At 70.2% G+C, this 113,215-nt stretch carries 100 protein-coding genes and 1 pseudogene (2 of these 101 running past the window's edge); 47 read left to right on the top strand and 54 right to left on the bottom strand.

Annotated elements, in window-relative coordinates:
- A protein-coding gene (locus tag ACIOEW_RS10280) for a TetR/AcrR family transcriptional regulator (RefSeq protein ID WP_401963137.1) crosses the window boundary here: on the bottom strand, positions 1–6 show its start. Its footprint begins 726 nt before the window's first position; 6 of the gene's 732 nt are visible here — the first part of the coding sequence; its start codon is at positions 4–6; its stop codon lies off the left edge, out of view.
- 120 nt (positions 7–126) lie between these two features.
- Between ACIOEW_RS10280 and ACIOEW_RS10275 the strand changes: the two genes are divergently transcribed.
- Entirely contained in the window at positions 127–1,149 is a 1,023-nt protein-coding gene (locus tag ACIOEW_RS10275; RefSeq protein ID WP_401963136.1) for a hypothetical protein, read from the top strand.
- A gap of 17 nt (positions 1,150–1,166) precedes the next feature.
- Here ACIOEW_RS10275 and ACIOEW_RS10270 read toward each other — a convergent pair whose 3' ends face one another.
- From ACIOEW_RS10270 to ACIOEW_RS10255, 4 genes are all read right to left on the bottom strand, one after another.
- The gene (locus ACIOEW_RS10270) at positions 1,167–1,463 is read right to left on the bottom strand and encodes a hypothetical protein (RefSeq protein ID WP_362556872.1); all 297 of its coding nucleotides are present in this window, start codon (positions 1,461–1,463) and stop codon (positions 1,167–1,169) included.
- Positions 1,460–1,864 (bottom strand): hypothetical protein, encoded by a 405-nt coding sequence (locus ACIOEW_RS10265; RefSeq protein WP_362556874.1) that lies wholly within the window; start codon positions 1,862–1,864, stop codon positions 1,460–1,462. The genes ACIOEW_RS10270 and ACIOEW_RS10265 overlap by 4 nt, the downstream gene beginning before the upstream one ends.
- 407 nt (positions 1,865–2,271) lie before the next feature.
- The gene (locus tag ACIOEW_RS10260; RefSeq protein ID WP_401963134.1) at positions 2,272–2,574 is read right to left on the bottom strand and encodes a putative quinol monooxygenase; all 303 of its coding nucleotides are present in this window, start codon (positions 2,572–2,574) and stop codon (positions 2,272–2,274) included.
- Positions 2,575–2,606: 32 nt separating this feature from the next.
- Entirely contained in the window at positions 2,607–2,975 is a 369-nt protein-coding gene (locus tag ACIOEW_RS10255) for an aldo/keto reductase (RefSeq protein ID WP_401963830.1), read from the bottom strand.
- Between ACIOEW_RS10255 and ACIOEW_RS10250 the strand changes: the two genes are divergently transcribed.
- Positions 2,974–3,768, top strand: coding sequence for a helix-turn-helix transcriptional regulator (locus ACIOEW_RS10250; RefSeq protein WP_401963132.1), 795 nt, complete (start codon positions 2,974–2,976; stop codon positions 3,766–3,768). The two genes, ACIOEW_RS10255 and ACIOEW_RS10250, sit on opposite strands and share 2 nt — an antisense overlap.
- A gap of 288 nt (positions 3,769–4,056) precedes the next feature.
- Complete coding sequence (locus ACIOEW_RS10245) at positions 4,057–5,001, top strand: YihY/virulence factor BrkB family protein (RefSeq protein ID WP_362556878.1); 945 nt, start codon at positions 4,057–4,059, stop codon at positions 4,999–5,001.
- Between the two features lie 3 nt (positions 5,002–5,004).
- Here the strand turns inward: ACIOEW_RS10245 and ACIOEW_RS10240 are convergent, their stop codons facing one another.
- Positions 5,005–5,508, bottom strand: coding sequence for a DinB family protein (locus tag ACIOEW_RS10240; RefSeq protein ID WP_362556880.1), 504 nt, complete (start codon positions 5,506–5,508; stop codon positions 5,005–5,007).
- Positions 5,509–5,889: 381 nt separating this feature from the next.
- Between ACIOEW_RS10240 and ACIOEW_RS10235 the strand changes: the two genes are divergently transcribed.
- A complete protein-coding gene (locus ACIOEW_RS10235) occupies positions 5,890–6,483 on the top strand; it encodes a hypothetical protein (RefSeq protein WP_362556882.1) in 594 nt (197 codons plus the stop codon).
- A 49-nt stretch (positions 6,484–6,532) separates the two neighbouring features.
- On the opposite strand, the gene ACIOEW_RS10230 is transcribed toward ACIOEW_RS10235, so the two are convergent.
- Positions 6,533–7,069 carry a hypothetical protein gene (locus ACIOEW_RS10230; protein WP_362556884.1) on the bottom strand — a complete coding sequence of 179 codons (537 nt, stop codon included), beginning with the start codon at positions 7,067–7,069 and terminating at the stop codon, positions 6,533–6,535.
- Positions 7,070–7,490: 421 nt separating this feature from the next.
- Here ACIOEW_RS10230 and ACIOEW_RS10225 point away from each other — a divergent pair, with 421 nt between their 5' ends.
- Positions 7,491–9,062 carry a polymorphic toxin-type HINT domain-containing protein gene (locus tag ACIOEW_RS10225; protein WP_401963129.1) on the top strand — a complete coding sequence of 524 codons (1,572 nt, stop codon included), beginning with the start codon at positions 7,491–7,493 and terminating at the stop codon, positions 9,060–9,062.
- A gap of 50 nt (positions 9,063–9,112) precedes the next feature.
- Positions 9,113–9,637, top strand: coding sequence for a hypothetical protein (locus tag ACIOEW_RS10220; RefSeq protein ID WP_401963128.1), 525 nt, complete (start codon positions 9,113–9,115; stop codon positions 9,635–9,637).
- A gap of 77 nt (positions 9,638–9,714) precedes the next feature.
- Here ACIOEW_RS10220 and ACIOEW_RS10215 read toward each other — a convergent pair whose 3' ends face one another.
- The 3 genes from ACIOEW_RS10215 to ACIOEW_RS10205 all read right to left on the bottom strand — a co-directional run bounded on the left by ACIOEW_RS10215 (position 9,715) and on the right by ACIOEW_RS10205 (position 12,812).
- A complete protein-coding gene (locus tag ACIOEW_RS10215) occupies positions 9,715–10,521 on the bottom strand; it encodes a hypothetical protein (RefSeq protein ID WP_401963126.1) in 807 nt (268 codons plus the stop codon).
- Between the two features lie 169 nt (positions 10,522–10,690).
- Positions 10,691–11,887, bottom strand: a complete 1,197-nt coding sequence (locus ACIOEW_RS10210; RefSeq protein WP_401963124.1) for a hypothetical protein — start codon at positions 11,885–11,887, stop codon at positions 10,691–10,693.
- A gap of 541 nt (positions 11,888–12,428) precedes the next feature.
- Positions 12,429–12,812, bottom strand: a complete 384-nt coding sequence (locus ACIOEW_RS10205) for a DUF192 domain-containing protein (protein ID WP_362551266.1) — start codon at positions 12,810–12,812, stop codon at positions 12,429–12,431.
- 104 nt (positions 12,813–12,916) lie between these two features.
- On the opposite strand from ACIOEW_RS10205, the gene ACIOEW_RS10200 reads away from it, so the two are divergent.
- From ACIOEW_RS10200 to ACIOEW_RS10190, 3 genes are all read left to right on the top strand, one after another.
- Positions 12,917–13,819 (top strand): prepilin peptidase, encoded by a 903-nt coding sequence (locus ACIOEW_RS10200; protein WP_401963121.1) that lies wholly within the window; start codon positions 12,917–12,919, stop codon positions 13,817–13,819.
- Positions 13,820–13,901: 82 nt separating this feature from the next.
- Positions 13,902–14,744 carry a class I SAM-dependent methyltransferase gene (locus ACIOEW_RS10195; RefSeq protein WP_401963119.1) on the top strand — a complete coding sequence of 281 codons (843 nt, stop codon included), beginning with the start codon at positions 13,902–13,904 and terminating at the stop codon, positions 14,742–14,744.
- A gap of 69 nt (positions 14,745–14,813) precedes the next feature.
- Positions 14,814–15,272, top strand: a complete 459-nt coding sequence (locus tag ACIOEW_RS10190) for a hypothetical protein (RefSeq protein WP_401963117.1) — start codon at positions 14,814–14,816, stop codon at positions 15,270–15,272.
- A gap of 42 nt (positions 15,273–15,314) precedes the next feature.
- Here the strand turns inward: ACIOEW_RS10190 and ACIOEW_RS10185 are convergent, their stop codons facing one another.
- Both ACIOEW_RS10185 and mgrA read right to left on the bottom strand, forming a co-directional pair.
- A complete protein-coding gene (locus ACIOEW_RS10185) occupies positions 15,315–16,469 on the bottom strand; it encodes a winged helix DNA-binding domain-containing protein (protein ID WP_401963116.1) in 1,155 nt (384 codons plus the stop codon).
- 438 nt (positions 16,470–16,907) lie between these two features.
- Complete coding sequence (gene mgrA / locus ACIOEW_RS10180) at positions 16,908–17,948, bottom strand: L-glyceraldehyde 3-phosphate reductase (RefSeq protein WP_362551251.1); 1,041 nt, start codon at positions 17,946–17,948, stop codon at positions 16,908–16,910.
- Between the two features lie 195 nt (positions 17,949–18,143).
- Here mgrA and ACIOEW_RS10175 point away from each other — a divergent pair, with 195 nt between their 5' ends.
- The 4 genes from ACIOEW_RS10175 to ACIOEW_RS10160 all read left to right on the top strand — a co-directional run bounded on the left by ACIOEW_RS10175 (position 18,144) and on the right by ACIOEW_RS10160 (position 23,270).
- Complete coding sequence (locus tag ACIOEW_RS10175) at positions 18,144–18,905, top strand: isoprenyl transferase (RefSeq protein WP_401963115.1); 762 nt, start codon at positions 18,144–18,146, stop codon at positions 18,903–18,905.
- Positions 18,906–19,278: 373 nt separating this feature from the next.
- A complete protein-coding gene (locus tag ACIOEW_RS10170; RefSeq protein WP_362551248.1) occupies positions 19,279–20,601 on the top strand; it encodes a PhoH family protein in 1,323 nt (440 codons plus the stop codon).
- Between the two features lie 388 nt (positions 20,602–20,989).
- Complete coding sequence (locus ACIOEW_RS10165) at positions 20,990–21,697, top strand: transglycosylase SLT domain-containing protein (RefSeq protein WP_401963113.1); 708 nt, start codon at positions 20,990–20,992, stop codon at positions 21,695–21,697.
- Positions 21,698–21,833: 136 nt separating this feature from the next.
- Positions 21,834–23,270 (top strand): AI-2E family transporter, encoded by a 1,437-nt coding sequence (locus ACIOEW_RS10160; RefSeq protein WP_401963112.1) that lies wholly within the window; start codon positions 21,834–21,836, stop codon positions 23,268–23,270.
- 166 nt (positions 23,271–23,436) lie between these two features.
- Here the strand turns inward: ACIOEW_RS10160 and ACIOEW_RS10155 are convergent, their stop codons facing one another.
- Both ACIOEW_RS10155 and ACIOEW_RS10150 read right to left on the bottom strand, forming a co-directional pair.
- Positions 23,437–23,970 (bottom strand): alkyl hydroperoxide reductase, encoded by a 534-nt coding sequence (locus tag ACIOEW_RS10155; RefSeq protein ID WP_401963110.1) that lies wholly within the window; start codon positions 23,968–23,970, stop codon positions 23,437–23,439.
- A gap of 12 nt (positions 23,971–23,982) precedes the next feature.
- Entirely contained in the window at positions 23,983–24,537 is a 555-nt protein-coding gene (locus ACIOEW_RS10150) for a peroxiredoxin (protein ID WP_123461343.1), read from the bottom strand.
- A gap of 132 nt (positions 24,538–24,669) precedes the next feature.
- Between ACIOEW_RS10150 and ACIOEW_RS10145 the strand changes: the two genes are divergently transcribed.
- Positions 24,670–25,635, top strand: a complete 966-nt coding sequence (locus ACIOEW_RS10145) for a hydrogen peroxide-inducible genes activator (protein ID WP_401963108.1) — start codon at positions 24,670–24,672, stop codon at positions 25,633–25,635.
- A gap of 24 nt (positions 25,636–25,659) precedes the next feature.
- On the opposite strand, the gene ACIOEW_RS10140 is transcribed toward ACIOEW_RS10145, so the two are convergent.
- The 5 genes from ACIOEW_RS10140 to ACIOEW_RS10120 form a co-directional block, all read right to left on the bottom strand.
- Positions 25,660–28,056, bottom strand: a complete 2,397-nt coding sequence (locus ACIOEW_RS10140; RefSeq protein WP_401963106.1) for an ABC transporter permease — start codon at positions 28,054–28,056, stop codon at positions 25,660–25,662.
- A complete protein-coding gene (locus ACIOEW_RS10135) occupies positions 28,053–28,739 on the bottom strand; it encodes an ABC transporter ATP-binding protein (protein WP_362551234.1) in 687 nt (228 codons plus the stop codon). The genes ACIOEW_RS10140 and ACIOEW_RS10135 overlap by 4 nt, the downstream gene beginning before the upstream one ends.
- The gene (locus tag ACIOEW_RS10130) at positions 28,736–29,260 is read right to left on the bottom strand and encodes a PadR family transcriptional regulator (protein WP_350989130.1); all 525 of its coding nucleotides are present in this window, start codon (positions 29,258–29,260) and stop codon (positions 28,736–28,738) included. The genes ACIOEW_RS10135 and ACIOEW_RS10130 overlap by 4 nt, the downstream gene beginning before the upstream one ends.
- A gap of 139 nt (positions 29,261–29,399) precedes the next feature.
- The gene (locus tag ACIOEW_RS10125) at positions 29,400–29,648 is read right to left on the bottom strand and encodes a hypothetical protein (RefSeq protein ID WP_327709086.1); all 249 of its coding nucleotides are present in this window, start codon (positions 29,646–29,648) and stop codon (positions 29,400–29,402) included.
- A complete protein-coding gene (locus ACIOEW_RS10120) occupies positions 29,645–30,616 on the bottom strand; it encodes an SPFH domain-containing protein (protein WP_401963103.1) in 972 nt (323 codons plus the stop codon). The genes ACIOEW_RS10125 and ACIOEW_RS10120 overlap by 4 nt, the downstream gene beginning before the upstream one ends.
- Positions 30,617–30,838: 222 nt before the next feature.
- Between ACIOEW_RS10120 and ACIOEW_RS10115 the strand changes: the two genes are divergently transcribed.
- Entirely contained in the window at positions 30,839–33,142 is a 2,304-nt protein-coding gene (locus tag ACIOEW_RS10115) for a transglycosylase domain-containing protein (RefSeq protein ID WP_401963101.1), read from the top strand.
- Between the two features lie 221 nt (positions 33,143–33,363).
- Here ACIOEW_RS10115 and ACIOEW_RS10110 read toward each other — a convergent pair whose 3' ends face one another.
- The 3 genes from ACIOEW_RS10110 to ACIOEW_RS10100 form a co-directional block, all read right to left on the bottom strand.
- Positions 33,364–35,280 (bottom strand): SpoIIE family protein phosphatase, encoded by a 1,917-nt coding sequence (locus tag ACIOEW_RS10110; RefSeq protein WP_401963099.1) that lies wholly within the window; start codon positions 35,278–35,280, stop codon positions 33,364–33,366.
- A 386-nt stretch (positions 35,281–35,666) separates the two neighbouring features.
- On the bottom strand, positions 35,667–36,386 hold the full coding sequence (locus ACIOEW_RS10105; RefSeq protein WP_362551221.1) for a DUF402 domain-containing protein: 720 nt from the start codon (positions 36,384–36,386) through the stop codon (positions 35,667–35,669).
- A gap of 44 nt (positions 36,387–36,430) precedes the next feature.
- Complete coding sequence (locus tag ACIOEW_RS10100) at positions 36,431–37,846, bottom strand: class II fumarate hydratase (protein ID WP_401963097.1); 1,416 nt, start codon at positions 37,844–37,846, stop codon at positions 36,431–36,433.
- A 104-nt stretch (positions 37,847–37,950) separates the two neighbouring features.
- Here ACIOEW_RS10100 and ACIOEW_RS10095 point away from each other — a divergent pair, with 104 nt between their 5' ends.
- Positions 37,951–39,477 carry a ricin-type beta-trefoil lectin domain protein gene (locus ACIOEW_RS10095; RefSeq protein WP_401963095.1) on the top strand — a complete coding sequence of 509 codons (1,527 nt, stop codon included), beginning with the start codon at positions 37,951–37,953 and terminating at the stop codon, positions 39,475–39,477.
- Positions 39,478–39,548: 71 nt separating this feature from the next.
- Here the strand turns inward: ACIOEW_RS10095 and ACIOEW_RS10090 are convergent, their stop codons facing one another.
- Both ACIOEW_RS10090 and ACIOEW_RS10085 read right to left on the bottom strand, forming a co-directional pair.
- Positions 39,549–40,850, bottom strand: coding sequence for a M18 family aminopeptidase (locus ACIOEW_RS10090; RefSeq protein WP_362551212.1), 1,302 nt, complete (start codon positions 40,848–40,850; stop codon positions 39,549–39,551).
- A 1,180-nt stretch (positions 40,851–42,030) separates the two neighbouring features.
- Entirely contained in the window at positions 42,031–43,707 is a 1,677-nt protein-coding gene (locus tag ACIOEW_RS10085; RefSeq protein WP_401963093.1) for a fumarate hydratase, read from the bottom strand.
- A 196-nt stretch (positions 43,708–43,903) separates the two neighbouring features.
- Between ACIOEW_RS10085 and ACIOEW_RS10080 the strand changes: the two genes are divergently transcribed.
- Together ACIOEW_RS10080 and ACIOEW_RS10075 are read left to right on the top strand one after the other, a co-directional pair.
- On the top strand, positions 43,904–44,569 hold the full coding sequence (locus ACIOEW_RS10080) for a DUF1707 domain-containing protein (protein ID WP_362551209.1): 666 nt from the start codon (positions 43,904–43,906) through the stop codon (positions 44,567–44,569).
- A 174-nt stretch (positions 44,570–44,743) separates the two neighbouring features.
- A complete protein-coding gene (locus tag ACIOEW_RS10075) occupies positions 44,744–45,115 on the top strand; it encodes a WhiB family transcriptional regulator (protein ID WP_362551206.1) in 372 nt (123 codons plus the stop codon).
- Positions 45,116–45,301: 186 nt separating this feature from the next.
- On the opposite strand, the gene glpX is transcribed toward ACIOEW_RS10075, so the two are convergent.
- Positions 45,302–46,333, bottom strand: a complete 1,032-nt coding sequence (gene glpX / locus ACIOEW_RS10070) for a class II fructose-bisphosphatase (RefSeq protein WP_250967899.1) — start codon at positions 46,331–46,333, stop codon at positions 45,302–45,304.
- A gap of 192 nt (positions 46,334–46,525) precedes the next feature.
- Here glpX and ACIOEW_RS10065 point away from each other — a divergent pair, with 192 nt between their 5' ends.
- Complete coding sequence (locus ACIOEW_RS10065) at positions 46,526–47,044, top strand: DUF4245 domain-containing protein (RefSeq protein ID WP_401963091.1); 519 nt, start codon at positions 46,526–46,528, stop codon at positions 47,042–47,044.
- 96 nt (positions 47,045–47,140) lie between these two features.
- Here the strand turns inward: ACIOEW_RS10065 and ACIOEW_RS10060 are convergent, their stop codons facing one another.
- The 4 genes from ACIOEW_RS10060 to ACIOEW_RS10045 all read right to left on the bottom strand — a co-directional run bounded on the left by ACIOEW_RS10060 (position 47,141) and on the right by ACIOEW_RS10045 (position 51,094).
- Positions 47,141–47,731 carry a malonic semialdehyde reductase gene (locus tag ACIOEW_RS10060; RefSeq protein ID WP_401963090.1) on the bottom strand — a complete coding sequence of 197 codons (591 nt, stop codon included), beginning with the start codon at positions 47,729–47,731 and terminating at the stop codon, positions 47,141–47,143.
- Between the two features lie 273 nt (positions 47,732–48,004).
- Positions 48,005–48,268: an exodeoxyribonuclease VII small subunit gene (locus ACIOEW_RS10055; RefSeq protein WP_401963089.1), complete on the bottom strand. Its 264-nt coding sequence runs from the start codon at positions 48,266–48,268 to the stop codon at positions 48,005–48,007.
- Positions 48,269–48,355: 87 nt separating this feature from the next.
- On the bottom strand, positions 48,356–49,567 hold the full coding sequence (gene xseA, locus ACIOEW_RS10050) for an exodeoxyribonuclease VII large subunit (protein ID WP_401963088.1): 1,212 nt from the start codon (positions 49,565–49,567) through the stop codon (positions 48,356–48,358).
- A 147-nt stretch (positions 49,568–49,714) separates the two neighbouring features.
- Positions 49,715–51,094 carry an APC family permease gene (locus tag ACIOEW_RS10045; protein ID WP_401963086.1) on the bottom strand — a complete coding sequence of 460 codons (1,380 nt, stop codon included), beginning with the start codon at positions 51,092–51,094 and terminating at the stop codon, positions 49,715–49,717.
- 74 nt (positions 51,095–51,168) lie between these two features.
- On the opposite strand from ACIOEW_RS10045, the gene ACIOEW_RS10040 reads away from it, so the two are divergent.
- The gene (locus tag ACIOEW_RS10040) at positions 51,169–52,158 is read left to right on the top strand and encodes a 4-hydroxy-3-methylbut-2-enyl diphosphate reductase (RefSeq protein ID WP_350989094.1); all 990 of its coding nucleotides are present in this window, start codon (positions 51,169–51,171) and stop codon (positions 52,156–52,158) included.
- 92 nt (positions 52,159–52,250) lie between these two features.
- Positions 52,251–52,988 (top strand): polyphosphate--glucose phosphotransferase, encoded by a 738-nt coding sequence (ppgK, locus tag ACIOEW_RS10035; protein ID WP_362551188.1) that lies wholly within the window; start codon positions 52,251–52,253, stop codon positions 52,986–52,988.
- Positions 52,989–53,008: 20 nt separating this feature from the next.
- Here the strand turns inward: ppgK and ACIOEW_RS10030 are convergent, their stop codons facing one another.
- On the bottom strand, positions 53,009–53,539 hold the full coding sequence (locus ACIOEW_RS10030) for a DUF6542 domain-containing protein (protein WP_401963828.1): 531 nt from the start codon (positions 53,537–53,539) through the stop codon (positions 53,009–53,011).
- Positions 53,540–53,945: 406 nt separating this feature from the next.
- On the opposite strand from ACIOEW_RS10030, the gene ychF reads away from it, so the two are divergent.
- Positions 53,946–55,034, top strand: coding sequence for a redox-regulated ATPase YchF (gene ychF, locus ACIOEW_RS10025; RefSeq protein ID WP_350989090.1), 1,089 nt, complete (start codon positions 53,946–53,948; stop codon positions 55,032–55,034).
- Between the two features lie 106 nt (positions 55,035–55,140).
- Here the strand turns inward: ychF and ACIOEW_RS10020 are convergent, their stop codons facing one another.
- From ACIOEW_RS10020 to ACIOEW_RS10010, 3 genes and pseudogenes are all read right to left on the bottom strand, one after another.
- The gene (locus ACIOEW_RS10020) at positions 55,141–55,722 is read right to left on the bottom strand and encodes a Uma2 family endonuclease (RefSeq protein ID WP_401963083.1); all 582 of its coding nucleotides are present in this window, start codon (positions 55,720–55,722) and stop codon (positions 55,141–55,143) included.
- Positions 55,723–55,725: 3 nt separating this feature from the next.
- The gene (locus ACIOEW_RS10015) at positions 55,726–55,899 is read right to left on the bottom strand and encodes a hypothetical protein (protein WP_401963082.1); all 174 of its coding nucleotides are present in this window, start codon (positions 55,897–55,899) and stop codon (positions 55,726–55,728) included.
- 174 nt (positions 55,900–56,073) lie between these two features.
- Positions 56,074–57,265, bottom strand: a pseudogene (locus ACIOEW_RS10010) (permease).
- 1,196 nt (positions 57,266–58,461) lie between these two features.
- On the opposite strand from ACIOEW_RS10010, the gene ACIOEW_RS10005 reads away from it, so the two are divergent.
- From ACIOEW_RS10005 to ACIOEW_RS09995, 3 genes are read left to right on the top strand one after another with little or no spacing between them, the layout of a single operon-like run.
- Positions 58,462–60,036: a CDP-glycerol glycerophosphotransferase family protein gene (locus ACIOEW_RS10005; protein WP_362551182.1), complete on the top strand. Its 1,575-nt coding sequence runs from the start codon at positions 58,462–58,464 to the stop codon at positions 60,034–60,036.
- 5 nt (positions 60,037–60,041) lie between these two features.
- On the top strand, positions 60,042–60,758 hold the full coding sequence (locus ACIOEW_RS10000; protein ID WP_362551179.1) for an IspD/TarI family cytidylyltransferase: 717 nt from the start codon (positions 60,042–60,044) through the stop codon (positions 60,756–60,758).
- Positions 60,755–61,831, top strand: a complete 1,077-nt coding sequence (locus ACIOEW_RS09995; protein ID WP_362551176.1) for an NAD-dependent epimerase/dehydratase family protein — start codon at positions 60,755–60,757, stop codon at positions 61,829–61,831. Before ACIOEW_RS10000 ends, ACIOEW_RS09995 begins: the two co-directional genes overlap by 4 nt.
- 130 nt (positions 61,832–61,961) lie before the next feature.
- On the opposite strand, the gene ACIOEW_RS09990 is transcribed toward ACIOEW_RS09995, so the two are convergent.
- The 3 genes from ACIOEW_RS09990 to ACIOEW_RS09980 form a co-directional block, all read right to left on the bottom strand.
- Positions 61,962–62,771 carry an acyltransferase gene (locus ACIOEW_RS09990; protein WP_401963081.1) on the bottom strand — a complete coding sequence of 270 codons (810 nt, stop codon included), beginning with the start codon at positions 62,769–62,771 and terminating at the stop codon, positions 61,962–61,964.
- An 86-nt stretch (positions 62,772–62,857) separates the two neighbouring features.
- On the bottom strand, positions 62,858–63,634 hold the full coding sequence (locus ACIOEW_RS09985) for a hypothetical protein (RefSeq protein WP_401963079.1): 777 nt from the start codon (positions 63,632–63,634) through the stop codon (positions 62,858–62,860).
- Positions 63,635–63,662: 28 nt separating this feature from the next.
- Positions 63,663–63,848, bottom strand: coding sequence for a hypothetical protein (locus tag ACIOEW_RS09980; RefSeq protein WP_401963077.1), 186 nt, complete (start codon positions 63,846–63,848; stop codon positions 63,663–63,665).
- A gap of 313 nt (positions 63,849–64,161) precedes the next feature.
- Between ACIOEW_RS09980 and ACIOEW_RS09975 the strand changes: the two genes are divergently transcribed.
- A complete protein-coding gene (locus tag ACIOEW_RS09975) occupies positions 64,162–65,595 on the top strand; it encodes a sugar porter family MFS transporter (RefSeq protein WP_401963076.1) in 1,434 nt (477 codons plus the stop codon).
- A 17-nt stretch (positions 65,596–65,612) separates the two neighbouring features.
- On the opposite strand, the gene ACIOEW_RS09970 is transcribed toward ACIOEW_RS09975, so the two are convergent.
- A complete protein-coding gene (locus tag ACIOEW_RS09970; RefSeq protein ID WP_401963075.1) occupies positions 65,613–66,161 on the bottom strand; it encodes a MarR family winged helix-turn-helix transcriptional regulator in 549 nt (182 codons plus the stop codon).
- A 49-nt stretch (positions 66,162–66,210) separates the two neighbouring features.
- Between ACIOEW_RS09970 and ACIOEW_RS09965 the strand changes: the two genes are divergently transcribed.
- Positions 66,211–67,101 (top strand): DMT family transporter, encoded by an 891-nt coding sequence (locus tag ACIOEW_RS09965; protein ID WP_401963074.1) that lies wholly within the window; start codon positions 66,211–66,213, stop codon positions 67,099–67,101.
- Here ACIOEW_RS09965 and ACIOEW_RS09960 read toward each other — a convergent pair.
- From ACIOEW_RS09960 to ACIOEW_RS09950, 3 genes are all read right to left on the bottom strand, one after another.
- On the bottom strand, positions 67,088–69,688 hold the full coding sequence (locus tag ACIOEW_RS09960; protein ID WP_401963072.1) for a discoidin domain-containing protein: 2,601 nt from the start codon (positions 69,686–69,688) through the stop codon (positions 67,088–67,090). The genes ACIOEW_RS09965 and ACIOEW_RS09960 overlap by 14 nt on opposite strands.
- Positions 69,689–69,785: 97 nt before the next feature.
- Positions 69,786–70,901: a pyridoxal-phosphate dependent enzyme gene (locus ACIOEW_RS09955; RefSeq protein ID WP_401963071.1), complete on the bottom strand. Its 1,116-nt coding sequence runs from the start codon at positions 70,899–70,901 to the stop codon at positions 69,786–69,788.
- A 68-nt stretch (positions 70,902–70,969) separates the two neighbouring features.
- Positions 70,970–72,364, bottom strand: coding sequence for a glycoside hydrolase family 18 protein (locus ACIOEW_RS09950; protein ID WP_401963070.1), 1,395 nt, complete (start codon positions 72,362–72,364; stop codon positions 70,970–70,972).
- A 277-nt stretch (positions 72,365–72,641) separates the two neighbouring features.
- On the opposite strand from ACIOEW_RS09950, the gene ACIOEW_RS09945 reads away from it, so the two are divergent.
- The 6 genes from ACIOEW_RS09945 (at position 72,642) to ACIOEW_RS09920 (ending at position 79,673) form a co-directional block, all read left to right on the top strand.
- Positions 72,642–73,394 carry a GntR family transcriptional regulator gene (locus ACIOEW_RS09945; protein ID WP_350989064.1) on the top strand — a complete coding sequence of 251 codons (753 nt, stop codon included), beginning with the start codon at positions 72,642–72,644 and terminating at the stop codon, positions 73,392–73,394.
- A gap of 253 nt (positions 73,395–73,647) precedes the next feature.
- On the top strand, positions 73,648–75,381 hold the full coding sequence (locus tag ACIOEW_RS09940; RefSeq protein WP_401963069.1) for a purine-cytosine permease family protein: 1,734 nt from the start codon (positions 73,648–73,650) through the stop codon (positions 75,379–75,381).
- A gap of 223 nt (positions 75,382–75,604) precedes the next feature.
- Complete coding sequence (locus ACIOEW_RS09935; protein WP_362551144.1) at positions 75,605–75,787, top strand: SPOR domain-containing protein; 183 nt, start codon at positions 75,605–75,607, stop codon at positions 75,785–75,787.
- Between the two features lie 111 nt (positions 75,788–75,898).
- Positions 75,899–76,303, top strand: a complete 405-nt coding sequence (locus ACIOEW_RS09930; RefSeq protein ID WP_362551141.1) for a (deoxy)nucleoside triphosphate pyrophosphohydrolase — start codon at positions 75,899–75,901, stop codon at positions 76,301–76,303.
- Positions 76,304–76,477: 174 nt separating this feature from the next.
- Complete coding sequence (locus ACIOEW_RS09925; protein WP_362551138.1) at positions 76,478–76,906, top strand: ATP-binding protein; 429 nt, start codon at positions 76,478–76,480, stop codon at positions 76,904–76,906.
- A gap of 193 nt (positions 76,907–77,099) precedes the next feature.
- Positions 77,100–79,673 (top strand): SpoIIE family protein phosphatase, encoded by a 2,574-nt coding sequence (locus ACIOEW_RS09920; protein WP_362551278.1) that lies wholly within the window; start codon positions 77,100–77,102, stop codon positions 79,671–79,673.
- A gap of 17 nt (positions 79,674–79,690) precedes the next feature.
- On the opposite strand, the gene ACIOEW_RS09915 is transcribed toward ACIOEW_RS09920, so the two are convergent.
- Complete coding sequence (locus ACIOEW_RS09915; RefSeq protein WP_362551135.1) at positions 79,691–80,401, bottom strand: PspA/IM30 family protein; 711 nt, start codon at positions 80,399–80,401, stop codon at positions 79,691–79,693.
- Between the two features lie 147 nt (positions 80,402–80,548).
- Complete coding sequence (locus ACIOEW_RS09910) at positions 80,549–82,678, bottom strand: TPM domain-containing protein (protein WP_401963826.1); 2,130 nt, start codon at positions 82,676–82,678, stop codon at positions 80,549–80,551.
- Positions 82,679–82,872: 194 nt separating this feature from the next.
- Here ACIOEW_RS09910 and ACIOEW_RS09905 point away from each other — a divergent pair, with 194 nt between their 5' ends.
- Complete coding sequence (locus tag ACIOEW_RS09905) at positions 82,873–83,916, top strand: hypothetical protein (RefSeq protein ID WP_401963825.1); 1,044 nt, start codon at positions 82,873–82,875, stop codon at positions 83,914–83,916.
- A 28-nt stretch (positions 83,917–83,944) separates the two neighbouring features.
- Here the strand turns inward: ACIOEW_RS09905 and ACIOEW_RS09900 are convergent, their stop codons facing one another.
- From ACIOEW_RS09900 to ACIOEW_RS09880, 5 genes are all read right to left on the bottom strand, one after another.
- Entirely contained in the window at positions 83,945–85,414 is a 1,470-nt protein-coding gene (locus ACIOEW_RS09900; RefSeq protein ID WP_401963067.1) for a glucoamylase family protein, read from the bottom strand.
- 249 nt (positions 85,415–85,663) lie between these two features.
- Positions 85,664–86,866 (bottom strand): glycoside hydrolase family 1 protein, encoded by a 1,203-nt coding sequence (locus ACIOEW_RS09895; protein ID WP_401963066.1) that lies wholly within the window; start codon positions 86,864–86,866, stop codon positions 85,664–85,666.
- Between the two features lie 91 nt (positions 86,867–86,957).
- Positions 86,958–87,869, bottom strand: coding sequence for a carbohydrate ABC transporter permease (locus ACIOEW_RS09890; RefSeq protein ID WP_362551123.1), 912 nt, complete (start codon positions 87,867–87,869; stop codon positions 86,958–86,960).
- Positions 87,866–88,855 (bottom strand): sugar ABC transporter permease, encoded by a 990-nt coding sequence (locus tag ACIOEW_RS09885; protein WP_362551120.1) that lies wholly within the window; start codon positions 88,853–88,855, stop codon positions 87,866–87,868. Before ACIOEW_RS09885 ends, ACIOEW_RS09890 begins: the two co-directional genes overlap by 4 nt.
- A 5-nt stretch (positions 88,856–88,860) precedes the next feature.
- Positions 88,861–90,111: a sugar ABC transporter substrate-binding protein gene (locus tag ACIOEW_RS09880; protein WP_362551118.1), complete on the bottom strand. Its 1,251-nt coding sequence runs from the start codon at positions 90,109–90,111 to the stop codon at positions 88,861–88,863.
- A 257-nt stretch (positions 90,112–90,368) separates the two neighbouring features.
- On the opposite strand from ACIOEW_RS09880, the gene ACIOEW_RS09875 reads away from it, so the two are divergent.
- Complete coding sequence (locus tag ACIOEW_RS09875) at positions 90,369–91,361, top strand: acetylxylan esterase (RefSeq protein WP_401963064.1); 993 nt, start codon at positions 90,369–90,371, stop codon at positions 91,359–91,361.
- A 44-nt stretch (positions 91,362–91,405) separates the two neighbouring features.
- On the opposite strand, the gene ACIOEW_RS09870 is transcribed toward ACIOEW_RS09875, so the two are convergent.
- Entirely contained in the window at positions 91,406–92,461 is a 1,056-nt protein-coding gene (locus ACIOEW_RS09870; RefSeq protein ID WP_362551112.1) for a LacI family DNA-binding transcriptional regulator, read from the bottom strand.
- Between the two features lie 218 nt (positions 92,462–92,679).
- Here ACIOEW_RS09870 and ACIOEW_RS09865 point away from each other — a divergent pair, with 218 nt between their 5' ends.
- The gene (locus tag ACIOEW_RS09865; protein WP_401963823.1) at positions 92,680–93,087 is read left to right on the top strand and encodes a MarR family winged helix-turn-helix transcriptional regulator; all 408 of its coding nucleotides are present in this window, start codon (positions 92,680–92,682) and stop codon (positions 93,085–93,087) included.
- Between the two features lie 110 nt (positions 93,088–93,197).
- Positions 93,198–93,749: an isochorismatase family protein gene (locus ACIOEW_RS09860; protein ID WP_401963061.1), complete on the top strand. Its 552-nt coding sequence runs from the start codon at positions 93,198–93,200 to the stop codon at positions 93,747–93,749.
- Between the two features lie 57 nt (positions 93,750–93,806).
- Here ACIOEW_RS09860 and ACIOEW_RS09855 read toward each other — a convergent pair whose 3' ends face one another.
- Genes ACIOEW_RS09855 through ACIOEW_RS09840 form a run of 4 tightly spaced genes read right to left on the bottom strand, consistent with a single transcriptional unit; the run spans position 93,807 to position 97,662 of the window.
- Positions 93,807–94,580: a succinate dehydrogenase/fumarate reductase iron-sulfur subunit gene (locus ACIOEW_RS09855; RefSeq protein WP_362551106.1), complete on the bottom strand. Its 774-nt coding sequence runs from the start codon at positions 94,578–94,580 to the stop codon at positions 93,807–93,809.
- Positions 94,577–96,493 (bottom strand): fumarate reductase/succinate dehydrogenase flavoprotein subunit, encoded by a 1,917-nt coding sequence (locus tag ACIOEW_RS09850; RefSeq protein ID WP_401963059.1) that lies wholly within the window; start codon positions 96,491–96,493, stop codon positions 94,577–94,579. Before ACIOEW_RS09850 ends, ACIOEW_RS09855 begins: the two co-directional genes overlap by 4 nt.
- Positions 96,494–97,381: a hypothetical protein gene (locus ACIOEW_RS09845; protein ID WP_401963058.1), complete on the bottom strand. Its 888-nt coding sequence runs from the start codon at positions 97,379–97,381 to the stop codon at positions 96,494–96,496. It lies immediately after the preceding gene.
- 32 nt (positions 97,382–97,413) lie between these two features.
- A complete protein-coding gene (locus ACIOEW_RS09840; RefSeq protein ID WP_401963057.1) occupies positions 97,414–97,662 on the bottom strand; it encodes a hypothetical protein in 249 nt (82 codons plus the stop codon).
- Between the two features lie 328 nt (positions 97,663–97,990).
- Here ACIOEW_RS09840 and ACIOEW_RS09835 point away from each other — a divergent pair, with 328 nt between their 5' ends.
- From ACIOEW_RS09835 to ACIOEW_RS09800, 8 genes are all read left to right on the top strand, one after another.
- On the top strand, positions 97,991–100,438 hold the full coding sequence (locus tag ACIOEW_RS09835; RefSeq protein WP_401963055.1) for an ABC transporter family substrate-binding protein: 2,448 nt from the start codon (positions 97,991–97,993) through the stop codon (positions 100,436–100,438).
- 580 nt (positions 100,439–101,018) lie between these two features.
- Complete coding sequence (gene typA / locus ACIOEW_RS09830) at positions 101,019–102,890, top strand: translational GTPase TypA (protein ID WP_362551094.1); 1,872 nt, start codon at positions 101,019–101,021, stop codon at positions 102,888–102,890.
- A gap of 52 nt (positions 102,891–102,942) precedes the next feature.
- Positions 102,943–103,335 carry a hypothetical protein gene (locus ACIOEW_RS09825; protein ID WP_401963053.1) on the top strand — a complete coding sequence of 131 codons (393 nt, stop codon included), beginning with the start codon at positions 102,943–102,945 and terminating at the stop codon, positions 103,333–103,335.
- Between the two features lie 681 nt (positions 103,336–104,016).
- Positions 104,017–105,048 (top strand): ABC transporter permease, encoded by a 1,032-nt coding sequence (locus tag ACIOEW_RS09820; RefSeq protein ID WP_362551088.1) that lies wholly within the window; start codon positions 104,017–104,019, stop codon positions 105,046–105,048.
- Positions 105,049–105,157: 109 nt separating this feature from the next.
- A complete protein-coding gene (locus ACIOEW_RS09815) occupies positions 105,158–106,960 on the top strand; it encodes an ABC transporter substrate-binding protein (protein WP_362551085.1) in 1,803 nt (600 codons plus the stop codon).
- Positions 106,961–107,075: 115 nt separating this feature from the next.
- On the top strand, positions 107,076–108,053 hold the full coding sequence (locus ACIOEW_RS09810; protein WP_362551082.1) for an ABC transporter permease: 978 nt from the start codon (positions 107,076–107,078) through the stop codon (positions 108,051–108,053).
- 10 nt (positions 108,054–108,063) lie between these two features.
- Positions 108,064–109,128 (top strand): ABC transporter ATP-binding protein, encoded by a 1,065-nt coding sequence (locus tag ACIOEW_RS09805; protein WP_362551079.1) that lies wholly within the window; start codon positions 108,064–108,066, stop codon positions 109,126–109,128.
- Between the two features lie 25 nt (positions 109,129–109,153).
- Positions 109,154–110,281 (top strand): dipeptide ABC transporter ATP-binding protein, encoded by a 1,128-nt coding sequence (locus tag ACIOEW_RS09800; protein ID WP_362551076.1) that lies wholly within the window; start codon positions 109,154–109,156, stop codon positions 110,279–110,281.
- 104 nt (positions 110,282–110,385) lie between these two features.
- Here ACIOEW_RS09800 and ACIOEW_RS09795 read toward each other — a convergent pair whose 3' ends face one another.
- Together ACIOEW_RS09795 and ACIOEW_RS09790 are read right to left on the bottom strand one after the other, a co-directional pair.
- A complete protein-coding gene (locus ACIOEW_RS09795) occupies positions 110,386–111,675 on the bottom strand; it encodes an MFS transporter (protein ID WP_401963050.1) in 1,290 nt (429 codons plus the stop codon).
- Positions 111,672–112,160, bottom strand: a complete 489-nt coding sequence (locus ACIOEW_RS09790) for a MarR family winged helix-turn-helix transcriptional regulator (RefSeq protein WP_401963048.1) — start codon at positions 112,158–112,160, stop codon at positions 111,672–111,674. The genes ACIOEW_RS09795 and ACIOEW_RS09790 overlap by 4 nt, the downstream gene beginning before the upstream one ends.
- Before the next feature lie 84 nt (positions 112,161–112,244).
- On the opposite strand from ACIOEW_RS09790, the gene ACIOEW_RS09785 reads away from it, so the two are divergent.
- Positions 112,245–112,721: an NUDIX domain-containing protein gene (locus tag ACIOEW_RS09785; RefSeq protein ID WP_401963046.1), complete on the top strand. Its 477-nt coding sequence runs from the start codon at positions 112,245–112,247 to the stop codon at positions 112,719–112,721.
- A 229-nt stretch (positions 112,722–112,950) separates the two neighbouring features.
- Positions 112,951–113,215: the start of a VOC family protein gene (locus tag ACIOEW_RS09780; protein ID WP_401963044.1), read on the top strand. It continues 464 nt past the right edge of the window; only the first 265 of its 729 coding nucleotides appear in the window; its start codon is at positions 112,951–112,953; its stop codon lies beyond the right edge, outside the window.

Raw genomic sequence — 113,215 nt, 5'->3', positions numbered from 1 at the left:
CGTCATGTCGGCGCCCTTCCGTGATCGGTACTGCTCGTACCTTCTCATTTTCCTGACAGGCTCCGGCGGGCGGAAATTAAGGTACGGTCCGTACCGTAAGTGTTCCGTCAGGAGTGGAGGCGACGCATGCGCGCCAAAGGCATCAGTTACGACACCGGCTGGGTCAGGGACGGGGCGACATCCCGCAAGCACTTCGACCCCGAGACGGTGCGGCGGGAGCTGCGCGTCATCCGGGACGACCTGCACTGCAACGCGGTCCGTGTGATGGGCGGCGACCCGGACCGGGTGGAGTTCGCGGCCACCTGCGCCGCCGACCTCGGCCTTGAGGTGTGGTTCTCGCCCTACCCCCTTGAACTGACCATGGACGAGATGCTGGATCTGTTCTCCGACTGCGCCGAGCGCGCGGAGCGGCTCAGGCTGCGGGGCGCCGAGGTCGTGTTCGTCACCGGTGCCGAACTGAGCCTGATGAACAAGGGCTTCCTGCCCGGCGACAGCACGGACGAGCGGGTCGCGCTGCTGAGCAGTCCGGACCGGGTGCGCGAGATCATCGGTGAGGTCGGGCCACGCGTCAACGAGTTCCTCGGCCGGGCCGCGGCGCTCGTGCGTGAGCGCTTCGGCGGCCGGGTGACCTACGCCGCCGTACCGCTGGAACGCGTCGACTGGACGCCCTTCGACATCGTGTCCCTCGACCTCTACCGGTCGGCCGAGGTCGCCGCCGGGTTCGCCGAGGGCGTGCACGCCCTCGTCGCGCAGGGCAAGCCGGTGGCCGTCACCGAGTTCGGCGCCGCCGGCTACCTCGGTGCGGGCGACCGGGGCGCGCGCGGTCTGGAGATCGTCGAATACGACAAGGAAGGCGGTCCGGCCCGGCTGGACGGTGTGTACGCGCGCGACGAGGCAGGCCAGGCCGCGTATCTGCGCGAGCTGCTCGATGCCTTCGAGACCGGGGGCGTCGACAGCGCCTTCGTCTTCACCTTCGCCCTGTACGACCATGTGCACCGCCCCGGCGGTGACCCCCGCGACGACCTGGATCTGGCGAGCTACGGCATCGTCAAGGTCTTCGAGGACCGGAGCGGAACCACGTACCCCGGCCTGCCCTGGGAACCCAAGGCCGCGTTCGCCGCCGTCGCCGGCCACTACCGGGAGCACTGAGCGCCGGGTGGCCGACGCTAACCGAACCGCTCCACGGGTGTGCGCCCGCCCGCCCGGAACTCGGTCAGAGCCGCACTGAGGTCGCGCGCCGATACGGAGAAGAGCACCGACCGGTCGGCCGCCACCAGGATGGTCCCGCCGCCCCGCACCCGGTGGACGACGGCCACCGCGTCGTCCTCGGGCAGCAGCACATGGCCGAGATCGGCGTCGGGTGAGATGCGGCGGTACAGCGACTCGCCGAACTCGATGAGCCGCTGCTGCTCGGGCGTGGGCTGCGGGGCGTCCGCAGCCGTCCCCGGGTTCGCGTCGTTCATCCCGCCACCCCGTCCTCGCCGGAGGCCGCCGCGAGCTCCGCGATCAGGTCCGCGTCGCGCATCCCGGGCAGGGCGTATCCCTCGGCCTCGTCCCACGGGACGTCGAGATCGTCCATGTGCACGCGCCACTGCGCATCGGGCAGGGCCCGGCGCAACTCCGTCACGGAATCCAGCACATGGGCGATCACGGGCATCAGACGACCGGGATCGAACGGCATCTTGGTGGACCCGGCGACGATCTCCTGCGGCTCGGAGGAACGCGGGTCGTACACGTACAGGCTTTCCTCGTCGGCGTACGGGAACGACGCCATGTGTGCGGCGACGACGCGCTCCACGGAGGCGGACTCGGCCTCGGTCAGCGGGGTCGCGCGGTGCGCGTTGTAGTAGAGGGAGACGCTCATGACGCGAGCGTACGGCGAGGGTGTGACAGCGGCGTCCGGGCACCGGGACGGCCGCCGGAGACCGGGACGACCGCCGTGGACTACGCCGGAGGCGCGGTGCGCCGGAGGCGGGCCCGGAGTTCCTCCCCGGACCGGCGAACTCGGCGGGCAGGCCGGGCAGAAGGGCGAGGGCGGCCGTGACGAGTTCCGCCGGCGCCTTCGGCGAGCGAACGGGCGAGTCGGTGAAGGCGCGTCGCGCGGTCGGAAGCCATCGCGGCCAGTATCCGCCGGGACGGCCTCAGGACCCCTCGCCAGACACGACCGGACACGACCGGACACGACCGGGCCGCCGGCCGGGCGGCCAGCGGCCTCGCCGACGGGCTCGTGACGCCTGCGACCCGGTCAGCTCATGACGTCCGAGGCCTCGGTCACCTCGTGTCGTCCCCGGCCTCGGTCAGCCACCGGATGGTCATCGGTTCGGCGAGGACGAGGTCCAGGACCTGCCTCACATGGCCGAAGTGCGCGGTCGTGAAGTGCTCGGCCAGTGCCGCGGCATCCGTCCACTCCTCCACGATCACCATGCGGGCGGGACGGTTGGGATCGGCATAGGGGCGGTACGCGAGACAGCCCGGCTCCTCCATGGACGGTTCGATCATGGCTTCCAGGGCGGTGCGCAGCCGGTCCTCCCGGCCGGGCGCTGCCAGGCATTCGGCGATGACGACGAGTGACATGCTGACGGACTCCTCGGGTGGCTGGGGGGAATTCACGGACGGACGGGGCCGGAGCCCGCGCCCGATGCGGTGATGGCGGAGCTGATCTCCTCCAGGTCGGACGGGGTCAGCTCGACGGAACCCGCACCGGCCCAGCCGTCGACCTGGGCGGGCTTGCGGGCGCCGACGATCGCGCCCGTGATGCCGGGCCAGGCGAGCGCCCAGGCGAGAGCGGTCTCCGCGACCGTGGCGCCGTGCCGGTCCGCGACGGGACGGAGGCCCTCGGCGAGCCGGAGGTTGGCCGGCAGGCCCGTCGTGAAGTCGTGGTGGGCGGCGCGCCAGTCGCCCGGGGGCAGACCCGCCACGCGCTCCGCGGAGAAGGTGCCGGTCAGCAGGCCGGACTGGAGCGGCGAGTAGACGATGACCCCGGTTCCGTGCGCCCGGGCCCGCCGACGGGTACCGGGGCTGCGCAGGGAGGAGCTGGCCCGCCTGGCAGGCGTGAGCGTGGACCACTACGTCCGGCTGGAGCAGGGACGTACGCTCCACTTCTCCGAGGCGGTGCTGGACGCCGTCGCGCGTGCTCTGCGGCTGGACGCCGTGGAGCGGGACCATCTGCACCGGCTGGCCCGCCCCTGGCCGGGCCCCGGGCAGACCGCGCCGACGCCCGTGCCTCAGCAGGTACGGCCGGGGCTGCGCCGGCTCCTGGACTCCGCCGGTGACGTGCCGGCGTACATCGTCGGCAGGAACACCGACGTGCTGGCCTGGAACGGGCTCGCCGCGGCCCTGATCACCGACTTCGGCGCGCTCCCGCCGCGGCAGCGGAACAAGGCCCGGCTGGTGTTCCAGGACGAGGGGATGCGCAGCCTGTACGCGGACTGGCGGGGCAAGGCGGCCGACGTCGTCGCGTACCTCCGCCTCGACGCCGCCCGCCACCCCGGCGACCCCGCGACGGCGGAGTTGATCGACGAACTCGGCACCAGCAGCGCGGAGTTCCGTGAGGTCTGGGCCGAACACCGGCTCAAGGACAAGACCCACGGGAGGTATGTGTACCTCCACCCCGTCGTGGGCCGTCTCGATCTCGGATTCGAGACGTTGCGGCTGCCCGACGATCCGGACCAGGCACTGATCGCGTACACGGTGGAGGAGGGTTCCGCCTCCGAGACCGCTCTGCGGCTGCTGGCGGCCTGGGCACGGGAGAGTCTGCCGGTGGCGTAGGGAAGGGGAGACGGCGATGTGACAGGGGGCGGGTGACCCGAAAGGCGGCCGGCGGCGCGAGAGCCATCCAGCGGCGCGAGAGACTTCGGGTGACGCGAGAGACAACCGGTGACGCGAGATGCGGCCGACCCGCCATACGGGCACCACCCGCGCCCGCCATCCGGAGGAACCGGGTGTACCGGGCGGGAACGGGAGCAGAAGAGGATGGGCAGTACAAGGCGTCCCCACGGCCTTTGCGCGCGAGGTACCCGACCGTGCCGAACCTCCTACATCCCCGGAGCCTCATCCGTGTTCAGCAAGACCAGCGCTACCGCCGCCGGGGCACCGCCCCGCACGGACGGCTGCCCCGAGACGAGCCGTCCGGAAGCCGGGCGCTCCGGGCCCGGCCGCCCCGGGACGCCACGAAGCTGGCCCGTCGCGCTGCGCCGGACGCCCGTGTCCCTGTGGAACGACGACCTCTCGGACTGGGCGGCGGCCCTCACGTACTACGCCATCCTCGCGCTGCTCCCCGCACTCCTGGTGACGGTCTCCGTCATCGGCCTGGCCAACCCCCATGCCACGCACGCGCTGATCGCCGACATCACGGCCTTCGCCCCGGCGGAGTCCGGTGCCGCACTGCGTCAGCCGCTGGAGGCCGCCACCCAGGAGCGCACCGCGGTGTGGCTGCTGGTCGCGACCGGGACCGTCAGCGCGGTCTGGTCCGCGTCCAGCTATCTGGCCGTGTTCCGGCGGGCGCTGCACGCGATGCACGGCGTGCCGGACACCCGGCCCGCCCTGCGCAAGGCCCACATCATCGTCGTCTCGGCCGTCGGGCTGCTGCTGCTCCTGATGACCAGCGCGTTCGCCCTGGTGCTCTCCGGGCCGCTGGCCCGCTGGCTCGGGCACCGGATGGGGCTCGCGCATCTGGAGGACGCGGTGTGGGCGGTGCTGAAGTGGCCGGTGCTGCTCTGCCTGGTCGCCTGCCTGATCATGGTCCTCTTCCGGACCGGCCCGGCATCCGCGCGCGGTATGCGGCAGGGGCTGCCGGGCGGGGTGCTGGCGGCTCTGCTGTGGCTGGTGGCCTCGGCGGGATTCGCGGTGTACGCGACGTACATCGGGTCCTACAGCAGGCTGTACGGGTCACTTGCCGGGCTGGTGGTGTTCCTGATCTGGGTGTGGTTCACCAACCTGGCGCTGCTGACCGGCGCCCAGTTCAACGTCGAGCTGGACCGGGCGCGGCGCAGCGCTCCGTAGTGCTCAGTCGCCCGTGGTGCCGTCGACGATCTCCCGGATGATGTCGATGTGGCCGTTGTGCCGGGCGGTCTCCTCGACGAGGTGCAGCAGGACCCAGCGCAGATCGGGGTGCCGTCCGTCCCTGCGCGGCTGCTTGGCCGGGGTGTCCAGGTCGTGCGCCGCGACGAGCTCGCGGTAACGGGCGCACTGCTCCTCGTACTCCGCCAGCACGTCGGCGAGCGGCATGTCGACGGCGATGCGCATCTCGCGGTCGGGATCCTCGTCCGTCCACGGGCCCTTGTCCTCCCCGCCGAGGAACGCGACCTCGAACCAGAAGTACTCGACCCAGCGGAGATGGTTGACGAGACCCGCGAGGGTCATCAGGGGAGAACCCGGGAGCGGGGCCTTGACCGCGTCCTCCTGCGAGAGGCCTTCGCACTTGGCCACGGCGGTGGCGCGGGTGTAGTCGAGGAAGGTGGTCAGCTGGGTGCGCTCGTCCCATGCGGGAGGCGAATCGGTGCGTGTCATCGCGTACACGATCGCCGGTCGGACGTGAGGCTGTCCATCACTTAACAGCCGCGTCGCAGCCGCAGCCGCGCCGCAGTCGTGCCGCAGCCGCGCGGTCGCCGGCAGGGGCGAATGGCCGGGGCCTCCTGTCATGGCACCCCGCGGCCCAATGGGGTCCGCCGGTGGGTCCGTGGGCCCACGCACCGGCCCGCGGTGCTCATTACGCTCGTGGTGACCAACCGTGAGCCCCTCAGCAACGGCGCCCGATCGGCGGCCGGACGGGTGCGCTCGCGTGCGCAGGGATCTCCACGCTCTACCTGACCAGCAGGGCGGCCACCTCTCATCCGGCGTGTGCCCGGGCGGATCGGCGTGCCCAGACTTTCTTCATGAGGTGACGTGTCGATGAGTGACGGATTCTTCTACTCGTACCACCTGGGCTGGAGCCGCCCCGACGCCGAGTCGCTGCTCGGCGACCTGGAGGCGGCGGGCGTGCGGCCCGATCATCCGGCCACCCGGCGCATCACGCTGATCGGATCAGGGCCCCAGCAGACCTGCACCCAGTCCTGGGTGACCAGGGACCAACTCGTGCTCCTGACCGGCCTGCAGCGGCTGGACCAGGTCGACTTCCTGCTCTGGCTGCCCACCGGCGCCGAGATCCCGGCCCGGGTCCGGCGGACGGACGACGGCACGGTGGAAGTGCAGTTCGCGCTCGGAGGCCTGAGCGGGGACGAGCGGGAGATGGTCGTCCGCGCGGTGCGGGAGGCGATCGGGAGGGCGTCGGTGCTCTGTGTCGGCTTCGTGGTCGACCGGGACGGCGCCTCGGCCGCCACCGACTGGCGGGGGTTCATCGACAAGGGGACGGTGTACTTCGACCACTGGCCGGACACGCTCGCGGTGCGGCCGGAAGTGGCCGCGGTGCAACCGCAGTTGTCCGGGGTGAACTCGTTCGAGCAGTCGCCCTGGGTCGTGTACGGAAGTGACGTGCCCAACCGGTAGGGGTGGGGCCGGCGAAGGCGGAGGGCCGGCTGCCCGGCCGGTCCCGGCCTCAGCCCGCGACCCCCGTGGCGGCGAGCGCCGCGACCATTCCGGTGGCCACGAGGATCCCCCCGACATAGTCCGTGGCGGTGGCCCCGCTGTCCCGCCAGTAGTGCGGGGTGGCCTGCGCGGACTCCGCGTCGGTGTCGTCCACCAGGCGGTCCACGGACAGGCCCACCGCTGCTCCGGTCGCCAGGATGACCACGGGCATCAGGAACCCCTCGATGCCGGCGACCTGCCACTCCACCGCGTAGCTGTGCCCGTACCCGTAGCCGTAGCCGAGGGCGGCCAACGGGACGGCCAGGGCGGCCGACAGGTACAGGGGCCGGGAATTGCGCCGCTCCTCGGGGAGGGTGCGGGCGGCGGCCAGCACGGTCAGCACGGTGGTGAGGACCGCGGGTACATGCTGCAGCCCCAGCCGCCAGGCGAAGACGTCCAGCCGCTCGTCGGTGGCCAGCAGGTCGACGAGCCCGCGGGAGATCACGTATCCGGAGACGACATGGACGATGGCGCCAGCGACCCAGCACCGGGCCAGTGCGAACAGCACGCCCCCGCCCCCGCCGAAACCGCGTCCGCTTCCCGCCCGGCCTTCCGTCCCGCCTTCCGTCCGGCTCTCCGTCCCGCTTCCCGTCCGGCTCCGACCGCGTTCCGGGGGGCGGAGCCCCCCGCTTCCGGTTCCCCGCCCGTTTCCACCGTTCACGGTTCTCTCCCTCTCCGACGCTCGTCCCGCTGTCTGTGCCCGCACTGCCGAATCCGGCTGTGGCGTGAGCGTACGGCTGGAAAAGACGCCTGACCCGGGCCCGCAGCCCCAACGCCGGGCCTAAGGGCTGTCCGCCGGGGTCGTGCGCGCGCAGGCGGGCGGTATTTGGGCCCGCGGGCCCAAGACGCCTGGCAGAAAGGGTCGTTACGGTCGCCCTATGCCATCCATGGGGGATTTGCGTCGACGGTTTCGCGGGGTGCGGCGCGGGGTGCGGCGTGCCCTGCCGCGCACCGGTGTGCGGTTGCCAGGTGCCCGTGGGCGGCGTGACCGGGGGCAGGGCGCGCTGGAGTACGTGGGGCTGACCCTGGTGGTCGTGGCGATCGTCGGCGCCCTGATCGCCACGGGGGTCGGGGCGGATCTCGCGCAGAAGATGGGCGTGGAGGTCTGCAAGGTCACCGGCGGCGGGAACTGCGGCGGTGACGACGGCGGGGAGGCGCAGGACGGTGCGAACCGTCCGGGTGACGGGGACCCGGCATCTGACGAGGACCAGGACGGGTCGCCGAAGTCACCCGAGCAGACCGCGTACGACCAGGCCCTGAAGGACCTCCAGGACGCGCAGAAGGACGAGAAGTCCAACAGCGACAAGGCGATCGAGGCCGCGAAGGAACTCGCGAAGATCCTCGCCGACGAGCTCGGCATCACCGACGCCCTGGACTGCATCACCAAGGGCGACATGGGTGCCTGCACCGAAACCCTCATCAACGTCCTCCTCAGCCTCATCGGCGGCGCGGTCGGGAAACTCGCCGCGAAGTACGGGGCGCCCTGGAAGTGGAAGAAGGCCTACAAGCTCATCCAGGCCCTCAAGAAGCACGGCGGCGACCTCTACGACGGCCTCAAGGGGCTCATCAAGAGCCGGAAGAAGGTCAAGGACGCCGAAAAGGCGTTGGAGGACGCGGGAAAGAAGCTCGACGGCACCAAGAAACCCAAGAAGGACGACAAACCCGACGAGAAGAAGCCGACCACCTGCCCCGCGAAGCACAGCTTCCTGGCCGGAACCCCGGTGCTCCTCGCCGACGGCCGCACCCTGTCCATCGAGGCGGTCCGCCCCGGTGACCTGGTGACGGCCACCGATCCGGTGACGGGCGGGACCGGAGTCCGCCGGGTCGAGCGGACCATCACCACCTACGACGACAAGCACTTCACCCGGCTGACCGTCCGGACCGGCGGGGCACCGGGCCGGCTCACCGCCACCGACACCCACCCGTTCTGGGTGACCGGCGAACGGCGCTGGACGGAGGCGGGCGACATCGGCCGCGGCGACGCGCTGCGTACCGAGACCGGCTCCACGCTGACCGTCACCGGAGTCACGCGGTTCACCCGGCGGCAGACGACGTACGACCTGACGGTCGAGGGCGTCCACACCTACTACGTCGGCATCGGCACCGCGAACGTGCTCGTCCACAACAACGACTGCGACATGGCGCCGGAAGAGGTCGACGCGGCGCGTAACCCCGGCGTGGGCGAAGGGGACCCCAAGAAGTTCAAGGACCACTTCCTGCGTCACAAGAAGGTCGTCGAGGACGCGCTGGGCACCAAGTACAAGAAGCTCAAGGAGGACGGTCCGCGGTTCCGGGAGGACATCGCGAAGGCCGTCAAGGACGGCACGTTCAAGCTGGTCGGCAAGGGCACGTTGAAGAAGGGCGAGCCCGAGGGGCTGATCTATCGTGGCAACGGCGTGACGATCGTCCTCAAGGAGAACGGCGACTTCTGGACCGCGCTCAAGAGCGGCGAGGGCATGGACACCGCCATCGAGATCACCAAGAAGGTGCCGGTGAAGTAGCCGGCACGGCAGGCACCCGGCCGGTGGCCGGGCGGGAGCGGGGAGCGGACATGAGTGGTTGGACGACGGCCGAGACGGCACTGCGCGACCACTCCGTCCGCGACGTCCTCGTCCCCGGACTGCTGGACCGGGACGGGGAGTTTCCCGAGTTCCGTCCGCAGCCCCTCGCCGTCTGGCTCCGGCTGGACGAAGGGCTGCTGCGGTTCGAGTCCGTCGGCCAGTACGACCGGCTGGACACCGCATCGGTGACCGGCATCGAGTGGGACGGTATCGACCTGCTCGCCGATGCCGAGGACGAGGTGATCGTCGCCTCGTACGGTGAGCAGCTCTTCGGCGACGGACGCGATGCACTGCGCTGCAGCCGCCTGCGCGTCTACCGCGTGCCCGGCGCCGACGACACCGCATGCACCTGCCTGGCCCTCGACTTCGAGGGCGGGCACACCCTGTTCCTCGACCCGACCTGGACCTTCGGCATCAGGATCGGCAACGCGTCGGACGAGCAGCGGTGGCTGACGCTGTACGGCGCCGGGGGAGCCGCGCTCGTCGCCGAGGTGGCCCTGCCCGAAAAGGCCTGACAAGGCCCGAGAAGGCGGTGCCCTCACGCCCGCCGCGGTCGGCGTGCGGTGGTCCGGCTCCGGCGGCAGCGGGGAGATCAGGGAAGCTTGGCGGCCTGGGCGGCGACGAGTTCGGCCGGGAGCTGCGGGGTCTTCGCCGTGAGGAAGTCGGCCACGTAGAACGTGACGACGGTCGACCCGGTCCGCACCAGCTGGAAGACCAGCGGCACCTTGTCGCCCTCGATGCTCCCGGTCACCTGATAGGCGATGCTCTCCTGGCCCGCCGGAGGCAGCGGGAGCTGCTTGACCTCGCTGTACGTGGAGGGGCCGTCCTCGCCCGACGTACGGAAGCCGCCCGCGCAGGCCCGGACCGCGTCCCGGACACCGCGCATGAGCTGCGGCGCGGCGTCCCCGGGGTGCGAAGTGAGGATCTCGGTGACGACGGTCCGGTCGTCCTCGCCCTCCTCCGACGTGGCCATGACGGTACGGAAGACAGTGGCGGCCGGGGCGGGCCCGGGGGCGCCGTTGATCACGGCCGCGAGCGGTTGGCAGTCCTTGTTCTCGGAGTGCTCCGTGCCGGTCTCCTCGCTGCCCTGCAGGGGCGCGACCTCGTAGCCCGCCACCTCGCCGGTGGTCAGCGCGATCCCGGCCAGCCCGGCCTTGTCGAGGACCTCGCCGGTGCTGGTGGGGGTCGACGTGGGGGACGGGGCGGGTTCGTCGGCGGCAGGGTCCGAGGCGGGTGTCCCGCTCGGCTGTCCGCCCGGCTTCCCGCTCGGTTTCGCGGTCGTGCCCGCGGTCTTTCCACCGTCCTGCTCGGACGACCCGCCGTCCGGCCCGCAGGCGACGGCCGCCAGGCAGAGCACTGCTGTGGTGGCCGCGATGGCCGCCGTACGTGCCTTCGTCACTGACCTGCTCCTGACCGGCGAACCGCTGCTGCCGACGCTGTTCCCGCACGGACTTGGCACGGTAACAACCGGAGCGCACCGGATGCGTGGGCCCACGGGCCCAACACCGACCGGCAATTGGGGGTGGGTGACTGTCCAGCGCCGCTGCCCCGTCGCCGGTCGGCCCAGGTCACGGCGGTCCGGAGCCGAGCAGCGTCCACGCCCCGTACGCCGCCGACGCCACGGCGAGCACCGCGACGACGGTCACCGTACGGGCCGTGGAGCGCACCCGGGCCAGCGCGACGGCGGGCGGCAGCAGGAGCGGGAAGGCGGGCATCATCAGCCTGGGCCGGGAGCCGAAGTACCCGGAACCGATCAGCGAGATGACGACGACGGCGATGCCGTAGACGAGTACGGGCAGCGGCTGACGCTGCCGCACGCACAACGACACCAGCCAGCCGAGGGCGGCCAGCGCCGCGCACAGCCCGAGCATGCCGGGCAGCGGCAGGCCGAGGATGAAGGAGGCGAGGGCCGCTCCGCCGTCGATGCTGTTGCCCCACTGCGCCTGGACATCGAAGTAGGCGAACGCACTGCCCTCGCGCACCGCGACGAACACCACGTACGCGAGCCAGCCCAGCGGCGCGATGACCACCCCCAGCAGCATCCGGCCGTTGCGGCGGACGATGCCGTCCGTGGCGCCGGCCCGGTACTCCCGTACGAGGGTGACGGCGGCCGTGACCGCGAGGGCGGCGATCAGCGCGGCGGCGGAGGGGCGGGTCAGCCCGGCGAGCACGCACAGGGCACCCGCCACGATCCACCGCCGGGTCAGCACGGCGTACAGCGACCAGGCGGCGAGCGCGGTGAACAGGGTTTCGGTGTACGCCATCGACTGCACGAACGCCGTCGGGTACACCCCCCACAGCGCGGCCAGCACCACCCCGGCCCGGCGCCCGTACAGCCGCGCCCCGACGGCGAAGATCCCCCAGGCGGCGAGGAGCCCGGCAGCCCAGGCCACCAGCAGCCCGGCGCCTGCGAGGCCGAGCGGGGTCACCTCCGCGATGCCGCGTTCCAGCGCGGGCAGCAGCGGGAAGAAGGCCAGGTCGGAGTGGACGCCCACGTCCGGGAGCGTGACCGTGTACCCGTAACCGTTCTCGGCGACCCGCTGGTACCAGACGGAGTCCCAGCGCTCACCGAGCAGATGCAGCGCGTCCTTCCCGGCGGCCGACGCGGCGGCCCAGAAGACGAGGAGCCCGACGATCCGCACCGCGGCGTACGCGCCGAGCGCCGGTGCGGCGACGGCGAGGGCGGCGGCGGCCCGTCCGCGGATCGGGTGGTGCTCCGGGTGCGGCTGGGCGGGGGTGACCTGGGAGGAAGGCGCGGCGGGCATACCGCCGATTATCTCTGCCGGCCCGCACCGCGGCCGTGGGCGGGGCTGTCCCGGTCCTTGGTGCGGGGTTCCGTCCTCAAGCGCCGGACGGGCTTGGGTGCGGGTGTCCCCGTGGGGTGCGCGGTGTGCCGGTGGGTGGGGGTCCGGGGCCCCTCCGGGGTGTCTCCTCGGACGACGAACGTTCGGCGGGTACGCATGGCGGGTCGGGTATCTGTTCGTCGTCCTGCGGGGACTCCCCTGCACGGCCCCGGACCCGGCCGTCTTGCGTCTGCGACAGTCATCGGACTGATCTGCACACGCAGGGCGGTCGGGTGGGGCCGTGCAGGGGGGTCCCCGCAGGAAATGGCGTACGACCCGGGTTCATCACGTCACCGGGTGCACACGCCATTTCTGAGGAGACGCCCCGGAGGGGCCACACCCCCACCCACCGGACAAGGCGCACCCCGTCCCACGCGGAGCACCCGCACCCAATCAAGCCCGTCCGGCGATTGAGGACGGAACCCCGCGCCCCGGACCGGGCGCACCGCGCCCGGAGGCCGGTTCAGCCGGTCTGCGCGATCCGTACCTGAGTACCGGGCCGCAGCCCCCACTTCGCCATCGCGCCGGCCTCCGACTCGATCACGTGCCGGGCCCGCAGCCGGGGCAGACCCAGCCGCCCCGGCTTCATCGTGTGCACCGCCACGACGTTGAACTTCCGGTCCAGGTAGGCCACATCGATCGTGAACCGCATACGGAAGGAGTGCACACTCCCGCAAGGCGTGATCATCAGCGCGCCGTCGACCCCGTCCTGGCCGAGCAGCCCGCGGGTCCGGTGACGGTACGAGGCCGCGATCCGCAGCGGCACCACGGTCTCCCGTTCCCCGTCCACGTCCCCGCCCCGGTCCGTGATGGTCAGCGTTCCTGTTCCATTGCGCCATCGAGCCATGGCCACGACCGTAGCGCCACGTGACGGCGTCTGGGTCCGTATCGGCGTGGAGTGGGCCCCAGGGCCCATGGCCGGTGCCTGCGGGGCCGTCTAGGGTTTATGCCGTGTACGCCATGCTGATAGGGGTCGCCGCCCTTTGGGGGGCCGCGACCGGACTGCTGGTACCGCGCGCCGCCTACCGGTTCTCCGTCGAACCGGACGACGCGTGGCGGGATGCCTGCCCTGCCGGCCACACCCTCACCGGGCCCGGCCGCGGCTGGCTCGGTTCCACACGCTGCACGACCTGCGCCGAGACGGGCGCGGCCGCCGCCGTGCGCGCGGCAGCCGGGCCGGGGCACGCCGGACCCGATCCGCTGGGCGACGCCGGGCCGGACCCGGTCGGCGATGCGGGCGACGGAACCGGTGAGGCCGACGGCCCCGGCACCGCACCCACCGCACCCACCGCACCGCGCAGGAACGGCGCGCGCTACGCCCCGCACATCCTGGCCCCCGTCGTCACCGCCCTGGGCTGCGCCGCCCTCGCCGCGACCACCGGGGCGCGCCCCGAGCTGGCCGTCTGGCTGCTGCTCACCCCCGTCGGCGTACTCCTCGCGACCATCGACCGCCGTGTCCACCGGCTGCCGGACCAGCTGACCCTGCCGGCCGCGGCCGTGGCCGCCGTGCTTCTCGGCCTCGCGGCCCTGCTGCCGGAGCACGGTGGCGCCTGGCTGTCCGCCCTGCTCGGCGGTGCCACCCTCGGTGCGTTCTACTTTCTGCTCTTCCTCATCAACCCGAACGGGATGGGCTTCGGCGACGTCAAGCTCGCCCTCTCCCTGGGCGTGGCCCTCGGCTGGTACGGCTGGGCCGTCGTGTTCGCCGGAGGGTTCGCGGGGTTCCTTTTCGGTGCGGTGTACGGGCTCGTGCTGGTGGTCATGCGGCGTGCCGGGCGGAAGACGGGCATCCCGTTCGGCCCGTTCATGATCGCGGGTGCGCTGCTGGGGATCCTGTTCGGCGGACTGGCCGCCTGAGGCGTCCCCGGACGGCCTCCGCCCCTCCGGCGCGCCGTAAATGCGGTCGCGGTCGGTGGCGCCCGGCTGCCACCATCCCCGTATGACGGCAACCCCCGATGACGCGCAAGCAGCAGCAGAAGCGGCAGAAGCGACGGCGGCAGCAGAAGCCGCCGCAGCCTCGGAACGGGCCCGGTTCGAGGCCCTGGTCGCCGAGGCCGATGCCGTCTCCGTGGCCGGCTGGGACTTCTCCTGGCTCGACGGCCGGGCCACCGAGGAGCGCCCCTCCTGGGGGTACGCCCGCGCCATGGGGGAGCGCCTCGGCAGGGCGAGGGCGGCGCTCGACATCCAGACCGGGGGTGGCGAAGTGCTCGCTTCCGCACCGAAGTTGCCGCCGCTGACCGTGGCCACCGAGGGCTGGCCGCCGAACATCGCCTGCGCCACCGCGCTTCTGCATCCGCTGGGAGCGGTGGTGGTCGCGGACGAGGACAAGCCGCCGCTGCCGTTCGGAGACGCGGCTTTCGATCTGGTGGTCAGCCGCCATCCGGTCACCACGTGGTGGGAGGAGATCGCCCGGGTCCTGGCCCCCGGCGGCACGTACTTCTCGCAGCAGGTCGGTCCGGCCAGTGTCTTCGAGCTCGTCGAGTACTTCCTCGGCCCGCAGCCGCCGGAGGTACGGGGCGGCCGCGATCCGGAGCAGGCGCGTGCGGCGGCCGAGGCGGCCGGTCTCGACGTCGTCGACCTGCGGATGGAGCGGCTGCGCACCGAGTTCCTCGACATCGGCGCCGTCGTCTACTTCCTGCGCAAGGTGATCTGGATGGTGCCCGGCTTCACCGTCGGCGCGTACCGGACCCAACTGGCCGCGCTGCACCACCGGATGGAGACCGAGGGGCCGTTCGTCGCCCACACCACCCGCTTTCTGATCGAGGCCCGCAAACCCGGGTGAGCCCGAACACCCCTCCCACGCCCGAAGGGTGGCACCCTGGGGGCTGAGCGCACGGGGAAGGAGCAGGCCATGAGGGTCGGCAACGACGAGGAAGCGGCGCGCGGCCCGCGGCAGGGGAACGCCGAATGGCTCAGAGGCGCCCGGATCGTCGGCGTCCTCGGCATCTTCTACCGGCCCGAGGGGCGCATGGGCGAGCCGGAAGCCGTCGCCTTTCTGCTGGCCGACGGCCAGTCCGTGCTCCTGACCTGCACGTCCGACGGCAGCCTGCACGTCGGCGCCGGTACCTGGCCGCACCTTCCCGACTGGTGCGTACCCGCCGCCCAGTGGGAGTTCGCCGAGATGGCGCGGCTGCCGCAGCCGCCCGACGGCGGCTGGACGGTGCTGAGTACCGAGGAGCGCAGGGACGAGCGGGGCGAGGTGAACGAGGCCGTCATCCGCTGCGAGGGCGGCCGCTTCGTGGTGACCGGCGGCGACACCGTGGGCATCCGCTTCACCCGGGGCCACCGGGGCGCGGCCGCCGTGACCTGACGGCGCGCGCCGCGGCCCGGTCCGGCAGCATGCCGCCGCACCCTACGCGTGCCCGCCGACCGTCACCTTTCCCACGGTCAGCTCCGGCTTTCCCTCCATCACCTCACCCACCCGCTCCACCTGCTGCTCCAGCTCCCGGAGCTGTCCGGCAGTCAGCGGGGACAGCGGCTCCACCGTCACCGCGATCCGCCGGCCCGAGCGGCGCTGGTGCCACACCCCCGCCACGGTGCCGTCGACCAGCAGCACCGGGAAGTTCCCCGCCTGACCGCCCGCCAGCGCCCGGGTGGAGGCCGCGCCCGGGAAGAGCTTCTCGCGGGGCTGGGACGCGATGACGAACGCGTCGAAGTAGGGGAGCAGCCGCACCCCGCGCACCGGCTGCGAGGGGAAGGCGGTGTCGCCGGCCGCCACCCAGGCCGGGCTGCCGTCCTCGTGCACCACCTCTTCGATCTCCCCGTCAGCCGCCAGCCCCGCGAACAGGTCGGCTGCCCAACGTGCGGGGGAGGCCAGCCATTTGGCGAAGTCCTGCGGGGTTGCGGGGCCGTACGCGTACAGATAGCGGCCGACGAGTGCGGCGAGCGCCTTCGGTCCGTCGAGCGGGGTGACGTCCGGGCGGGTGTACGTGACCTTGCGGCCGCGGTCCTGGCCGAAGCAGAGGAGTCCGCGGTGGGACGCCAGGTGTGTCACCTGCCGCCAGCGCGGCCACAGGGTCTGGAAGGCGGGCACCACCGGCTCGCCGGCCCAGGCCCCGGCGCGGGCGATGACCGCCTCCGTGAGCTCGTCGACGGTCAGCTCCGCGCCGGTCAGGGCGTCGGCGATCGCGGCGAGCACCTGCTCGGTCTGCTCCGGGGTCATCCGCACCCCTTCCGGCTGGGTGTTGCGGCCCACCGGCAGTGCGGACAACGCTCCGGTCCACAGCGGCAGTTCGGCCGCGGACACCAGGTGGACCGTGCCGCGCGGCCCGAACGTCTTGATCAGGGCCCGGTCCGACCACAGGGCCTTGCGTACATCGGCACGGGTCAGGTCCCGGCTCCGCAGCCCCACGGAGAGCTCGGCGGCGGACAGGACCTGCGCGTGCGCGGCGGGCATCGACTCGACCACCGTTGCCGGGGCGGCGGCAAGCGGGTCCGTCAGGCCCTGGCGCTCCATCCGGCGGGTGTTCGCTCCGGCCCAGGTCGCGGTCGCGCTTCGCGTCGTCATGTATCGAAAGCTACCGGCCCATCAGGTCAGATCCTGTCCTCATGGCCGGCCCCGCACGCGGCCTCCGCGTGCAGCCGGAGGCCCTCGACCGAGGACTCGGGGCCGCGGGGCGCCGCCACCCGCGACCGGAATGTGCACATCCTGTGCACGTCCTGCGGGCGCATTCGGCGTCAAGGCGGTGCCGCCGGACGTTCGTGCAGCTCCGGGGCCTGTGGAGCACCGGATTCCGTGCCCGTAGCGGAGTCCGTCACTCTCGGAGAGTAATTATTTGGTGGCGTGGCACGCAGCAGCACTTACGAAGGGTTATGGTGGAAACCCCCCCTCGGGCCGGTCCGTAACCCCCCCCCACGGACCGGCCCGTTTTTTTGTGCCCCGGTACCGCAGGGCCCGTACCACCGGGTCCGTACCGCAGGCGCGGTCGTGAGCCCGGCAGTCCGTTCAGGCCCGTCCGGCCCAGATATTGGTGCCCGCGGTGTCCACGGCGAAGGTGTCGATCTCCTTCAGCTCTTCGGCCGACAGCGTCGGTCCGGCCAGTGCCGCGACGTTCTCCTCCAGCTGCCCCACGCTCGACGCGCCGATCAGAGCCGACGTCATACGGCTGTCGCGCAGCACCCAGGCGATGGCCAGCTGGGCGAGCGACTGGCCGCGGCGGCGCGCGATGTCGTTCAGCCCGTTCAGCCGGCGGACCACCTCGTCGGAGAGCAGGTCCGGGTTGAGGGACTTGCCCTGCGTGGCACGCGAACCCTCGGGGATGCCCTTCAGGTACTTGCCGGTCAGCAGCCCCTGGGCGAGCGGCACGAAGGAGATGCAGCCCATGCCGGCCGTCTCCAGGGTGTCCAGCAGCCCGTCGTCCTCGGTCCAGCGGTTGATCATCGAGTAGGACGGCTGGTGGATCAGAGCCGGCACGCCCATCTCCTTCAGCAGCCGGGCCGCCTCGGCGGTCTGCGCGGAGTTGTACGAGGACACCCCCACGTACAGCGCCTTGCCCTGCCGGACGGCGGAGGCCAGCGCCCCCATCGTCTCCTCCAGCGGAGTGTCCGGGTCGAAGCGGTGCGAGTAGAAGATGTCGACGTAGTCGAGCCCCATCCGCTTCAGCGAGGCGTCGAGCGACGACAGCAGGTACTTGCGCGAGCCCCACTCGCCGTACGGGCCGGGGTGCATGTCGTACCCCGCCTTGGTGGAGATGATCAGCTCGTCGCGGTAGGGGGTGAAGTCCTGTCCGAAGATCTTCCCGAAGTTGAGCTCGGCGGAGCCGGGGGGCGGGCCGTAGTTGTTGGCCAGGTCGAAATGGGTCACGCCGAGGTCGAAGGCGCGGCGCAGGATGGCGCGCTGCGAGTCGAGTGTGCGGTCGTCGCCGAAGTTGTGCCAGAGGCCGAGCGAGACGGCCGGGAGCTTGAGGCCGCTGCGGCCGGTGCGGCGGTACTCCATGGAGTCGTAGCGCGAGGCGGCGGCCCGGTAGGAGGAAGAGGAATCAGTCACGTTTCCCTCCTTATCACGGACTTGTGACAGGCCGGGTTGGGCCGGTGCGCCGCCTGCGCAGTAATGTGGCGGCTTCGGGACTGCACGGCACGGCGGGGCGATCGCCCCCTTCCGGTGCGGCGATCCCCAGGTGGACGATCCCGGACCCCGGGCAAAGGGGCGGGCGTGCCCGCACGGAACCGAGAGGTGGACTCAGTGAACTTGCGCGACCTGGTGTACGGGCTCTACGCACGCCGGGTGGAGGCCCGCCTCGATCACGCCCAGGTGCCCAAGCACATCGGCGTCATCCTCGACGGAAACCGGCGCTGGGCGAAGGCGTCCGGCGGCACCGCCGCGCAGGGGCACCAGGCCGGTGCGGACAAGATCAAGGAGCTGCTCGGCTGGTGCAGTGAGACCGATGTCGAGGTCGTCACGCTCTGGATGCTCTCCACGGACAACTTCGACCGGCCCGAGTCCGAGCTCATCCCGCTCCTCGGCATCATCGAGAACACCGTGCGCGACCTGGTGGAGGACGGGCGCTGGCGCGTCCACCACGTCGGCACGCTCGACCTGCTGCCCGCGCACACCCAGACGGTCCTCAAGGAGGCCGAACAGGCCACGGTCGGGGTCGACGGAATACTGGTGAACGTCGCCGTCGGCTACGGCGGGCGCCAGGAGATCGCGGACGCGGTGCGCTCCCTGCTGCTGGACCACTCCGAGAAGGGCACCTCCTTCGAGGACCTGGCGGAGATCGTCTCCACCGACCTGATCTCCGAGCACCTCTACACCCGGGGGCAGCCGGACCCCGACCTCGTGATCCGTACCAGCGGCGAGCAGCGGCTGTCGGGCTTCATGCTCTGGCAGAGCGCGCACTCCGAGTACTACTTCTGCGAGGTCTTCTGGCCGGCGTTCCGCCGCGTCGACTTCCTGCGGGCCCTGCGCGACTACGCGGCCCGCCATCGCCGCTACGGCGGCTGAGGGCTGTCCCCTGATCCCTCAGGGCCTTTCGTTCGGATCAGGCAGGGCTCGTGGCCTCACGCCGGGAGGCCACCCGGCCGACGGCTTCGACCGGAACCGGCCAGGTCGGCATGGCTTGGCGTGTTCGAGGGCATACCCCTGACAGGTCGACGTCCGGTCACCAACCAGGCGGACGTCGTGTCCAAGTGAGCGGCATGGAGTCCGCTCGCCCGGGAGGCCCTTTGCACACGAAGGACCGTACATACAGTGCGGCCGACGCGGAGGGCCGGCGCTCGGCCCGCGCAAGGTGGCCGGAGCCCGGCCCGTCCTCTCCCATTGGGATGCTCCGCGACGCCGTCGCACCCCAACCTCGTCCGAGGGGGTACGTCCTTCCGTGGTGACCAGCACAAAGCGCCGCATGCCCGACAGGCGCACCTATGTTCTCGACACCAGCGTCCTGCTGGCCGATCCGAACGCCATGGCCCGGTTCGACGAGCACGAAGTCGTGCTCCCGATCGTCGTGGTCACGGAACTGGAGGCCAAACGGCACCATCCCGAGCTCGGGTACTTCGCCCGGCAGGCCCTGCGCCTGCTGGACGACTTCCGGGTCCGGTACGGCCGGCTGGATGCCCCGATCCCCCTCGGGGATCTGGGCGGGACGCTCCGTGTCGAACTCAACCACTCCGATCCCGGCGTCCTTCCCGCCGGCTACCGGTTGGGGGACAACGACTCACGGATTCTCGCGGTCGCACGCAATCTCCAGGCCGAGGGGTACGACGTCACGGTCGTCTCCAAGGACCTGCCGCTGCGCATCAAGGCGTCATCGGTCGGCCTCCTCGCCGAGGAGTACCGGGCGGAACTCGCCATCACCGACTCCGGCTGGACCGGGATGTCCGAACTATCCCTATCCGCCGAACAGGTGGACCTGCTCTTCACCGAGGAGACGCTGTACGTCCCCGAGGCCGCCGAGCTGCCCGTGCACACCGGCCTGGTCCTCCAGTCCGAACGGGGCAAGGCGCTCGGCCGGGTGACACCCGAGGGCAGTGTCCGGCTCGTCCGTGGCGAACGGGAGGCCTTCGGTATCCACGGGCGCAGCGCCGAGCAGCGCATCGCCCTGGACCTGCTCCTGGACCAGGACGTCGGCATCGTGTCGCTCGGCGGCCGGGCCGGCACCGGCAAGTCGGCGCTGGCGCTCTGCGCGGGTCTCGAAGCGGTGCTGGAGCGCGGGCAGCACAAGAAGGTGATGGTCTTCCGTCCGCTGTACGCGGTGGGCGGGCAGGAGCTCGGCTATCTCCCCGGCAGCGAGGCCGAGAAGATGAGCCCCTGGGCCCAGGCCGTCTTCGACACCCTCTCGGCGGTCTCCGGCCGCGAGGTGATCGAGGAGGTGCTGGGGCGCGGCATGCTGGAGATCCTGCCGCTCACCCACATCAGGGGCCGGTCCCTCCATGACGCCTTCGTGATCGTCGACGAGGCCCAGTCGCTCGAACGGAACGTCCTGCTGACCGTGTTGTCCCGGATCGGGTCGAATTCCCGCGTGGTGCTCACACATGACGTGGCCCAGCGGGACAACCTCCGGGTCGGCCGGTACGACGGAGTGGTCGCCGTGGTCGAGAAGCTGAAGGGACACCCGCTCTTCGCGCATGTGACGCTCACGCGTTCGGAGCGCTCCCGCATCGCCGCACTGGTGACCGAAATGCTGGAGGAAGGCCAGATCTAATACGGATTGGGGCAGTTGATGCCGCCCGGCGAGCCAAGGAGCTTAGCCGGGCGGCATCGTGTTGCGGCGCCATTTCCGTAATTCACTTGCTCCAAACGAGGTGTGAGCTTTCCCACGCAACAGAGAATTGCTTCCCGGTGTCCCGTTCCGGCAGAGTCTTGCTTCCGTCAGGCCCCGCATACGGCACACCGGCACCTCCAGAGGTGCCACGCACCACACAACTCAACAGCCGCCGTCCGTATGCCGCCCGCGAGCACCACGCGGCACTCCCTCGGGAGTCGCCCACCGGGCCCGTGCCTCCCGTGACCCAAGCAGTAGGGAGGCCAGTGTCAGGGGCACGATTGCGCCCGCGAGGTCACCTAAGCGGGCGATGCTGGAAGGACACCGTGTGAGCCGGATCTCGGTCCGGGGGTTCGCCGTGGCATCTGCCACAGCGGTAACCACCGTTGGCGCCGTCGTAGGCGTTGCAGCAGGCAGCACTCCCGCTGCTGATGACAACAACTTCGAGGCGACCGCAGCCGACACCACGCTGCTCGCAGACATCCCCGCGGGCCAGCAGGCCCAGGTGCAGACCGTATCGCTGACGCAGCAGGCCGACGCCCAGGCGTCCGCGGCCGACGCGTCGGCGAAGAAGTCCGCCGAGGAATCAGCCCGTGTGCAGGCCGCCAAGGACGCCAAGTCCAAGAAGGCGGCGGCCGAGGACAGGCTGGAGAAGGAGCGTCAGGAGAAGAAGGACGCTGCCGAGCGTGCCAGCCGCTCCGAGGTGCGCAGCGCCTCCGCGTTCGCCACCCAGGGCTCGTACAGCGTTGCCGAGGTCCAGGCGATCGCACGGCAGATGGTGCCCGCCGACCAGTTCCAGTGCTTCAGCAACATTGTGAACGTCGAGTCGAGCTGGAACTACCGGGCGAGCAACCCGTCCTCCGGCGCCTACGGTCTCGTCCAGGCGCTCCCCGGCTCGAAGATGTCCTCGGCCGGAGCCGACTGGATGACCAACCCGGCCACGCAGATCAAGTGGGGCCTCAACTACATGAACAGCGGCCGCTACGGCAGCCCGTGCGCCGCCTGGTCCTTCTGGCAGGCCAACCACTGGTACTAGAACCTTCCGAGGTTCAGGTCTCAACCTCACGAAGCCCCTCACCGTCATACGGTGAGGGGCTTCGCGCGTGTACGGTCGGGCGGAGCCGTTCCCGGGGGGAGCGGTGGGGAGAGCGGACGGGGGTAGAGGAACCGTTATGTCGAAACTGCCGGGGTGGCTCGGACAACTGGGTGCTGAACTGACCAGGCTGGGAGAGCGCCTGGACGAACGGCGGGCCGAAGCGGCGGCCGAGGACGACGACGTCGCGCACGAGGGGGCGCCGGTGACAACGGCCGCCGGGCGCGCGCCGGAGGCCGGGAGCGCCAAGACCGCGGCCGCGGCCGACCATGTGCCGCCGCCGCCCGCGTACGCCCCCTCCGTCTCCGCACGTCCCGATCCGGTCGCGGCCATCCCCTGGGGGATGCGGGTCGCGGCCGAGGCGGGCTGGCGCCTGCTGGTGCTCGCCGGCACCCTCTGGGTGCTCATGCGGGTCATCAGCGCTGTCCAGCTGGTGGTGCTGGCGTTCGTCGCCGCGCTGCTCGTCACCGCGATGCTCCAGCCGACCGTCGCCCGGCTGAAGCGGTACGGGCTGCCACGCGGACTGGCCACCGCGGTCACGGCGATCCTGGGCTTCGTCATCATGGGTCTGGTCGGCTGGTTCGTGGTCTGGCAGGTCATGGACAACATCGACACCCTCTCCGACAAGGTGCGGACGGGAATCGACGACCTGAAGAACTGGCTGCTGGACAGCCCGTTCCATGTGACAGACAAACAGATCAACGACATAGCGAAGAACCTCAGCGACACCGTCGGCACCAACACGGAGGCGATCACCTCCGCCGGACTGCAGGGCGTCACCGTGATGGTGGAGCTCCTCACCGGGATGCTGCTGGCGATGTTCTCCACGCTCTTCCTGCTGTACGACGGAAAGCGCATCTGGCACTGGGTGCTCAGGCTCGTGCCCGCCCAGGCCCGGCCGGGTGTCGCCGGTGCCGGCCCGCGCGCCTGGCGGACGCTGACCGCCTATGTGCGGGGCACGGTGATAGTCGCCCTGATCGACGCCATCTTCATCGGCCTCGGAATCTTCTTCCTCGACGTGCCGATGGCGGTGCCGCTGGCCGTCTTCATCTTCCTGTTCGCCTTCATCCCGCTCGTCGGGGCGGTCGTCTCCGGGGCACTGGCGGTGGTCGTCGCCCTCGTCACCCAGGGTGTGTTCACGGCGCTGATGGTGCTGGCCGTGGTGCTCGCGGTGCAGCAGATCGAGGGCCACATCCTGCAGCCGTTCATCCTGGGCCGCGCGGTGCGCGTGCATCCGCTGGCCGTGGTCCTCTCGGTCGCCGCGGGCGGCATGATCGCCGGCATCGGGGGCGCCGTCGTCGCGGTGCCGCTCGTGGCGGTGACCAATACGGTGGTCGGCTATCTGCGGACGTACGGGCAGGAGGAGTCCCGCCGCCACTCGCCACCGCCGCACGGCTCGACCTCACTGGACGCGGCACCGAAGCCCGCTCCCGGCTCGCCTCCGGAGGAGTTCGACGACGGCAGCGACGAGGAGCCGGCGGCGGACGCACCGAAGGCGCTCCGCTCGGAGACATAGGGGCGGACTCGGCGGACGGGCCCGGGGAGGGCCCGGACTCGGAGGCAGGGCCCGTGGAAGGCCCGGACACAAGGAAGGGCCTCTCGAAGGTCCGGACACAGAAGAAGGGCCCCTCGGACGGTCGGTCGTCCTCGGGGCCCTTCTCGTATCAGGGGTACTGCGGGTGCTACTCGGCGAGGACGGCCTCGGCCTCGAGGGTCACACCGACCGCCTGGATCACCGAGGCAATCTTGACGGCTTCCTGAATGGTCTCACGGTCCACGCCGGCCTTGCGCAGCACCTGCTCGTGGGAGTCCAGGCACTGGCCGCAGCCGTTGATCGCGGAGACGGCGAGCGACCACAGCTCGAAGTCGACCTTATCCACGCCCGGCTTGCCGATCACGTTCATCCGCAGGCCGGCCCGGAGGTTGCCGTACTCGGGGTCCGACAGCAGGTGCCGGGTCCGGTAGAACACGTTGTTCATCGCCATGATGGCGGCGGCCGACTTCGCGGCGGTGTACGCCTCCGCGGAGAGGTTGGCCTTCGCCTCCGGCTCCAGCTCGCGCAGCACCTTCGGCGAGCGCGAGGCGATCGCGCAGGCGAGGACGGTGCCCCACAGCTGCTGCTGCGGGAGCTCGCTGTTGCCGATGACCGAGCCGAGGTTCAGCTTCAGGTCCTTGGCGAAGTCCGGAACGGCGGCCTTCAGTTCGTCGAGTGCCATGTCGGTGTCAGCTCACTCGCCCGAGAGGAGCGCGACCGGGTCCAGGGTGGTCTCGCCCTTGGTCCAGTTGCACGGGCACAGCTCGTCGGTCTGCAGGGCGTCGAGGACCCGCAGGACCTCCTTGGGGTTACGGCCCACGGAACCGGCGGTCACCATCGTGAACTGGATCTCGTTGTTCTGGTCGACGATGAAGACGGCGCGCTGCGCGAAGCCGTCCTCGCCCTCGATGCCGAGGTCACGCATGAGCTCGTGCTTCGAGTCGGCCAGCATCGGGAAGGGCAGGTCGGTCAGGTCCGGGTGGTCCTTGCGCCAGGCGTGGTGCACGAACTCGGAGTCACCGGAGAAGCCGAGGATCTGCGCGTCACGGTCGGCGAACTCCTCGTTCAGCTTGCCGAACGCGGCGATCTCGGTGGGGCACACGAAGGTGAAGTCCTTCGGCCACGCGAAGACGATCTTCCACTGACCCTCGTAGGTCTTGTGGTTGATCTGCTCGAACTCCTTGCCGCTCTCCAGCGAAACACAAGCGGTCAGGTCGAACTCGGGGAACTTGTCACCGACAGTGAGCACGCGCTCTCCTTGCAGCGTAGGAATTCCCTTTTTGGGGGAGTTCCTGAGGGTTGGACGGTCTCCACCTTGGCACAGAGTGCATTGATCGCGGAAATAGCTACACTCGGTCGTGATGATCGGAGGTGCCTATCAGTGGCCCAGAGTAATCAGGGCATCCGGCCCAAACAGCCCAGCCTCTCGCAGCTGCGAGCCTTCGCCGCCGTGGCGGAGTATCTGCACTTCCGGGATGCCGCGGCCGCAATCGGGATGAGTCAGCCCGCCCTCTCCGGGGCCGTGTCCGCGCTGGAGGAGGCACTGGGTGTCCAGCTCATCGAGCGTACGACGCGCAAGGTGCTGCTCTCGCCCGCCGGTGAACGGCTCGCCGTGCGGGCGCGGGCCGTCCTGCACGCCGTCGGCGAGCTGATGGAGGAGGCCGAGGCGGTCCGGGCGCCGTTCACCGGAGTGCTGCGGCTCGGTGTGATCCCGACCGTCGCCCCGTATCTGCTGCCGGCCGTGCTGCGGCTGGTCCACGAGCGCTACCCGGACCTCGATCTCCAGGTGCACGAGGAGCAGACCTCCTCGCTGCTGGAGGGGCTGGCCGCGGGACGGCTCGACCTGCTGCTGCTCGCGGTGCCGCTCGGGGTGCCGGGTGTGACGGAACTCCCGCTCTTCGACGAGGACTTCGTCCTGGTCATGGAGCGCGACCACTGGCTCGGCGGACGTCAGGACATCCCGCGCGAGGCGCTGCGGGAGCTGCCGTTGCTGCTGCTCGACGAGGGGCACTGCCTGCGCGACCAGGCGCTCGACATCTGCCGTGAGGCGGGGCGTACGGAGGGCGCGCCGGTCACCACGACCGCGGCCGGGCTCTCCACGCTGGCGCAGCTGGTGGCCGGAGGGCTCGGGGTGACGCTGCTTCCGCGAACTGCGGTGACGGTCGAGACCGCCCGCAACGACGCGTTGACCACGGGGTACTTCGCGGACCCGGCCCCCGCGCGGCGGGTGGCGCTGGGGATGCGGACCGGGGCGGCCCGGCACGAGGAGTTCGAGGAGTTCGCGGCGGCGCTGCGCGGGGCGATGGAGGCCCTGCCGGTACGCGTGGCGACGGCCGGCCGGACCTGAGCACAGGTCCGGCCGGCCGCGGCGCTACTCGGTGCGCAGCCCGTCGGGGCGCATCAGGCGCCACAGCGTGGGCAGCGAGAGCAGGGTGACCAGCAGGATGAGCGAGGCGCCCGCGCCCGCCAGCGGCAGGAACAGCCACCAGCCGGTCACCTGCTTGCCGACCATCCAGCACAGGGTGGCGCCGAGGGCGAGGCCGCCGGCCACCGCCACCGCGAGCCCGATGACCACCGGGATCGCGGTCTGCCACAGCACCGACCAGCCGAGCGTGACCCGGCGTGTGCCGAAGGCGACCAGGACCGACAGCAGTCGCCTGCGCTCACGCAACTGCTCCAGCTGGGAGACCAGCATGGACGCGGCGATCAGCAGCAGGATGGCGGTCGCGCCGACCTGGAGACCGGTCTGGATGCTCGCGTACTGCCGGTCGCGCTCGACCGAGTTCATGGTGACCAGGCGCATCCCGGGGTCGATCCGGGCCGCCGTGTTGCGTACGTACTCGGCGGCGTCCGGAACGCTCTCGTCGATGCGGATCTGCGAGACGGTCTCGGCTCCGGGCAGGGTCCGTGCGTCGATCGCTCCGGGGGTGACCATGATCCCCCAGTGGTCCTCGCCGCTCGGATCGGTCCGGCTCCCGACGGTCCGGGCATCGGCCGGCAGGGTCCAGTGCAGCGGCTTGCCCCGGCCGTAGGAGTCGAACTCAAGGACCTTGCCCTTGCGGGCGGTCTCGTCGACCCAGCCGGCCTGTCCCTTGTCCTTGGGGTGGACGACGAAGGTGTCGCCGTCCCGGCAGGACGTGATCCGTGCGAGTTCGCGCAGGGTCGGGCAGTCGCCGACGGTGAACGAGGTGGTGGGCTGGATCTCGTCGTCCGTGTACTTTCCCGGCTTGGTCGCGTAGGCCTCGACCGTGCCGATGACCTGGGTGACGCCCTTGGTGGCCCGGAACTCCTTGATCGTCTGGACGGCGGCGTCGCCCCTGACGATTTCCGAGTGGGCGTAGAACTGGGCGCGTGAGGTGTCCTGGCCGGTGATCCTGTTGAAGTCGTCGTTCATCGCGGCGAACAGCATCTGCAGGGCTACCGCACCGGCCACGGCGACAGTGACGCCGCTGACCGCGCGGGAGGCGGCCCCGCTGCTCAGCTGGAGCCGGCGGGTGGCCAGCTGCCAGGGGACCGGGCCGCCGCGCAGCCGCCCGACGCAGGCCTCGACCAGCCAGGGCAGGAGCAGGGCCAGCCCGACGAGGACGAGCACCGCGCCCCCGGCGACCGGGTACGGGTTGACAACGCTGTACTCGTCGATCTTGCCGCCGAGTCCGAAGACCGCGAGCCCGGCGACCGGGAGCAGCAGGCGCCACCAGAGGCGGCGCCCCCGGTTGCGGCCGTTGCGTACGACGCCGAGCGGCTCGATGGCCACGGACCGCATCGCCGCCAGGGTCACGAGCACCGCGGTGAGCGGAACGGCGAGGGCGATCAGGACGCACAGCCGGGCGTCGGGGGCCAGGTCGGAGGGGAAGGCGCTGGAGTCCCAGACCTCGACGTATCCGATGAACTGCCGCCCCGTCAGGAACAGGGCCAGCCCGATGAGAAGGCCGAGCACCGAGCCGAAGAGTGCCTCACCGGCCGCGATCCGGCGGGTCATCCGGATGTCCGTACCGACCAGGCGCAGGGCGGCGAGCCGGCGGTCGCGGCGGTCGCCGCCGAAGCGTACGGCGGTGGCGATGAAGATGGCCACGGGGGCCAGCAGCACCACACAGACCATGATGGTCAGCACGATGAGCATCGGCGGCAGCGGATCGGACGGTCCGGGGTTGCCGTATCCGGCGATCCGGTGGCCGCCCGTCGCGCTGGTCAGGGTGTCGCTGCCGGCGTAGAACCACAGCTCGCCGGGTGAGCGCAGCCCTTCGTCCGCGATCGTGCCGGTCACCTCGTAGGGCAGCCGCTCCTTGAGCAGTGCGTTCGCCGGGGAGGCGAGGAGCTTTTCCAGCGCGGGGGAGACCACCATCTCGCCGGGGGCGGGGAGTTCGCCGATCCCCGGGGGGACGACCGGGTGGTCGCCGTCCGCACGCATCAGGAAGCCCGTGATGGAGCGGTCGTGGTACTCGGTGCTCGCCTCTATCCGCAGGACCGTGCTGTCCGACTTCTCCGCCGAGGCGTCGGGGGAGTCCGAGACCCTGGTCTCGGAGCGGGCCTGGTCCCGGGCCGACCGCTCGTCGAGCATGTGGGGCACGGAGGAAGCGGTGAGCAACAGCGCCACACCGAGACCCACGCCTACGGCGGTGAGCAGGGTGCGGATCCAGCCCTCGCGGCCGCCGCCGGCGGCGAACCGGATGCCGAGTGCGAGATCGCGCAGCCAGGGGGCGGTGCGGGAGGGGGCTTCGGGAGGGAGCACCGGGCCGGCCGGGGTCCTCTTCTCGTCGAGCAGCGTCATACGGCGTGCTCCAGATCGCGGGCCCGGCCGTCGCGGACGGTGATGTCGCGGTCGGAGTAGGCGGCGACGCGGGCTTCGTGGGTCACGAGCACAACGGCGACGTTGGAGGAGCGGGCCGCGTCGGTGAGCAGCTGCATGACGCGCTCGCCGTTGAGTGAGTCCAGGGCGCCCGTCGGCTCGTCGGCGAAGATCACCTTCGGGGAAGCGGCGAGGGCGCGGGCCACGGCGACGCGCTGGCCCTGGCCTCCGGACACCTCGCCGGGACGCTTGGCGCCGATGTCGTCGACCTCCAGGCGCTCCATCCACTCCAGGGCGGTGCGTTCGGCGGCCTTGCGGCGGGTGCCGTTCAGCCGCATCGGCAGGGCGACGTTCTCCACGCAGGTCAGCTCCGGGACGAGCTGGCCGAACTGGAACACGAAGCCGAACTCGCTGCGGCGCAGGGCGCTGCGCTCGGCGTCGGACATCGTGGACAGCTCGCGTCCGGCGTAGGTGATGGTGCCGGAGTCCGGGGTGATGATGCCGGCCAGGCAGTGCAGCAGGGTGGACTTGCCGGAGCCGGAGGGTCCCATCACGGCGACGACCTCGCCGGGGTGGACGGAGAACGAGGCGCCGTCGAGGGCGGGGGTCGGCCCGTAGGCCTTGTGCAGATCATGGGCGGCGAGCAGGGAGCCGGCGGGAATCACGGGGCCACCACCTTCGCGAGCTGGCCGAGTCGCGCGGCGGTGAGCTCCAGCCAGCGCAGATCGGCTTCGAGATGGAACAGTGCGTGGTCGCAGATCAGCTGGTCGGCGAGGTCGCCCTGACGCTTGCGGTCGGTGAGGATGCGCATCATGCGCAGGTGCTCGGAGCGCTGGGTGTCCAGCACGTCGGCGGCGCTGCGGCCGGTGAGCATGGCCAGGACGACCTTGGTGTACAGGGTCGACTGGAGGTACGGCTCCGGCTTCTCGGGCTGCGCGAGCCAGGTGGCGACATCGGTGATTCCGGCGTCGGTGATGGCGTAACGCTTGCGCTCAGGACCACCGTCGGTCTCCACGCCGTCGACCTCGACGAGGCCGTTCTTGAGGAGCCGGGACATCGTCGAGTAGACCTGTCCGTAGTGCAGGGGACGGTCGTGCCCGAACTTCTCGTCGAAGGTCCGCTTGAGGTCGTAGCCGTGGCGGGGGCCGGACTCCAGGAGCCCGAGCAGGGTGTGGCCGATAGACATACCGAGGACTGTACACGGTGTGTATACCTGGTGTGTATACCGGCCTGGTGCGGGTCATCCCTTTGAGTGACCAGGGATCAGGGACCAGGGACCGGTGGCCAGTGGTCGGTGACCGGTGGCCGGGGCGGCGCCCCGGTGGTCACTCCGGGTCCGGCGCCTTCGGCGGTCGTCCCCGGCGGGGGATCGGGGCCGCGCCGCCGGGCAGGCGTCCCGCCTCCGCGAGTGCCCGCCGCAGCAGGAACTCGATCTGCGCGTTCGCGCTGCGCAGCTCGTCCGAGGCCCAGCGCGCCAGCGCGTCGTGCACGGCGGGGTCCAGCCGCAGCAGCATCTGCTTGCGCTGCTGCGGCCCGGACTGCGGCGCACGGCGCCGCGGGGTCTGATCGGTCACTGGTAGAGCGTGCCCGTGTTGAGGACCGGCTGCACCGCGCGGTCGCCGCACAGCACCACCATCAGATTGCTGACCATGGCTGCCTTCCGCTCGGGGTCGAGCTCGACGATGTCCTGCTCGGCGATCCGGGTCAGGGCCATTTCGACCATGCCGACCGCCCCCTCCACGATCAGCTGCCGGGCCGCGACCACCGCTCCCGCCTGCTGGCGCTGCAGCATCGCGGAGGCGATCTCGGGGGCGTACGCGAGATGGCTGAAGCGGGACTCGATGATCCGTACGCCTGCCGCCTGAACCCGCGCCGTGAGCTCCACGGCCAGCTTCTCGGTGATCTCCTCGGCGTTGCCCCGGAGCGAGAGGCCGCCCTCCTCGTGGGCGTCGTACGGGTACTCGATCGCGATGTGCCGGACCGCCGCCTCGGTCTGGGTGGCGACGAACTCCAGGAAGTCGTCGACCTCGAAGAGGGCCTGCGCGGTGTCCTCGACCTTCCAGACGACGATCGCGGCGAGCTCGATCGGGTTGCCGTAGGCGTCGTTGACCTTGAGGACCGCGGTCTCGTGGTTGCGGACCCGGGTGGAGATCTTGCGGCTGGAGGTCAGCGGGTTGATCCAGCGCAGGCCGTCGGTGCGGATCGTTCCCACGTACCGGCCGAAGAGCTGGATCACCCGCGCCTCGCCCGGTGCGACCATCTTCACACCGCCCATGCAGAAGAACGACGCGATGACGAGCAGCACGCCCAGGATGCACACCGGGATGCCCACGCCGTTGTTCCCGTTCGACCCGATGACGCCGCCGAGGATGGCGAGACCGACGCCGACGATCACTCCGATCACGGTCAGCAGGAGTCCGAGGCCGCCGGCGATGCTGTGCGCCGTCGTCTCGCGGACCTGCGGTTCCGGCATCTGGGGCGCGTCGGGCGTGAGGTCGGCCTGCGGCCCGGCAGGCGTGTGCGGGTTGAGCGGTTCAGTCATGGAATCCCCCGTTTCGCGTGGCTAGCTGTTCGCTAGCAATGTGATTACACATTAACGGTTTTCGCAACCCTGCGCACCTCTCGTGAGTCGGTTCCCATGGGAACGGGTGCTGATTGTCACGTCCGGAAAATGCGGGATCGCTCGCTTTTTGTCCTTGCCAACGGTGTTAGCTGGCATGTCCGAGCTGATCCGGTCGAGCAGAGAAACGGGAGCAATACAGCAATGGGTCGAGCGGATGCGCGACGAGCCCAGGGGCGCGGGTCGCGACGGGCCGGGAAGAGCGGCGGCGGCATACGCAGGCTCTTCACCTGGCGGAAACTACTGGGCGCCACCTTCACCGTCTGCCTGCTGGGCATGGGTGGCTTCGCCGTGCTCTACATGCTCGTGGACGTCCCCGAGGGCAACGCCCAGGCCAAGCTGCAGAGCAACATCTACAAGTACTCCGACGGGACTCTGCTGGCCAGGACGGGTGAGGTCAACCGGGAGATCGTGGACCTCGCGCAGGTGCCCAAGGAGGTCCAGATGACCTTCGTCGCCGCCGAGAACAAGTCCTTCTACGACGACCAGGGCGTCGACTTCAAGGGCACCGCGCGCGGCCTGCTGAACACCGTTTCCGGCAAGGGCAAGCAGGGTGGCTCGACCATCACCCAGCAGTACGTCAAGAACTACTACCTCGACCAGGACCAGACGGTCACCCGCAAGCTCAAAGAGCTGGTCATCTCGCTGAAGGTCGACCAGAAGCGGAGCAAGTCGGAGATCCTCGCCGGGTACATCAACACCAGCTTCTACGGCCGGCAGGCCTACGGCATCCAGGCCGCGGCGCAGGCGTACTACGGCAAGGACGCCAAGGAACTGGACGTCGCCCAGGGCGCCTACCTCGCCGCCCTGCTCCAGGCGCCCAGCCAGTACGACTGGGCGGTCGCCGGCCCGAAGGGGAAGGCGCTCGTCAAGGAGCGCTGGAACTACGTCCTGGACAACATGGTCGAGGAGAAGTGGCTGGACGCCGGCAAGCGCCAGGGCCTGAAGTTCCCGGTTCCGCAGGACCCCAAGCCGCTGAACGGGGTCGCGGGACAGAAGGGGTACATCGTCGACGCGGCCCGCAAGGCGGTGCTGGAGGAGACGGGCCTCAGCAGTGAGCAGTTCGACCTCGGCGGCTGGACGATCACCGTCAACATCGACAAGAAGAAGCAGCAGCAGCTGGAGAAGTCGGTCGAGACGAAGCTGATCGACAACCTGGACACGAAGAAGCGCAAGCTCGACCAGGACGTCCAGGCCGGTGCCGTCTCGGTGGATCCGAAGACCGGTGCGGTGATCGCCCTGTACGGCGGGCGAGGCCAGAACGAACACTGGACGTCGAACGCGGCCCGTACCGACTTCCAGCCCGCCTCCACCTTCAAGCCGGTCATCCTCGCGGCCGCCCTCGACCAGGAGTCGTTGACGCAGGACGATCAGGAGATCACCGCCAACACGCGTTACGACGGCACCAGCGAGCGCCCTGTCGTGGGCAGCGACGTCGCCTTCGCGCCGGAGAACGAGGACGACCAGAACTACGGCTCGGTCACCGTCCAGACGGCGATGAACAAGTCCATCAACTCCGTCTTTGCGCAGATGGGCGTGGACGTCGGCATGGACAAGGTGCTGCAGACCGCGGGCGAGCTGGGCATGGGCGTGAAGGGCCTTGCGGCCGTGCCCGCGCAGACGCTCGGCTCCATGGGCGCGAGCCCGATGGAGATGGCCGGCATCTACGCGACGCTCGACAACCACGGCAAGAAGGTCACCCCGCAGATCGTGAAGTCGGCCGTGCACCAGGGCGAGGACCCGGTGCAGATGCCCGACGCCATCGGCGACCAGGTGATCAGCCGCCAGGCCGCGGACTCCGTGACCTCCGTGCTGACCGGTGTGGTCGACGACGGTACGGCCCACGCGGCGGTGCGCAACGCCGAGGGACTCGCCGACCAGCAGATCGCGGGCAAGACCGGTACGTCGGACGACAACAAGTCGGCCTGGTTCACCGGATACACGCCCGATCTCGTCACTTCGGTCGGTCTGTTCGGCGAAGCGGCCTTCGCCCGTACCGGCGACGACGGCAAGAAGATCCACAAGAACGACCAGGTGACCCTGAAGGGCGCCGGCGGCGGCGGCCGCGTCAACGGTGGTGGCTTCCCGGCCCAGATCTGGGCGGACTTCACCGCGAAGGCCATGGGCGAGCCGAGCAAGTTCGTGCTCGACACCGACATGGGCGCCGCGGTCACCCCGCCGCCGGACACCAGTTCGCCGAGCGCGACCACGTCGCCCTCCGAAGAGACCACCCCCTCCGACGAGCCGACCACCGAGGGCCCCACGACCGAGCCGCCCGCGGAGTCCGAGTCGCCGGTGACCACGCCGCCCGCCACCCCCACCGGGGAGCCGACGACCGAGCCGCCCACCGGCCCGTCGACCGAGCCGGGGCCGTCCACCACCCCCGAACTCCCGCTGGACCCGGGGGACAACAACCGGCCGGACAGCGACAACGCCGTGACACGTTGACCGTCTGACACGACCGGTCGAGTCGCCGAAACGGGCGGTGTACGAGGAGAAGTCCTCGTACACCGCCCGTTTTCCGCGTTCCGGACGCACAGTGGGACTCCCGGCACCTGTGGATCGGCCGACAGCCGACAGCCGACAGCCGACAGCCGACAGCCGTCGGCTTCAGGCCGCCCCGGGTCCGGGTTCCGAGGGCACGGAACGCGGGGTGACGGGGACTCCGGTCACTGCCCCCGGGTGGGCATCTCGAACCAGACCACCTTGCCGGTCGACAGACGCGTCGCGCCCCACCGCCGGGCCAGCCGGTTCACCAGGAACAGACCGCGGCCGCCCTCGTCCATGTCCCGCGCCCGGCGCTGCCGGGGCAGCTGCGGGGAGTCGTCGCCGACCTCGCAGCGCAGGATGTCGGTCCGCAGCAGCCGCAGGGTCACCGGCCGTTCCGCATACCGCACGGCGTTGGTCACCACCTCGCTGACCAGGAGCTCCACCGAGTCCGAGAGATCGTCGAGCCCCCACCGGCTGAGCGCCCGGCGGGCCAGCCTGCGGGCCCGGCCCGGGGCGGAGTCCTCCGGTTCCAGGAACCAGTACGCCACGTCGCTCGGCGCGATCCCGTCGAAGCGGGCGGCGAGCAGCGCGATGTCGTCGTCCCGGTCGCCAGGGCCGAGCATGTCCAGCACGTCGTCGCAGAGGGCCTCCAGCGGCGGCGAGTGGTCGGGGCCGGTCAGCCGGGCCGTGGCGGCGAGCCGCTCGCGCAGCTGCTCGATACCCGTCCACACGTCCCGCAGTCGCGATTCCACCAGACCGTCGGTGTAGAGGAGCAGGGTGGCGCCCGCGGGCGCGTCCAGCTCGACGGCCTCGAAGTCCACTCCGCCGACGCCGATCGGGGCGCCCGGCGGCACCTTCAGCACCTCGGCGCGACCGCCGAGGTGGAGCAGGACGGGCGGCGGGTGGCCGGCGTTGGCGATGGTGATGCGGTGCGCGACCGGGTCGTACACCGCGTACAGGCAGGTCGCCATGCGGTCGCTGCCGAGCCGCTGGGCCTGCTCGTCGAGGTGGTGCAGGACCTCCTGCGGCGGGAGGTCGAGCCCGGCCAGGGTCTGGGCGGTGGTGCGCAGCTGGCCCATGATCGCGGCGGAGGTCATGGAGTGGCCCATGACGTCGCCGACGACGAGGGCGACCCGGCTGCCGGGCAGCGGGATGGCGTCGTACCAGTCGCCGCCGACCCGGGCGGTCTCGGCGGCGGGGAGGTAGCGGGAGGCCAGCCGGACGCCGGTGGGCTGCGGGAGCGAGTCGGGCAGCATGGTGCGCTGGAGCTCGTCGGCGATGTACGCCTCGCGGCCGTACAGCACGGCCTTGTCGATGCCGAGCGCGGTGTGCGTCGCCAGCTGGGCCGCGACCAGCAGGTCGTTGGCCTCGAAGGGCGGTCGCTCGGTGCCGCGCAGGAAGACCGCGGCGCCGATCACCCGGCGCCGGCCGCGCAGCGGGGCGAGGATCGCCCGGTGGCCGGACGGCACGGTACGGTCCGCGCCGAGCAGCTCAGGCAGCGCGACCCGGGCCGCGGCGGAGTCGCCGAAGACCGGCCGCACCCCGCGCAGCACCTCGGCCAGCGCGCCGCCGGCCAGGACCTCGCACAGTTCGGACGCGGGCGTCAGGTCGGCCTGTGGGTCGACGGTGGGCAGCCGCAGCCGCTCGGTCTCCGACAGGTGCTCGGTGTCCTCGTCGCTCAGCCGCAGCCGGTCGGAGCGGCGCAGCCGCAGCACGAACGGGTTGACGGGCCGCTCGTCGCCGACCGGCAGGGGGTCGCGGAGGTAGACGAGTATGGCGTCGGAGAACGTCGGCACACTGGCCCGGCACAGCCCCAGAACGATCTCGTCCAGGTCTATCCCGCGGGCGATCCGCCTGGTCGCGGCCCCCACGAAGCGCAGCCGGTCGCCCTCGCGACGGGCCGCGGCCTGCGGGTCGGGGCCGGCCGCGGGGCCCGTGCCGGCCGCGGCCGGGCCGGGGCTCTTGGCCGGGGCCGGGATCGCCGCGGTGGCAGGTGCGGCCGCCGCGGCGGCGTCGCGCTGCCGCGGCCGGGTGCGTTCCTGCGGCCGGGCGGCGAGAGGCTGCCGGCCTTCGTGGGAGGTGGGGTGCTCCGTCACGCGTGGGGTTCCGTCCGTCCGGGCCGGTTGTATGAGGCAATCACCTCGTGGAGCGCTACTGTGCCCCGGCATGAGCGGCAATCACAACGGATGACCTCTCGTGCCCCGGGACGCGGGGCCGAAACCGGATGTCCGCACGGGGCGTCGTTGACAACGTTTCCGGCGTCCGGTCGGCGGCCATCGAGCACGTCTCCACCCCCTCGTCGTGACTCATGCGATTCAGGCAACTCGTGCGACTCGTACGACTGATGCGATTCATGAAGCGTGCAACGTGTGCGATGGCTCGGTGATTGGTGGTCAGGTCGTGTGCCGCGCCCGTCGGTTGGGGCGGCGCTGATCTTCTGGGGACGATCCTACGTTTGCCCCACTGGGGTGCATCAAGGGTCTCACGACGGCATGGGGGAGGGGGTGCGGTACCGGTCATCCGGCGGCCGGTCCCAGTCGGCGGGCAGCGCGGGCACCCGCCAGTGCGGATCGGGCCGCCAGTCCTCCCAGCCGTCCCGGAACGGCGCCCCCCAGTCGCGGATCACCCCGACCGCCGCCCGCCCCGCCGCACGGACCTGCCGGGCGGCGGCCGGGGTCATCAGGCCGACCTGCTGGGCCTGGGCGAACTCGTCCTCGTCGCGCCAGAGCCAGCTGTGGTCCGGGTAGACCGAGATGTCGAGGAAGTGGTCCTCGGAGTCGATGCCGCCGGCCCAGCGGGTCCGCGGTTCCTCCAGGTTCACGTACCAGCTGCGGAACTCCCAGCCCCGTTCCCAGAACAGCCAGACGGACCACGGTTCGCCGGGCCGGGCCAGCTTCAGCACCCCGTTGCCCAGCCAGGGCGAGCGGGCGGTGGTGCGCGGGGCCGTGTACCGGGTGGCGAGCGGCTCGGCGTGCACCTCGGTGCCGTCCGCCAGCACCGGCTTCACGCACTCGGTGCCGGGGGCGACCCAGACGGCGAGCAGCTCGTCGGTGTCCTGGACGACGGTGACGGGGCGGCAGATGTGTACGGGGTTCGGGGTCCGGCCGGGCCCGGGGCCGTGCCGCAGCGGTCCGTTGCCGCGGTAGCGCCACAGGATCTGATCACCCGGCGCCCAGCGCTCGGTCTCTCCGGTACCTGTCATGGAGAGATCTTAGAGATCGCACCCCTCTCCCGCAGCGATGCACGTCACGGACGAGTCATACGCAACACGTCCAGCGCCTCGTCGAGCTGTTCCACGGTGAGGTCGCCGCGCTCGACATAGCCCGAGGCCAGCACCACCTCGCGGATGGTCCGGCGCTCGGCCAGGGACTTCTTGGCGACCTTCGCGGCCTCCTCGTAACCGATGTACTTGTTCAGCGGGGTGACGACGGACGGTGAGGACTCCGCGTACTCCCTGGCCCGCTCCACGTTCGCCGTGATCCCGTCGACGGTACGGTCCGCGAGCAGCCGGGAGACGTTGGCCAGCAGCCGGACGGACTCCAGCAGGTTCTTCGCGATGACCGGGAGCATGACGTTCAGCTCGAAGTTGCCCGCCGCTCCGGCGACGGCAACCGTCGTGTCGTTACCCGTCACCTGGGCGGCGACCATCAGCACGGCCTCGGGAATGACCGGATTCACCTTGCCCGGCATGATCGAGGACCCCGGCTGGAGGTCGGGGAGGCTGATCTCGGCGAGTCCGGTGCGCGGACCCGATGCCATCCAGCGCAGATCGTTGGAGATCTTGGTGAGGGAGACCGCGATCGTGCGGAGCTGGCCGGAGGTCTCGACGAGCCCGTCCCGCGCGCCCTGCGCCTCGAAGTGGTCCCGGGCCTCGGTGAGCGGCAGTCCGGTGGCGCGGGCGACCTCGGCGATGACGGCGGCGGAGAAGCCGGGCGGGGTGTTGATGCCGGTGCCGACGGCCGTGCCGCCCAGCGGCAGCTCGGCGAGGCGGGGGAGCGAGGCGCGCAGCCGCTCGATGCCGTAGCGGATCTGGGCGGCGTAGCCGCCGAACTCCTGGCCCAGGGTGACGGGGGTGGCGTCCATCAGATGCGTACGCCCCGACTTCACCACCTCCGCGAACTCGGCGGACTTGCGCTCCAGAGCCGCCGCCAGATGGTCCAGGGCCGGGATCAGCTCCCCCGTCACCGCACCGGTCGCGGCGATGTGGATGGAGGAGGGGAAGACGTCGTTGGAGGACTGCGAGGCGTTGACGTGGTCGTTGGGGTGGACCTCGCGGCCGAGGCGCTCGGTGGCGAGCGTGGCCAGGACCTCGTTGGTGTTCATGTTCGACGAGGTGCCGGAGCCGGTCTGGAAGACGTCGATCGGGAAGTGGGCGTCCCAGCGCCCCTCGGCGACCTCCGCCGCGGCCTCCTGAATGGCCCCGGCGATCTCCGGGTCGAGCACCTTCAGCTCGGCGTTCACCTTGGCCGCGGCCGCCTTCACGCGGGCCAGGGCCTCGATGTGGGCCCGCTCCAGGCGCTGTCCGGAGATCGGGAAGTTCTCCACGGCCCGCTGGGTCTGGGCCCGCCACTTGGCGTCCGCGGGGACCTTCACCTCGCCCATCGAGTCGTGCTCGATGCGGTAGCCGTCACCGGCCGCTGCGGTCTTTCCCTCGTCCGTCATCGTTCAACCTCCTGAAAAAGATGAGCACTTGTCTTGTTCTATGTATTCCCAAGTTGTCTACCGACCAGTAAATACCGGGGGTAACCACAACCTCGGGAGGCGCAATGAGACGCACCGGATACCGACTCCGATGTACGGTCGCGGCCGTCGCGGCCATGGCGGCGGCGTTGGGCGGCATGACGGTCGCCGCCGGGCCGGCAGGGGCCGTCCAGCCCGGTACCACCAGTACCGCGTCGACCGCACTGCCGCCCGGCCTGGAGGCCATCCGCGCCGCCGAGGCCACCAAGATGTACGGCGACCCGGCCGAGCGCCCGCTCGCCGACCGCAAGACCGGACTCATCTCGCTCGGCGACAGCGAGATCTCGGGCGAGGGCGTCGGCACGTACGAGGCGGGCACCAACGGCCCCGACAACTGGTGCCACCGCTCACCCGACTCCGCCATCCACCGCACCGGGATCCCGGCCGACGTCACGTACAACGTCTCCTGCTCCGGCGCGTACACCGGGAACATCGTCATCGGCGGCTCGAAGCAGTACGCCGACGAGCTCGTGCAGAGCGACAGCCTCGCCATCAAGGCGCGCAACACCCGCATCAAGATGATCGTGCTGGTGGCGGGTGCCAACGACGACCTCCAGTTCGGTCCGGTCATGACGGACTGCGTCACCCGCTGGGTCCTCATCCAGGGAACCTGTGAGCCGAAGTACGACGGCGGCTGGCAGGCCCGCGTCGACGGGCTCGTCCCCAAGGTCGAGAAGACCGTGCGCGACCTGCGGACGGTGATGACCGGCGCCGGTTACGCCGACGGCGACTACAAGCTCGTCGTCATGGGCTATCCGAGCCCCATCGGCCCGGACTTCTACGACAACCCGAACTTCCCCGGCAAGCTTCCCGGCGGCTGCGCCGGATACGACTCCGACGCCGCCTGGGGCCGCAACGTGGCCGTTCCCGCCTTCGAGCGCGGCATGCGCAAGGTGGCCGCCGACACCGGAGCGGTCTACCTGGACAACTCCCGGCTCTTCCACGGCCACGAGGTGTGCAGCGAGTCCACCTGGGCCCGCGGCCTGTTCATCGACCTCTCGCACTTCCCGCCGGACTCCAACTCTCTCCGGCAGTCCTTCCACCCGAACGCCGCCGGCCACGGCGCCTTCGCCTCCTGCCTGACCCAGATCTACGGCTCGGGCCTGCGCGAGGCGAGCTGCGCCGACCCGGCGAGCACCGGGAAACCCGTGCTCCAGGCAGCCGCCTGGGACGACGCCTTCAAGCCCCTGCGCGGCGAGGCGACGGGCAGCTGCCTGGACGTCCCCGCATCGGTCACCCGCAACAACACGGGCGTCACCGGCTGGGAGTGCCACGGCGGGCGCAACCAGGGCTGGTGGTACGACTCCGCCACGAAGAACCTGCGTACGGAGCTGAGCCACGACCGCTGCCTGGACGTACCGGGCGCGAACTACAAGGCGGGCGCCGCCCTCATCCTCTACAACTGCTCGGGCGCGGCCAACCAGCAGTTCGTCCGGCAGTCGGGCACCCTGCGCCCGGCCGCCTCCACCGGACTGTGCGCGACCCTGGCGGGGGCCCATGACCCGCTGAGGCTGCAGGCCTGCGACGGGAGCGCGAACCAGCGCTTCGCGTAGGACCCGGCCCCATGAGTACGGGGAGGAGCCGCAGCCGGCTCCTCCCCGTACCTCCGTGCCCGTATCCGGGGTCAGCCCGCGGTCACGAACGCGCCCAGGATCGCCGCCAGGTGCCCCGGGTCGTCCGCCCCGCACATCTCGCGCGCCGAGTGCATCGACAGGCCCGGCACCCCCACGTCGACGGTCTGCACACCCAGCCGGGCCGCAGTGAGCGGACCGATCGACGTACCGCACGGCATGGCGTTGTTGGAGACGAACGGCTGCCACGGCGCGCCCGCCCGCTCGCAGGCCGACGCGAACACCGCGATCCCGGTCGAGTCGGTGGCGTAACGCTGATTGACGTTGACCTTGACCGTGGGGCCACCGTTGGGCAGCGGGTGATGGTCCGGGTCGTGGCGCTCCGCGTAGTTGGGGTGGACCGCGTGCGCCATGTCGGCAGAGACGCAGAAGGCGCCCGCCAGCGCCCGCGACCAGTCCTCGGGACTGCCGCCCCGGGCCGTCACGGAACGGCTGAGGACGTTCTCCAGCAGGGGACTCTGCGCACCCGTGTCGGAGCCGCTGCCGACCTCCTCGTGATCGAAGGCCGCCAGGACCGGGATGTACGCGGGCTCATCGGCCGAGGCCGCCGCGGCCACCAGCGCCGTGACACCCGCGTGCACCGACACCAGGTTGTCCAGCCGCGCGGACACCAGGAACTCCCGCTCCGCGCCCAGGTATCCGGGGGGCTGGATGTCGTGGAGCATCAGGTCCCAACCGAGCACCTCGTCCGGCTCGGCCTTCGCCGCCGCCGCGACCCGGCGCAGCAGCGCCCCCTTCTCGGCGGCGCCGAGCGACCAGACCGGGGCGATGTGGCGCTGCCGGTCCAGTGCGAGGCCCTCGTTGACGGAACGGTCCAGGTGGATCGCCAGCTGGGGCACGCGCAGCAGCGGTTCGTCGATCTGGATGAGCCGGGAGTCGGTCCGGCCGCCGGGTCCGCGCAGGGCCAGCCGGCCGGAGATGCCCAGATCGCGGTCGAGCCAGGTGTTGAGCGGGACCCCGCCGTAGATCTCCACCGCGACCTGTCGCCAGCCGGCGGAGCTCGTGTCGGGGGTGGGCTTGATCCGCAGGTTCGGCGAGTCGGTGTGGGTGCCGATGATCCGGAACGGGGCGTGGGAGGGCGTGCCCTCGGGGGCGTACCAGGCGATCAGGGCGCCGCCGCGGACGACGAAACTGCCGCCCGTGGTGCCCGTCCAGTCGTCGGTGCCGCGCAGCTCACGGAAGCCGGCCTTCTCCAGGCGCTGGGCGGCGCTCGCCACCGCGTGGTACGGGGAGGGGCTGGCCCTGATGAAGGAGAGCAGGTCGTCGTTGTGGCTGCGGTGAGGGACCGGCGTCATGCGGTGTCCGCCTTTCCGGAGTGGGACGGTGAGGGTGGTTCGGGCGTGAGGGGTTCGGAGGACGGGGTGTCGTGGTCCCGGCGTCCGGGCTGGGAGGTGGGGTGTGCCGGGGTGCGGGGGCGGGGGCGCAAGTCGCCGGGGATTCCGGACAACTCACCGCATCGGCCTGGTGTCCCGCAAGCCGCGCTGACGTCCACCTGCGCGAAAGCGGCGGTGCGGCCACCGCCCCGGTGGGTGGTGCGGAACCGTCCGGAGAGGCGGTGCGCGGTCCAGACCGCACGTCCGGGGGAGCGGCCTCGGGTGCTGCCCCCGCGTCCGAGGCGTGATCCGGCCGCGCAGGTGGTGTGGGAGCCATCGGACGGCGTTCCGCGAGATTGGCCGAATTTAGCCGTACGCGGACCCACGGTGCGGCCCGTGGTCGGCAGCCGGCAGCGGCTGCGGACGCGAGGTGTACGAGACCTCCATGAGCCCGTCGGCGGCCCGGGTGACCAGAGCCGTCACGGCCGTGGCGACCGGCGGGAGGGTCGCGCGATATTTGTCCAGGGCATGACGCTTTTCTCGGTGGGCCGGGTTAGCGGATCACCCGCGGCCAGTCCCGCGGCGAATCCGGATCCCGGCCGGACCGCCGTGGAGCAAGTCCATGGCGAGGGCTCGGCCCGTCGTCGCGTGGACAAACAGGCAGAGCGGACAGGCCGGCCGTCACCGTATTCAGGAACACGCCGTACGGAGAGATGGCGTAGCCGGTCGCCATGAATCGATAACGCCGCTTCCCGCGCAGGGAGTTGAATGATTCGATGGCGGGCCGGTCGAGGGAGCGACCGATGCCGGATGTCACCTCTCCACGGGTGTCGGGATGGTGCTGCTCTCCGCCGTAGTCCCGTATGCGCAAAGGTAATCTGCATACCGCTGAAGGACGGCCGTTCCCGCCCGCCGGCATGTGATTGCCGCGAATCGCCGGCGTCGTCGGCGGACGGCTCGCGGGCCCGCCCCCGAACGGCGCCGCACGCTGCGTGCAACCGCCACCACGCTCTCCGTCCTCGGGACGCATGCGGAGGTCTCCGGGCAACTGGGCAGCACCGGCCGCGCCCTGCCTGGCCGTCTCGTCCCGGCCTCGGGGCTGCCGGACGGCTGAGGGGCGCCCCGGCCGAAGCCGGGACGCCCCTCAGGACCTGTCCGACCGTCAGCCGAGGCCGGGGCCGCGCACCGGAATGCTGGTGAACGTCGGGGCGGGGGCCGGTTCCGTGAAGAAGTCGTTGCCCTTGTCGTCGACGACGACGAACGCCGGGAAGTCCTCGACCTCGATCCTCCAGACCGCCTCCATGCCGAGCTCCTCGTACTCGACGACCTCGACCTTCTTGATGCAGTCCTGCGCGAGGCGGGCCGCCGGACCGCCGATCGAGCCGAGGTAGAAGCCGCCGTGCGCGTCGCACGCGTCGGTGACCTGCTGGGACCGGTTGCCCTTCGCGAGCATCACCTTGGAGCCGCCCGCCGCCTGGAACTGGGCGACGTAGCTGTCCATCCGGCCGGCCGTCGTCGGACCGAAGGAACCGGAGGCGTAACCCTCGGGCGTCTTCGCCGGTCCCGCGTAGTACACGGGGTGGTCCTTCAGGTACTGCGGCATGTCCTCGCCCGCGTCCAGCCGCTCCTTGATCTTGGCGTGCGCGATGTCGCGCGCCACGACCAGCGGACCGGTCAGCGAGAGCCGGGTCTTGACCGGGTACTTGGTCAGCTCGGCGAGGATGTCGTCCATCGGCCGGTTGAGGTCGATCTTCACGACGTCCCCCGCCTCGTCGAGGTGCTCGTCGGTGGTGTCGGGGAGGAAACGGGCCGGGTCCTTCTCCAACTGCTCCAGGAAGACGCCCTCGGCGGTGATCTTCGCGGTGGCCTGGCGGTCGGCCGAGCAGGACACGGCGATGGCGACGGGCAGCGAGGCGCCGTGCCGGGGGAGGCGGACCACGCGCACATCGTGGCAGAAGTACTTGCCGCCGAACTGCGCCCCGATGCCGATCTTCTGCGTCAGCTCGAAGACCTTCTCCTCCAGCTCCTTGTCCCGGAAACCGTGACCGGTGGGGGAGCCCTCGGCGGGCAGCTCGTCCAGGTAGTGCGCGGAGGCGTACTTCGCGGTCTTCAGCGCGAACTCGGCCGACGTACCGCCGACGACGATGGCCAGGTGGTACGGCGGGCAGGCGGCCGTGCCCAGGGAGCGGATCTTCTGCTCCAGGAACTTCATCATGGAGGCCTCGTTGAGGACCGCCTTGGTCTCCTGGAAGAGGAACGACTTGTTGGCCGAGCCGCCGCCCTTGGCCATGAAGAGGAACTTGTACGCGCCGCCGTCGGTCGCGTACAGCTCGATCTGCGCCGGGAGGTTCGAGCCGGTGTTCTTCTCGTCCCACATGTTCAGCGGTGCCATCTGCGAGTAGCGCAGGTTGAGCTTGGTGTACGCGTCGAAGATGCCGTGCGACAGGGCCTCCTCGTCACCGCCCGCCGTCAGCACATTCTGTCCGCGCTTGCCCATGACGATCGCGGTGCCGGTGTCCTGGCACATCGGCAGCACACCCGCTGCGGCGATGTTCGCGTTCTTCAGCAGGTCGAGCGCGACGAACTTGTCGTTGGACGACGCCTCGGGGTCGTCCACGATCCGCCGCAGCTGCGCCAGGTGCGCCGGCCGCAGATAGTGCGAGATGTCGTGCATCGCCTCGGCGGCCAGGGTGCGCAGCGCCTCCGGCTCGACCTTGAGGAACGTCCGTCCGTCGGCCTCGAAGGTGGACACACCCTCAGCGGTGACCAGGCGGTACGGCGTGGTGTCCTCTCCCAGGGGGAGCAGATCGGAGTACGCAAACTCTGGCATTACGGCCATTCCTCACTCGGCAGACAGCGGCTGACCTCCCTTGGGCAGCGCACCCACCAGGGTAGGACCCCGCGGGGGCGGCGAGTCTGTGAGGTAGGGCTCACCGGATCCGGACGTGCGCCCGGCGAGCGGATCGCGATACACGTGCGCGCCGCGCCCGACCGCCCACTGGTCGCGATCTATCGCGTTTGGGTACGCTGGGCCGGTGGACCTCGAAAAGCACCCCCAACAGCCCACCGCGCGGGCGGAATCCGACGTCATCCGCGCCTCCGACGCGGACCGCGACCGGATCGCGGACATCCTGCGTGAGGCGATGGCCGAGGGCCGGCTGACCGCCGACGAGCATGCCGAGCGGGTCGATTCCGTCTACCGCGCCAAGACTGTCGGGGAACTCGAACCGCTGGTACGGGACCTGCCGGCGCCGGGTGGCACCCCCAGGGCCGTCGGCGCCACGTACGACCGCACCCCTGAGGCGCCGACGGGTCCCGTCGACAACCTGGTGGCGATCTTCAGCAGCGCCAGCCGCAAGGGGCGCTGGCGGGTCAGTGGGCGCATGAACGCGTTCTCGCTGTTCGGCAGCGTGGAAATCGATCTGACCGAGGCTCTTTTCGGCCAGCGGCTCACCGTGATCAACGCGACCTCCATCTTCGGGAGTGTGGAGATCAGGGTTCCCGAGAACATCTCGCTGCGTGGCAACGGGTCGGGAATTTTCGGCAATTTCGAAGTCGTCACACTGGAATCGGTGGACCCGGAGGCCCCTGTGGTGGCCGTCAACGGATATTCGGTGTTCGGCAGCGTCGAGGCGAAACCCAAGCGCGGCAAGTTCCTTGCCGATCTGCAGGACCGGCTGCGCAAACATCTCGGCCACTGAGGTCGGAGTGCGACGGCGCGCGGCGGTGCCGGGGGGCGCGGATTCGGACGGAAATATGCTCGACCGCAATTCCGTGGTCCGGAACTGAGTGCCACTCAGTGCATAGGCGTGCGTACAGCGGGTAGGGAGTGCTGCATCGTCTCTCGCTCGCGAAGCCGTCGTCAGGAGTGGACCGTGCTGCAACTGCCGCATCAGCCCCTGCAGGTCGCCGCCATCCCTCCCCAGCGGATCCCCGCTCGGGAGGACCAGGCCGGCCCCTGGCACTCGGAGGCGGTGTGCCGCCGGGATGAAGCCGGGCTGTTCTTCGCCCCGTCGAAGGAGCCGACTGCTGCCCGACTGTCGCGCGAGGAGTCCGCGAAGCGGGTCTGCGCGCGCTGCCCCGTGATGATCGAATGCCGGGAACATGCCCTGGTGCAACCGGAGCCCTACGGGGTGTGGGGCGGCCTCACGGCCGCCGAACGCCGGGTGGCGCTCGCCCGCCGCAGGCGGCGCGAGGCCGAGCTCAAGGCATCCGGCGCCACCGGTCGTATCGCCGCGGCCGGCTGACGGGGCCGGCCGGTCACTCGCCTTCCGCCCGTCTCCGTCGTCGTCCACCCGGCCGGACCCGCCTGCTCGAAGAGGCGCCCCCACCGCACATGGGGGGCGCCTCTTCGAGCGGACGGGCCGGGGCAGGCGGACGGGCGCGGTGCGCACCCGGGCCCGGGTGGGGGCGGACGGGCCCCGGAAGCGGCGCTACTTCGCGCGGTCGAAGTCGATCGCGCTGTAGGCGCGCAGCTTCGACAGCCGGTGGGTGGAGTCGATCTTCCGGATGGTGCCCGACTTGGACCGCATGACGATCGACTCGGTGGTCGCCGTCTCCGCGCGGTAGCGCACGCCACGCATCAGTTCGCCGTCCGTGATGCCGGTCGCCACGAAGAACACGTTGTCGCCGCTGACCAGGTCGTCCGTGGACAGCACCCGGTCCAGGTCGTGTCCGGCGTCCAGGGCGCGCTGCCGCTCTGCCGCGTCCTTCGGCCAGAGCTTGCCCTGGATGACACCGCCCAGGCACTTTATGGCGCAGGCCGAGATGATGCCTTCGGGTGTGCCGCCGATCCCCATGAGCAGGTCGACGCCGGTGCCCTCGCGGGCGGCCATGATCGAGCCCGCGACGTCGCCGTCGGAGATGAACTTGATCCGGGCGCCGGTCTCCCGGATCTCCTTGACGATGCCCTCGTGGCGGGGGCGGTCCAGGATGACGACGGTGACGTCCTCGGGCATGGAGTTCTTCGCCTTGGCGACCCGGCGGATGTTCACCGAGACGGGGGCGTTGATGTCGACGAAGTCGGCGGCCTCGGGGCCGGTGACCAGCTTGTCCATGTAGAAGACGGCGGACGGGTCGAACATCGCGCCCCGGTCGGCCGCGGCCAGCACGGCGATCGCGTTCGGCATGCCCTTGGCGTTCAGGGTCGTGCCGTCGATCGGGTCGACGGCGATGTCGACCTCGGGGCCGGTGCCGTCGCCGACGCGCTCGCCGTTGAACAGCATGGGGGCTTCGTCCTTCTCGCCCTCGCCGATGACGACGATGCCGTTCATCGACACGGTGGAGACGAGGGTTCGCATGGCCTTCACGGCGGCGCCGTCGGCGCCGATCTTGTCCCCGCGGCCGACCCAGCGCCCGGCGGCCATGGCGGCCGCCTCGGTGACCCGGACGAGCTCCAGGGCGAGGTTGCGGTCGGGGGCCTCCGGGGAGACTTCGAGCTGGGACGGCAGATGATGCTCGGACATCGGAGCGCACCTTTCTGTACGACGACGACCGGATGAGGGTGATGTGACTCTATCGTCAGGTCGATAAAATGAGCAGACCGGGTCACGAATGAGCGGCCGCGCTCGCTCCGGTCCCACGATCCGGCCCTGCGATCCGGTCCCCCGACCGGTCCCGCGATTCGGTCCCGCAGGGGCTGATGCGACGATGGACGCGTGGCAAGCAAGCGAGGCAAGCAGACAGTGCGGGACATGTTCCTGTCGTTGGCGGTGATCGCCGCCGTGGCGGGGGTCGTCTACATCTTCGTTCCGCACGACGACAAGGCCGATCCGGTCAAGGCCGTCGACTACCGCGTCGAGCTCCTGACCGCGCGGCGCGCGGCCCCGTACCCGGTGGCCGCTCCGAGCGGTCTGGCGCAGGACTGGAAGCCCACCTCGGTCGGTTACGACCGTGCGGCGGGCGACAGCTGGCACCTGGGCTTCCTCGACCCGGACGGCAAGTACGTCGCGGTGGAGCAGTCCACGTCCCCGGCGAAGACGTACGTCGCCGAGGTCAGTCAGAAGGCGAAGGACACCGGCCGCACGCAGCAGGTGGCGGGGGAGACCTGGCAGCACTGGGAGGGCCCGAAGTACGACGCCCTCGTGCGCCAGGACAAGGGTGCGACCACGGTCGTGACCGGGTCCGCCTCGACGGAGCGACTGGCGGAGATGGCGGCGTCGCTCAAGACGTCCTGACGGCCGCACTGCGGCGGGTAGGCATGAGGAAGGCCCTGGAGCGTGTGCTCCAGGGCCTTCCTCCTGTGCCGCGCGTGCCCCTAGGGGCGGCGGGGCTCAGACGGTCTTGACGACGTCGTCGAACGCGAGACGCGGCGAGCGGGGGAACCAGGCGTCCTCGCCCGGCTTGCCGATGTTGACGACCATCAGCACGTTGTGGTCGCCGTCGAGGAACTCCTTCTCGATGCCCGCGGCGTCGTAGCCGGTCATCGGGCCTGCGGCCAGGCCGGCGGCGCGGACGCCGATGATGAAGTAGGCGGCCTGCAGGGCGGCGTTCAGCGTGGCGGCCGACTCACGGACCGGGCGCTCGGAGAAGAACATGTCCTTGGCCTGCGGGAAGTGCGGCAGCAGGGCCGGGAGCTCCTCGTGGAACTCGTTGTCCGCGGCCAGGATCGCGACCAGCGGAGCGGTCGAGGTCTTGGGCTGGTTGCCCTCGGCCATGTGCGGGACCAGACGGGCGCGGGCCTCGTCCGAACGGACGAGGACGACGCGCAGCGGCGACTGGTTGAACGCGGTCGGGCCGTACTTGACCAGGTCGTAGATCGCCTGGACCTGCTCATCGGTCACCGGCTCGTCGGTGAAGGTGTTGGCGGTGCGGGCCTCACGGAAGAGGAGGTCCTGGGCGGCGGGGTCAAGAACGAGGGACATCTTGCGTATTACCTTCCGGACGTACACGGGGGATCAAGCAACACCGATCACGGTACGGGAGAGGTAGGTTAACTTTCAACTAAAACGGGACGGGAGTGACTCACTCCACAGTGCGGGCGTCTTGCGCCGTTCCGCCCCGTCTGTGCCGGCGACTCGGCCGTACGCCCTTGGGCCTGGGCTCAGGCCCCGTACCTCCGGCCCCGTCCCTCTCAGGCCGTACCTCGGGCCCCGTACCTCCGGCCCCGCACCTCGGGGCGGGCTCCCGCGCGTACGTCAGCCCGCGTCGTCCGCAGTGTCCCCGGAGTCTCCCGCAGGGTCGGCAGGTCCTGCCAGTGCCGCGTCGAGACGGGCGCGTGCGCCCTCCAGCCAGTGCCGGCACACCTTCGCCAGCTCCTCGCCGCGCTCCCACAGCGCGAGGGAGTCCTCCAGCGAGGTCCCGCCCGCCTCCAGCCGGCGCACCACCTCGATCAGCTCGTCGCGCGCCTGCTCGTACCCGAGCGTGCCCGTGGCCGCAGCCGTCGTCCCATCGTCCGTCATGTGATCCACCTTATGCGTCGGCATGTCCGTCACTTCCGGCCCCGGCCGGCCTTCGGGGGCCCGTGCACGCGCCCCGGAAGGTCTTGCTCACTCGGCGACCCGCACCACGAACTCGCCGCCAGACACCCGGGCCCGCAGCGCGTCCCCGGCGGCGCCCGCATCGGCCGGGTCCCGGACCACGTGCCCGTCCGCCCGCTGGAGCACCGCGTACCCGCGCTCCAGCGTCGCCGCGGGCGACAGCGCGACCACCCGGGCGCGGGTGTGGGCGAGCTCCGAGTCCGCGCGGTCCAGCAGGTGGCCCAGCACCCGCCGGCCGCGCCCGATCAGTGCGTCGACCTCCGAGGCACGCTCGTCCACCATCCGCTGCGGGTGTTCCATGGATGGCCGCCCCAGCGCGTGGGCCAGGCCCCGCTCCTCCCGGTCGAGCAGCCCCCATACCGTCCGCAGCGCCCGGTCCCGCAGCTGCTGCACCCGGTCCAGCTCCTCGCCCACATCGGGCACGATCCTCTTCGCCGCGTCCGTGGGGGTGGAGGCCCGCACGTCGGCGACCAGGTCGAGCAGGGGGGAGTCCGGCTCGTGCCCGATCGCCGAGACGACCGGGGTGCGGCAGGCGGCGACCGTGCGGATCAGCTCCTCGTCCGAGAACGGCAGCAGGTCCTCCACGCTGCCGCCGCCGCGCGCCACGACGATCACGTCCACCTCGTCGAGGGCGTCGAGCTCCTTGACCGCGTGGACCACCTGGTTCACCGCGTGCACCCCCTGCACCGCGGTGTTGCGCACCTCGAAGCGGACGGCGGGCCACCGGCGGCGCGCGTTCTCCAGCACATCGCGCTCGGCCGCCGACGCACGTCCGCAGACGAGGCCGATCAGCTGGGGCAGGAAGGGCAGCGGCTTCTTGCGGTCGAGCGCGAACAGGCCCTCCGAGGCCAGGGACTTCTTGAGCTGCTCCAGCCGGACCAGCAGCTCGCCGATGCCGACCGGCCGGATCTCCGTGGCCCGCAGCGAGAGCTGGCCGCGGGGCGCGTACCACTCGGGCTTCGCGAGGACGACGACCCGCGCCCCCTCCGTCACCACGTCCGCGATCCGGTCGAAGGCCTGCCGGAAGCACGTCACGCTCACCGAGATGTCGTGCGACGGGTCGCGCAGTGTCAGGAACACCACTCCGGCACCCGGCCGCCGCGACAGCTGGGTGATCTGCCCCTCGACCCAGACCGCGCCGAGCCGGTCGATCCAGCCACCGATCAGCCGTGACACGTCACCGACGGGCAGCGGAGCTTCCGGGGAAGTTTGGAGGGCCATGCGAGCGAGCGTATCCGCCGGCACCGACAACAGGGCGGCCGCGCGGCGAGGACCGGCCCGGTGCCCCGCACGGCCGCGCGGCGAGGAGCACGCCCGGTGCCCCGCACCACCGCGCGGCGGGGGCGGGTCGGAGCCGCCCCTCGCCCCTCACGTCACCACCCGGCGCCCCCGTTGCAACACCAGCACCACCACCCCCACCGCCAGCCAGCACGCGCCCACCACCTGCGCGCTCGTCGTCGCCTCCACGATCACCGCGACCAGTACCCCGGCACCCACCACCGGGATCAGGACGTGCCGCCTCCAGCTCGGCGGCCCCTCCATCCGACGCACCGCGAACCAGCCGACCACCGACGCGTGGAGCAGGATGAACGCGGTCAGCGCCCCGACGTCCACCACCGACACCAGATGATCCAGACCGTCGTCCCGCCGGGCCGCCCACACCGCCGCGACCATCGTCACGACCGCAGCGATCAGGATCGCGATCCGCGGTACCCCCGAGCTCGGATCGACCTTGGACAGCAGCGTGGGCAGCCGGCGCTCGCGGGCCATCGCGAACAGCAGCCGCCCCGCGGCCGCCTGCCCCGCCAGCGCCGCGAACGCCGCCCCGATCGCCTTGCTGACGGCCACCAGATCGTGCAGCCAGGAGCCCACCGCGGAATCCACCGTGTCGTAGAAAGCCGAGCCCTGCGCGGCCGGATCGGCGGCCAGCTCCGCCGACGTCATCGGCTCGAGGAGCGCGGCCAGATACGCCTGCGCCACGAACAGCACCCCCGCGAGCACCAGACAGAACAGCACCGCCCGCGCCACCTTCGCCGAACCGCCCGTCACCTCCTCCGCGAACGAGGCGATGGCATCGAAACCCAGATACGAGAGCACCGCCACGGAGACCGCGCCCAGCACCGCCGACGCGGAGAACCCGGAATCCCCGGTGAGCGGCGTCAGCCAGCCCCGCTGCGCCCCGTCCTGTACGAGCACCACCACCGCGGACACCATGAACACCAGCAGCACCACGATCTCCATCGCGAGCACCGCGAAGCCGACCCGGGCCGCCGCCCGTACGCCCCAGAGGTTGAGCAGTGTGGTGAGGACCACCGCCAGCGCGGTCCACACCCACCGCGACACCTCCGGCACCAGCGAATTCATCGCGATCCCGGAGAAGAGATAGGCGACCGCGGGGATCAGCAGGTAGTCGAGCATCGCCATCCACCCGGCGATGAAACCCGGCCCCTCGCCGAGCCCCTTGCGTGCGTAAGCGAAGACGGAACCCGCCAGGGGGGCGACCCGCACCATCTGGGCGTAACTGAAGGCGGTGAAGGCCATGACGACGGTCGCCGCGATGTACACCAGCGCCACAGCACCGTCGGACTTCGCGTCGAGGGTGCCGAAGACGCCGACGGGGGCCATCGGGGCGATGAAGAGGAGCCCGTAGACCACCAGGTCGCGGAATCCCAGGGTCCGCCGCAGCCCAGCCCGGTCCGTGGTGCTGCCGCCGTCGCCGCTGCCGGAATCCGTACCGCTGCCGGCCATGAGCCCTCCGTTGGTCGCGTGAAGATCAGTCTCCCGACCCCGTCGTCCCCGCGCCTGTTCGGTACGGCCTTACGATGGGACGCATGACTGCTACGACACCTCGCCGCGTCCTGCTCGCCGCACCCCGTGGCTACTGCGCGGGCGTGGACCGTGCCGTGATCGCCGTGGAGAAGGCCCTGGAGCAGTACGGCTCCCCGGTCTACGTACGCCACGAGATCGTCCACAACAAGTACGTCGTACAGACCCTGGAGAAGAAGGGCGCGATCTTCGTCGAGGAGACGGCGGAGGTCCCCGAGGGCTCGATCGTCATGTTCTCCGCGCACGGCGTCGCGCCGACCGTGCACGAGGAGGCGGCCGAGCGGAAGCTCGCCACGATCGACGCGACCTGCCCCCTCGTCACCAAGGTCCACAAGGAGGCCGTCCGCTTCGCGCAGGACGACTTCGACATCCTCCTGATCGGCCACGAGGGCCACGAGGAGGTCATCGGCACCTCCGGCGAGGCCCCCGACCACATCACCCTGGTCGACGGCCCCGAGGACGTCGCGAACGTCGAGGTGCGCGACCCCTCCCGGGTCGTCTGGCTCTCCCAGACCACGCTTTCGGTCGACGAGACGATGGAGACCGTCGGCGCGCTCAAGGAGAAGTTCCCGCTCCTGATCTCGCCGCCCAGCGACGACATCTGCTACGCCACGCAGAACCGCCAGATCGCGGTGAAGCAGATGGGCGCGGACGCCGACCTGGTGATCGTCGTCGGCTCGAAGAACTCCTCGAACTCGGTCCGCCTGGTCGAGGTCGCCCTCGGCGCGGGTGCGGGCGACTCCCATCTCGTCGACTCCGCCGACGAGATCGACGAGGCCTGGCTGGAGGGCGTCTCCACGGTCGGGGTCACCTCCGGCGCTTCCGTTCCCGAGGTGCTGGTCGACGGCGTCCTGGCCTGGCTGTCCGAGCGGGGCTTCGAGGACGTGGAGATCGTGAAGGCGGCCGAGGAGTCCATCGTGTTCTCACTGCCCAAGGAGCTCCGCCGCGACCTGCGCGCGGAGGCGGCGGCACTGTCCGCGGAATAGGGCCTGGGGGAGCGCCTGGAGGAGGAGCACCCGTCCGTCCGGTTTTCCGTTCCAGGAAGTGAGCGGCGCCCGGTGCCCGTACCGTGGATCACATGGAGATCTTCGGCGTGGATATCGGCGGATCCGGGATCAAGGGTGCTCCCGTGGACCTGGACCGCGGAGACCTGGCGCAGGAACGCCACAAAGTGCTCACCCCGCACCCTGCCACCCCCGAGGACGTGGCAGCGAGCGTGGCCGAGGTGGTCGGCCACTTCGACTGGAAGGGGCCGGTGGGCATCACCTTCCCGGGTGTCGTCACCGACGGGCTGACCCGCACCGCGGCCAACGTCGACAAGGGGTGGGTCGACCTGGACGCCCGCACCCTGCTCGGCGACAAGCTCGGCCTCCCGGTCACCATTCTGAACGACGCGGACGCGGCCGGTATCGCCGAGATGACCTTCGGCGCGGGCCGGGGCCGCAAGGGCACGGTCATCGTGCTGACGCTCGGTACGGGGATCGGCAGCGCCCTCTTCATCGGCGGCCGGCTGGTGCCCAACACCGAGCTCGGCCATCTGGAGCTGCACGGCCACGACGCGGAGAAGCACGCCTCCACCAAGGCCAAGGAGGACGAGGACCTGAGCTGGCACCACTGGGCGCACCGGGTGCAGAAGTACCTGGCCCACGTGGAGATGCTGTTCTCGCCCGAGCTGTTCATCATCGGCGGCGGAGTCAGCCGCAAGGCCGAGAAGTTCCTGCCGCTCATCGAGCACGTGCGGGCCGAGATGGTGCCCGCGGAGCTGCAGAACAACGCGGGCATCGTGGGCGCGGCGATGGCGGCGGCGGGCCGCTGAAGGCGCCTCCGGGACAGCCCTCAGCGCCGGGACGGGCGCCGCGGGGTGCGTCCGGCGGGCCGCGGAGACGGTGACGGCTGCCCGGCCGGCCGCGCGGTCTGCGCGGCCAGCAGCATCCGCCGCTGCCGGGCCCGCATCAGGCGGACCTTCCGTACGGTCGCGATGAGCCCGGCGACGAGCGTGCCGCCGTACAGCCAGCCGGCGTGGACGGCGAGGGCGGTGACGACGGCCATGGTCTGTCCGCCGAAGCCGCCCGTGCCGCCGGAGATCGGGATGATGCCGACGGCGAACGCGATCGGCACGCTGATCGGCGCGGTCACCAGGTCGGCGGGCCGCACCCAGAGCGCGGTCAGCGCGCTGACCGGCAGGAACAGCACGCCGAACACGGCGGACGAGCCGTCGAACAGCAGCCAGTCCGCACAGCCGATCACGAACATGACGGCGGCCGCGAAGAGCCCGGCGCCGATACCGGTCAGCCGGGGATTGGGCAGCCGCCGCAAGGCGAGCACGGCAGGCGCCACCGGGCGGGCCCGGCCTGCCGGCGTGCTCATCACGCGATAGACGGCCGCGTCTTCGGCGACGGATCCCTCGGATCCCCCGGCTTCCTTGGTCCCGAGAGGGGACAGCGGGGCGGGCCGGGTCTGCCTGCGCTGCGGGGGACGTGTCCTGTGCTGCTCCACCGGGACAACGTAGGTCGCCGGACGGGCGGAAACGGGTGCGGGACACGCGCTTTGGTCGACCTTGGCGACGAGTTCGATGCCACACGGCCCAACGGGAACCGATTCCGCCCCGATTTCCGCCCCCGCCCCTCACCTGGATCACCTCCGGGACCGGCACCGAATCCGTCCCCGCCCCGACCCGTGACCGGCCGCCCGCCCTCGCCCGTAAACTGGAGAATCGGCCCACCCGGGCCCGACGTCCATTCGAGCCCGTCCACCCCCTAGGGAAGTCGCCACCGTGTCGCTCACGATCGGAATCGTCGGTCTGCCGAATGTCGGCAAGTCGACCCTTTTCAACGCCCTGACCAAGAACGACGTGCTGGCGGCCAACTACCCGTTCGCCACGATCGAGCCGAACGTGGGCGTCGTCGGGGTTCCCGACCCGCGGCTGAACACGCTCGCGAAGATCTTCGGCTCCCAGAAGCTGCTCCCGGCGACGGTCGACTTCGTCGACATCGCGGGCATCGTGCGCGGCGCGAGCGAGGGCGAGGGTCTGGGCAACAAGTTCCTCGCGAACATCCGTGAGTCGGACGCGATCTGCCAGGTCATCCGCGCCTTCAAGGACGAGAACGTCGTCCACGTCGACGGCAAGGTCTCGCCCAAGGACGACATCGAGACGATCAACACCGAGCTGATCCTCGCCGACCTCCAGTCCGTCGAGAAGGCCGTCCCCCGCCTCACCAAGGAGGCCCGCCTCCAGAAGGAGAAGGTGGCGGTCCTGGCCGCGGTCGAGGAGGCCCAGAAGATCCTGGAAGCGGGCGACACCCTCTTCCACGCGGGCATCACCGCCGGCACCGAGAAGGGCCGCCTGCTCCACGAGCTGCACCTGCTGACCACCAAGCCCTTCCTCTACGTCTTCAACGTCGACGAGGACGAGCTGGTCGACGAGGACTTCAAGAACGAGCAGCGCGCCCTGGTCGCCCCGGCCGAGGCCATCTTCCTGAACGCCAAGATCGAGTCCGAGCTGATCGAGCTCGACGACGACGAGGCCCTGGAACTCCTCCAGTCGATGGGCCAGGAGGAGCCCGGCCTCGCCACCCTCGGCCGCGTAGGCTTCGACACCCTCGGCCTGCAGACCTACCTCACGGCAGGCCCGAAGGAAACCCGCGCCTGGACGATCAAGAAGGGCGCCACGGCCCCCGAGGCGGCCGGTGTGATCCACACCGACTTCCAGAAGGGCTTCATCAAGGCGGAGATCATCTCCTTCGACGACCTGGTCGAGACGGGCTCGGTCGCCGAGGCCCGCGCCAAGGGCAAGGCGCGCATGGAGGGCAAGGACTACGTCATGCAGGACGGGGACGTGGTGGAGTTCCGCTTCAACGTGTAGCGGATTGGCTACTGCGAGCTGGCTATTTCGCCAGGATGCTGGTCAGAGGGGTCGGACTTGGGTGAGTCCGGCCCCTGCCGCATTTCCGTACTCACTTGGTGCTGACTCAGCCGCGGCGGGGTGGAGCGAGTTTCTCCAGGTCGAGGTTGATCTCGAAGGGCACCGGACGGTTGAGCGAGCCCCTGAAGATGCCAACGGGCACATAGGTGGCGGTTGGCTCGTCAAGTTCGTAGACGTGGACGACGGGTGCTCCGTCCTCGTCCTCGATGCGCCAGTAGTGCGGGATGCCGGCCTCTGCGTATTTGTGAAGCTTTACCGTGCGGTCCCGGTGAGCGGACTCGGGGGAGACCACCTCGACGGCGAGTCGTACTTCATCCGGTGCGAACCAGGTGCGGTCACCGTCGAAGTCGGCCGTCGTCACCAGCAGATCCGGCTCGGGCCGATTGCGTTGATCGAGTTTGATGGTCATCTCCCGTCCGACCCTTACGTCGGCCGGCGCCTGCTCCATGAGAGCCACGGTGAGCATCGTGACGAGATGGCCGTGCCACCACCGTTGCGGGGACACCATGAAAACGAGGGCTCCGTCGATCAGCTCGGTGTGGCGCGGTGCTTCCGGGAGACGGTCCAGGTCCTCCGCGAACCAGCCTTCCGCGCGGGGCGGGCGCATCCAGTCGGGCAGTGCGGTCATGGCTCAACCGTAGCGACTCAGCCAGATCCGGGCCACGAGGTCGACGACGGCCGAACCGCGAACCGTCGTCGTCACCCACACCCGGGCCGTCTGCCCGCGCCTGCGCTGCACGCCCATCAGGGACTCGCCTCGTCCGAGAGCATCGGGAGAGGAGAGCCGGGCGAGGGTCAGGGTCATCTGGGAGGCTCCGCCGCAGGTCGGGCTCGGGCGCCAGGCATTCCGCTTCAACGTGTAGCCGTGCACGTGCCGTGCGTGAGGCAATGCGTCAAGCGCGCAGGTCGGGCGGGAAGGGCGTCCCGTCCTCGTGAAGGTTCGTCCGGTGGAGTCCGGAGGATGCCCGCCCCGTGGTGGTCAGTCCTCGCGGCCGCTCATCCCGCAGCTGTGCTGCGCATGTACTGCGTCGTCCGTGCCGGGCGCGCCGCCCATCATGCGGAGCATGCCGGTACCGCCGGTGCGGACGAACCGGATCAGGAGTGCGGCGGCCAGGGCCAGGAAGACGATGTTCAAGTAGGTCGTGTAGTTCCAGGTGATCCCTTCCTCCTCGCCCGGGATCTCGGCGTCGGCCCGGTCGGGTACGAGGCCGAGGCCGCCGAAGGCGAATTCGACGACGTATCCGGCGATCACCATGGCGAGGTAGAAGGTGCCGAAGAGGTACAGGGCCGTCCTCGCCCCGTAGTACTTCCGATAGATGTTGAGGATCGGCAGGATCAGCAGGTCGCCGAAGATGAACGCGATGACGCCTCCGAAGCTGATCCCGCTCTTCCACAGCACCAGGGCGAGCGGCACGTTGCCGACGGAGCAGACGGACGAGACGCTCGCGACCAGCGGGCCGATGAGCGGGCCCCACAGTTTCGAGGCCAGCGGGTGATCTTCGAAGAAGAAGGCGCGCCAGAACGAGTCGGGAACCCAGGCGGCTACGGCGCCGGCGATGAGCAGGCTGGTCACCAGGTCGCGCAGGATCGCCGCCCATTCCATGACGAAGACGTTGCTGGTGGACGTGAAGCCCTCGCGGGACAGCAACCGTTGTGAGAAGGACCCCTTGCGCTGGGCGGACATGTCCATCGCGGCGTGGCCCTCCATCGAACCGGCGAGTCCTCGGTCGGCCTGCTCGCGTGCCTGGCGCAGGAGTCCGTCGCGCAGGAACAGCCGGAACAGCACGGCCACGAAGACGATCATGAGAGGGTCGCCGACGAACTCCGCCACGGTGAACTGCCAGCCCATCAACAGGGCGAGGATGACGCCCAGTTCGATGACCAGGTTGGTGGAGGCCAGCTCGAGGCCATCGCCGCGGTGAAGTTCGCGCCCCTACGGAACAGGGAGCGGGCCAGTGCGACCGCGGCGTACGAGCAGGAGGAGGAGGCCGCGCCGAGACCCGCGGCGATGGCGAGGGTGCGGGACGGTCGTCGCCGAGCAGGGAGACGACCGTGGATCTGCGGACGACGGCCTGGACGACGGCGGACAGGGCGAAGCCCAGGATCAGGGCCCAGGCCATTTCCCAGGCCATGGAACCGGCGACCGACAGTGCGTGCAGCACGGCGTGGATCATCCTTGAACTCTTCCAAGGCGGCCACGTCGGAGGGCTCACCGACACGTGGCGCCGGAGCGGTGTCGTGGGGCGGGCCGGGCGTGGGGTGCCATGCGGCCGAGTCCCTCGTGGCCGCTGATGAACAGTTCCGGTCCGATCGGATGGCCGGACGCGCCGCGCGCTCCGGGAAACCCGGTCACCGCCGCGGCCCCGCCCAGGGCCGGTGGCGGTAGGCGGGGCCATGCGCTGATTGCCGTAGCCGGCTCTCTCTGAGGGTGGGGGTGGCGGCGCCGGACGCCCGGAAGCCGCGATCCGCGACGCGGCCGGCTCTACCGGTCGCGGCGGCTCGGACGGTCCGCCGGGACGTGTGAACTCCGCCACTTCGGCGGATGTGGCGGAGTTCACTTCGGCCAAGTGCGCCGCTCTTGATGGCGGTTGTGCGAGCAGGAGGGCCGTGCCGTCACTCGAGGCGTGGTGCCGGGCCTCGGTGGCTTCCGTCTCGGGGAGCGGGGCGAGTGGCGCGCGTAGCGCCTTTGAGCTGGTGCGTCGTGGCTTGCCGAAGGGGCGCGAGGCAGGCCTGATCGGCGTCGGCCGGGAGCCGGTCGCCGAGTGTGCGTACTTCCTCGGCTCTGTCGAATGCCGCCTCGGCCGGCCCGCCTTCGGGCTGTCTTCATAGCCGGGCGCGGGAGGAATAAGCACTGCGAAGAGTATTCGGTTCGCTACGGTGCGAAATCGCCGATGCGGTCTCCGGATGGGAGCAACTGTTGTCCGCAGTACGGTAAAGGGGGTTTATCCAGGTATATAGCCGCAGGCAAGCTGTCGATGCAACCAGTTGGTGTTGTCATGCGGAGTCCGGCCCCTCGTGTGACGAAGATGGCAGCGGAGATGAGAAGGCCCTGTCGGAAGGCCCGGATGGGCGCGCTCGGCCGTGGTTCCGGGGCGGTGGCCGCCCGTCTTGCCTTCGGGCTGGCGTACGTCGGTACGCTATGCTCCGATAACCGTCTCATCTGACGCCGGCAGGCTCCGTAGCCGTCGCGCATGCCTCGCAGAAGGCACGACGGTTCACGAACGGAAGGATGACGATGGCGCGTTGCTCAATAGCGGCGATTTCCTGGGAGCGTGTGCACCTCACGCTCGATGTGACGGTCTCGGACTTCACTGGAGATCCTAGTGCTCTCCGGTTCCTGATTGTTGACAACGAGCGCGAATTCCCGGTGAACGCTCGGCAGATCGACGCCGAACAGCACCGCCTGGAGATCAACGTCACCAACTTCGAGAACCGACGTCAGGTGCCCAACGGCACATGGCGGATCGTCCCGGTGATCGGTGATGAGCGTCTGCCTGCCGCTGGCTTCGACCTCACGGCCACGGACGAGCTCGACGTCTGCTCCCGTACCTTCCTCTACGACCGCAACCGCTCCGTGTACGTCATCGCGTTCGGGATTTCGGATGACTTGGACAGTCCCGACTTCCTTATGCGTACGTACCAGTTGTTCCGCAGCGCGGGGCCGGGCAAGAAGCCGGCGAAGAAGAAGCCGCTCGGTAAGCGAATAGGGCTGAAGGTATTTCCGCGGGCCCGGCGTCGCAAGATCGCTCAGCGCTTCTACTGGACCGCGCGCCGCCTGAATCCGCCGCGTGGCAACCGGATCCTGTTCGCCTCCGAAATGCGCACCGGCCTCGGCGGCAACCTGGCTCGCGTCCACGACCGGATGATCGAGCGGGACCTCGACAAGAAGTATGAGTTCAGCCACTCGTTCCGAATACCGGCGACGGCGAACAAGTGGAGCACGCTCCGCCTCATCTATCGCCTGGCGACGTCGGACACCGTGCTGATGGATGACTACTTCGGTCTTCTCGGAAATCTGAGCATTTCGCCGGATACGAAGATCATCCAGCTCTGGCACGCGGGAAGTGGCTTCAAGGCCGTCGGCTACAGCCGGTTCGGCAAGTACGGCTCGCCGAAGCTCTCCAACGCCCACCGCAAGTACACCTACGTCATCACCGGGTCCAAGCACCTGGTGCCGGTGTACGCCGAGGCGTTCGGCATCGAGGAGTCGGCGGTCGTGCCGACCGGCCTGCCGCGCATCGACACGTTCCTCAACGAGGAGCACTCCCAGAAGGTCAAGGACGACTTCTTCGCCTCGTACCCGCAGCTCCGGGGCAAGAAGATCGTGCTGTTCGCGCCGACCTTCCGCGGGAAGAGCATCGGGGACGCGCACTACGACTACGACCGCATCGACTGGGAGAAGCTCTACGAGGTCTGCGGCGACAAGTACGTCGTGCTCTTCCGGATGCACCACTTCATCACGGAGGCCCCGCCGATCCCCGACGAGTACACGGACCGGCTGGTGAACTTCGCGTCGTTCCCCGACACCAACGACCTGCTGCACGTGACCGACGTGCTCGTCACGGACTACTCGTCGGTCATCTACGAGTACACGCTGCTCGACAAGCCGATCCTGTTCTTCGCGTACGACAAGGACACGTATTCGGTGATCCGCGGATTCCACCGGGACTACGACTCCGTCGCCCCCGGCACGATCTGCGTGACGTTCGACGATTTGCTCAAGGCCCTGCAGGACGAGGACTTCGACCTTTCGAAGGTCGAGGAGTTCCGGCGGGAGAACTTCGACTACGTCGACACCAACTCGGCGGACCGCGTGATCGACTGGCTGGTTGTCGGAGATCACGGTGGCAGGGAGACGGGCGGCCAGCACCGCTGGCTCGACCCCGTACCGGACGACACGACGGTGGCTGACCAGCCGCTCAGCGACCAGTCGGAGGAATAGACACAATGAACGTTGCTTTGCTTTTTGCCGGCGGTATCGGTTCGAGGATGAACTCCCGTGCCCTCCCGAAGCAGTTTCTGGAGGTCAACGGCAAGCCGATCATCATCCACACCCTCGAGCACTTCGAGTCGCACCCCGAGATAGACAGCATCGCCATCGCGATACTCGCCGAGTACCGCGAGTACATGGAGAAGCTGCTGAAGCGGTACGAGATCCAGAAGGTCAAGTGGATCATCGACGGCGGTGCGACCGGTCAGGAGTCGCGGCACAAGGCTCTCTCGACGGTCGCCGCGGAGTGCCCCGACGACACCGTCGTGCTGATCCACGACGGCGTGCGGCCGCTGATCGACGCGAAGCTGATCAGCGCCAACATCGAGACGGTCCGGGAGCACGGCTCGGCCATCACCTGCACCAAGTTCAACGAGACCGTGGTGTCGAGTGAGCACGAGCACATCGACGACGTGATCCCGCGCGACCACATCTACGCCGCGCAGGCCCCGCAGAGCTTCCGGCTCGGCGAGATCCTCTCGCTGTACGACCAGGCGGTCGCGGAGGACGAGCACGACACCATCGACTCGTGCTCCCTCATGCACAAGTACGGTCGCAAGATCTACCGCGTGGTCGGCCCCCGCTCGAACATCAAGATCACGACGGCCGAGGACTTCTACCTCTGCCGGACGTTCTTCGAGATCCTTGAGAACCAGCAGATCGTAGGTACGTGATTCCATTGGCCACCGTCTCCAGCCCGGTCGTGGCGCACGACCTCGACGAGATCCTTGACCGCGACCTGCCGTGGAGCGAGCTTTCCGGCCGCACCGTGCTGGTCACCGGCGCGAGCGGCATGCTGCCGTCGTACGTCGTCTACACCCTCCTCGCACTGAACGACCGGCACGGCGCGGGCATCACCGTGCACGGCCTGGTGCGGAACGAGGAGAAGGCCAGGCGGCTGCTCGCGGACGTGCTCGACCGCCCGGACTTCCACCTCGTGGTCCAGGACGTGTCGGCTCCGCTGGAGCTGCCCGGTCCCGTCGACTACGTGATCCACGGGGCGAGTGCCGCGCGGCCCGCCCTGCACGGCAGCCAGCCGGTCATGACGATCAAGGCGAACCTGCTGGGCACGTTCAACCTGCTCGACCTCTGTGTGGAGAAGGCCAGCCGCGGATTCCTGCTGATGTCGTCGGCGGAGGTCTACGGTGCCCAGGCCCCGGAGACCGAGCTCATCGACGAGCAGAGCTACGGCGGGTTCGACATCCTCAACCCGCGGGCCTGCTACGCCGAGGGGAAGCGCGCGGCGGAGACGATCTGCGCGACCTACCAGGCGCAGTACGGCATCGACAGCCACGTCGTCAGGTTCGGTCACGTCTACGGGCCCGGCATGGCGCTCGACGACGGGCGCGTGCAGGCCGACTTCGCGGCGAACGTGGTGGCCGGCAAGGACATCGTGCTCAACAGCGACGGTTCCGGCGTGCGGACCTACACCTATGTGGCCGACGCCATCGCGGGGCTCTTCTACACGCTGCTCCGCGGTGACCAGGTGGCCTACAACGTCGCGGACCCGGCCGGTCTGGTCTCGATCCGGCGGCTGGCGGAGCTCTTCACCGAGGTGCGCCCGGAGCGTGGACAGCAGCTCCGGTTCACCAACGAGTCCGACGCGCGCTCGTACAGCCTGACCAAGAAGCAGGGCCTGGACAGCACGCGGCTCTCAGCACTCGGCTGGAACCCGGTGGTTGATCTGCCGACCGGGCTGAACCGCATGGTGACTCATCTGGAGTCGAGCGCCCCGGGCCTCCAGTAAATCCCGCGTCGGTACGCCACCGACACGGATCGGCGGAAAGCGCCAGGACACAAAATGCCTCGGGCCCGGACGGAAGTCCGGGCCCGAGGCATTGTGGCGCAATGTCACTGAACTGCCGAAAGCGGGCACTTCAGGAAGATCGAATTTTCCTGGCCAGTCGCCGCAACGGAGCCGGAAGGAAACGGGTCAGCCGACGCTGCTTCGCCTTGGGCAGCGGCCGTACCACCATTTTCTCCGAGACACTGTCGTCGTCGGTGAGGTTCCAGTACTGCGTGGACTTCTCGCCCTTGCGCGGATACAGCTCGTTCGGGCGGCGAGGAACGACCTCGGGACGCTCCCAGGCGATGTTCCGCCGCACCACTCGCGCCGGTGATCCCACCGCGGTGCAGTTGTTGGGAATGGACTTCGTGACGACGCTGCGGAAGCCGATCACCGAGCCGTTGCCGATGGTGACGCCGCCCATCACGACCGCATGCTTCGCGATCCAGACGTGCTCGCCCACGACGATCGACTGGGACGGGTTCACGCGCTTCTCGGTACGCACGTCGAAGATCGGGTGGGTGTCGTCGCCGCGCACCTCGATGTTCTTGGCGAACATCACGTCGGCGCCGATCGACACCGACACACCTTCGACGGCGGAGATGAAGGTGCGGCCCGCGCAGCCCACGTTCTCGCCGATCCGGATCCGGGACTCGTGCCCGCAGCGCAGTTCGAAGCGGAGACCTGCGCGCTTCTTCGTGGTCTGCTCGATGTCTATCTGACCGTTGTCTCCCGAGAAGGTGACGAGTAGGTCCTGGATATCCGCTTTGGGGCTGATGACGAGTTTGTTGTTCGACCCCTTGAATCGGATATCGATCTTCTCTGCACGGATCTCTCCGTCATAGACGATCTCGTTTCCCTGATCGTCCTTGTAACGCTCGAGTTTGCGCACTTGCAGCATTGTGATCTGAGGGATGCCCTCGACCGGTTCAGGGTCGGACCTGCCCCTCGTACCTCCATTCCGGCTTGGGATCTCGGGTTAAGTTATCAGATGACCCTGTTACTGAATCCTGGCGTGATCGGACCAAACGCGGCCGCGACATCGGTCGTGACAGCATCTGTCGGATCGCGAGCTTCTGTGCCGAGCGGTTTACATTTTGCGTACTTCAGGGCATATCTAGTCAAATACCGTCGGCCGTGGGGGATGCCTCTCGGGGGCCGGGGCCAGGGCCGTCGGTATCGGGCTTGCAGGTCGACGACGGCCTTCACATCGTCGCTGCGCTTGTGCCGGGCGTCGGCGAAGCCGCTCACCGGCACCCGGCGGGTGATGAGGCGGTCCAGCCGGCCCGGGTCGGCCGCGGCGAGGGCGGCGGCGGCCTGTTCGTAGTGGCGGCGGCCGGCGTTGACCGATCCGAAGACGACGGTGTTCTCCAGCACCATGTCCCGGGCGGTCGCGTCCAGGTCCACCGTGACCTTCCGGCTGCCGGATGAGATACCGGTCAGGCAGATGACGGCGCCGGCGCCGACGACCTCCGTCAGCCCGTGGACCAGCGAGCCGGCACCGGTGCATTCGATGACGATGTCGGGTTCCAGGCCGATGTCCCGGACGTGGCCGGTGTGGAATGTTCCACCGAGGCCGGCGACGAGCTCCGGCTTGGGTCCGCTGTCGTTCAGGTCGGGTACGCGGACCTTCAGGCCGCGTTGGACGCCCAGCACGGCGGCGAACAGGCCGATCGGCCCGGCGCCGGTGACGAGCGCGACCTTCGGCTTCCAGGAGGAACGGGCCAGGGTGCGTTCGGTCTGCTCCCATGCCTTGGCGACCACGGAGACGGGTTCGAGCAGGACGCCCCGGTCACCGAGACGTTCCTGGCCGGGCGGGGCCGCACCGTAACCCTGTGTCGACGATGTCGATGTCGGTGCCGCAGATGCCGAGGAGCAGCCCTTCGACGAGCAACAAACCCTGCTCCGGGCCGGGTTCGGGGACATCGAGGACCTCCACCTGGCCGGGCCTGCCGGGTACGACGGTGATGGACTTCATGTCCACGCCCTCCTGGCGCTCGCAGCGTCCTGTGAGTGTTGAGTGTTCAGCGGCCGGACAGGGGCAGCCGCATGGGGTAGCCCATTGGAATGACCGCCGGGAGGGGTGTGGCGCCGACCCCGCGGAGGGGGCTGCCGGCCCGGTGCGGCGCGGGCGGTCCACTCCCGCGTGACGCGAGGGAGAGCCCCGTCGCCCGGGGAGGAACGGCCCCGGTCCGATCGGATCGCCAGTCGGGCGGTGCGCCCGGGCTGTGATTCTCTTCGACGAGGAATGGCTCGCAGGTCCGGACGCCGACACATGACAGGGATGCGAAATGGTTCAGGCGTATTCCAGGGAACCGGGGACAGGCGGGCCACTGTCGGACATTCGCCCGGAGGGCGTACGGAAGATTCGCCTGTGGGCGTTCTGCATCGCGCTCGGCGGGTTCCTTTTCGGATACGACACCGGTGTCGTATCCGGGGCGCTGCTCTACATCAAGAGCGACTTCGATCTCAGTTCCTTCGAACAGAGCAGTGTCGTCAGCGTGTTGCTCATCGGCGCCATGATCGGGGCCGTGAGCGCCGGGCGGATGGCGGACCGGCTGGGCCGCAGGAAGACGCTGGCGGCCGAGGGGCTGGTCTTCATCGGCGGGACGGCGATTCTGGTGTTCGCCCCCGGCTACGGTGCGCTCCTGATCGGCCGTGTCGTCCTCGGTGTGGCGGTCGGCGCGGCCTCGGCGACCGTACCGGTCTATCTCTCGGAGGTGTCCCCGACGGAGTTGCGCGGGCGGTTCCTCACACTCAACCAGCTCATGATCACGACCGGCATCCTGATCGCGTACCTCGTCAACCTCGCCTTCTCCGACGGCGGTCAGTGGCGAGCGATGTTCGCCGTGGGTGCGGTCCCGGCTCTGCTGATGGTCGCGGGAACGGTGTGGCTGCTGCCCGAATCGCCGCAGTGGCTGGTCCTCAAGGGCCAGGTGGACAAGGCCCGCGCGGTCGTCGAGTCGGTCAGCGGCGAAGCACGGGCGACGCGCGTCGTCGAGCAGGCCGTGCGGCGGCGCGAGGACGAGAAGCGGGGTGCCGGGCAGAAGGAGAACTGGCGGGTCCTGCTGGCGCCCCGAGTGCGGCCGGCGCTGATCGTGGGCCTCACCCTGGCGGCCGCGCAGCAGTTCGGCGGAATCAACACGATCATCTACTACGCGCCGACGCTCATTCAGAAGACCGGCCTTTCGGCATCGAATTCAATCTTCTATTCGGTGGCGATCGGGGCCATCAACCTGATCATGACGGTGGTGGCCATCAGGCTGGTCGACCGAATGGGCCGCCGCCCCCTGCTGCTCATTTCCCTGACGGGGATGCTGGCCATGCTCGTTCTGCTGGGATTCTCGTACGTGGTGGACCTGGGCTCCGTGCTGTCGCTGCTGTTCATGGTGATCTATATCGCCTCCTTCGCGGTGGGCCTCGGCCCGGTGTTCTGGGTGCTCATCGGTGAACTCTTCCAGCCCTCGGCCCGCGCTGCCGGTTCGGCCGCCTCCACGGCGGTGAACTGGGCGTCGAACTTCGTGGTCAGCCTCGCGTTCCTGCCGCTCGCCGATGTGATCGGCCAGGGCGAGACGTTCTGGATCTTCGCCGCGGTCGTCGCGTTCACCCTGTGGTTCGTCGGCCGCTATGTGCCGGAGACCCGGGACCGTGAATTCGACGAGGTGGACACCGCTCTGCAGGCCCGCTTCGGGCGGAGTCCGCAGGCCGGTCCGGCTCCGGGCTGACGCCGGCCGGCCGGCGCTCAGCCGCCCCGCGGCGGCTCCACCCGCTCCAGCCACGCTGTCAGCAGTGGTTCCAGTGCCGCCGCCTCGTCGCCGGTCAGGGTGTCGAGCAGGCGGCGTTCGTTGCGCATGTGCTCGGTGAAGGCCCGGTCGATCAGATCGAGGCCGGCGGGGGTGAGGGCGACCACGCGGGCGCGGCCGTCGCCTGCTGCCCGGCGGCGGGTGACCAGGCCGGAGCGTTCCAGGCGGTCGATGCGCTTCGTCATCGCGCCGGTGGTGACCATGGTGTGCGTGGCCAGTTCGCCCGGGGCCCGTTCGAACGGCTCCCCGGCCCGGCGCAGCGCGGCCAGGACGTCGAACTCGCCCTCGCTCAGACCGAATCGGCGGTACACCACGCAGAGCTCCTCCGTGAGCAGCCCGGCCAGCCGGTGCAGGCGGCCGATCACGCCCTGGGGGCGCACATCGAGATCCGGGCGCTCGCGGGCCCACTCGGCCTGGATGCGGGCCACGTGGTCCAGGGGCTGTGGGGCGGCGGAACCCGGCACGGCTTCGTTCGGCGCTTCGCTCATTTCCTCATTGTAGCTTCCGAGGAAGGTATCTCCGGGTATATTAACTTCCATGGAAGCTACTTTGCGATGGGTGCTGATCACGGCGATCGCCCCGGTGGCCTGGGGCACGAACTACTACGTCACCCACGCCTACCTGCCCGCCGAGACCCCGCTGTACGGCGCCGCCATCAGGGCCCTGCCCGCCGGGCTGCTCCTGCTGGCCGTCCGTCGCGAACGGCCCCGCGGCTCCTGGTGGTGGAAGGCCGTGATCCTCGGCGTCCTGAACATGGGCGGCTTCTTCGCCCTCGTGTACGTCGCCGCGCAACTGCTCCCGACCAGCACCGCCTCGACGATCATGGCCGCCTCGCCGGTGACCATGATGCTGATCGCCTGGGCGCTCGTCGCCGAGCGGCCGGGGCTGCTGCCCCTGCTGGGGGCCGCCGCCGGCATCGGCGGGGTATGCCTCATGCTCCTGACCGGAACCGTCTCGGCCGACATCCGAGGGGTACTGGCCTCGGTCGCAGCCCTGCTGATGTCGTCCCTCGGCTACGTCCTCACCAAGCGCTGGGGCGCCGGGACCGATGTCCTGGCCTCGACCTCCTGGCAGCTGATCGCCGGTGGCCTTCTGCTGCTGCCCCTCGCCGCAGCCGTGGAAGGCGCGCCGCCCGCACTCGACGGAGCGGCCGTCCTCGGTTTCGGATACGTCACCGTGGTGGCGACCGCTCTCGCCTTCGCCGCCTGGTTCGCGGGCCTGCGCCATCTGCCGGCCGCGACCGTCGGCCTGGTCGGGCTGCTCAACCCGGTGACCGGAGTACTCCTCGGCACCGTGGTCGCCGGGGAGTCGCTCACTCTCCGGCAGATCTGCGGGCTCGTCCTCGTGCTGGGCGGGATTCTGCTCGGCCGGCCGGTGGCGCGCCGACGGCCGGCCGAGGTCTGCCACACGCGCCCTAAGGCTGCGTGACCTGCAGTTCCCGTACGCCCGTCGGCTCGGCCGCATCCGCCGAACGGACCGTCACCCGCACCTCGCGGGCCACCGCGCCCGCCCGGTAGGGCTGCCAGGTCCTGCCGTCGGCCGAGGTCTCCAGGAGGTGCGACTCGGGGGTCACGTCCGTCCACGCGGGCTCGATCGACGTCACCGGGGCCGCCCGACCCAGGTCCACCGTCAGTGAGCCCGTCTCCCCGTCCGGGGACCAGGCGGTCGCCGTACTGCCGTCGACCGCCGCGGCCGCGTACAGGCCGGGGGTCTCGGACGTGGCCGTCGCCGGGCGGCAGCGGGCCGCGTCGGTGGTCGGGGTCAGGTCCGGGCGGCGGGTGGGGAGAGTGAGGGTGGTGGACAGGGAGCGCGGACCCGACGGGGTGTGGAGGGTGAAGGGGGCGCCCGAGGTGAGGCGGACCTCCGTCGTGCGGGGGCCGATCGACACGTCGTACGTACGCCCCTGGTAGCGCAGCCCCGTCAGCTTCACGCCGTCGCTCAGCTGTGGCGGCAGCAGCGGGTCCAGGCGCACCCCGTCCTCCCTCAGGCGCAGGCCCGTCAGCCCGTGCGTGAACACCTGGAGGAAACCGCCCTTGCCGGTGAGGAAGTCCTCGGCCGGGAATCCGGACAGCGGATCCTGCGCGCCCGCCTTCGCGCCGCGCGCCTCACTGAAGAGGGCGTACGGGCCCCGCATGAAGGGGCGCACGGCACGCTGGAGATACGTGTACGTCGCACAGCCCGGCTCCCCGATCGCGGCCGCGTCGATCGCGTGGACCGAGTCCGTCATCGCCGGGCCGTCCGGATCGGTGTGCGCCGCGTAGTAGTCGAGTGTGGCGGCCGCCGCGCCCGCCTCCATCGGCCACTCCAGGGGATAGATCAGCAGCACGGTGTCGGCCTGTTTGATCGTCGAGCCGTCGTAGCCCGCGTACTGGAGGAAGAGCTTGCGGTCCGGGTCGTACGGGATGCGCAGACCGTCCGCGACCTTCGTCCACTCGGCAGGAGCGGGGTGCCCGAGGAGCCGCGCCGCGCGGGTGGCGTTGCGCAGGGCGGTGGCCGCGACGGCGTTCGTGAACACCCCGTCCGTGACCCCGTTGCTGTACTCGTCCGGGCCCGCCACCTCCTTCACCGAGTAGCTGCCGTCGTCGTTCGCGGTGGCGCGCGAGGCCCAGAAGTCGGCGATGCCCTGGAGCATCTGCCAGCCGTGGCCGGCCAGCCAGTCGCGGTCGCCGGTGGCCAGGTAGTACTGCCAGACAGCCAGCGAGACATCGCCCTGGAGGTGGTTCTGGGTCACACAGTGCGGCGGGTTCCAGCTCTGGCACTCGGACCAGAGATTGCCCCTGCTCGCGCTCGTCCACGGGTAGAACAGCCCCTTGAACCCGAGCTTCTCGGCATTCGTACGGGCCTCGTCGCGTGTCCGGTAGCGGTACTCGACCACCGAACGGGCCAGTTCGGGCCGGGTGGCGAGCAGCCCCGGGTACATCCAGGTCTCCGCGTCCCAGAAGACCATGCCCGCGTAGTTATCGCTGGTCAGCCCGGCCGGGGCGATGCTGTCGCGGGAGCCGGCGCGGGTGGAGGCGAGGAGCCCGTACTGGGCGGAGCGCAGCCACTTCTGCAGTTCGGGGCTGCCCGGCACGGACACGTCGGCGGACCAGTCGCGGCGCCAGACGGCGGCGTTCTCGGCGAGGACGGCGGACCAGCCGCGCCGTGCAGCGCCCCGGGACGCCTCGCGGGCGGTGGTGCGCGGGGCGCGTGAGGTGAGTGCGGTGTCCACCCCGACGTACTTCTCGAACGTGTACGTGCGCCCGGCGCTCACCCGGGCCGTGTGTCCGTTCACGCCCGCCGGGCGCATGGTCTGGACGATCGCGCCCGCCGTCCCCGTGCCCCGGGTGCGGAACGTCCCGTCGTCCTCCAGCGCGATCCGGCGTGCGCCGCGCGGGTCGAGGCGGCCGGTCACTGTCGCGGTGCCGGTCCAGCGCGGGGTCATCCGCAGCCGTACGGCACCGGTGTGCACCTCGGACCGGTCGGCCAGCACCTCGTACGTCAGGTCGGTCGCGCGGCCGTCGGCCGTGGTCCAGCGCAACGACGTCACCACCAACCCGCAGCGCAGGAACACCGTCTGGCGGTACCGGGAGATCCGGCCGGCAGGTGTGGCCGAGCCGTACGTCTCCTCGCCCACGCGCACATCGAGGTTCGTCCAGCTCGGCAGCGCGGCGGCCACCTCGCGGCCGGCCGCCAGGTCCTCCTCGCGGCCGAAGAGCCCGGAGACGAACGCCCCGTCGTAGCGCGGCGTGAACAGCGGCCAGCCGGTCTTCTCGTCCCGTTCGGCGTATCCGGCACCGGCCGCCGGTACGCGGTGTCCCAGGTAGCCGTTGCCGACGTAGGGGTCGTAGCCCGCGGCCTCCCCGAACGTGGTGGACGTCGGGGCCCAGGCGGGGTCCGTGTCCCGGCCGCAGGCCACGGCTGCCGGGGCGGGCGGTCGCTGATCAGCGGCGTACGCGACGGGCGACAGGGGCGACGGTGCGATCAGGGCGCACGCGACGAGGGACGTGAGAAGAGAGGTACGCGAGAGGCTCACGGTACGAACGTAGGCAAGGGGGCGTGGTGCGGTGGTGCGCGGCGCGCGGGGTGAACGGCTGACGCGGGGCGTGCGCGCGGGCCCGCGCGCGGACGCTTCAGGCGGCGAGCCCCGTCTTGAGGCCCGCGCCGCACAGCGGCACGACGACGCTGCGGTCCGTCCAGCCGCCCACCGCCGCCCAGCAGGCCACGCCCGTCGTCTCCACGTAGAAGCCGCGGGCGGCCAGATCCCGCTGCGCGGTGCGGATCCGATCCTCGGTCACCGTCAGGAAGGTGCCGCCCGACTCCCGTACCGCGGCCAGGATCGCCCGGGCACGCGGCGGGCGCGGAATGGCGATGCCCTCGGCGAGCGTGGGGGAGGCGGTGGTACCGGCCGGGGCGTCGAGGAGGTCGTCCGCCCCCGCGTGGAAGGCCGCGGCCAGCGGCGACACGGCCTCGGCCTGGACGGCGATCAGCGCGGGGCGGGTGTCGATCAGGCCCTGGGCGAGGAGTTCCGCGGTGGCCAGGGCCGCGCCGAGCAGCAGCGTGCCGTTGCCGACGGGTACGGCGATGGCGTCGGGGAGCCGGCCGCCGAGGTCCTCCCAGAGTTCGTACACGTACGTCTTCGTGCCGTGCAGGAAGTACGGGTTGAAGACATGCGATGCGTAGAAGGTGCCGGGCGCGTCGGCAGCGGTGCGGGCCGCCCGCGCGGTCGCCTCGCGGTCCCCGGGGACGATCTCCAGCCGGGCGCCGTGGGCCCGGATCTGCTCGGTCTTCTTCGCGGATGTGCCCTCGGGGACGTACACCGTGCAGGGCAGCGCGGCGCGGGCGCAGTACGCGGCGACGGCCGTGCCCGCGTTGCCGCTGCTGTCCGCGACGACGCGCTCGGGGGAGAGGCGGCGGGCCAGTTCGGCGAGCATCACCGCGCCGCGGTCCTTGAACGAGAGTGTGGGCATCAGGAAGTCGAGTTTGGCCGAGACCGTGCCGGTGAGCGGGACGAGCGGGGTGCGGCCCTCGCCGAGGGTGGTCTCGGGGGAGGAGAGGGGCAGGACCTCCTCGTAGCGCCACAGGGAGTTGACCCGGCCGGGCAGATCGCCGGGACGCAGAGGGCCCGCGCTCTCGAAGTCGAGGTCCCACGGGCCGCGGCAGACCGGGCAGCACCAGGTGAGCGAGGTGACATCGGCACGGGTGCCGTCCTGCGGGCAGAGGTACGTGGTGGCCATGGCGGCCAGCATGCCAGCCGCGGCGGCGGAACGGAGTCCGGGGCGGCCGCGCTGTCGCAGCCACCCCGGACAGGGGGTACCTAACGTCGGGAGAGTCCGCGGTCGACGGCGGTCATCAGCTCGCCGTCCTCCGTGTCCCCGTCCAGTGACCAGAACATCGCCCCGCCGAGCCGGTGGTCGCGGATGTACGCGGTCTTGGTGCGCAGCACCTGCGGGTCGTCGTACGTCCACAGCGTGGTGCCGTCGAACAGCCAGGCGCTGCCGTCACGGACGTTGCGGTGGACCTTGTACGTACCGGAGTCGGCCAGCTTCTTGAGGGCCTTGTAGTCCTCGTAGCCGGCCGCCCAGGTGGCGGGCGCGGGGGCCGTGGCGGGTTGGCCGAGGCCGTTGCCGCCGCCGGTCACGCCGGTCCAGCCCTGACCGTAGAACGGCATCCCCATCACCAGCTTGCGGGCAGGGGCACCGCGCTTCAGCCAGTCGCGCACGGTCTGGTCGACGCTGAAGTCGCCCTTCGCGTACAGCGCGGACTGCTGCGCTGTGGTCTTCTCGCCCGAGACGTGGAAGTCGTAGCCCTGGAGGTTGACGAAGTCGAAGTCCCGCATGATGCGCGGGACGTCGAAGCCGGCGTCGATCTTCTCGGGAGACGTGGGCACGAACGCGGAGAGGTCGTAGTGCTTGGGCTTCGATCCGTGGTGGCCGCCCTTGCGCGACGCGGCGCTGCTCTTCGCGTACGCGTCGAGCTGGGTGCGGAACTCGTGGACCAGCGCCGTGAAGTTCCGCTTGTCCTCGGGGCGGTACACCGTGTCGGAGTCACCGGCGGATCCCGGCCATTCCCAGTCGATGTCCACCCCGTCGAAGAGGCCAGCCGCCGCGCCCTCGCCGCCGCGCGTCCCGTCCACCGGCAGATTGCCCTTGATGTACAGGTCGATGCAGGAGGAGACGAAGGCCTTGCGGGAGGCGGCGGTGCGGGCCGCGTCCGAGAAGTGGGTGGACCAGCTCCAGCCGCCGAGCGAGATCATCACCTTGAGGCCGGGGTGCTCGGCCTTGAGCTCGCGCAGCTGGTTGAAGTTGCCCGCGAGGGCCTGGTCGTCGGTGTCGGCGACGCCGTCCACCGAGCCGGCGGCGTCCAGCGGGCGGACGTAGTCGGCCCAGGCGTCGGCCTCGCCGGGCACGTTGCCGGTGAAGCACTTGCCGTCGGCGCTGACGTTGCCGAACGAGTAGTTGATGTGGGTGAGCTTGGCCGCCGTGCCGCTGGTCTCCAGGTCCTTGACCTGGAAGTCGCGCCCGTAGACGCCCCATTGGGTGAAGTAGCCGACGCGCTTGTAGGCGGGTGCCGAGCTGTGGCTGCCTTCTCCGCGGTCCGCGCCGGGCTTTTCGCCGTGGCCCGCGGTGGCGTTGGCGGCGGGGGCGAGGGTGGCCGCCAGCGAGAAGGCGCAGGCGGCAATGGCCAGTCCGGACAGGGTTCTTCGACGCATGAGGCCCGTTCCTGTGCGTGTGCGGAGGCACGTACTGAGAGACAAGTGCTGAGAGACGCGTGACCGTGCCGTGTGGAGAGGAAGGTATTGGTCTGGACCAAATGAGGTCAAGGGGTGGGGGGAACCGGAAAGGGCGAGATGCCGTGGCGGCCGGCGGTGGGCTATGCGCTCACCCGCCGCGAATCATCACTTCGAGTGAAACTCTGGCCTGTGCTTGCGGTCTGGAACCGACGGTTGCGACGCTGTTGCAGTCTGTCAACCTCTTGGGGAGTGGCCTGTGACTTTCGGTGAGCAGCCCGCCTATCTGCGCGTTGCGAGCGATCTGAGAGAGAAGATCGCCAACGGTTCGCTGCCGCCGCATACGCGCCTGCCCTCGCAGGCGCGTATCCGCGAGGAGTACGGAGTCTCGGACACCGTCGCGCTGGAGGCGCGCAAGGTGCTGATGGCCGAGGGGCTGGTCGAGGGCCGCTCCGGCTCCGGCACGTATGTGCGTGAGCGCCCGGTGCCGCGCCGGATCGCCCGTTCCGGCTTCCGGTCGGAGACCGGGGCCAGTCCGTTCCGGCAGGAGCAGACGGCGGAGGGTGCGCGGGGGACCTGGGAGTCCCGGAGCGAACAGGAGGGGGCGAGCCCGGAGATCGCCGAACGGCTCGGCATCGAGCCGGGCGACCGCGTGATGCGTACGCGTTACGTGTTCCGGGACGGCGGGGAGCCGATGATGCTCTCCACCTCCTGGGAGACCCTCGCGGTCACGGGGCGCACGCCGGTGATGCTGCCGGAAGAGGGCCCGTTGGGCGGTTGCGGGGTGGTCGAGCGGATGGCCGCGATCGATGTCGTCGTGGACAACGTGGCCGAGCAGGTCGGCGCGCGCCCGGGGCTGGCGGAGGAGCTCCTGGCGCTCGGCGGGGTGCCGGGCCATGTGGTGATGGTGATCGAGCGGACGTACTACGCGTCGGGCCGCCCGGTCGAGACCGCCGACGTCGTGGTGCCGGCCGACCGGTACCGGGTCGCGTACCACCTCCCGGTCCGGTGACCGGGCGGAGCGGTTTCGGCCCGGTGGCGGCGGCCGGGCGGGCTGGTTCCTGTCGGGCGACAGGGGCCGGGCGAGACGGTTCCTGTCGGGTGACCGATACCCGGACGCGCACGTCCGCGGCGTGTGACGACAAGTTAACGGCAGCCCCTGTCCCGTAACAGCCGGGCAATCGCCGACCGTGACGGCTTGTCATGTCCTGCTCCTAACTTCCCGTTCGGACCCGCACACCGGACTGACGAACGGGAAGTCACCGATGACGGACACAGCCGTACCGAAGACGGAGCCCGCCTCCGGGGGAGACCTCGCGGGCGGGCCCGCCGCCCCGCCGCCCGGGCGCAGTTACGCCAGGCTCGCCGCCGACGAGAGCCGCGAGGACTACTCGCTCCGCTACGCGCCGCACTCCTTCCGGCGCTGGTCGCCCGGCACGGTCGCGGGCACCGCGCTCGGCGGGATCGCCTACCTCGCCGACTTCGCGATCGGCGCCTCGATCGTGTTCACCTACGGCTTCACCAGCGGATTCGCCTCGATCCTGGCGGCCGCCACGATCATCTTCCTCACCGGCATCCCCATCGCCCGGGCCTGCGCGAAGTACGGCCTCGACATGGACCTGGTCACCCGGGGCGCCGGCTTCGGCTACTTCGGCTCGACGCTGACCTCGCTGATCTACGCGTCGTTCACCTTCATCTTCTTCGCCCTCGAAGGCTCGATCATGGCGCAGGCCATGCACCAGGCCATCGGTCTGCCGGTCGAGGCGGGCTATCTGGTGACGACCCTGATCGTCATCCCGATCGTCTTCCGGGGCATGGGCGCCCTCGCCAAGGTGCAGGCCTGGACCCAGCCCGTCTGGATCGTCGGCATGGTGCTGCCCTTCGTCGTCCTCGCCTTCGAGGCGCCGGACGCCTGGGGTGCGTTCGGCTCCTTCGGCGGTACGGAAGGAGCGGGATCCGGCTTCTCCTGGACCGGCTTCGGACTCGGCACCGGCGTCGCCCTCTCCCTCATCGCCCAGATCGGTGAGCAGGCGGACTATCTGCGTTTCATGCCGGCGAAGACGGAGGCCAACAAGCGGCGCTGGAACCTCGCCGTCCTCGCCGCCGGGCCCGGCTGGGTCATCATCGGCGCGGCCAAGCAACTCGGCGGCGCGCTGCTCGCCTTCGTCGCCCTGGAGGCCGTCGGCAAGACGCACGCGCTGGAGCCGATCGCCCCGCAGATCGAGGCGCTGAAGCCCTGGCTCGGCTCGTTCGCGCTGCCCGCTGCCGCACTCTTCGTGATCGTGTCGCAGATCAAGATCAATGTGACCAACGCCTACAGCGGCTCGCTGTCGTGGTCGAACTTCTTCTCCCGGATCACTCACCGTCATCCCGGCCGGGTCTGGTACATCTTCCTCAATCTCGTCATCGCGCTGACGCTGATGGAGATGAACATGTTCGCGGCCCTCAACAAGCTGCTGGGCTTCTACTCGAACGTGGGCATCGCCTGGATCGCCGCGGTCGCCGCCGACCTCGTCATCAACAAGCGGATCGGCCTGAGCCCGCCGTACATCGAGTTCAAACGGGCCTATCTGTACGCGGTGAACCCGGCTGGATTCGGGGCGATGGTGATCGCGTCCACCGTCTCGATCCTCGCCTTCTTCGGTCTGTTCGGCGCGTACGCGGAGGCCTTCTCGACCTTCATCGCGGCCGGTCTCTCGCTGACGCTGTGTCCGCTCATCGCCTGGGCCACGAAGGGGAAGTACTACCTGGCCCGGCCCAATCCCGTGAACGGGCCCGGAGTCGAGGTCGCGGACATCACCGCCACCCACACCTGCGCGGTCTGCGCCACGGCCTACGAACTCCCCGACATCGCCGACTGCCCCGTGCAGTCCGGGCCGATCTGCTCGCTCTGCTGCTCACTCGACGCCGACTGCGGCGACGTCTGCCGCAAGGACCCCGCCGGTGGCCCGGTCCTCATGCCGATGCCGGAGCTGCGCGAGGGCGCGGGCAGGGCGTAGGCCGGACCGGAATGCCGTGAACCGCCCTGGGGGCGCATCCAGTTGGATGCGCCCCCAGGGCGTTGGTCCACTCCTGGCCGGATCAGTATCTCTTTGTGCAATTACGCATGCGTTGAGTAAAGGTCAGGCGTAGGCTCGGGCATATGCGTACTGCGGTTTCCTGGGGATCCTTAGAGACGTGCACGCCGTTCAGGGGAGGGGCGCAATGCTCGGGAGGGATGCGATGAGCGACAGCGGTGCCGTGCTCCCTTGGCTGGTGATACGGCAGGACGACAACGGCAACCGCTACCGCGTGGGCAGGTATGCCACGCAGGACGAGGCGCAGCGGACCGCCGACAAGCTCCAGACCGGCGGCCACAAGCAGCTCTACTGGGTGGAGCGCGCAGGGCAGACCGCTCGCCCGTAAGGGCTGCCTGCGGTCGCGCGCCCGTAGTGCGCCGTGCCGGGTCTCCGGTGCGTCGCACACGCCGGGCGGTACCGCCCGGCGTGGTCATGACGGGGCATTACGCTCCGCATCATGACTGATCGCGTGGTGGTGGCCGGAGCCGTCTACGACCGGGGGCGGCTGCTGGCCGCGCGCCGCAGCGCCCCGCCGGAGCTGGCCGGGCGATGGGAATTGCCCGGCGGCAAGGTGGAGCCGGGGGAGAGCGGCGAGCAGGCGCTCGTCCGTGAGCTCCGGGAGGAGCTGGGTATCGAGACGGAGCCGCTGGAGCGTATCCCCGGTGAGTGGCCGCTCAAGCCCGGCTACGTGCTCCACGTGTGGACGGCCCGGCTGGTCTCCGGTGTGCCCGCGCCGCTCCAGGACCACGACGAGCTGCGCTGGCTCGGACCGGGTGAGAGCGGCACGGTGGACTGGCTGGAACAGGATCTGCCCGCAGTGGCCGAAGCCGTACGCCGGCAGCCGGGCGGCGCACACCGCTGAGCAGAGCGCCCGGCCCTGGCCTGCGCGCCCCTTCGCTCCGCGTACAGCCGTTCGTGTGCGCGCCTCTGCGCCCGTACGCCCCACGTGTCGACACCGGCGGTATTTCGTCCTGAATTACGGGTATGTGGTGTTTAGTCCCCGTAAACAAGGCATTCCCGTTGCTGGTCTTGGGAAGTGATCGGCGTGATCGATACCGAAGGCGACAGTGCCGAGTGGAGCTTCCCCGCTGTTCCCGGCGCCGTGCGCACGGCACGGCACGCCGTCCACGAGGCGCTGCGCTGCTGGGAGCTCGACACGGCCGTCGGTGATGTGGCTGTTCTGCTGGTCAGCGAGCTGGTGACCAACTCGATGCGGTACACGGCAGGTCCCATCGGGGTGCGGCTGGTGCGCCCCCATCCCGATGGCGAAAGCATCGCGGCGCGCCCCGGCCTGCTCGTGGAAGTCTCCGATCCGCTTCCGGATCCGCCCACCGAACGTACGGCTGGACCCGACGACGAGGGCGGCAGGGGACTGCAGCTCGTGGCCTGTTCGGCCCGTCGTTGGGGGACCCGGCGCGGAAAGAGCGGCAAGACGGTGTGGTTCGAGCTGGCCCTGCCTGGTTAGGAGTGAGGTGGGATGAACGGCGATCACGGAGGACCGGTCAGAATCTGGCCGAAACGGACTGAGACCGTGCTGTGATCGTGAACGCCGTGTCGGTCGGGGCCGTAGTGCTGAATACTGCGGGCAGGACCGGTCCGGTGTGTGAGCTGGAGGGGACGGTCGCGTGAGCGAAATACCTGGGACAGCGGGCGATGTCGTGTGGCAGAGCAGTCCGCCTGGCTCGATCTACGACTTCATCAGGGTCGCCTCCTTCTCGATCGGCCCCGATGGCCTGATCGAGCAGTGGAGCCGCCGGGCCGCCGGTCTCTTCGGCGTTGCCGCTCACGAGGCCGTGGGCAGGGATCCGGTCGAGGCCTTCATGCCCGCCGAACTGCGGCGGGACGGCCGCCGCCGGATCGGCGAGGTGCTCGACGGCAAGGAGTGGACGGGCCTCGTCCCCTTCCGGATGCCGGGCGAGGACGCCGTGCACGGGCTCGCCGAGATCTATGTGATGCCGAGCGAGACGGCGTCGGGTGAACGGGCCGCGGTCTGCATCGTCGTGGACGTCCGCGCACTGCGCCTCATCGAGACGGACCTCGCGGCCTCGCAGGCGATTTTCGGTCAATCCCCGTTCGGTTTCGTACTGTTCGGCACCGATCTCACCGTGGTGCGGGCCAATCAGCGGTTCGCCACCGTCTTCGGCGGCCGGGCGGACGACCACCAGGGCCGCACGGTCGGCGACTACCTCACAGGCCTGGAGGCGGACCGGCTGACGGCCACGCTCGAACACGTCCTGGCCACCGGCGACTCCGTCACCGACCTCCAGCTCGTCGGCACCGCCCCCGGCGACACCGAGCGCCGCCACTGGTCGATGAACCTCTACCGGGTGCACAGCGGCTCGGGCCGCCCCGTCGGCATCGCCGGACTGGCCACCGATGTGACCAGGCGCCACATCGCGGCCCGTGAGGCGGCCAGCGCCCGGCGCAACCTCGCCCTGCTCAACGAGGCGAGCGCCCGCATCGGCAACTCCCTCGACCTGGAGACGACCGCCCGCGAACTCCTCGACGTGGCCGTACCCGGCTTCTGCGACCTCGCCGCCGTCGACCTCTACCAGGCCCTGCTCACCGGCGAGGAGACGCCGCCGGGCAGCGGGGGTTCCTTGCGCCGGGAAGCTGTCGGCGGCTCCGCCGAACTGCGCCGGGTCGCCTTCGCCAGCGCCGTGTCGGACGCCCTGCCCGACACCGTCCCCGACGGCACCGTGCCCGGCGCCGCCGAATCCCGGCCGGGCACCGGTCCGCCCGCACTCGGCGCCGTGCACCACTACCCCTTCGGATCACCCTGCGCCATCGCCCTGCGCACCGGCCATGTGGAGGACGTGCCGGGCGACGACCGCGGCTTCGTCCAGTCCACGCTCGCCGTGCCGATGGTCGCCCACGACACCGTGGTCGGCCTCGTGCAGTTCTCCCGTACGAAGGGCAGCGAACCCTTCGGCGAGCGGGACCGCGCCCTGGCCACCGAACTCGCCGCACGCGCCGCCGTCTGTATCGACAACGCCCGCCTCTACCGCCGCGAGCACGAACGTGCGCTGATCCTCCAGCGCAGCCTCCTGCCCCCCGGCGACCCCGAGGCCGCGGGCCTCGACATCGCCTGCCGGTACCTGCCCGGCAACACGGCGACCGAGGTCGGCGGCGACTGGTTCGACGTGATCGAACTCCCCGGCCACCGCACCGCCCTCGTCGTAGGCGACGTGATGGGCCGCGGGCTGCGCGCCGCCGTGGCCATGGGCGAACTGCGCACCGCCGTAAGGACCCTGGCACTCCTCGACCTGGAACCCGCCGAGGTGCTCTCCGCACTCGACGAGGTCGCCCGGGGCCTCGGCACCCCCGGCGGCAGCACCGCGTCCGATGCGGGCGGCGGCGCCCAGTGGCCATCGCGGGCCGCCCACAAGTCGCGCGAGGCGGACCTCTCCGAGGTCTATCTGGCGACCTGCGTCTACGCCGTCTACGACCCGGTCACCCGCCGCTGCACCTTCGCCAACGCGGGCCACCTGCCTCCCGTCGTCGTCGAGCCGGGCGAGGCGGCGCTGCTCCTGGACGTCCCGCCCGGCATGCCGCTCGGTGTCGGCGGCGAACCCTTCGAGGAGGTCGAGGTGGAGCTCAAGGAGGGTGCCCTCCTCGCCCTCTACACCGACGGTCTCGTCGAGTCCCGCGACCACCCGCTGGACGAGGGGCTCGAAGCGCTGCGCGAAGCCCTCGCCGAACCGGCCCGGCCACTCGAGGACGTCTGCGACCACGTACTGAGCTCGCTCGACACCCGGCACGGTGAGGACGACATCGCCCTGCTGATGGCCCGCATCCAGGGACTGCCGGCCGACGCCGTCGGCGACTGGCGGCTGCCCCGCGAGCCGCGCTCGGTCGGCCGCGCCCGCGAGCTGGCCCGCGGACAGCTGCTCGCCTGGAACCTCGACGACCTGGTGGACACCACCGAACTGCTGGTCAGCGAACTCGTCACCAACGCCCTGCGGTACGGCGAGGGTGAGATCCGGCTCAGACTGCTGCGCGACCGCACCCTCGTGTGCGAGGTGTGGGACGCAGGCCTCGTCCAGCCGCGGCGCCGGCGCGCACGCGACACGGACGAGGGCGGCCGCGGACTCCAGCTGGTCGGGCTGCTGAGCGCGGCCTGGGGGTCGCGGCGGACACCGCGCGGCAAGACCGTCTGGTTCGAACTCCCGCTGCCCACCGGCGGACCGGCCGTCGAGCGCACGGTGGAGGAACTGCTCAGCATGTTCTGAGGACGGCACCGAAGAGGTCAGGCCGTCTTCAGCGCGGCGAGGCGGGCCTCCACCTCGGCGCTGTCGCCCAGCGTGTCCAGCTGCTCGAACTGGGCGTCCAGCGACGACGCGGCGAGCTCCTGCTTGCCCAGTGCCTTCGCCTCCTCGCGCCGCACCTTGTCCTCGAAGCGGCTGATCTCGCTGGTCGGGTCGAGGACGTTGATGTTCTTCACGGAGTCCATCATCTGGTTCTGCGCCTGGGCGGACTTGGCGCGGGCGACCAGCTCGTCACGCTTGGCCTTCAGCTCCGTCAGCTTCGTCTTCATCTGGTCCAGGCCGGACTTCAGCTTGTCCACCACCTCGGTCTGCGCGGCGATGGTGGGCTCCGCGGTCTTCGCCTCCTTCTCCGACTGGAGCTGGCGGCCGAGCGCGACCTTGGCCAGGTTGTCGAACTTGTCGGCGTCGGGGCCCGATCCGCCCGCGCGCAGCTCGTCGGCCTTGCGGCTGGCGGCGAGCGCCTTCTCACCCCATTCCCTGGCCGCCGCGACGTCCTCACGGTGGTCCTGCTCCATCAGGCGCAGATTGCCGATGGTGGCGGCCACGGCCTGTTCGGCCTCCGAGATGTTGGACGTGTAGTCGCGGATCAGCTGGTCCAGCATCTTCTGCGGGTCCTCGGCCTGGTCGAGCAGGGCGTTGATGTTGGCCTTCGCCAGCTGGGTGACGCGTCCGAGAATGGTCTGCTTGGTCATGGCACTCTCCTGTGTGTCCGGTCCTGCTGTGCAACGTGACGTGTACGTGTACGTGTACGGCTGTACGCCCGCCCGCGTGTACGGCCTTGGGGCCTTGCCCGCCTGTACGGCTGTACGCTCGCCCGCGGGTATGGCTGTGGCCCTCGTTCAGAAGCGGCCGCCGCCGCCCCGCCGGCCGCGGGTGCCCCCGCCGCCGAAGCTGCCCGGTCCGCCGCCCCCGCCGAAGCCGCCTCCGAAGCCGCCCCCGCCCCCGAAGCCGCCCCCTCGGCCGCCGCCGAGGAGTCCGCCGAGGATGATCCCGCCGAGGACCGCGCCGCCCATGCCCCCGCCGGCGCCGCCTCCCGGCATCCCGCCGCCCGGGCCGCCCCGGCCCCCGTAAGCGCGCACGTCCTGCTCCGCGAGGCTCCGCGCCTCTCCGGCCAGCGCGTCCGCCCGCTGTGCCTCGGCCAGCGCCGCCTGCGGATCGTCCGTCCCGGCCAGCTCGCGGGCCCGCTCCAGTCGCCGCTGGGCCTCCGCCAGCCGGGTCCGGGCCTGGCTGCCGACCGCACCCCGGTTGGTGGATACGTAGTCGGCCGCTGCGCCGATGGCCGACCGTGCGGTGAGCATCGTCTGGTCGAGCAGGGAGCGGGCCCTCTGGTTGCCCTGCTCCTGCTCACGCGCACCGGCCAGCGCCTCGTCCAGCGCCGCGTCCGCCTCCTCCACCCTGCGCAGCGCGTCGATGGGGTCGTACGCGCCCGCGGTCAGCTCCTCCCGCACATCACTGGCCACGGACCGGGCGCGGGCGATCCGGCCGCGGAGGTCCGCTGTGGACACCCCTTCGGAGGTGCCCTCCAGCAGCCCTCCCGCGTCCGCCAGGTCCGTCTCCGTCTCCGTGAGCGCGGCAGGCAGTCCGGCCGCCGCCTCGTCCAGTTCCTGCGCGCGCCGGTCGACGGCGTCGACGAGCGTGGTCGCCTGGCCGATCGCGCCCTCGGTGGCCCGTACGTACACCGCAGCCGCGGAGTGGTCGCCTCCGTCCGCCGCCTGCCGGGCCTGGTTGAGCGACGACGTCGCGAAGACGAGCCGGTCCTTGGCCTGCTCGATACCGGCCACGACGGGGGCCGACGCGGACTCCGCGTAACGGTCGCGCAGCGTGGCGAGCGTGGTCTCCGCGGCGGAGACCCGGCCGGCGAGCGCACGGAACGCGCTCTCGGCCGCGGCCAGCGCCTGTGGGGCGTTGCGTTCCAGTTCCCGCAGCCGGTCGAAGTCCTCGGAGACCGCGTCCAGCCGTGCGTTCGCGTCCGCGCAGCGGCTGATGATCTCGTCCAGCATCCGGCGGCGGGTGGCGTCGTCCTCCGGGATGGCGTCGTCGAGCTGCTGACGCAGCCGGAAGGCCGCCGTCAGCTCGCCCTTGGCGTAGCCGACCGCCTCGGTGAACGGCGCGGCGGCCGCCTCGCCGAACTGGGCGGTGGCGAAGCCGAGTTCCTCGTCGCTCGTGCGGACCGCGTCGTCCGTGCCGACGAGCGTCTCCTTGGCCTGTGCGTCGAGTTCGGGGAGGGGGGTGGGCGGCTGCTCCGGTTCGCCCTGCCCGGCTCCGGCCGGACCCCAGCCCGTCGCGCCGGGTGTCGTACGGGTGGTGGCGCGCCGCCTGCGCCGGGTGAACGCGTACGCGGCGACCGCTCCGGCGCCGCCGACGAGGACGATCGGCAGCACCAGGTCCCCGGTACTTGTCCCGCCGGAGCTCCCCGCGCCGGGGTCGTCGGCGCCAGGGGTGATCGTCGGGGTGGGGACGGGTGAACCGGCCAGGACGGCGGAGTACCCGTTGGCGGCCCCGATCGCGGCACCCGCCCAGTCGTTCTCCTTGAGCGCCGGCTCGATGGCGGTGCTCGCCACGTCCTGGAGCTGTGCGTCGGTGAGGCGGGAGTCCTGGTCGACGGAGTAGGCGTACTGCCGGTCGTGGGTGGCGACGGCCAGCAGCGCGTCGTCGCGGCCGAGCCCGTTGCGGTCGGCCGTCTCGTCGGCCCAGTCCTGCGCGGAGCGCCCGGAGAAGTCACGGACGTAGGCCACGAAGAGCTGGATGCGGCGTTTGTCGTAGAGCTGGTCGAGCGCGGTGACGACCTGGGCCCTACGGTCCCCGAGCGCGCCCACCTTGTCGGTGATCTGCCCGTCGCGGGACAGCGTGATCGGCCCGTCGGCGCGCGCGGCCGGCGTGGGGGCGAGGGCCAGCCAGCACACCGTCAACAGCACGGCGAGCAGGGCCCGGCCCGGTATGAGGATCCGGGTTCGGCTCACAGGCGGCATCACGTTTGCGAGGCTATGTCCGCCCCCGGCGGCCCGCGACCCGGCAGACGCTCCGGGCGGCCGGCCCGGGAACGGTCCCCGGACCTGGCGCGTCCTGCTGTTCGTACGGGTACGGCGCTCAGCGGGACACAGCCCGCGGTTCGTACAGCCGGAGTACACCGAGACATGCAGGGGGCGCGCACGTGCGTGGGCGAATGGGGCGGGCGGCGGCTTCGGTACGGAGAGGGGCGGCGCGGTCCGTCGGGACCTGGCCGAGGCGGCTCGCGCTGGGACTGGTCCTGGTGATCGTGGTGCCGGTCCTGACCGCGGGCGTCGCACTGCGGCTCAACTTCACCGGCGATCCCGGGGACGGCACCCGGACCCGTGGCCGCGACGCGATCTGGCTGGGGCACGCCTGGGTCGACGGCCGGAAGAAGGACGTGGACCTCGCCGCGTTCGCCGCCCGGATCAAAGGCACGGGCATCAAGGACCTGTACGTCCATGCCGGGCCGCTGGAGCACGACGGCACCCTCCCCGCCTCCCGCTATCCGCGGGCACACTGGCTGATCGACGCCGTGCACCGCACCATGCCCGGTATCCGGGTGCAGGCCTGGCTCGGGGACAGGCTGGCGAGCGAGGGGCCCGACGGGCTGCGTCTGGAGCGTGCCGCGTCGCGCGCCGCCGTCGTGGGCTCCGCGAGGCAGATCCTGGACGCCGGGTTCGACGGCTTGCACTTCGACCTGGAACCGCTGCACTCCGGCGACGCGCACTACCTCTCGCTCCTGGACGGCCTGCGCGCGCTCACCCGGGCGCGTGAGGTGCCGCTCTCCGTGGCGGCCCACCAGATCGACCCGCTGCCCGCCGCGCAGACCGTTCTCGGGGCGGTCACCGGCCGGGGCAAGTGGTGGTCGCAGAAGTACTTCGGGCAGGTGGCCCGCAGGGTGGACCAGATCGCCGTCATGTCGTACGACACCTGGATGCCGCTGGAAGGGCTCTACGGCGGATACGTCGCCGAACAGACTTCGCTGGCGCTCGAAGTGACGCCCCGCGACACCGATCTGCTGATGGGACTGCCGTTCTTCCACGAGAACGACCTGGGACATCACGCGTCGGCGGAAACGGTCGCGGCCGCGGTCCGCGGCACCAGACTGGGGCTGGGGCGCACGGACCGCGGCCGGGAACGGTTCGGGGTCGCGCTCTACGTCGACTTCGCCGCGCAGGACGGCGACTGGGCCGCGTACCGGGAGGGCTGGCACTGAACCGACAGCCGGTGGCCGGCGGCGCGGCTCAGATGCTGAAGCGCTCCTTGGCGAGCAGCGGCCGCACCCGGGAACGGAACCCGCCGGTCCGGAACGGCTGTTGCAGCAGGCCGGGGCGGAGGGCCTGGGCCAGGGCCGCGGCGATCATCCCCTGGTCCAGGGCGAGCAGATAGTCGCTGACCCGGCCGGTGGAGACATTGACGGAGTCCCGGAACCCGTAACCCTCGTGATAGGCGCCGAAATCGCGGTCGAGCGCCCGCAGATTCGCCACCGCCTCGGCCGGCGCGTACGGCAGCGCGAGGAACGAGGCGTGCGGGGTGACCACACCGTTGGTGAACGCAGACGCGGGCGGCAGCGGAGCGCCGTCCGTCGTGTACGTACGGTCGGTGTTGGAGGCATAGCCGTCGACCTGCATGCCGAGCGCGTCGACGCCGTACTCCTGATAGCCGCCCTCGGGGATGTTGGCGGGCGAGAAGCCCCAGTACCCGTACTCCGCCTCCTGCGTACCGTGCTCGATCTGGCTGCGCACATAGCGCTGATGGGTACGGCCCCACGACTGCGGCGACCACTCCGGCTCCGGCACGAACAGCGGAACCATCAGCGCCTCGAACATCGACCCGCCCCAGGTGGGGACGAGCTTGCGGCCGCGGTGCGTGTAGTGGCCCTGCCAGACGCGGACGCCGTCCATCGCCACGTAACTGCCCTGCGGCTGCTGCTCCTGCTCGTTGCCCGGAACCATGGTGCGCAGCAGGTGCCAATAGTGGTCGGCGGGCAGTGAACCGTCCGCGATGCCCAGGTAACTCGCCATGCGCGGCTCGGTGTTGAGGGCTCCGTAGTGGTGACCGGTGGGCTCCTCGGTGTCCGTCCAGAAGCCGCCGCGCAGCTGGCCGGGGCCGGCGACCGGGTCTGCAGGGTCGTAGGGCGTGTAGTAGTACGACCAGTCGGCGTCCGCCAGGATGCGGGCGATGCGCGGACGCAGCGCGGGAGCCGCGTCCGCGGCGATGCGCAGGCCGGTGATCAGCCAGGCGTTGTCGACGGAGGACAGGAACGGGCGGACCGGGTCGCCGGTGCCGGGCCACTCGGTCAGCACCGAACCGTCGTGTGCGTCGTACCAGTTGAGCCAGAAGCCGTGGTGGCGCTCCAGCCGCTCGACGGACCGGACGGTGAGATCGAGCCTGCGCCGCATCGTGGCGTCGCTGATCACGCCGAGCCCTGCGGCGGCGACGGTGGACCACAGACCGCAACCGATGTTGGTCGGCGAGGTCTGGCGGGACTGGACGGGACCGCCAGGACCGCTCACGTCGATCTTGTCGACGGCGAGACCGAGACCGGTCGTCATGGCCTCGATCGAGCGGTAGGTGTCGCGGAACCAGTGCAGCAACTGCGGGTCCGGGGTGTGGCCGAGCGGGGCGGCGCCTGCCGAGGGCGCTGATACGGCTCCGAGGGACAGGGCGGCGGCCCCGGTCCCGGCGGCGGTGAGAAACGTGCGACGGTCCATGAAAGTCCAGCTCCCGGTGGCAGAAGGGAATGGGGGAGTTCGTGGCGTGCTCGATGCGGCGGAGGCGCCTCCGCCGCCGTTTTCGGGTACGGCTGCCGGCACGGCCGGGGCTGTGGGGCCCGGACCGCGCCGGGGCTGCGGTGGTGCGGTGAACCGGTGGTGCGGTACGGGAACCGGCGGATGTCAGGTTCCGTCGGTTCCCGTACGCGCGGGAGCCGTCAGGAGCTCCCGGTCGGGGGGCCGGTGGTGTCAGCCGGCGTCGCGCGGCAGCGTGCGGGTGCGGCCCATCTCGCCCAGCCAGACGGCGGACGGCTTCGGCAGCCGCTCGAACGTCTCCGGGTTCCAGCCGATGAGGCCGAAGGTGGGCTTGTAGGAGCCCCACTCGTAGTTGTCGAGCGCGCTCCAGGCCAGGTAGCCCTGGATGTTGAGGCCGTCCTCGAGGGCGGCGGCGACCTCGTTCAGCGCGCCGGTGTAGTAGTCGATCCGGCGGCTGTCCACGTCGGTGGCGATGCCGTTCTCGGTGACGATCAGCGGCACGTCGTGGCCCACGACGTCCGCCGTGTGGCGCAGCGCGTGACCGACGGCGGAGGGGTAGTACTCCCACTGCGTGAGGGTGCGCTCGACGTCGTCCGAGGTGGGGATCGGGCCGTCGGTGCCGATCTTGGTCCGGGTGTAGGACTGCACACCGATCCAGTCGTCGCCGCGGGCGGCCTCGATGAAGACGTCCTCGCGGGGGTGGCGGTAGGCCGCGGTGATCTCCTCGGCGCCGGGGAGGGCCTGGTAGACCTGGTTGGCGATGGTCCAGCCGACCTGGATGCCGGCGTTGATCGCCTTGACCTCCTTGACGGCCGCGTGGTGGGCGGCGATCACGGCCACGGTCGTCTCGTCGTCCGGGGTCGGCAGACCGGCGGGCGGGAAGCCGATGTCGCCGCGCTTGGCCTGGCCCGCCATGACGGCGATCATGTTCGGCTCGTTGATGGTGCAGACGTGGCTGACGCCTTCGCCGATGACCGGTGCGCAGGCCGCGACGTAACGGGCGAACAGCTCGGTCGCGCCCTCGGCGGTGAAACCGCCGCGGGCCTCGAACCACTGGGGGACGGTGAAGTGGTGCAGGGTGACCATGGGGCGCAGGCCGCGCTCGATGGCGCCCTCGACCATCCGGCGGTAGTGGGCGAGCTCGGCCCGGGAGAACTGGCCCTCGGCGGGCTCGATCCGGGCCCACTCGATGGAGAACCGGTAGTCGGTGAAGCCCAGTCCGGCCAGTACGTCCATGTCCTCGTGCCAGCGGTGGTAGCTGTCGCAGGCGTCCAGGCTGGGCTCCTGGATGTGGGTGCCCGCGGTGTGCTCCTTGACCCACCAGTCACTGTTGGTGTTGTTGCCCTCGATCTGGTGGGCGGCCGTGGAGGCGCCCCACAGGAAACCTTCGGGGAACGGGACCTGGGTGTGAGTCATCGCAAACTGTCTTTCTGGTGCGTGAAGGGGTGTGGCCGGGCGCAAGGTGTGGGGTGCGCGGGCCTCGTACGTATCGGTGGGGGCGGCGGGGCTACTTCATGCCCGCTGTGGCGATGCCCTGGGTGAAGTGCCGCTGGAGCGCGATGAACACGACCAGGACCGGCAGCACGATCAGGAAGGACCCGGCCATCAGCATGCCGTTGGAGCCGCCCGCCTTGTTCGGGTCGGTGGCGAACGTCGCCAGGGCGACCGGCAGCGTGTACTTGTCCGGGTCGTTGGTCGCGATGAGCGGCCAGACGAAGTTGTTCCAGGACCCCAGGAACGTGAAGATCGACAGTGTCGCCAGGGCGGGCTTCACCAGCGGCATCACGATCCGCCAGAAGATGTACCACTCGCCGGCGCCGTCCATCCGGGCCGCTTCCAGCAGCTCGTCCGGGATCGACTGCATGAACTGGCGCATCAGGAAGACACCGAAGGCGCCCGCCGCGAACGGCAGCACCAGACCGGCGTACGAGTCGATCAGGCCCATCTTGCTCATCAGCACGAACAGCGGCAGGAGCATCAGGTTGCCGGGCACCATGAGGGCGCCGAGCACCAGACCGAAGATCTTGTTGCGGCCGGCGAACTTCAGCTTGGCCAGGGCGTACCCGAGCATCGAGCAGAACACCAGGTTCGAGACGGTGACCAGCACCGCGACGATCACCGAGTTCATGAAGTAGAGCGGCAGGTCCAGCTTGTCGAGCAGGTCCCGGAAGTTGTCCAGGGTCCACTCGGTCGGGATCCAGACGGGCGGGCTCGCAGTCAGCTCACTCGTCGTCTTGAACGCGGACAGGGCCATCCACAGGAACGGCGCCGACATGATCAGCAGGCCGAGCGAGAGCAGGACGTAGACGAGGACCCGCTTCGGCGAACGCGGCCGCTTGACGCGGCCCGGCCGCCCGTCGTCCCCGGGCTTCTTCGACGGCGCCGTCGAGACGGCGCCCGGTGCACTGGTGGCGCTCATTTCGTGTTGTCCTTCAGCAGTCGGAGCTGCAGCACCGTGATGCCCATGATCACTACGAAGAGGACATACGCCATGGCGCTCGCATAGCCCATGTGGAAGAAGTTGAAGCCCTCGCGGTACATGTTCAGCGAGACGGTGAGCGTCGAGTCCGAGGGCCCGCCCTGCGTCATCACGAACGGCTCCTCGAAGACGTTGAGGTAGCCGATGGTGGTGATCACCGTGGCGTAGAGCAGCGTGGGCCGCAGCAGCGGGACGGTGATGCCCTTGAACTCCTGCCAGATGTTCGCGCCGTCCAGCCGCGCCGCCTCCCGCACCTCGGTGGGGATGGCCTGCAGACCGGCGATGAAGAGCACCATGACCGTGCCCACGTTGCGCCAGACCGCCATCGCGATCATCGAGGGCATGGCGAGCTTCTCGGAGCCGAGGAAGTCCGGTGCGGTGAGGCCCACTTCGGAGAAGAGGCCCGCGACGAGACCGTCGCTCGGGTCGAGCACGAACCGCCAGACGACGGCGACCGCGACGATGGTGGTGACGACCGGGGCGTAGAAGCCGACGCGGAAGAAGGTCCGGGCCCGGTCGATGCCGTTGTTCAGCAGTACGGCGACGACCAGTCCGAGGAGGATCGTCAGCGGGACCCCGACGACCACGAAGTACGCCGTGTTGAACAGTGACTTGAGGAACTTCTCGTCGCTGAACAGCTTGGTGTAGTTCTCGAAGCCGATGAAGTTCGCGTCCAGCGGGTGCGTCACGTTGCGCAGCCCGAAGTCCGTGAAGCTCATCACCAGCGTGGCGATGATCGGGACGGCCATGAAGACGAGGAAGAGCACGAGGAAGGGGGTGGAGAACAGCCAGCCGGCCATGTTCTGCACGCCCATCGAGGGCTTCCTGCGGCTTCGCGAACCCTTCGGCCCGGCGGCCGGGGACGTGGTCCCCGGCCCGGCCTGCACCTTGGCCGGCTGCGCGGCCTTTCCGGTCGTGGTGCTCATGGCTCCTACTTCACGAGGCCTTCGATCTCGGACTGCGCGGTCTTCAGCGCGTCCTCGGCGGACGCCTTGCCCTGGGTCACCTTCGCGATGGCCTGGTCGACCTTGTCGGTGACCTCGGTCCAGTTGGGCAGCGACGGCGAGGACTTGGCGGAGTCCATCTGCTTCTTGAAGATCTGCAGGTCGGCGTCGTCGGCGAGGTCACCGGAGGTCCAGGCGGCGGTGTTCGCCGGCAGGTCCTTGGTGCGCTTGTACCAGTCGGCCTGGCCCTTGGTGTCCGTCAGGTACTTGATGAACTGGGTGGCCGCCGCCTTGTGCCCGCTGTCCTTGGATATCACCAGGGAGGAGCCGCCGGCCATGGAGGTGGAGGACTTGTCGGCGGGCACGTTGGCCACCGCCCACTTGCCCTTGAGCTGCGGCTGGCCCTCGTTCAGCAGGGTGACGTGCCAGGGGCCGCCGAAGAACATCGGGACGCGGCCGTTGCCGAAGTCCTTCACGACGTCGTAGCCGGGCTGCACGGACTTGTTGGAGAGCCCCTTGTCGAAGTACGAGCCGTACTCCTTGAGCGCCTTGACGGCCTCGGGGCTGTCGATGACGGCCTCGCCCTTGTCGTTGACGATCTCGCCGCCGGCCGAGTACAGGAAGGAGTAGAAGTTCTGCACCGTGTCCAGGCCGCTGGGCTGGATGGACAGGCCCCACTTGGTACCGGCCTTCTTCTGGTAGGCGGTCGCGAGGTCCTGCATCTCCTTCCAGTTGGTCGGAGCCTTGGTGATGCCGGCCTTCTCGGCCAGGTCGGTGCGGTAGTAGAGGACGCGGGTGTCGACGTACCACGGCACGCCGTACGCCTGGCCGTCCACCTCGCCCTGCTCCCAGCCGGCCGGGAAGAAGTCCTTCTCCTGGAAGGTCTTGGTGTCGACCGGCTCCAGCACACCGAGCTCGGAGAACTCGCCCATGTAGCTGCCGCCCATCTGCGCCACGTCCGGCATGGTGCCGGCGGCGGCCGCGGAGACGAGCTTCTGGTGGGCGACGTCCCAGCCGACCGGGGTCACCTTGACGGTGATGTTCGGGTTGGCCTTCTCGTACACCTTGGCCACATCCGCGAGCTTCTCGCCCTCGGCCCCCATGGCCCAGACGGTGAGCGTCTGCTTCTTGTCCGCGGCGACATCCTCGCCACCGGAGCTGCCGCAGGCGGTGAGGCCGAGGGCGAGCACGACTGCGATTCCGATGCCGGTGGAGGCGTTTCTGGCGGTGCGGGACATGGAGGGCTCCTCCTTGAGCAATCCGGATGTATGCGCTGCCTGTAAGCGCATACATCACTCTGCGGCAGAGATTCGGGAATCCGCAAGAGGGTGCTAGGTCACACTCGTGCAACGTGCTGGACATCTGAATGTTCAATTTGAAACGGTAAGGGCGCCGTTTGTGGAAAAGGTGACGATGTGACCGATTTCGCAGGGTTGCCACGTGGGTCGACCGGAGCCCTGGAAGCCTGTGCGGGGAGGGGGATAGTGTCGTGATCATGACTTCGTTCGTGCATGAGTTCCCCTTCGATCCGGCCCACGGCCGCACTCTCGAAGATCTGGTGGCCGTGCCCGCGCCGCCCGCCCCCGACGACTTCGCCGACTTCTGGCGGGCCCGGTACGAAGAGGCCCGCAAGGTCGTCACGGATCCGGAGCTCGGGCCGGTGGAGGACGAGCGCGACGGCGTACGGATCCACGGCGTGACGTACACCTCGGTGGGCGGAGTGCGCCTCGGCGGCTGGCTGGCGCTTCCGGCGGAGGGCCCGGCGGCGGAGCCGGTGCGCCACGGGTTCGTCATCGGGCACGGGTACGGGGGGCGCCAGGAGCCCGGGCCTGACGTGCCGCTGCCCCTGCCGTCGTCGGCCGCGATCCTGCCGTGCGTACGGGGGATGGGCGCGCGCGGACTCGTGGAGGGCATCCCCGACGTCTCCTCCGGGCACGTGCTGCACGGCATCGAGTCGCGCGGCAGCTACGTCATCGGCGACTGCGTGGCGGACCTGTGGTGCGCGGCGTCCGCGCTCGTGGAACTGGTGCCGGAACTCGCCGGGGCGGGCCGGCTGGGCTGCCTCGGGGAGAGCTTCGGCGGCGGGCTCGGTGCGCTGGCCCTGCCGTGGGACGAGCGGTTCGGGGCCGGGCAGCTGACAGTGCCCACGTTCGGGAACCACCCGCTGCGGCTCACGCTGCCGTGCACGGGGAGCGGAGAGGCCGTGCGCGGCTACCACCGCGAGCACCCCGAGGTCGTGGACGTGCTGCGGTACTTCGACGCCGCCACGGCCGCGGGGTTCGTGGAGCAGCCGACTCTCGTGGCCGCGGCGCTGTTCGACCCGTCCGTGCCGCCGCCCGGCCAGTTCGCCGTGCACAACGCACTGGCGGGGGAGCGGGAGCTGCTGGTGCTGCCGGCGGGGCATTTCGAGTACGAGGGACTGGCGCAGGACGAGGCCGGGCTGGTGGAGGCGCGGCGCGAGTTCTTCGGGAAGCGGCTGGGGCGGTGAGCCGCGCGCCGGGCGGGACGGAGGTCCCGTCCGGCGCGGCACGGTCAGCCGCAGCCGCAGCTGGCCCGGCGGATCACGGAGACCGGGAGGGTGAGCGACACCGGCTCGCGGCCACTGTTGTTCAGGCGCTCGACCAGCAGCTCGACCGCCTGCTCGCCCAGCCGGCGGATCGGCTGGCGCACCGTCGTCAGCGCCGGCTGGACGATCCGGCCGAGCGGGATCCCGTCGAAGCCGGTCACCGCCATGTCCTGGGGCACCCGCACGCCGCGCCGCGCCAGGGCGCGCAGGGCGCCCACCGCCATCTGGTCGTTGGCGAAGAGCATGGCCTCGGGCCGCTCCCCGGCCCGGTCCAGCAGGGTCTCCGCCGCCTGGGCGCCCTCGGCCTGCTTCATCATCGTCGTCCTGAGGGCAGGCTCGTCCGGTACCGGCAGGCCGGCGTCCCGGCACGCCTCCTGGAAGCCGCGGAACCGCGCCTCCGCGTCCGGTGAGTCGGTGTCGCCCCCGACGAAGGCGAGCCGGCGCAGGCCGTGGTCCTCGATCAGGTGGCGGGTCAGCTCGCGTTCGCCGTCGGCGTTGGCGACGACGATGTGGTCGAGGTGGTCGATCTCGCGCGGACCGGCGAGCATCACCACCGGAAGCCGGCGCGATATCACTTCGAGGTCCTCGGTCGGCACGGTCTGCGCCAGGACGGCGAAGCCGTCGACCCGCCCCGCGACCTTCGCGACCAGGCTCTCCGGGCCGCCCTCCAGGGACGCCGCGATCAGCAGCGCGTACCCGTGCCGCCGTGCCGCACGCTCCATGCCGCGGATGATCTGGTCGGAGTAGAGCATCACCGCGTCGTCGGCGTCGCTGTCCGCCTCGGCGTCGGCCTCGGCGTCCGGGTCCGCGTAGTCCGGGAAGCACAGGCCGAGCACTCCGGTGGTGCGGCTCGCCAGCCCTCGCGCGCTGCCGCTCGGTACGTAACCAAGCTCGCGGGCCGCGTCGAGGACCCGCTCGCGGGTCTGGGCGCGCACTGATTCCGGGGTGCGGTAGACCCGCGAAACCGTGGCGATGGAGACGCCCGACCGCTCCGCTACGTCGTACACCGTTGGGGCGCTCACTCGACCGACCGTCCGCTTCTTCTTCCGTGCCGACGCGTATCGGCACAACCATCGACGTACACGTTATGAAAGCGCATTCACCCTAGATCGCGGGCCGTGTGCGGGCAAGGCTGTCCATGAATCAACAGGCAACCTTGCAAGATGGCCTGTACATCTTTTACGGTGAAGGCGTGACGCAGCCGCCCCGAACCACGCCCGCCGACCCGACCGCGGAGGAGGTGGCGAACCACCTCGCCTCCGTGGTCGGCAGGCTGCTGCGGCGGCTGCGCTCCTCGTCGTCGGAGAGTCTGCTGACCCCGACCCAGCGCTCGGTGCTGGCCCGGCTGGACGACGGAGGCCCAGCCACCACGGCCGATCTGGCCCGTTCCGAGTTCGTGCGCCCCCAGTCCATGCGGCTGACCCTGGGTGCGCTGGAGGAGCAGGGGCTCGTCGAGCGGGCGCCCGATCCGGTCGACGGCCGTAAGTCGGTCATGTCGGTCACGGACGCCGGCCGCGGGACTCTCGCAGAGGTCCGTGCCGCCAAACGCAACTGGCTCGCCGAGGCGGTCGCCGCCGAGCTGGACGGGGCGGAGCGGCGGACCGTCGCCGAGGCCGCCGCCCTCATCGAGCGCCTGGTCGGTTCATGACCGGGCGCGACGCGCCACCCGTGGCGACAGCCCGGGGGACCGGCCCCCCGGGACCCCGCGCCCGCCCCCGTATCCGAATCCCCGAGTACCACCCGGCAAGGAGCCCCACCATGAGCGCCACCACCCTCGACCCGAAGAGCGCCCTGATCGTCGTCGACCTCCAGAAGGGCATCGTCGGTCTGCCGACCGCCCACCCCGCAGCCGAGGTCGTCGCCCGCGCCGCGACCCTCGCCGACGCCTTCCGGGCCAAGGGCCTCCCGGTCGTCCTGGTCCGCGTCACGGGCGGCGCCCCCGGCCGCACGGACGGCCCCGCCCGGTCGGGGCAGCCGGCTGCCGACTGGGCCGAGATCGTCCCCGAGCTCGGCCCGCAGGAGAGCGACATCGTCGTGACGAAGCAGCAGTGGGGCGCCTTCTACGGCACCGACCTCGACCTCCAGCTGCGCCGCCGCGGTGTCACACAGGTCGTGGTGGCCGGGATCGCGACCAGCATCGGCGTCGAGTCCACCGCCCGCGCGGCCCACGAGCACGGCTACCACGTCACCGTCGCCACGGACGCGGTGACCGACATGAGCGCCGAGGCCCACGACAACAGCGTCGGGCGGATCTTCCCCCGCCTCGGCGAGACGGACACCACCGACGCGATCGTCAAGCTGCTGGCCTGACCGCCCGCCTGGCCGCCCGCCCGACCGCCTGTGCGTCTCCGTGTCTGCGCGTCTGTTCTATGTCGCGTCCCGCCGCCGGATCTTGTTCCCCAGCCACACCAGTGGGTCGTACTTGCGGTCGACCGCCCGTTCCTTCAACGGGATCAGCGCGTTGTCGGTGATCTTGATGTGCTCGGGGCACACCTCCGTACAGCATTTCGTGATGTTGCAGAGGCCGAGCCCGTGCTCCTCCTGGGCCGTCGCCTTCCGGTCGAGACCGGCCTCGGCGGCGGCGTCCAGGGGGTGCATGTCCAGCTCGGCGACCCGCATCAGGAAGCGCGGCCCGGCGAAGGCAGCCTTGTTCTCCTCGTGGTCGCGCACCACATGGCAGGTGTCCTGGCACAGGAAGCACTCGATGCACTTGCGGAACTCCTGCGAGCGGTCCACATCGATCTGCTGCATCCGGTACTCGCCCGCCTTGACCCCCTCCGGGGGCACGAAGGCGGGGATCTCGCGCGCCTTGGTGTAGTTGAAGGACACATCCGTCACCAGGTCGCGCACCACCGGGAAGGCCCGCAGCGGTGTGACGGTGATCGTCTCCTCACGGCCGAAGACCGACATCCGCGTCATGCACAGCAGCCGCGGCCGTCCGTTGATCTCCGCGCTGCACGAACCGCACTTGCCCGCCTTGCAGTTCCACCGCACGGCCAGATCGCCCGCCTGCGTGGCCTGGATGCGGTGGATGATGTCGAGGACGACCTCGCCGTCGTTGACCTCGACCTCGAAGTCCTCCAGACCGCCGCCTTCGGTGTCCCCGCGCCACACCCTGAACCGTGCGTCGTAGCTGCTCACTCTTTGAGCTCCTCATCGGCGAGGTACTTGACCAGCTCCTCCTTCTCGAAGAGGGAGAGCAGATCCGGACGGATGGGTTCGGTCACCGTGCGTACGAGGTCGATCCGGCCCTCCAACGGTGCGGAGGAGCCATCGGCGGCCGGCCGGCACAGCAGATTGACCGGGCGCCAGGAGCGCTCCATCCCCGGGCAGTCCTCGCGGGTGTGGCCGCCGCGGCTCTCGGTGCGCTCCAGGGCCGCCCGCGCGATGCACTCGCTGACCAGCAGCATGTTCCGCAGGTCAAGGGAGAGGTGCCAGCCGGGGTTGAACTGCCGGTGCCCCTCGACGCCGGCGCGCCGGGCCCGCTCGCGCAGCCCGGCCAGCTTCTCCAGGGCCCGTTCCATCTCGGGGGCCCGCCGGATGATGCCGACCAGGTCGTTCATCGTCTGCTGGAGTTCCTGGTGCAGGGTGTACGGATTCTCCGCGGGCGCACCGTCGGCGAGGTCCTCCGCGCTGAACGGACGCAGGGCCTCCGCGGCCGCGGCGTCGATCTGCGCCTCGTCGACCACCGGTGGGGCATCGGCGGCCGCGGCGTACCCGGCGGCGTGCAGCCCCGCCCGCCGGCCGAAGACCAGCAGGTCGGAGAGGGAGTTCCCGCCGAGCCGGTTGGAGCCGTGCATGCCACCCGCCACCTCGCCCGCCGCGAACAGGCCGGGTACGTCCAGGGCCGCCGCGGTGTCGGAGTCGACGGCTATGCCGCCCATCACGTAGTGGCAGGTCGGGCCCACCTCCATGGCCTCGGCGGTGATGTCGACGTCCGCCAGCTCCTTGAACTGGTGGTACATCGAAGGCAGCCGGCGCCGGATCCGCTCCGCGGACATCCGGGTCGACACATCCAGGAACACACCGCCGTGCGGGGACCCCCGGCCGGCCTTCACCTCGGAGTTGATGGCCCGGGCGACCTCGTCGCGCGGCAGCAGCTCGGGCGGGCGACGGTTGTGGTCCGGGTCCTCGTACCAGCGGTCGCCCTCCTCCTCCGACTGCGCGTACTTCTCCTTGAACACATCGGGGACGTAGTCGAACATGAACCGCTTGCCCTCGGAGTTGCGCAGCACCCCGCCGTCGCCGCGTACCGACTCGGTGACGAGGATGCCCTTGACCGAGGGCGGCCAGACCATGCCGGTGGGGTGGAACTGCACGAACTCCATGTTCAGCAGGGGTGCGCCCGCGAGCAGGGCCAGCGCGTGGCCGTCGCCGGTGTACTCCCAGGAGTTCGACGTCACCTTGAAGGACTTGCCGATGCCGCCGGTGGCGAGGACGATCGCGGGCGCCTCCAGCACGAAGAAGCGGCCGGTCTCACGCTCGTAGCAGAAGGTCCCGGAGACACGCTCCCCGTCCTTCAGGACGCGGGTGACCGTGCACTCCTGGAAGACCTTCAACCGCGCCTCGGGGTCACCGAATTCGCGTTCGTCCTCCTGCTGGAGCGAGACGATCTTCTGCTGGAGGGTGCGGATCAGTTCGAGGCCGGTACGGTCCCCGACGTGCGCCAGGCGCGGATACTCGTGGCCGCCGAAGTTGCGCTGGGAGATCTTTCCCTCGGGGGTGCGGTCGAAGAGCGCGCCCCAGGTCTCCAGCTCCCAGACCCGGTCGGGCGCCTCCTTGGCGTGCAGTTCCGCCATCCGCCACTGGTTGAGGAACTTGCCGCCGCGCATGGTGTCGCGGAAGTGCACCTGCCAGTTGTCCCCGGAGTTCACATTGCCCATGGAGGCGGCGATTCCGCCTTCCGCCATGACCGTGTGCGCCTTGCCGAAGAGCGATTTGCAGATGACGGCCGTACGGGCCCCGCGCTCCCGGGCCTCGATGGCGGCGCGCAGTCCGGCGCCTCCGGCACCGACCACGACGACGTCCCACTGCTGTCGTTCGAGCTCAGTCATTCAGAAAAACCTCGGATCGTCGAAGGCGCCGGAGGCGACGAGATACACATAGAAGTCGCACGCCGCCACGCTGATCAGCGAGGCCCAGGCCAGCAGCATGTGGCGGGCGTTGAGCCGCCCCACCCAGCCCCACAGCCGGTAGCGCACGGGATGCTTCGAAAAGTGCCGCAGCCGGCCGCCGATGATGTGCCGGCAGGAGTGGCAGGACAGGGTGTACGCCCAGATCAGGACGATGTTGACCAGGAAGGTCAGCGAGCCGAGACCCATGTGGCCCCAGGCGTAGTGCTCGTCGCGGAAGGTGAGCACGGTGTCGTACGTGAGGATCCCGGCGACCGGCACCGCGGCGTAGAAGGCGTACCGGTGGATGTTCTGCATGATCAGCGGGAAGCGCGTCTCGCCGCTGTACTTCTCGTGCGGCTCGGCGACCGCGCAGGCCGGGGGCGAGGCCCAGAAGCCCCGGTAGTAGGCCTTGCGGTAGTAGTAGCAGGTCAGCCGGAAGCCGAGCGGGAAGATCAGGATCAGCAGGGCGGGGGACAGGCCCCACCAACTGCCGAAGAGGTCCCAGTTCGGGCCGCCCCGCATGGGGGCGCAGTTGTCCGCCAGACAGGGTGAGTAGAACGGCGAGACATACGGGGCCGCGTAGTAGTCCGCGTTCGAGAAGGCCCGCCACGTCGAGTAGACGATGAAGGCCAGCAGCCCGCCCGCCGTCACGGCGGGCGCCAGCCACCAGCGGTCGGTCCGCAGATGGCGGGCGGCGATGGCGGCCCGTGCGGGGTGGTGCACACCCCGCGGCCGGGCGGCTGCGCCGTCCGGCGGGCGGGGCTCCGTGCCCGGGGCGCTGCCCGGATCCTTGCCTGAATCCGTTCCTGTTTCCGTACCGGTGGCCAAGGAACTCTCCTAGGAGGTGTCAGGCATCCCCTCTAGGGGGCGTGCCTGCCGCGGACGCCCAGACCCTCGTCGTCCGAGTCCGTCCACAGAGTGGTGTCGTACGGCTCCTCGCTGATCGTGATGACGCCGTCGACAGGTGCGGCGTGGCCGGCCGGGCCGGGCGGGCCCGGCGCGGTGTCCTGCGCGCGCAGTTGCGCAAGGCTCCGCTCCAGTCGTCCGACGGTGCGGACCAGGTCGTCGAGACAGTGCTGAACTGCCGTCAATTCGTCCTGCAGTGACATGACTTGATCTCACTTCCGCAGTCGCGGGCGGCCATGCGCATGCGCATGCGAGTGTTGCGCGTCACATCCCCGTTGGGAAGAGAGCGGGCCGTCCTGTCTTGCGAATGCGGGGTACGGCCCTCGGGGAGCGTCGAATTCCGGCCGGTGCCGGCGCTCCGCCGCACGGGTGAGGTTCGGGGCTGCCGCGCCGTGTCTGCGCGGTCTCCCGCGCGTGGGCGCTTTCAGTGGACGGGCGGAACCAGTGTGATCAACTGCAAATGCCACCAAATACGCAACATCCGGTCTATTCGGGTAAGAGTGGGCCGGGCCGTCCCCGGAGGTATCAGTCATGTCCCACGTCGGCGTCCCGCGCGGGACATCCCGAAAGCGCCGCTCGCTCGCACTTCTCACCACGGGTGTGCTCGCCCTCCCCGCACTGGCCGGATGCAGCTCGGGCAAGGACGAGGCCACCAGCGCCACCGTCGTCCCGCAGGACGTCGCACCGGCCGCCCGCGCCCAGGTGGCGGAGGGCGGCACGGTCAACTGGGCGATCGACGCTATGCCCGCCACCCTCAACGCCTTCCAGGCCGACGCCGACAGCGCCACGACCCGGATCACCGGAGCCCTGCTGCCGACCCTCTTCCCGCTCGACGCCAAGGGCCGGCCGCAACTGAACCCGGACTACCTGGAATCCGCGAAGGTGGTCGACACCGAGCCCAGGCAGGTCGTGCTCTACCGGCTGAACCAACAGGCGGTCTGGAGCGACGGCCGGGAGATCGGGGCACCCGACTTCGTGGCCCAGTGGCGCGCACTGAGCGGCAAGGACTCCGCCTTCTGGACCGCCCGCAACGCCGGGTACGAACGCATCGAGAAGATCGAGCGCGGCGCGGACGACCTGGAGGTCAAGGTCACCTTCGCCAAGCCGTACGCGGACTGGCGCTCCCTCTTCTCCCCGCTGTACCCGAAGCAGGTGACGGGCTCCCCGGACTCCTTCAACGACGGCGCGCGGTCCACGCTCAAGGCGACCGCGGGACCGTTCCGGCTGCGCGAGGTGGACAAGGAGACGGGATCCGTCACGCTGGCCCGCAACCCGCGCTGGTGGGGGAGCCCCGCCAAGCTCGACTCGCTGGTCTTCAAGGCCGTCAAGCCGCAGGACCGCACCGAGGCGCTGGTCGAGGGGAAGATCGACGTCGCCGACATCGACGCGGCGTCCGCCCACCGCATCGTCCAGGCCGCCCGGGGCACCGGCGCCAACGGCGCGCCGCCCGCCCACGGCCCCGGCTCCGAGATCACCCCCGCCCAGGCGCTGCGGTCCTGGGCACTGGCGAACGGCTCCGACGAAGAGGTGGCCGAGGAGGCGCAGGAGGCCCGGGACGAGAAGGCCGGTGCCGCGAAGGCGTACGCCGCCGAGCAGAGCGACCTGAGCGCATACGTGGTGCGCAAGTCCCTGGAGCCCGCCTACACCCAGCTCGCGCTGAACGGGGAGACCGGGCCGCTCGCCGACGACCGGGTGCGCCGGGCCGTGGCCCGCGCCCTGGACCGCCAGGAACTCGTCGACGCCGTACTCAAGCCGCTCGGCCTGCCCGCCGAGCCGCTCGGCAGCCACCTGGCCCTCGCCGGGCAGCCCGCGTACAAGGACGGCAGCGAGGCGCTCGGCAGCCAGGACACCAAGGAGGCCCAGGCCCTGCTGGCCGACGCGGGCTGGACGCGCGAGGGCGCCACGAAGAAGACGGACGGGACCAAGGCCGGCAGCGAGGGCGAGAAGCAGAAGGACGCCGGTAAGACGCAGGAGAAGGCCGCACAGAAGAAGGAAGCCGCGGAGGAGAACGAGGCCAAGGAAACCGCGGAGGCCGAGGAGGCGGCGGAGGAGAAGGAGGCGGCGGAGGAGGAGAAGGGGGAGAAGGCCGACAGCGCGAAGGGCGACGGCAAGACCGACGACGCCGCCCGGCGCGAGCCCTCCGACGACGATGGCCTCTACATCGTCGGCGACGACGACAAGCCCGGAGAGGCCGAGGGCGCGGCCACCCACGTCATCGCGCCCGCCCCGGCCGCCGCCGCACAGAGCGCCGCCCTGCTGCGCCAGGCGGGACGCCTGGGCGAGACGGGCACGTCCGAGGACGCCCCTGTCCGGATCACCGCCCAGGACCGGCAGCCCGGCGGCGCGGCCGGCGCCTACGCCCCGGCCGGTACCGCGGCCCCCGCCCAGGCCCCCGACTCCGCGCGCGGCCCCCTCGGCAAGGACGGCAAGCCGCTGTCGCTGCGGTTCGTCCTGCCGTCCGGTCCGGGCTCCGAGTCCCTGCGCAGCGTCGGCGACAGGATCGCGGCGATGCTGGACACGATCGGGATCCGTACCGAGATCACCAAGGTCTCCGACGACAGCTACTTCCGGGACCACGTCGCGTCCGGCGACTACGACCTGGCGCTGTACTCCTGGCCCGCGACCGCCTACCCGGCCACGGACGACCGCCCGATCTTCGCCAAGCCGGTGCCCGCCACCGACGGCTCGCTGCTCGTCGAGCAGAACTACACCCGCGTCGGTACGGACCACATCGACCAGCTCTTCGACGAGGCGGTCTCGGAACTCGACGAGGGTGCGGCCGGCGACCTGATGAAGCAGGCGGACGCCCGCATCTGGGCCGCCGCAGGATCGATTCCCCTGTACCAGCGCCCGCAGCTGGTCGCGACGGACAAGAAGCTGCTGAACGTCGGCGCCTTCGGCTTCGGGGCGCCGCACTACCAGGACATCGGTTTCAAGAAGCCGCAGTCCGCCGGTGCTCCGGCCAACACGAAGAAGTAGCAGGTCAGCGACTGGCCGAAAGCTCAGAACTGGCTCAATTCCCTTGCCCGCCGGACCGCCGGCGGGCAAGGCTGTGTCCACCCACTGACCCGGGTAGCCGCTCCACCACCCGATCTCCGGGGCCCCAACCCCGGAGATCCCGCCGCGCAGGCGCCGCTCCGAGTCCCACCTCGGAGCCGTGGCCCCGGAGCCCCACCTCCGAGGCTGCCCGGCCCCGCGTGCGTGTCGTCCGCCCCGGGGGCGTGCTCACGGCCACCGGTGAATTCCTCCGGAAGAAGTGACCACGGGGGCGGAGACACGGAGCGGACGCGTGCCCGGCGGTCCGCCGCGACGAGCCGAGGCCCGCACACCGCTCGAACAGGGGCCGTCGCCGCGTATCAGGGGATCCCGCCGGCCGCCGGGCGGGCCCCGTGGCCTGCCCCGCAGCCCGCCCCATGGCCGGTAGGACTTGCCCGGGAAGCCGGAGGCGCGCATGCCCCGTACCATGGGACTAGCCGTGGCGTGTCCGCCCGGCGGGCGTACGAGGACTCAAGACCGACTAAGACGCCTGATCCCGACCCGAGAGAAGCGCTAGCCACCCATGCCCACGCGCCACGACATCCGTAACGTAGCCATCGTCGCCCACGTCGACCACGGCAAGACCACGCTGGTCGACGCCATGCTCAGGCAGGCCGGCGCCTTTGCCGCGCACGCCGCCGAGAACCTCGACGAACGCATGATGGACTCGAACGACCTGGAGCGTGAGAAGGGCATCACGATCCTGGCCAAGAACACGGCCGTGAAGTACCACCCCAAGGATGGCGGCGACGTCATCACGATCAACATCATCGACACCCCCGGCCACGCCGACTTCGGCGGTGAGGTCGAGCGAGGCCTGTCGATGGTGGACGCGGTCGTGCTGCTGGTCGACGCCTCCGAGGGCCCGCTGCCGCAGACCCGCTTCGTGCTCCGCAAGGCGCTGACGGCCAAGCTGCCGGTCATCCTCTGCATCAACAAGACGGACCGGCCGGACTCCCGGATCGCCGAGGTCATCGACGAGACGTACGACCTCTTCCTGGACCTGGACGCCGACGAGGACCAGATCGAGTTCCCGATCGTCTACGCGTGCGCCCGTGACGGCGTCGCCTCGCTGACCAAGCCGGAGGACGGCACCGTCCCGCCGGACAGCGACAGCCTGGAGCCGTTCTTCAGCACGATCCTCTCCGCGGTCCCGGCCCCGGAGTACGACGAGGACGCCCCGCTCCAGGCGCACGTCACCAACCTGGACGCCGACAACTTCCTCGGCCGTATCGCGCTGTGCCGTGTCGAGCAGGGCGAGCTGCGCAAGGGCCAGACGGTCACCTGGATCAAGCGTGACGGCACGCAGTCCAACGTCCGCATCACCGAACTGATGATGACCGAGGCGCTCACCCGCAAGCCGGCCGAGAAGGCCGGTCCGGGCGACATCTGCGCGATCGCCGGTATCCCGGACATCATGATCGGCGAGACCCTGGCCGACACCGAGAACCCGATCGCGCTGCCGCTGATCACGGTCGACGAGCCGGCCATCTCGATGACCATCGGTGCGAACACCTCGCCGCTGGTCGGCAAGGGCGGCAAGGGCCACAAGGTCACCGCCCGCCAGATCAAGGACCGTCTGGACCGCGAGCTCGTCGGTAACGTCTCGCTCCGCGTCCTGGACACCGAGCGCCCCGACGCCTGGGAGGTCCAGGGCCGTGGTGAGCTCGCCCTGGCCATCCTCATCGAGACCATGCGCCGGGAGGGCTTCGAGCTCACCGTCGGCAAGCCGCAGGTGGTCACCAAGCAGGTCGACGGCAAGACCCACGAGCCGATCGAGCGCATGACGATCGACTCGCCGGAGGAGCACCTCGGCGCCATCACGCAGCTCATGGCGACCCGCAAGGGCCGCATGGAGACCATGACGAACCACGGTTCGGGCTGGGTCCGCATGGAGTGGATCGTCCCGTCCCGCGGCCTCATCGGCTTCCGTACCGAGTTCCTGACCCAGACCCGCGGCACGGGCATCGCGCACTCCCTGTTCGAGGGCCACGAGCCGTGGTTCGGCGAGCTGCGCACCCGTCACAACGGCTCGCTGGTGGCGGACCGCGCGGGCGTCGTGACGCCGTTCGCGATGGTCAACCTCCAGGAGCGGGGTGTCATCTTCACGGAGGCCACCACCGAGGTCTACGAGGGCATGATCATCGGCGAGAACTCGCGCGCCGACGACATGGATGTGAACATCACCAAGGAGAAGAAGCTCACCAACATGCGTGCGGCTTCCGCGGACACCACGGAGAACGTGGTGCCTGCCCGCAAGCTGTCGCTGGAGCAGTCGCTGGAGTTCTGCCGCGACGACGAGTGCATCGAGGTGACCCCGGAGACCGTGCGTATCCGCAAGGTCGTCCTGGACCAGAAGGAGCGCGGCCGCTCCGCGTCGCGCGCCAAGCGCTGATCCGGCACCGCCCCGAGCACGCCTGCCGAGAGGCCCGGTTCACCCGCAGATCATGCGGGTGAACCGGGCCTCTCGGTGTTTCCTCCTTCACCTCCTCCTGGTCCGTCACCGGCGGCGCGTCCGCGGGCTTCTCGGTGGCCACGGTGCCGGCAAGCCTCGACGCGCACGTCGAAGGCAGCTACACGCATTCCAGGGGCACACCACGGCCAAGAGCATCACCGTCACGGACGAGCTGACGAAGAAGGGCCGGTACTGGTTCTACGCGGGCCGGCTCAAGGCGTCCGGGTACTGGCAGGGCTACCGCTGCGATCGCGGCACCAAGTGGGTCAAGCAGGCGCACGGTACGGCGAAGACGTACGGGGCGCTGGTCGAAGGCGCCACTCGCTGCGGTGAGAAGGTCAGCAAGAAGAGCATCGCCAACCTGGTGCAGACGAAGTACTGCTGACCCGGCTTCCCGGCGGCAGAACCGGGAGTGCCCCGCTGATCCGGCTGGATCGGCGGGGCACTTCTGTGTGCGAGCCGCTTGCCGCGGGCGCCGCGGCTCTGTCGGGCCGTCGCCGACCGGTCTTCTCCGGGTCCCCGGTCGGGAACGGATCCGATGGGTGGCCCGGGGGAGTCCTCCGGCCCTCGCGGACGGCGGTGGCGGAAGGGGGGCGGTGCCCGCCGGTGGTCGCTGTCTCACGTGTCGGACGGGTCGTGACGCGTGGACAGGCGGCACAAGGCGCAACCTGTTTTCTTTCGTCAGACGTCCGGATATCGACCGCCGTTCACCGGAGCACGTGTTAACAGTCCGTTTCGGGTGTGTCTGTCTAGGATCACTTTGTCCGAATTTCGGCCATCCGAGGCTTCCTATGTTGTCAAACCGAGACCCTTTAAGTGTGGTTTACAGCCCGGTTGTGCTCAATAGTTGGCTCAGTTGAGCTCGGGTCAATGAGGCGCGCACTGGCAGGGTGCCGACTCGCGAGCGCGCTGGGTGTACCGATCAAGCATCTCAGGAATGACTGCGGATGTCGGTGCCTCTCTTGCGGTGAACAAAGTGGACTCTTGAGGAGGAACCCATGCGTGGTGTCATAAGCACCAACTGGGTCGTGTGCGCGACGTTGATCCCTACGGGGGTCGGCCGACCGTGACAAGTCCTGTGCAGATCGACGACGCCGAGGCGTCAGCCCTCCCGGCGTCCGGGAGCGAGTCGGTCTCCGGTGAGCCGGAGATCAAGAAGGCCGCAGGCCTTTCCCCCGGGCAGCTGATGTGGCGTCGCTTCAAGAGGGACCGCACCGGGGTCATATCCGCGTGCATCGTCATCTTCTTCTTCGTGGTGGCGATACTCGCGCCCGTGATCTCGATGCTCTACGGCAAGGATGCCTACACCCTTTACGGGCAGGACAACCTCGACCTCCTCGACGAGTTCAACATGCCGACGGGCGGGGCGGGTGGCATCTCCGCCGACCACTGGTTCGGCATCGAGCCCAACCTGGGCCGCGACGTGTTCATGCAGCTCGTCTACGGCATGCGCACCTCGATCTACACCGCCCTTGCCGCGACCGTCCTGATGGTAGTGATCGGCGTGTTCTTCGGGCTGGTGGGCGGCTACTTCGGGGGCAAGATCGACTACTGGGTCGGCCGCCTGACGGACTTCCTGCTCGGCTTCCCCAGCCAGCTGTTCTTCATCGCCTCCATGCCGGTGGTCGTCGCGGCGTTCGTCCGCCCCGACGAGGAGACCCCTACGTCTCTGCGAGCCGTAGCGATCATCCTCGTGCTGTCGTTCCTGGGCTGGATGGGCCTCTCCCGTCTGATCCGTGCGGAAACGCTGACCCTGCGCGAGCGGGAGTTCATCGAGGCCGCAAGGATCTCGGGCGCCTCGCCCTCGCGGATCATCCGCAAGGAGCTGATGCCGAACATCATCACGCCCGTCCTGGTGCAGGCCACGCTGCTGCTGCCCTCCACGATTCTCTCCGTGGCGTTCCTCTCCTTCGTGGGTGTCGGCTTCGTCGAACCCACCCCGGACTGGGGCCGGATGTTCGCCATCGGCGCTGACATCTATGAGCAGGACCCGGTGTACATGCTGTTCCCCGGTGTCGCCATGGTCGTCTTCGTCGTGGCGTTCAACCTTCTCGGCGACTCGGTCCGAGACGCGTTCGACCCCAAGTCCGGACGCTAGAACTTCCGTCCCCCCCGCGGATGGGGTAGCTGTCACCCGGACGCCGGCCAGGGCCGGACGCGCCAGGCAGCCTAGTTGGATCACTACTGACAGATAGGTACTCATCGTCATGAGCATCTTTGGTACGCGCCAGATGCGCGCCGCGGTCATCGCGGTGGCAGCCGGTTCGTTGGTGCTGACCGCATGCGGCGGCAGCGACAACGACAACAGCAGCAAGGGCAAGACCAAGACCCAGGAAGACGCCGCCAAGCAGTCGTCGGCCGTCGTCATGGGTGACGCCAAGGCGTCCACCGGTCCTGCGGCCGAGGTGCCCGGCGCCAAGTCCGGCGGCACCATGACGGTCTACCAGGAGGCGGACTTCTCGCACCTGGACCCGGGTCAGAGCTACGTCAGCGACGCCAAGCAGCTGGACCGGCTGCTCCAGCGTGGTCTGACGCAGTACCAGGAGGACGACAAGGGCCAGCTCACCGTCGTCGGTGACCTCGCCACCGACTCCGGCAAGGTGACCGACGGCGGTAAGACCTGGACTTACACGCTCAAGGACAACCTCAAGGACGAGAACGGCAGCCCGATCGACTCGGGCGACATCCGTCACACGATCGAGCGCCTGTACGCGCCGTTCATCACCGACGGCCCGATCTACATCCAGAACTGGCTGTCCGGTGCGGGCACCGCGTACCGCAAGGCGCTGCCGGACGGTCCGTTCAAGGGCAAGCACCTGCCGGACTCGGTCCTGGCGACCCCGGACGCGAAGACCGTGGTCTTCAAGTTCAAGGAGGCGCAGCCCGACCTGGCCCAGGCGCTGGCGATGCCCGGCTACTCCGTGGTTCCGGAGAAGACGGACACCAAGGAGAAGTACGACACGGACCCGGTCGCGACCGGCCCGTACAAGATCGCCGAGTTCAAGCCCGGCAAGTCGATGAAGCTCGTCAAGAACACGAACTGGGACGCGTCGACCGACTCCGTCCGCCACCAGTACGTCGACGGCTTCAACATCGAGTACAACCACGACGACGACGACCAGACCAAGACCCTCCTGGCCGACCGTGGTGACGCCAAGAACGCCGTGATGTTCACGGGTCAGGTCGCCACCAACCAGGTGAGCAAGGTCGTCGGCGACGCTGCCGCGATGAAGCGCACCATCCAGGGCTACGCGCCCTACGTGTGGCAGCTCAACTTCAACCTGGACCGCATGACGGACAAGAAGGTCCGTGACGCGATCACCTACGCCATGCCGAACGCCCAGCTCTACAAGCTCGACGGCGGCGCGTACGGCGGCGAGACCGCGACCGGTCTGATGGCCCCGACCCTTCCCGGCTACGAGAAGTCGTACGACCCCTTCGGCAAGCTGAAGAAGCCGAACGGTGACGTCGCGAAGGCCAAGCAGCTGATCAAGGAAGCCGGCGCCGAGGGCAAGAAGGTCATCTACGCCTACGGCAACACCCCGGTCCGCCAGCAGCAGGCCGTCCTGATCTCCAAGCGCCTTGAGGAGATCGGTCTCGAGGTCGTGAAGAAGGAGATCGACTCCGCCACCTGGTACGAGCAGGTCGGCAAGGTCAAGAACGGTCTCGACCTGTACATGACCGGTTGGGGCCAGGACTGGCCGGCAGCCTCCACGGTCATCCCGCCGTCCTACGACGGGACGCAGCTGCAGGACGGTTCCTCCGTCTACTCGCACATCAACGACCCCAAGGTCAACGCCGAGATCGCTCGCATCGTGAAGATCACGGACCCGGCCGAGGCGCAGAAGGCCTGGACCGCCCTGCACCACGACATCGTGGAGCGCATCAACCCGGCGGCCCCGATCTACTTCACCAAGGTGTTCCAGATCTTCGGCTCCAACGTCGGTGGTCTCCGGTACTCCAGTGACGCCAGCTACATCGACGTCACGCGTCTGTACCTGAAGAAGTAGTAACCCGCACAGGCCGGTCCCGGGGGTGCGCACACGGCGGAGCGCGCACCCCCGGGGCTCCGGCCCTCTCCTGATGTCCCCCTCATTGCCGCCGTCCTGAGAGCAGCGACCAGCCATGCTTCGATTCCTCACTCGCCGGACGCTCGGCGCAGTCCTGACACTTTTCCTGATCAGTGCCGTCACATACTTCATGTTCTTCGCCATTCCGCAGGACCCGGCACTGCTCGCATGTGGAAAGAACTGCACCCCGGACGCGCTGGAGGTCATCCACAAGAACCTCGGCCTGGACCAGCCCGTGGCCGTCCAGTTCTGGCACTACATGGTCGGCATCTTCGCCGGTCGCGACCTTCCCGTGGGTGAGTGCGCGGCCCCTTGCTTCGGCATCTCCTTCGACAGCGGGCAGCCGGTGTGGGACACCATCATCGACCGTCTCCCGCTGACGCTCTCCCTCTCCGCCGGCGGACTCGTCGTCTTCCTCGTGGTGGGCCTGGGTCTGGGTATGCTCGCTGCCTGGAAGAAGGGCACGAAGGTCGACAAGACGGTCAGCTCGGCTTCGCTCGTGCTGAGCTCCCTGCAGATCTACTTCCTCGGCCCGGTGGTTCTCGGGATCTTCGTCTACAGCACGGGATGGCTGAACAAGCCCAAGTACGTGCCGCTGACGGAGAGTTTCAGTGGCTGGTTCATGGGTCTGCTGATCCCGTGGCTCGTCATGTCGGTCATCTTCACGGCCCAGTACACGCGTATGTCGCGCTCGTCGATGATCGAGCAGTTGCAGGAAGAGCACGTCAAGGCAGCCCGCGCGAAGGGTATGACGAGCCGCTTCGTCTTCTTCCGCTACGCCTGGCGCGGTTCGCTCATCCCGATCGTCACCATCATCGGTATGGACATGGGTGCGCTCTTCGGTGGCGCCATGGTCACCGAACTCACCTTCGGTCTGGCCGGAGTCGGCCGCCTCGCCCGCGACTCCGTGGTCCTCAAGGACCTCCCGCTGACCATGGGCGTGTTGATCTTCAGCGCCGCCTTCATCCTGTTGTTCAACGTCATCGTGGACGCCGCGTACGCGTTCATCGACCCGCGCGTGCGTCTGTCCTAGGAGTACGACCGTGACCACACTCACCAAGACCGAGGACTCGCCCGCACCGGCTTCTTCCGGCCCCTTCCTCTCGGTGCGGGACCTGCGGGTCCAGTTCTCCACCGAAGACGGCATCGTCAAAGCCGTGGACGGGCTCTCGTTCGACCTGGAGCGCGGCCAGACGCTCGGTATCGTCGGCGAGTCGGGTTCCGGCAAGTCGGTGACCAACCTGAGCATCCTGGGGCTGCACAACAAGCGCAGCACCGAGGTCTCGGGAGAGATCGTGCTGGACGGCCACGAGATCACCGGCGCCTCGGACAAGCAGCTCCAGACGCTCCGCGGCAACAAGATGGCGATGATCTTCCAGGACGCGCTGACCGCCCTGTCGCCGTACTACACGGTGGGCCGGCAGATCGCCGAGCCGTTCATGAAGCACACGGGTGCCTCCAAGAAGGAGGCGCGTGCGCGCGCGATCGAAATGCTCGGCAAGGTCGGTATCCCCGACCCGAAGAACCGGGTCGACGACTTTCCGCACCAGTTCTCCGGCGGTATGCGCCAGCGCGCGATGATCGCGATGTCGCTGGTCTGCAACCCCGAACTGCTGATCGCGGACGAGCCGACCACGGCCCTGGACGTCACCGTCCAGGCGCAGATCCTCGATCTGCTCAAGGACCTCCAGCAGGAGTTCGGTTCGGCGATCATCCTGATCACCCACGACCTCGGCGTCGTCGCGAACACCGTTGATGACCTGCTGGTGATGTACGCAGGGCGGGCCGTCGAGCGCGGCACAGTGCGTGAGGTACTCAAGAGCCCGCAGCACCCGTACACCTGGGGCCTGCTCGGTTCGATGCCGCGGCTCTCCTCGGACGTTGGTTCCGAGCTGACGCCGATCCCGGGATCGCCGCCCAGCCTGCTGAACCCGCCGTCGGGCTGCGCGTTCAATCCGAGGTGCTCGTTCGTCGACATCGTCGACGGGAGCGGCCGCTGCGTGAACGAGCGACCCCTGCTTCCGGAAGGGCGTGGCTCTGCCTGCCACCTCACCGGCGAGCAGAAGCAGCAGGTTTTCATCGAGACGATTCAGCCCCGGCTGGGCTGATGTACCGGCAACTGGGGCTATGACCATGAGCGAGAACAAGAGCAACACCGCCGGTCCGGACACGGCTCAGGCGCAGCGGGAACCGGATGTCTCGGAACCGCTCCTGAGCGTGCAGGGCCTGACCAAGCACTTCCCGATCTACGGCGGATTTCCCTTCAAGCGGCAGGTCGGTGCGGTCCAGGCCGTCGACGGCGTGACGCTGGACGTGTACCCGGGTGAGGCCCTCGGCCTGGTGGGTGAATCGGGCTGTGGCAAGTCGACCACCGGTCGGCTGCTCACCCGTCTGATGGAGCCGACCCGAGGCACGATCACCTACAAGGGCCAGGACATCTCCCACGCCAGCCGCAGGCAGATGGCGCCGATCCGGTCCGAGATCCAGATGATCTTCCAGGACCCGTACGCGTCGCTGAACCCGCGGCAGACGGTCGGCACGATCATCTCCGGGCCGATGGAGGTCAACGGCATCAACCCGCCCGGAGGCCGTGAGGCTCGGGTGCGGGAGCTGCTGGAGACGGTCGGGCTCAACCCGGAGCACTACAACCGCTTCCCGCACGAGTTCTCCGGCGGACAGCGCCAGCGCATCGGAGTTGCACGCGCTCTCGCGCTCAACCCCAAGATCATCATCGCGGACGAGCCGGTCTCCGCGCTCGACGTGTCCATCCAGGCGCAGGTCATCAACCTGCTCCAGGAGCTTCAGCGAGAGCTGGACATCGCGTTCGTCTTCATCGCGCACGACCTCGCGATCGTCCGGCACTTCTCGCAGCGCATCGCGGTGATGTACCTCGGCAAGGTGGTGGAGGTCGCCGATCGCGACTCGCTGTACAACGCCCCGCGCCACCCGTACACGCACGCCCTGCTGTCGGCGGTGCCGAACGCGGACCTGGATGCCGACAAGACGGAGCGGATCCGGCTCTTCGGTGACGTACCGTCGCCGATCATGCCGCCCTCCGGCTGCCGCTTCCGGACCCGCTGCTGGAAGGCGCAGGACAAGTGCGCGACGGAGGAGCCTCCGCTGGTGCAGCTCTCGGGCGCCCGTGAGGGGCACCTGACGGCCTGCCACTTCCCGGAGGAGCCGACCACCAAGAAGACCGGCCCGGACGTCGTTCTCGACCCCGCGCTGATCGCTCTGGAGAAGAACGCGGAAACGAAGTAGCAGGACGCTCCGGCGAAGCCGGGAGCTCGGGTGCCGGGACGCGGAAGCGTCCCGGCACCCGTTCGCGTTTCCGGGGCCTCGCGGCCGGAAGGCGGGCGACCCGCTCATCCGGCTGTCACGGTGACTTCAGGTGCGGCCGGTTTCGCGGAGGCGGAAGCGGACGGCGTGCGGTAGCCGCGAAGGGGCCCGTTGGTCGCGGCCACTGCGGCGATCGCCAGGGCGGCGGAGAGGCCTCCGAAGACCAGGGCGAAGGGGGCGGAGGTGACCGACGCCAACAGGCCGCCACGGAAGTTGCCCAGTTCGGGGCCCGCGACACCGATGACGTGTTCCACGGAGGAGACCCGCCCCCGGTACGCGTCCGGGGTCTCCAGCTGGACCAGGGCGCTGCGGGTGACGACGGAGACGGTGTCGGCCGCGCCCGCCACGGCCAGGCAGCCGAGCGCCGCCCACAAGGGCCCCGCCAGACCGAAGCAGGCCAGCGCCAGGCCCCAGATACCGGCCGCGGACAGCTGAACCAGGCCGCTACGGCGCCAGCGCGTCACGGTGCCGGAGAGCAGACCGGCCGTGATCCCCCCGACCGCGACGGCCGAGAGGAACAGGCCGAGGGTCTGTGGGTTTCCCCCGAAGCGGATCTCGTTGACCAGCGGGAAGAGCGCGATGGGCATGGCGAGCAGAGTTGCGGACAGGTCGGTGGCCAGCGAGCCCCGCAGCGTCGGGCGGCCGAGGACGACCCGCCACCCGCCACGCTCCGGCCGGCGCCTGCCGCCTGCCGTGCCGCCACCTTCGGGCGGCATGGCGGGCAGGCGGATCACCGCGAGCATCGAGACCGCCATGGCAGCGGCCTGGGTCGCGTATGCGGCCGGGAAGTCCCAGCGGGCGATGATCAGGCCGGCCATCGCGGGACCGGCCAGCATCGCCGCCTGGAAGGAGACATTGGTCAGGGCGAGACCGGCCGCGACCTGGTCGCCCGGCAACAGCCGGACCGGGAAGGTGCGCCGGGCGGGAGCTCCCAGAGCGCTGCAGCTCGTCCCCAGGGCGACCAGGGCGAGCAGCAGCAGTACGTTCCGGTTGTCCGCGAGGGCCTGGGCGCACAGCCCCGCGGCGGCCAGCAGCTGACCCGCGGTGGTGGCCCGCACCACCGCACGGCGGTCGACGGTGTCGGCCAGCGTGCCGCCGAGCAGCCCGAACAGCACGATCGGCAGGCCGGTGGCGAGCCCGATGGCGCCGGTGCCCACGGGGCTGCCGGTCAGGTCCCAGACCTGGGCCAGCACCGCCACGTTGGCTGTCTGGCCGCCGAGTTGAGAGATCGAGGTGCCGATCCACAGGTCGCGAAACGGCCGACTGCCGCGCAGCGGTCGGGTATCGATGAACCGGACACGGAACCGCCCCTTCACCGCGGTGGTTCGACAAGGTGGTGGAGGATTCGCTCCCGCATCGGCCGGCGTTCCAGAGCCCGCCGCACCTCCGCGACGACGGCGGTCATCGCGTGCGGGATCTCGCTGTCGAGTTCGGCGACCGTCGCATGGGTGGCGCGCCACTCCGCCTCCAGGAACGGCACCAGTGACCGGCCTCGCCCGGTCAGGCCGATCTGCCGGGTGCGGGCGTCGGGTCCCGGCTCGGAGGTGACCAGACCCGCCTTGAGCATGGCGGCGACGGTCTGGCTGATCGCGGAGTGCGAACGGCCCAGGGACTTCGCCAGCTCGAGAATGGTCAGTGGCCCGGTGTGGGCGAGGCGGATCAGCGGATAGGCGAACCGAGGCCGCACCCCCTCGATGTCACGCTCGACGTAGACCTGCTCGATCTCGGCGTCCATGGCCGCCAGCAGCTCGTGCAGGGAGTGCCAGGGATCGGGCAGCGCTGTGGGATCCGTATTTATCACAGCGCTAATATAACAGCGCTTGATAATTTGGTCTCGTGAGCGTGCGCTCGGCCCGCACTTGCCTGTGGCCCTACCATCAGGGCGGTGGACACGACGCACCGGCCCGCCGCCCGGGTCATCTGCCTTGACGCCGCCGACCGGCTGCTTCTTCTGCGCTGGCGGGATCCGTTCGACGGGGCGATGCTCTGGGAGCCGCCCGGCGGCGGCATCGAGCCCGGCGAGACGCCACTGGCGGCGGCACGACGTGAACTGGTCGAGGAGACCGGGCTCGACGCGGCCTGCGTCCTTGAGCGGGCGGTGCTCGTCGACCGTGATGTGCGGTGGAACGGCAAGCGGTACATCGGGACGGAGCACTTCTTTGTCGCCCGGTTTGCCGACGAGCAGCCATCCCCGGTGCGGACCGGATTGCTCCCCGATGAGCAGGCCGCCCTGGATACGTATGCCTGGATCGGATGGTCGGATCTGGGCTCTCTGCCGGACCCGTTCGAGCCGCCGCAGATGCTGACGGTGCTCGGCGCCCTGGTGCCTGACGGCCCATGGTGCGATCGGGTTGGTGCATGAGATGTGGTCACGGCGACCGGGACCGTGCATGAGGTGTGGCCACGGTGACCCGGACCGGCGACCGGGTCACCGTGCGTGAGGTGCGGTCGCGACGGTCGGCAACCTGTGGGGGCCGGGCTCCCTCGCGACGGAAACCCGGATGCGGGTGTCGCGCGGTCACCCCTAGGCTGCGCCAACAGGGTGGGCGAGGCGCCGTACGGCCCGTCAGCGGATCGGAGACGCACGGGGTATGACCAGTCAACTGTTCGCGATCTGCTTCAACGCGACTCGGCCCTCGGGCCTGGCGCGGTTCTGGTCCGGGGTTCTGGGCTGGGAGCCGGCTGACGGTCCGGACGGCGACGTCGCGATCCTGCCCCCTGACGGCGCCGGGTTCCGCATCCGTTTCCTGCCGGGTCAGGAGCCGAAGACCGCTCAGAACCGGGCGCACTTCGACCTGACAAGCGCCTCCCCGGAGGAGCAGGAGCGGACGGTGTCCAGGGCGCTGGAACTGGGCG

The sequence above is a fragment of the Streptomyces sp. NPDC087901 genome (assembly GCF_044742205.1).
Taxonomy (GTDB): Bacteria; Actinomycetota; Actinomycetes; order Streptomycetales; family Streptomycetaceae; genus Streptomyces.
Note: the sequence above shows the minus strand (reverse complement) of the source record. Positions and strands in the feature narration are given on the sequence as shown.

Bases quoted from the DNA above. Each gene is read 5' to 3' on its own strand.
- ACIOEW_RS10205 (WP_362551266.1), bottom strand. From the start codon at position 12,812: ATGGCTCGATGGCGCAATGGAACAGGAACGCTGACCATCACGGACCGG.
- ACIOEW_RS10265 (WP_362556874.1), bottom strand. From the start codon at position 1,864: ATGAGCGTCTCCCTCTACTACAACGCGCACCGCGCGACCCCGCTGACC.
- ACIOEW_RS09860 (WP_401963061.1), top strand. From the start codon at position 93,198: ATGAGCGCCACCACCCTCGACCCGAAGAGCGCCCTGATCGTCGTCGAC.
- ACIOEW_RS10160 (WP_401963112.1), top strand. From the start codon at position 21,834: ATGTCGAAACTGCCGGGGTGGCTCGGACAACTGGGTGCTGAACTGACC.
- ACIOEW_RS10260 (WP_401963134.1), bottom strand. From the start codon at position 2,574: ATGTCACTCGTCGTCATCGCCGAATGCCTGGCAGCGCCCGGCCGGGAG.
- ACIOEW_RS10030 (WP_401963828.1), bottom strand. From the start codon at position 53,539: ATGAGCACGCCGGCAGGCCGGGCCCGCCCGGTGGCGCCTGCCGTGCTC.
- ACIOEW_RS09825 (WP_401963053.1), top strand. From the start codon at position 102,943: ATGCGGGTGAACCGGGCCTCTCGGTGTTTCCTCCTTCACCTCCTCCTG.
- ACIOEW_RS10020 (WP_401963083.1), bottom strand. From the start codon at position 55,722: ATGACCGCACTGCCCGACTGGATGCGCCCGCCCCGCGCGGAAGGCTGG.
- ACIOEW_RS09885 (WP_362551120.1), bottom strand. From the start codon at position 88,855: ATGAGCACCACGACCGGAAAGGCCGCGCAGCCGGCCAAGGTGCAGGCC.
- ACIOEW_RS09895 (WP_401963066.1), bottom strand. From the start codon at position 86,866: ATGACTCACACCCAGGTCCCGTTCCCCGAAGGTTTCCTGTGGGGCGCC.
- ACIOEW_RS10195 (WP_401963119.1), top strand. From the start codon at position 13,902: ATGACGGCAACCCCCGATGACGCGCAAGCAGCAGCAGAAGCGGCAGAA.
- ACIOEW_RS10120 (WP_401963103.1), bottom strand. From the start codon at position 30,616: ATGACTGAACCGCTCAACCCGCACACGCCTGCCGGGCCGCAGGCCGAC.
- ACIOEW_RS10015 (WP_401963082.1), bottom strand. From the start codon at position 55,899: ATGACCCTGACCCTCGCCCGGCTCTCCTCTCCCGATGCTCTCGGACGA.
- ACIOEW_RS09880 (WP_362551118.1), bottom strand. From the start codon at position 90,111: ATGTCCCGCACCGCCAGAAACGCCTCCACCGGCATCGGAATCGCAGTC.
- ACIOEW_RS09970 (WP_401963075.1), bottom strand. From the start codon at position 66,161: ATGAGCGAAGCGCCGAACGAAGCCGTGCCGGGTTCCGCCGCCCCACAG.
- ACIOEW_RS09940 (WP_401963069.1), top strand. From the start codon at position 73,648: ATGACGGACACAGCCGTACCGAAGACGGAGCCCGCCTCCGGGGGAGAC.
- ACIOEW_RS10270 (WP_362556872.1), bottom strand. From the start codon at position 1,463: ATGAACGACGCGAACCCGGGGACGGCTGCGGACGCCCCGCAGCCCACG.
- xseA (WP_401963088.1), bottom strand. From the start codon at position 49,567: ATGGCCCTCCAAACTTCCCCGGAAGCTCCGCTGCCCGTCGGTGACGTG.
- ACIOEW_RS09875 (WP_401963064.1), top strand. From the start codon at position 90,369: ATGACTTCGTTCGTGCATGAGTTCCCCTTCGATCCGGCCCACGGCCGC.
- ACIOEW_RS10085 (WP_401963093.1), bottom strand. From the start codon at position 43,707: ATGGCCGTAATGCCAGAGTTTGCGTACTCCGATCTGCTCCCCCTGGGA.
- ACIOEW_RS09950 (WP_401963070.1), bottom strand. From the start codon at position 72,364: ATGCGTCGAAGAACCCTGTCCGGACTGGCCATTGCCGCCTGCGCCTTC.
- ACIOEW_RS10185 (WP_401963116.1), bottom strand. From the start codon at position 16,469: ATGACGACGCGAAGCGCGACCGCGACCTGGGCCGGAGCGAACACCCGC.
- ACIOEW_RS10250 (WP_401963132.1), top strand. From the start codon at position 2,974: ATGACCCCGGTTCCGTGCGCCCGGGCCCGCCGACGGGTACCGGGGCTG.
- glpX (WP_250967899.1), bottom strand. From the start codon at position 46,333: ATGTCCGAGCATCATCTGCCGTCCCAGCTCGAAGTCTCCCCGGAGGCC.
- ACIOEW_RS09930 (WP_362551141.1), top strand. From the start codon at position 75,899: ATGACTGATCGCGTGGTGGTGGCCGGAGCCGTCTACGACCGGGGGCGG.
- ACIOEW_RS10095 (WP_401963095.1), top strand. From the start codon at position 37,951: ATGAGACGCACCGGATACCGACTCCGATGTACGGTCGCGGCCGTCGCG.
- ACIOEW_RS09850 (WP_401963059.1), bottom strand. From the start codon at position 96,493: ATGACTGAGCTCGAACGACAGCAGTGGGACGTCGTCGTGGTCGGTGCC.
- ACIOEW_RS09980 (WP_401963077.1), bottom strand. From the start codon at position 63,848: ATGAAGTCCATCACCGTCGTACCCGGCAGGCCCGGCCAGGTGGAGGTC.
- ACIOEW_RS10100 (WP_401963097.1), bottom strand. From the start codon at position 37,846: ATGACGGACGAGGGAAAGACCGCAGCGGCCGGTGACGGCTACCGCATC.
- ACIOEW_RS10275 (WP_401963136.1), top strand. From the start codon at position 127: ATGCGCGCCAAAGGCATCAGTTACGACACCGGCTGGGTCAGGGACGGG.
- ACIOEW_RS09810 (WP_362551082.1), top strand. From the start codon at position 107,076: ATGCTTCGATTCCTCACTCGCCGGACGCTCGGCGCAGTCCTGACACTT.
- ACIOEW_RS10105 (WP_362551221.1), bottom strand. From the start codon at position 36,386: ATGACAGGTACCGGAGAGACCGAGCGCTGGGCGCCGGGTGATCAGATC.
- typA (WP_362551094.1), top strand. From the start codon at position 101,019: ATGCCCACGCGCCACGACATCCGTAACGTAGCCATCGTCGCCCACGTC.
- ACIOEW_RS10040 (WP_350989094.1), top strand. From the start codon at position 51,169: ATGGGACGCATGACTGCTACGACACCTCGCCGCGTCCTGCTCGCCGCA.
- ACIOEW_RS10060 (WP_401963090.1), bottom strand. From the start codon at position 47,731: ATGTCCCTCGTTCTTGACCCCGCCGCCCAGGACCTCCTCTTCCGTGAG.
- ACIOEW_RS09815 (WP_362551085.1), top strand. From the start codon at position 105,158: ATGAGCATCTTTGGTACGCGCCAGATGCGCGCCGCGGTCATCGCGGTG.
- ACIOEW_RS09965 (WP_401963074.1), top strand. From the start codon at position 66,211: ATGGAAGCTACTTTGCGATGGGTGCTGATCACGGCGATCGCCCCGGTG.
- ACIOEW_RS09990 (WP_401963081.1), bottom strand. From the start codon at position 62,771: ATGCTGCAAGTGCGCAAACTCGAGCGTTACAAGGACGATCAGGGAAAC.
- ACIOEW_RS10155 (WP_401963110.1), bottom strand. From the start codon at position 23,970: ATGGCACTCGACGAACTGAAGGCCGCCGTTCCGGACTTCGCCAAGGAC.
- ACIOEW_RS09975 (WP_401963076.1), top strand. From the start codon at position 64,162: ATGGTTCAGGCGTATTCCAGGGAACCGGGGACAGGCGGGCCACTGTCG.
- ACIOEW_RS09835 (WP_401963055.1), top strand. From the start codon at position 97,991: ATGTCCCACGTCGGCGTCCCGCGCGGGACATCCCGAAAGCGCCGCTCG.
- ACIOEW_RS10140 (WP_401963106.1), bottom strand. From the start codon at position 28,056: ATGACGCTGCTCGACGAGAAGAGGACCCCGGCCGGCCCGGTGCTCCCT.
- ACIOEW_RS09905 (WP_401963825.1), top strand. From the start codon at position 82,873: ATGGGGCGGGCGGCGGCTTCGGTACGGAGAGGGGCGGCGCGGTCCGTC.
- ACIOEW_RS10000 (WP_362551179.1), top strand. From the start codon at position 60,042: ATGAACGTTGCTTTGCTTTTTGCCGGCGGTATCGGTTCGAGGATGAAC.
- ppgK (WP_362551188.1), top strand. From the start codon at position 52,251: ATGGAGATCTTCGGCGTGGATATCGGCGGATCCGGGATCAAGGGTGCT.
- ACIOEW_RS10190 (WP_401963117.1), top strand. From the start codon at position 14,814: ATGAGGGTCGGCAACGACGAGGAAGCGGCGCGCGGCCCGCGGCAGGGG.
- ACIOEW_RS10130 (WP_350989130.1), bottom strand. From the start codon at position 29,260: ATGTCTATCGGCCACACCCTGCTCGGGCTCCTGGAGTCCGGCCCCCGC.
- ACIOEW_RS10235 (WP_362556882.1), top strand. From the start codon at position 5,890: ATGAGTGACGGATTCTTCTACTCGTACCACCTGGGCTGGAGCCGCCCC.
- ACIOEW_RS09955 (WP_401963071.1), bottom strand. From the start codon at position 70,901: ATGCTGGCCGCCATGGCCACCACGTACCTCTGCCCGCAGGACGGCACC.
- ACIOEW_RS09900 (WP_401963067.1), bottom strand. From the start codon at position 85,414: ATGGACCGTCGCACGTTTCTCACCGCCGCCGGGACCGGGGCCGCCGCC.
- ACIOEW_RS10045 (WP_401963086.1), bottom strand. From the start codon at position 51,094: ATGGCCGGCAGCGGTACGGATTCCGGCAGCGGCGACGGCGGCAGCACC.
- ACIOEW_RS09840 (WP_401963057.1), bottom strand. From the start codon at position 97,662: ATGTCACTGCAGGACGAATTGACGGCAGTTCAGCACTGTCTCGACGAC.
- ACIOEW_RS10210 (WP_401963124.1), bottom strand. From the start codon at position 11,887: ATGCCCGCCGCGCCTTCCTCCCAGGTCACCCCCGCCCAGCCGCACCCG.
- ACIOEW_RS09915 (WP_362551135.1), bottom strand. From the start codon at position 80,401: ATGACCAAGCAGACCATTCTCGGACGCGTCACCCAGCTGGCGAAGGCC.
- ACIOEW_RS10055 (WP_401963089.1), bottom strand. From the start codon at position 48,268: ATGACGGACGATGGGACGACGGCTGCGGCCACGGGCACGCTCGGGTAC.
- ACIOEW_RS10090 (WP_362551212.1), bottom strand. From the start codon at position 40,850: ATGACGCCGGTCCCTCACCGCAGCCACAACGACGACCTGCTCTCCTTC.
- ACIOEW_RS09935 (WP_362551144.1), top strand. From the start codon at position 75,605: ATGAGCGACAGCGGTGCCGTGCTCCCTTGGCTGGTGATACGGCAGGAC.
- ACIOEW_RS09800 (WP_362551076.1), top strand. From the start codon at position 109,154: ATGAGCGAGAACAAGAGCAACACCGCCGGTCCGGACACGGCTCAGGCG.
- ACIOEW_RS10240 (WP_362556880.1), bottom strand. From the start codon at position 5,508: ATGACACGCACCGATTCGCCTCCCGCATGGGACGAGCGCACCCAGCTG.
- ACIOEW_RS09890 (WP_362551123.1), bottom strand. From the start codon at position 87,869: ATGAGCGCCACCAGTGCACCGGGCGCCGTCTCGACGGCGCCGTCGAAG.
- ACIOEW_RS10115 (WP_401963101.1), top strand. From the start codon at position 30,839: ATGGGTCGAGCGGATGCGCGACGAGCCCAGGGGCGCGGGTCGCGACGG.
- ACIOEW_RS09910 (WP_401963826.1), bottom strand. From the start codon at position 82,678: ATGCCGCCTGTGAGCCGAACCCGGATCCTCATACCGGGCCGGGCCCTG.
- ACIOEW_RS10220 (WP_401963128.1), top strand. From the start codon at position 9,113: ATGAGTGGTTGGACGACGGCCGAGACGGCACTGCGCGACCACTCCGTC.